Annotated in this window: 83 protein-coding genes and 5 pseudogenes (2 of these 88 cut by a window edge); 56 read left to right on the top strand and 32 right to left on the bottom strand. The window is 68.8% G+C overall.

What is annotated here, in order from left to right; translation table 11 throughout:
* The 3 genes in view from CLT71_RS34225 to CLT71_RS34215 are tightly spaced (each overlapping or abutting the next) and all read right to left on the bottom strand, a layout consistent with a single transcriptional unit that may run on beyond the window.
* Nucleotides 1-979, bottom strand: the 5' portion of a protein-coding gene (locus CLT71_RS34225) for an MmgE/PrpD family protein (RefSeq protein ID WP_158242368.1). The gene continues 389 nt to the left of window position 1, outside the view; 979 of the gene's 1,368 nt are visible here — the first part of the coding sequence; it begins with the start codon at nt 977-979; the stop codon falls past the left edge of the window.
* Nucleotides 976-1,344, bottom strand: coding sequence for a cupin domain-containing protein (locus CLT71_RS37655; RefSeq protein ID WP_199187811.1), 369 nt, complete (start codon nt 1,342-1,344; stop codon nt 976-978). The genes CLT71_RS34225 and CLT71_RS37655 overlap by 4 nt, the downstream gene beginning before the upstream one ends.
* Nucleotides 1,341-2,225, bottom strand: a complete 885-nt coding sequence (locus tag CLT71_RS34215; protein ID WP_101370738.1) for a phosphoenolpyruvate hydrolase family protein — start codon at nt 2,223-2,225, stop codon at nt 1,341-1,343. The genes CLT71_RS37655 and CLT71_RS34215 overlap by 4 nt, the downstream gene beginning before the upstream one ends.
* Nucleotides 2,226-2,667: 442 nt before the next feature.
* Here CLT71_RS34215 and CLT71_RS34210 point away from each other — a divergent pair, with 442 nt between their 5' ends.
* From CLT71_RS34210 to CLT71_RS37650, 6 genes are all read left to right on the top strand, one after another.
* Nucleotides 2,668-3,852 carry an ABC transporter substrate-binding protein gene (locus CLT71_RS34210; RefSeq protein ID WP_158242367.1) on the top strand — a complete coding sequence of 395 codons (1,185 nt, stop codon included), beginning with the start codon at nt 2,668-2,670 and terminating at the stop codon, nt 3,850-3,852.
* A gap of 3 nt (nt 3,853-3,855) precedes the next feature.
* Nucleotides 3,856-4,794 (top strand): carbohydrate ABC transporter permease, encoded by a 939-nt coding sequence (locus tag CLT71_RS34205; RefSeq protein ID WP_101370736.1) that lies wholly within the window; start codon nt 3,856-3,858, stop codon nt 4,792-4,794.
* A 100-nt stretch (nt 4,795-4,894) separates the two neighbouring features.
* Nucleotides 4,895-5,686, top strand: a complete 792-nt coding sequence (locus CLT71_RS34200; RefSeq protein WP_158242366.1) for a carbohydrate ABC transporter permease — start codon at nt 4,895-4,897, stop codon at nt 5,684-5,686.
* 5 nt (nt 5,687-5,691) lie between these two features.
* Entirely contained in the window at nt 5,692-6,564 is an 873-nt protein-coding gene (locus CLT71_RS34195; RefSeq protein WP_158242365.1) for an NAD(P)-dependent oxidoreductase, read from the top strand.
* The gene (locus CLT71_RS34190; RefSeq protein WP_101370733.1) at nt 6,555-7,007 is read left to right on the top strand and encodes a nucleoside deaminase; all 453 of its coding nucleotides are present in this window, start codon (nt 6,555-6,557) and stop codon (nt 7,005-7,007) included. Before CLT71_RS34195 ends, CLT71_RS34190 begins: the two co-directional genes overlap by 10 nt.
* Nucleotides 7,008-7,177: 170 nt before the next feature.
* Nucleotides 7,178-7,540: a hypothetical protein gene (locus tag CLT71_RS37650; RefSeq protein WP_101370732.1), complete on the top strand. Its 363-nt coding sequence runs from the start codon at nt 7,178-7,180 to the stop codon at nt 7,538-7,540.
* A 14-nt stretch (nt 7,541-7,554) separates the two neighbouring features.
* On the opposite strand, the pseudogene CLT71_RS38435 reads toward CLT71_RS37650, so the two are convergent.
* A pseudogene (locus CLT71_RS38435) lies at nt 7,555-7,899 on the bottom strand (Tc toxin subunit A-related protein); the annotation flags it as partial.
* Between the two features lie 204 nt (nt 7,900-8,103).
* Here CLT71_RS38435 and CLT71_RS34180 point away from each other — a divergent pair.
* From CLT71_RS34180 to CLT71_RS34125, 12 genes are all read left to right on the top strand, one after another.
* Nucleotides 8,104-10,908 (top strand): BTAD domain-containing putative transcriptional regulator, encoded by a 2,805-nt coding sequence (locus CLT71_RS34180; protein WP_101370731.1) that lies wholly within the window; start codon nt 8,104-8,106, stop codon nt 10,906-10,908.
* A gap of 159 nt (nt 10,909-11,067) precedes the next feature.
* Entirely contained in the window at nt 11,068-11,790 is a 723-nt protein-coding gene (locus CLT71_RS34175) for a hypothetical protein (RefSeq protein WP_143743731.1), read from the top strand.
* Between the two features lie 54 nt (nt 11,791-11,844).
* A complete protein-coding gene (locus tag CLT71_RS34170) occupies nt 11,845-12,735 on the top strand; it encodes a hypothetical protein (RefSeq protein WP_101370729.1) in 891 nt (296 codons plus the stop codon).
* A 247-nt stretch (nt 12,736-12,982) separates the two neighbouring features.
* Complete coding sequence (locus tag CLT71_RS34165) at nt 12,983-18,892, top strand: HEAT repeat domain-containing protein (RefSeq protein WP_101370728.1); 5,910 nt, start codon at nt 12,983-12,985, stop codon at nt 18,890-18,892.
* 205 nt (nt 18,893-19,097) lie between these two features.
* Nucleotides 19,098-20,735, top strand: a complete 1,638-nt coding sequence (gene abc-f / locus CLT71_RS34160; protein WP_101370727.1) for a ribosomal protection-like ABC-F family protein — start codon at nt 19,098-19,100, stop codon at nt 20,733-20,735.
* A 158-nt stretch (nt 20,736-20,893) separates the two neighbouring features.
* The gene (locus CLT71_RS34155) at nt 20,894-21,781 is read left to right on the top strand and encodes an SDR family NAD(P)-dependent oxidoreductase (RefSeq protein WP_101370726.1); all 888 of its coding nucleotides are present in this window, start codon (nt 20,894-20,896) and stop codon (nt 21,779-21,781) included.
* A gap of 25 nt (nt 21,782-21,806) precedes the next feature.
* Entirely contained in the window at nt 21,807-22,547 is a 741-nt protein-coding gene (locus CLT71_RS34150; protein ID WP_101370725.1) for an SDR family oxidoreductase, read from the top strand.
* 55 nt (nt 22,548-22,602) lie between these two features.
* A complete protein-coding gene (locus CLT71_RS34145; RefSeq protein WP_101370724.1) occupies nt 22,603-23,130 on the top strand; it encodes a DUF1097 domain-containing protein in 528 nt (175 codons plus the stop codon).
* A gap of 77 nt (nt 23,131-23,207) precedes the next feature.
* A complete protein-coding gene (locus CLT71_RS34140) occupies nt 23,208-24,347 on the top strand; it encodes a PQQ-dependent sugar dehydrogenase (RefSeq protein WP_199187810.1) in 1,140 nt (379 codons plus the stop codon).
* Nucleotides 24,348-24,472: 125 nt separating this feature from the next.
* The gene (locus tag CLT71_RS34135; RefSeq protein WP_486483605.1) at nt 24,473-25,177 is read left to right on the top strand and encodes a TetR/AcrR family transcriptional regulator; all 705 of its coding nucleotides are present in this window, start codon (nt 24,473-24,475) and stop codon (nt 25,175-25,177) included.
* Nucleotides 25,178-25,384: 207 nt separating this feature from the next.
* Nucleotides 25,385-26,233, top strand: a complete 849-nt coding sequence (locus CLT71_RS34130; RefSeq protein WP_101372026.1) for an alpha/beta fold hydrolase — start codon at nt 25,385-25,387, stop codon at nt 26,231-26,233.
* A 116-nt stretch (nt 26,234-26,349) separates the two neighbouring features.
* Nucleotides 26,350-26,889, top strand: a complete 540-nt coding sequence (locus CLT71_RS34125; RefSeq protein WP_101372025.1) for an ATP-binding protein — start codon at nt 26,350-26,352, stop codon at nt 26,887-26,889.
* Between the two features lie 123 nt (nt 26,890-27,012).
* Here CLT71_RS34125 and CLT71_RS34120 read toward each other — a convergent pair whose 3' ends face one another.
* On the bottom strand, nt 27,013-27,441 hold the full coding sequence (locus CLT71_RS34120) for a DUF1801 domain-containing protein (protein ID WP_101370721.1): 429 nt from the start codon (nt 27,439-27,441) through the stop codon (nt 27,013-27,015).
* Between the two features lie 88 nt (nt 27,442-27,529).
* On the bottom strand, nt 27,530-28,414 hold the full coding sequence (locus CLT71_RS34115) for a sigma-70 family RNA polymerase sigma factor (protein ID WP_101370720.1): 885 nt from the start codon (nt 28,412-28,414) through the stop codon (nt 27,530-27,532).
* An 81-nt stretch (nt 28,415-28,495) separates the two neighbouring features.
* Here CLT71_RS34115 and CLT71_RS34110 point away from each other — a divergent pair, with 81 nt between their 5' ends.
* Nucleotides 28,496-28,879, top strand: a complete 384-nt coding sequence (locus tag CLT71_RS34110) for a DoxX family protein (protein WP_101370719.1) — start codon at nt 28,496-28,498, stop codon at nt 28,877-28,879.
* Nucleotides 28,880-28,961: 82 nt separating this feature from the next.
* Here CLT71_RS34110 and CLT71_RS34105 read toward each other — a convergent pair whose 3' ends face one another.
* A complete protein-coding gene (locus CLT71_RS34105) occupies nt 28,962-29,528 on the bottom strand; it encodes a hypothetical protein (protein ID WP_101370718.1) in 567 nt (188 codons plus the stop codon).
* Nucleotides 29,529-29,735: 207 nt separating this feature from the next.
* Between CLT71_RS34105 and CLT71_RS34100 the strand changes: the two genes are divergently transcribed.
* The 5 genes from CLT71_RS34100 (at nt 29,736) to CLT71_RS34080 (ending at nt 38,057) form a co-directional block, all read left to right on the top strand.
* Nucleotides 29,736-30,194 (top strand): GNAT family N-acetyltransferase, encoded by a 459-nt coding sequence (locus CLT71_RS34100; RefSeq protein ID WP_199187809.1) that lies wholly within the window; start codon nt 29,736-29,738, stop codon nt 30,192-30,194.
* 157 nt (nt 30,195-30,351) lie between these two features.
* A complete protein-coding gene (locus CLT71_RS34095; RefSeq protein ID WP_486483604.1) occupies nt 30,352-31,308 on the top strand; it encodes an ABC transporter ATP-binding protein in 957 nt (318 codons plus the stop codon).
* The gene (locus CLT71_RS34090) at nt 31,305-32,027 is read left to right on the top strand and encodes an ABC transporter ATP-binding protein (protein ID WP_101370717.1); all 723 of its coding nucleotides are present in this window, start codon (nt 31,305-31,307) and stop codon (nt 32,025-32,027) included. The genes CLT71_RS34095 and CLT71_RS34090 overlap by 4 nt, the downstream gene beginning before the upstream one ends.
* A gap of 7 nt (nt 32,028-32,034) precedes the next feature.
* The gene (locus CLT71_RS34085; RefSeq protein WP_101370716.1) at nt 32,035-35,220 is read left to right on the top strand and encodes an FtsX-like permease family protein; all 3,186 of its coding nucleotides are present in this window, start codon (nt 32,035-32,037) and stop codon (nt 35,218-35,220) included.
* Nucleotides 35,217-38,057, top strand: coding sequence for an FtsX-like permease family protein (locus tag CLT71_RS34080; RefSeq protein ID WP_486483603.1), 2,841 nt, complete (start codon nt 35,217-35,219; stop codon nt 38,055-38,057). Before CLT71_RS34085 ends, CLT71_RS34080 begins: the two co-directional genes overlap by 4 nt.
* A 42-nt stretch (nt 38,058-38,099) precedes the next feature.
* Here CLT71_RS34080 and CLT71_RS34075 read toward each other — a convergent pair whose 3' ends face one another.
* Both CLT71_RS34075 and CLT71_RS34070 read right to left on the bottom strand, forming a co-directional pair.
* Nucleotides 38,100-38,960, bottom strand: coding sequence for a sigma-70 family RNA polymerase sigma factor (locus CLT71_RS34075; protein ID WP_101370715.1), 861 nt, complete (start codon nt 38,958-38,960; stop codon nt 38,100-38,102).
* A gap of 2 nt (nt 38,961-38,962) precedes the next feature.
* Complete coding sequence (locus CLT71_RS34070; protein WP_101370714.1) at nt 38,963-39,403, bottom strand: carboxymuconolactone decarboxylase family protein; 441 nt, start codon at nt 39,401-39,403, stop codon at nt 38,963-38,965.
* A gap of 57 nt (nt 39,404-39,460) precedes the next feature.
* On the opposite strand from CLT71_RS34070, the gene CLT71_RS37250 reads away from it, so the two are divergent.
* Nucleotides 39,461-40,147, top strand: a complete 687-nt coding sequence (locus tag CLT71_RS37250) for a PhzF family phenazine biosynthesis protein (RefSeq protein WP_486483602.1) — start codon at nt 39,461-39,463, stop codon at nt 40,145-40,147.
* 147 nt (nt 40,148-40,294) lie between these two features.
* On the top strand, nt 40,295-40,852 hold the full coding sequence (locus CLT71_RS34060; RefSeq protein WP_486483601.1) for an RDD family protein: 558 nt from the start codon (nt 40,295-40,297) through the stop codon (nt 40,850-40,852).
* A gap of 265 nt (nt 40,853-41,117) precedes the next feature.
* Here CLT71_RS34060 and CLT71_RS34055 read toward each other — a convergent pair whose 3' ends face one another.
* The 3 genes and pseudogenes from CLT71_RS34055 to CLT71_RS34040 all read right to left on the bottom strand — a co-directional run bounded on the left by CLT71_RS34055 (nt 41,118) and on the right by CLT71_RS34040 (nt 45,639).
* The gene (locus tag CLT71_RS34055; protein ID WP_101370713.1) at nt 41,118-42,074 is read right to left on the bottom strand and encodes an alpha/beta hydrolase; all 957 of its coding nucleotides are present in this window, start codon (nt 42,072-42,074) and stop codon (nt 41,118-41,120) included.
* A gap of 673 nt (nt 42,075-42,747) precedes the next feature.
* Nucleotides 42,748-43,421, bottom strand: a pseudogene (locus CLT71_RS34050) (IS6 family transposase).
* A 172-nt stretch (nt 43,422-43,593) separates the two neighbouring features.
* Nucleotides 43,594-45,639 (bottom strand): right-handed parallel beta-helix repeat-containing protein, encoded by a 2,046-nt coding sequence (locus CLT71_RS34040; RefSeq protein WP_101370712.1) that lies wholly within the window; start codon nt 45,637-45,639, stop codon nt 43,594-43,596.
* 158 nt (nt 45,640-45,797) lie between these two features.
* Here CLT71_RS34040 and CLT71_RS34035 point away from each other — a divergent pair.
* Both CLT71_RS34035 and CLT71_RS34030 read left to right on the top strand, forming a co-directional pair.
* A pseudogene (locus tag CLT71_RS34035) lies at nt 45,798-46,471 on the top strand (IS6 family transposase).
* Nucleotides 46,472-46,536: 65 nt separating this feature from the next.
* Nucleotides 46,537-46,794, top strand: a complete 258-nt coding sequence (locus tag CLT71_RS34030) for a precorrin-6A/cobalt-precorrin-6A reductase (RefSeq protein ID WP_101370711.1) — start codon at nt 46,537-46,539, stop codon at nt 46,792-46,794.
* A 179-nt stretch (nt 46,795-46,973) separates the two neighbouring features.
* Here the strand turns inward: CLT71_RS34030 and CLT71_RS34025 are convergent, their stop codons facing one another.
* A complete protein-coding gene (locus tag CLT71_RS34025) occupies nt 46,974-47,279 on the bottom strand; it encodes a hypothetical protein (protein ID WP_101370710.1) in 306 nt (101 codons plus the stop codon).
* Between the two features lie 349 nt (nt 47,280-47,628).
* Here CLT71_RS34025 and CLT71_RS34020 point away from each other — a divergent pair, with 349 nt between their 5' ends.
* Nucleotides 47,629-48,897 carry an IS701 family transposase gene (locus CLT71_RS34020; protein ID WP_101372019.1) on the top strand — a complete coding sequence of 423 codons (1,269 nt, stop codon included), beginning with the start codon at nt 47,629-47,631 and terminating at the stop codon, nt 48,895-48,897.
* A gap of 405 nt (nt 48,898-49,302) precedes the next feature.
* Nucleotides 49,303-49,467, top strand: coding sequence for a hypothetical protein (locus CLT71_RS37245; RefSeq protein WP_158242362.1), 165 nt, complete (start codon nt 49,303-49,305; stop codon nt 49,465-49,467).
* 480 nt (nt 49,468-49,947) lie between these two features.
* Here the strand turns inward: CLT71_RS37245 and CLT71_RS38430 are convergent, their stop codons facing one another.
* Both CLT71_RS38430 and CLT71_RS38425 read right to left on the bottom strand, forming a co-directional pair.
* Nucleotides 49,948-50,076, bottom strand: a complete 129-nt coding sequence (locus tag CLT71_RS38430; RefSeq protein ID WP_486483764.1) for a hypothetical protein — start codon at nt 50,074-50,076, stop codon at nt 49,948-49,950.
* A 24-nt stretch (nt 50,077-50,100) separates the two neighbouring features.
* Nucleotides 50,101-50,223, bottom strand: a pseudogene (locus CLT71_RS38425) (hypothetical protein); the annotation flags it as partial.
* Between the two features lie 192 nt (nt 50,224-50,415).
* On the opposite strand from CLT71_RS38425, the gene CLT71_RS34010 reads away from it, so the two are divergent.
* Nucleotides 50,416-51,993, top strand: coding sequence for an IS110 family transposase (locus CLT71_RS34010; RefSeq protein WP_486483600.1), 1,578 nt, complete (start codon nt 50,416-50,418; stop codon nt 51,991-51,993).
* On the opposite strand, the gene CLT71_RS34005 is transcribed toward CLT71_RS34010, so the two are convergent.
* The 5 genes from CLT71_RS34005 to CLT71_RS33990 all read right to left on the bottom strand — a co-directional run bounded on the left by CLT71_RS34005 (nt 51,990) and on the right by CLT71_RS33990 (nt 66,289).
* Nucleotides 51,990-52,184 (bottom strand): hypothetical protein, encoded by a 195-nt coding sequence (locus CLT71_RS34005; RefSeq protein ID WP_101370707.1) that lies wholly within the window; start codon nt 52,182-52,184, stop codon nt 51,990-51,992. The genes CLT71_RS34010 and CLT71_RS34005 overlap by 4 nt on opposite strands.
* A gap of 90 nt (nt 52,185-52,274) precedes the next feature.
* Nucleotides 52,275-52,748, bottom strand: coding sequence for a hypothetical protein (locus tag CLT71_RS36765; protein WP_143743729.1), 474 nt, complete (start codon nt 52,746-52,748; stop codon nt 52,275-52,277).
* A gap of 10 nt (nt 52,749-52,758) precedes the next feature.
* Nucleotides 52,759-59,574: a polymorphic toxin-type HINT domain-containing protein gene (locus CLT71_RS34000; protein WP_101370706.1), complete on the bottom strand. Its 6,816-nt coding sequence runs from the start codon at nt 59,572-59,574 to the stop codon at nt 52,759-52,761.
* 89 nt (nt 59,575-59,663) lie between these two features.
* Nucleotides 59,664-63,125 carry a LamG-like jellyroll fold domain-containing protein gene (locus CLT71_RS33995; protein WP_486483752.1) on the bottom strand — a complete coding sequence of 1,154 codons (3,462 nt, stop codon included), beginning with the start codon at nt 63,123-63,125 and terminating at the stop codon, nt 59,664-59,666.
* Nucleotides 63,126-63,217: 92 nt separating this feature from the next.
* A complete protein-coding gene (locus tag CLT71_RS33990; RefSeq protein ID WP_486483751.1) occupies nt 63,218-66,289 on the bottom strand; it encodes a DNRLRE domain-containing protein in 3,072 nt (1,023 codons plus the stop codon).
* A 447-nt stretch (nt 66,290-66,736) separates the two neighbouring features.
* On the opposite strand from CLT71_RS33990, the gene CLT71_RS33985 reads away from it, so the two are divergent.
* The 4 genes from CLT71_RS33985 (at nt 66,737) to CLT71_RS33970 (ending at nt 70,022) form a co-directional block, all read left to right on the top strand.
* Nucleotides 66,737-67,003 (top strand): integrase, encoded by a 267-nt coding sequence (locus CLT71_RS33985; RefSeq protein ID WP_486483599.1) that lies wholly within the window; start codon nt 66,737-66,739, stop codon nt 67,001-67,003.
* A 9-nt stretch (nt 67,004-67,012) separates the two neighbouring features.
* A complete protein-coding gene (locus tag CLT71_RS33980; protein ID WP_101370704.1) occupies nt 67,013-67,441 on the top strand; it encodes an NAD-glutamate dehydrogenase in 429 nt (142 codons plus the stop codon).
* Between the two features lie 78 nt (nt 67,442-67,519).
* Nucleotides 67,520-68,638 (top strand): IS630 family transposase, encoded by a 1,119-nt coding sequence (locus CLT71_RS33975; RefSeq protein ID WP_486483598.1) that lies wholly within the window; start codon nt 67,520-67,522, stop codon nt 68,636-68,638.
* Nucleotides 68,639-68,759: 121 nt separating this feature from the next.
* Nucleotides 68,760-70,022, top strand: a complete 1,263-nt coding sequence (locus CLT71_RS33970) for an IS256 family transposase (RefSeq protein ID WP_101370702.1) — start codon at nt 68,760-68,762, stop codon at nt 70,020-70,022.
* Nucleotides 70,023-70,069: 47 nt separating this feature from the next.
* On the opposite strand, the gene CLT71_RS33965 is transcribed toward CLT71_RS33970, so the two are convergent.
* On the bottom strand, nt 70,070-71,041 hold the full coding sequence (locus CLT71_RS33965) for an IS481 family transposase (protein ID WP_101370701.1): 972 nt from the start codon (nt 71,039-71,041) through the stop codon (nt 70,070-70,072).
* Nucleotides 71,042-71,175: 134 nt separating this feature from the next.
* Nucleotides 71,176-72,402, bottom strand: coding sequence for a class I SAM-dependent methyltransferase (fxlM, locus tag CLT71_RS33960; RefSeq protein WP_486483597.1), 1,227 nt, complete (start codon nt 72,400-72,402; stop codon nt 71,176-71,178).
* A gap of 482 nt (nt 72,403-72,884) precedes the next feature.
* Between fxlM and CLT71_RS33955 the strand changes: the two genes are divergently transcribed.
* The 9 genes from CLT71_RS33955 to CLT71_RS33915 all read left to right on the top strand — a co-directional run bounded on the left by CLT71_RS33955 (nt 72,885) and on the right by CLT71_RS33915 (nt 81,052).
* Complete coding sequence (locus CLT71_RS33955; RefSeq protein WP_101370699.1) at nt 72,885-73,634, top strand: P-loop NTPase family protein; 750 nt, start codon at nt 72,885-72,887, stop codon at nt 73,632-73,634.
* Nucleotides 73,635-73,645: 11 nt separating this feature from the next.
* The gene (locus CLT71_RS33950) at nt 73,646-74,791 is read left to right on the top strand and encodes a radical SAM/SPASM domain-containing protein (protein WP_101372016.1); all 1,146 of its coding nucleotides are present in this window, start codon (nt 73,646-73,648) and stop codon (nt 74,789-74,791) included.
* A gap of 72 nt (nt 74,792-74,863) precedes the next feature.
* On the top strand, nt 74,864-75,298 hold the full coding sequence (locus CLT71_RS33945) for an NUDIX domain-containing protein (protein ID WP_101370698.1): 435 nt from the start codon (nt 74,864-74,866) through the stop codon (nt 75,296-75,298).
* A 4-nt stretch (nt 75,299-75,302) separates the two neighbouring features.
* Complete coding sequence (locus CLT71_RS33940) at nt 75,303-76,199, top strand: PfkB family carbohydrate kinase (RefSeq protein ID WP_101370697.1); 897 nt, start codon at nt 75,303-75,305, stop codon at nt 76,197-76,199.
* A gap of 14 nt (nt 76,200-76,213) precedes the next feature.
* Nucleotides 76,214-76,861 (top strand): hypothetical protein, encoded by a 648-nt coding sequence (locus tag CLT71_RS33935; RefSeq protein WP_101370696.1) that lies wholly within the window; start codon nt 76,214-76,216, stop codon nt 76,859-76,861.
* A 271-nt stretch (nt 76,862-77,132) separates the two neighbouring features.
* Nucleotides 77,133-78,689 (top strand): helix-turn-helix domain-containing protein, encoded by a 1,557-nt coding sequence (locus CLT71_RS33930; RefSeq protein ID WP_101370695.1) that lies wholly within the window; start codon nt 77,133-77,135, stop codon nt 78,687-78,689.
* Between the two features lie 53 nt (nt 78,690-78,742).
* Nucleotides 78,743-79,819, top strand: coding sequence for an asparaginase (locus CLT71_RS33925; protein ID WP_486483750.1), 1,077 nt, complete (start codon nt 78,743-78,745; stop codon nt 79,817-79,819).
* Nucleotides 79,812-80,282, top strand: a complete 471-nt coding sequence (locus tag CLT71_RS33920; RefSeq protein ID WP_101370693.1) for a PCC domain-containing protein — start codon at nt 79,812-79,814, stop codon at nt 80,280-80,282. The genes CLT71_RS33925 and CLT71_RS33920 overlap by 8 nt, the downstream gene beginning before the upstream one ends.
* A 395-nt stretch (nt 80,283-80,677) precedes the next feature.
* A complete protein-coding gene (locus CLT71_RS33915; protein ID WP_199187808.1) occupies nt 80,678-81,052 on the top strand; it encodes a hypothetical protein in 375 nt (124 codons plus the stop codon).
* 877 nt (nt 81,053-81,929) lie between these two features.
* On the opposite strand, the gene CLT71_RS33905 is transcribed toward CLT71_RS33915, so the two are convergent.
* Nucleotides 81,930-82,313, bottom strand: coding sequence for a hypothetical protein (locus tag CLT71_RS33905; RefSeq protein WP_101370691.1), 384 nt, complete (start codon nt 82,311-82,313; stop codon nt 81,930-81,932).
* 460 nt (nt 82,314-82,773) lie between these two features.
* Between CLT71_RS33905 and CLT71_RS33900 the strand changes: the two genes are divergently transcribed.
* From CLT71_RS33900 to CLT71_RS33885, 4 genes are all read left to right on the top strand, one after another.
* The gene (locus CLT71_RS33900) at nt 82,774-83,073 is read left to right on the top strand and encodes a hypothetical protein (protein WP_143743727.1); all 300 of its coding nucleotides are present in this window, start codon (nt 82,774-82,776) and stop codon (nt 83,071-83,073) included.
* Nucleotides 83,070-83,426 carry a ribbon-helix-helix protein, CopG family gene (locus CLT71_RS33895; RefSeq protein WP_101370689.1) on the top strand — a complete coding sequence of 119 codons (357 nt, stop codon included), beginning with the start codon at nt 83,070-83,072 and terminating at the stop codon, nt 83,424-83,426. The genes CLT71_RS33900 and CLT71_RS33895 overlap by 4 nt, the downstream gene beginning before the upstream one ends.
* 675 nt (nt 83,427-84,101) lie before the next feature.
* Complete coding sequence (locus CLT71_RS38420) at nt 84,102-84,848, top strand: integrase core domain-containing protein (RefSeq protein WP_486483596.1); 747 nt, start codon at nt 84,102-84,104, stop codon at nt 84,846-84,848.
* 30 nt (nt 84,849-84,878) lie between these two features.
* Nucleotides 84,879-85,142 (top strand): hypothetical protein, encoded by a 264-nt coding sequence (locus CLT71_RS33885; protein ID WP_101370688.1) that lies wholly within the window; start codon nt 84,879-84,881, stop codon nt 85,140-85,142.
* Between the two features lie 37 nt (nt 85,143-85,179).
* On the opposite strand, the gene CLT71_RS36760 is transcribed toward CLT71_RS33885, so the two are convergent.
* Complete coding sequence (locus tag CLT71_RS36760) at nt 85,180-85,650, bottom strand: hypothetical protein (RefSeq protein WP_143743726.1); 471 nt, start codon at nt 85,648-85,650, stop codon at nt 85,180-85,182.
* Nucleotides 85,641-92,144 carry an RHS repeat-associated core domain-containing protein gene (locus CLT71_RS33880; RefSeq protein WP_101370687.1) on the bottom strand — a complete coding sequence of 2,168 codons (6,504 nt, stop codon included), beginning with the start codon at nt 92,142-92,144 and terminating at the stop codon, nt 85,641-85,643. Before CLT71_RS33880 ends, CLT71_RS36760 begins: the two co-directional genes overlap by 10 nt.
* Before the next feature lie 272 nt (nt 92,145-92,416).
* Between CLT71_RS33880 and CLT71_RS33875 the strand changes: the two genes are divergently transcribed.
* Nucleotides 92,417-96,814 carry an FG-GAP-like repeat-containing protein gene (locus CLT71_RS33875; protein WP_143743725.1) on the top strand — a complete coding sequence of 1,466 codons (4,398 nt, stop codon included), beginning with the start codon at nt 92,417-92,419 and terminating at the stop codon, nt 96,812-96,814.
* A 144-nt stretch (nt 96,815-96,958) separates the two neighbouring features.
* Here CLT71_RS33875 and CLT71_RS33870 read toward each other — a convergent pair whose 3' ends face one another.
* Complete coding sequence (locus CLT71_RS33870; protein WP_486483749.1) at nt 96,959-97,843, bottom strand: IS3 family transposase; 885 nt, start codon at nt 97,841-97,843, stop codon at nt 96,959-96,961.
* 2 nt (nt 97,844-97,845) lie between these two features.
* Nucleotides 97,846-98,145 carry a transposase gene (locus tag CLT71_RS33865; RefSeq protein WP_101370684.1) on the bottom strand — a complete coding sequence of 100 codons (300 nt, stop codon included), beginning with the start codon at nt 98,143-98,145 and terminating at the stop codon, nt 97,846-97,848.
* Here CLT71_RS33865 and CLT71_RS33860 point away from each other — a divergent pair.
* On the top strand, nt 98,144-98,824 hold the full coding sequence (locus tag CLT71_RS33860) for a hypothetical protein (protein WP_101370683.1): 681 nt from the start codon (nt 98,144-98,146) through the stop codon (nt 98,822-98,824). The two genes, CLT71_RS33865 and CLT71_RS33860, sit on opposite strands and share 2 nt — an antisense overlap.
* 247 nt (nt 98,825-99,071) lie before the next feature.
* Here the strand turns inward: CLT71_RS33860 and CLT71_RS33855 are convergent, their stop codons facing one another.
* Entirely contained in the window at nt 99,072-99,263 is a 192-nt protein-coding gene (locus tag CLT71_RS33855; RefSeq protein WP_199187806.1) for a ferredoxin reductase domain-containing protein, read from the bottom strand.
* 402 nt (nt 99,264-99,665) lie between these two features.
* Here CLT71_RS33855 and CLT71_RS36755 point away from each other — a divergent pair, with 402 nt between their 5' ends.
* The 4 genes from CLT71_RS36755 (at nt 99,666) to CLT71_RS33840 (ending at nt 109,758) form a co-directional block, all read left to right on the top strand.
* Nucleotides 99,666-99,947, top strand: coding sequence for a trypco2 family protein (locus CLT71_RS36755; protein ID WP_143743724.1), 282 nt, complete (start codon nt 99,666-99,668; stop codon nt 99,945-99,947).
* An 8-nt stretch (nt 99,948-99,955) separates the two neighbouring features.
* Nucleotides 99,956-103,369, top strand: coding sequence for a tetratricopeptide repeat protein (locus CLT71_RS33850; protein ID WP_143743723.1), 3,414 nt, complete (start codon nt 99,956-99,958; stop codon nt 103,367-103,369).
* 120 nt (nt 103,370-103,489) lie between these two features.
* On the top strand, nt 103,490-108,568 hold the full coding sequence (locus CLT71_RS33845; protein WP_101370681.1) for an NAD-glutamate dehydrogenase: 5,079 nt from the start codon (nt 103,490-103,492) through the stop codon (nt 108,566-108,568).
* A 338-nt stretch (nt 108,569-108,906) separates the two neighbouring features.
* Nucleotides 108,907-109,758: a transposase gene (locus CLT71_RS33840; protein ID WP_101370680.1), complete on the top strand. Its 852-nt coding sequence runs from the start codon at nt 108,907-108,909 to the stop codon at nt 109,756-109,758.
* On the opposite strand, the gene CLT71_RS38415 is transcribed toward CLT71_RS33840, so the two are convergent.
* From CLT71_RS38415 to CLT71_RS33825, 3 genes and pseudogenes are all read right to left on the bottom strand, one after another.
* The gene (locus CLT71_RS38415) at nt 109,747-109,926 is read right to left on the bottom strand and encodes an integrase core domain-containing protein (RefSeq protein ID WP_486483748.1); all 180 of its coding nucleotides are present in this window, start codon (nt 109,924-109,926) and stop codon (nt 109,747-109,749) included. The two genes, CLT71_RS33840 and CLT71_RS38415, sit on opposite strands and share 12 nt — an antisense overlap.
* Before the next feature lie 197 nt (nt 109,927-110,123).
* Nucleotides 110,124-110,675 (bottom strand): annotated as a pseudogene (locus CLT71_RS38410) (IS3 family transposase); the annotation flags it as partial.
* 38 nt (nt 110,676-110,713) lie between these two features.
* Complete coding sequence (locus CLT71_RS33825; RefSeq protein ID WP_101370678.1) at nt 110,714-111,526, bottom strand: IS5 family transposase; 813 nt, start codon at nt 111,524-111,526, stop codon at nt 110,714-110,716.
* A gap of 254 nt (nt 111,527-111,780) precedes the next feature.
* Here CLT71_RS33825 and CLT71_RS33820 point away from each other — a divergent pair, with 254 nt between their 5' ends.
* Nucleotides 111,781-113,121, top strand: a complete 1,341-nt coding sequence (locus CLT71_RS33820) for an ATP-binding protein (protein WP_143743722.1) — start codon at nt 111,781-111,783, stop codon at nt 113,119-113,121.
* Here CLT71_RS33820 and CLT71_RS33815 read toward each other — a convergent pair.
* Nucleotides 113,062-114,033, bottom strand: a complete 972-nt coding sequence (locus CLT71_RS33815; RefSeq protein ID WP_101370676.1) for an IS481 family transposase — start codon at nt 114,031-114,033, stop codon at nt 113,062-113,064. The genes CLT71_RS33820 and CLT71_RS33815 overlap by 60 nt on opposite strands.
* Nucleotides 114,034-114,213: 180 nt before the next feature.
* On the opposite strand from CLT71_RS33815, the gene CLT71_RS33810 reads away from it, so the two are divergent.
* On the top strand, nt 114,214-115,343 hold the 5' portion of the coding sequence (locus CLT71_RS33810) for a WD40 repeat domain-containing protein (RefSeq protein ID WP_101370675.1). The gene runs 1,063 nt beyond the window's last position; the window shows 1,130 of its 2,193 coding nt (coding positions 1-1,130); the start codon lies at nt 114,214-114,216; its stop codon lies off the right edge, out of view.

Here is a 115,343-nt window from a genome sequence, read left to right as displayed (position 1 = left end):
TCTCCAGCCCGGTTCGGGGCGTCCTGCGCCCCATCAGTTCGGGCACCAGCGGGTGGCAGCGGTAGTCCACCGCGACGACCCTCGTCGGGACGATCCCGGCGGCGTGCGCCTGGATGGCGGCGTCGATTCCGGGATGGGCGACGATGCCGCAGGGGTACGGCTTGAACGTGTTGGCGAGCAGCTCCCACCGCTCGCCGAGCCCGTCGAGCAGTTCGGCCGGGTCGGACCGGTCCGGGGCGAGCGCGCCCAGCAGGGGGCCGATGCCGACAGGGGTGCCGTAGCTGCTGGTCGCCGCCCGCCGAGCGGCGATCACGCCGTTGGCCGCCGCCCTGCCCGGGTGGAATGGCTTGACCTCGGTGCCGAACGCCTCCCGGTGCCCGAGCATCTGCACCGAGGCGAGCCGCAGCGTGTCGGCCAGCCGGTCCGGCGCAAGCCCGAGGAGCAGTCCCGCGGTGACGGCCGCGCCGAGCACTCCACAGGTGCCGGTGATGTGCCAACCCCGGTCGTAGTGCTCCGGGCTGACCGCGTTGCCCAGCCGGAGCTGGAACTCGGCGCCGACGGCGTACGCGGCAAGCAACTCGGGTCCGGTCCGGCGGGCGGAGTGGCTCACCGCCCACGCCGCGCCGAGGCCGGCGGCTCCCGGGTGGATGACGGTACGCAGATGGGTGTCGTCGTAGTCGTCGAGGTGGGCGGCGAACCCAGTCAACAGTGCGGCGTCCGCCTCGCCGGCCAGCGTCTCGATCCCCGGGGCGGCCGGTACACCGTCCGGCGCGGCGAGCGCAGCGGCGAGCCGGGACACCTCGGGCGTACCGGCGGCACCGAGCGCGACGGTCAGGACGTTGAAGAGTGTCCGGCCGGCCGCCCGCGTCACCTCGTCCGGCAGCGGCCGTGCGGCGAGCCCGACCAGCGCCTCGGCGAGCTGTTCGTAGCTCGGCGCGGCGACGCCTACCTCGTGGCCGGGTGCGGCGTCGTAGCTCACTTGCTCGGCTCCAGCCAGGTGATCGGGCCGAGCGAGAAGGCGAGCTGGGCGAGGCCGGTCTCGGAGGCGCCGTGCCAGTGTTCCTCGCCCGGCTCGATCCACACGGTGTCGCCGGCGGTGATCTCCAGTGGTTCGGCGTCCCGCCGGCCGACGTAACCGGAACCGGCCACGACGTGGATGACCTGGCCGTCGGCGTGCCGGTGCCAGTGGCCACGGGTGTGCGGCGCCATCCGGATCAGCGCGGTGGTCACCTTGCTCGGCGTACCGCTCTGGATGGCCGCGCTGTAGGCCGGACCGAAGAAGCGTTCCGGTTCGGGTACCGGCGTGGGGTCGGCGAGCAGGTCCGCCTCGCGGTGCAGTCTCATGCCACCACTCCGCTCTGCCGGGCCTGGCCGTCCAGGATCGCGTCGACCGGTGACCCGCGCCCTACCGGTACCTCGGTGAACTGCCGCATCGTCTCGATCAGTGCGCGCTCGGCCGGAATCCGTTCCATGCTCGACGCGCCGAGGAAACCGGCGGCGCCGGGCACCAGCCGGAGTACGTCGCGGGCATCTTCGGGGGTGGCGATCGGCCCGCCGTGGCAGACCACCAGCACGTCGTCGCGGACGCTTGTGGCGGCGTCGTGGATGGCGGCGGTCCGCTCGGCGGCCACCTCCAGCGACATGGCGTCGCGGGCGCCGATCAGCCCGGCGGCGGTCAGCCCGACGTGCGCGACGACGATGTCGGCGCCGGCCGCTGCCATCGCGCGGGCCTCGTCGGTCGTCCGCACGTAGGTCGCGGTCAGCAGTTCCATCCCGCGCGCGGTCCGGACCATCTCGACCTCCTTGTCGAACCCGTAACCGGTCGCCTCGAGGTCGGCCCGGGCCGAGCCGTCGAGCAGGCACACCGACGGGAAGTTCTGCACGCCGGCGAACCCGAGTTCGGCGAGTTGCCGCAGGAAGAGCGGGATGTTCTTGAAGGGGTCGGTCGCGCACACCCCGGCCAGCACGGGGGTGTGCGCGACGACCGGGAGCACCTCGGCGGACATCTCCACGACGATGTCGTTGGCGTTGCCGTACGGCATCATGCCGGCCATCGAACCCCGGCCCGCCATCCGGAACCGGCCGGCGTTGTAGATGACGATGAAGTCGACACCAGCCATCTCGGCGCACTTGGCCGAGAGCCCGGTGCCCGCGCCCGCGCCGATCAGGGCCCGTCCGGAACGGACCTTGTCGTGAAACTGCTGGACGCGCTCTGATCGGCGCATTGCTGGTACCTCCGGTGCGTGTGGACGGGCTGGATGGTCGCCGCCTGGGGTCCGCCGCTTCGGGTCCGCCGCCCGCAGTCGGTGCGGCGGGTCGGGCGGAGGAGGTCGGCGACGGGGTGGAGCCGGCTCGGCTGCCCTTCAGGGTCACATCGCCCCGAGAGCATGTCAATATGTGAGGAGAATGTTATGTACACCGATCGAAACCCTACCCAGCGAGGCATCTAGGCCAGTTCAAGACCAGAACATTCGCTTGACAGCTTGTGTGGGTAGGCGCACAATCCTCGGTCAACGCATCAACGTGATCGGCGAAGAGCCGGTCCTGCGAGACGGGCGGTGCCTGCTCATGCGAATTACTCACGCCGCACGGGGGCTTGTGGCGCTAACACTGTTTGCCGCGCTGTCCGGTTGTGCCGTCGACAGTGGCGGCGGGACCGGTGGGTCCGTGTCCGGTGACGGTCGGGTCGACTTTCCCAACTGGGTCTGGGGAACACCCGACAACGCACCCTTCTGGAAGGCGTTGAAGGCCGAGTTCGACGCGGAGAACCCCGACCTGCGCCTCACCGACGAGGTGGTACCCGGCGGCGAGTACCAGGACAAAATGTTCACCCTGCTCTCCGCCGGCAGCCCGCCCGACCTGGTCACGCCCTTCGACCCGCAGATGCGGGCCTGGGCCGACGCGGGGCTGCTGGAACCGCTCGACCCGTGGCTGGAGAAAGCCGGCTACAACCTGGACAGCTTCATCCCGCCGGGCCAGATGGCCAAGGGCAAGGACGGGAAGATCTACGGCGTCATCTACGTGTCCAACCCCCGGGTGCTCTTCGTCAACCGCGGCCTGTTGCAGAAGTACGGCCTGAAGCCGCCGACCACGCCCGAGGAGCTCTACGAGATGGCCAGGAAGCTGCGGGACAAGTCGGCCCAGCAGTTCGGCTTCGCCACGATGTCCGCGTCCGCGGCCGCCTTCCCGACGTACGGTGAGCTGACCCCGATCGTGAAGAGCTTCGGCGGCGACTTCGTCAAGGACGGCAAGGCGACCGCCACCTCACCGCAGACCGTCGAGGCGCTGCGCTACATCGAGAAGCTGCACGCCGAGGACCTCATCCCGGCCGGCCAGACCGAGGTGGAGTACCGGGAGGGCTTCGCCCAGGGCAAGGTGGCCACCATCGTCTGCGGTGCGTTCGTCATGTCGATCGTGAAGTCGAAGAACCCGACGAAGTTCGACGACTTCGACGCCGTACCGATGCCCTTCGGCTCACCGCGCACCACCGCCGCCAACGGGTTCCTGGCGATCCCCAAGAAGGCCACCGACAAGGAGGCCGCCGCGAAGGTGATCCTCAAGGTGCTGGAGCAGGAGTGGCAGCAGAAGCTCATCGAGATGTCCTGGCAGGTGCCGGCGCGACCGGACATGATTCCGGCCGGCTTCCTGGAGGCCAATCCGTGGTTCCGCACGATGATCGAGGCGGTGCCGCAGGCGGAGTCGCTCGCGCCGGCCGGCAACGAGTCGGACGCGCCGCAGATCCAGGACGCGGTCACCCGCAACTACCAGCAGATGCTGCTCTCCGGCCGGCCGGCCGTCGAGGCGGCCGGCACGCTGCAGGCCGATCTCACCAAGATCATAAGCGGATCCTGAACCATGGTGCAGACCACGACCAGGCCAACGGCACCGCCGCCGTCACCACCGGGTACGGCGGCGGGTGCCAAGCGGCGCCCCCGCACGGACCCGGTACGCCGCCGCCGCCGGACCGCCGCCGCCTTCCTGCTGCCGACCTTCCTGGCCATGGCGGTGCTGTTCCTCTGGCCGCTGTGGCAGGCCCTCGGAATGAGCCTATCCACCGAGGAGTCGAGCTTCACCGCAAGCAACTACCTCGACCTGATCACCGACGGCCGCTTCCACCACGCGGCGTTCGTGTCGCTGATCTACACGGTGGCGGTGGTCGGCGGCAGCCTGGCCGTCGGCATGGGCACCGCGCTGCTGCTCAACCGCAAGGTCCGTGGCGTGGCGGTGCTCCGTTCGATGTTCATCATGCCGTGGGCGATGCCGTTCGTGGCCACGGCACTGATCTGGCGCTGGATGCTCGACTCCCAGTACGGCGTCATCACGTACGGCATCGACGCGCTGGGCGGCGACGGCATGCCCAACCCGTTCAGCTCCAATCTGGCGCTCGCCACCGTCTCCGTCATCGAGATCTGGAAGACCGCACCACTCGCGGCCATCATGCTGCTCGCCGGCATGCAGGCCATCCCCAAGGAGCTGTACGAGTCGGCGGCGATCGACGGGGCGAGCGTGTGGCGGCGGTTCCTGCACGTGACGCTGCCCGGACTGCGGTTCACCACCCGGGCGGTCACCCTGCTGCTCACCCTCTGGACCTTCGGCCGAGCCTTCATGGTCATCTTCCTGACCACCGGCGGTGGACCGGGCGGCGCGACGGAGACGCTGGTGCTGCTGACCTACCTCAAGGGGTTCAACCAGTTCGACCTGCACAGCGCCACCGCGATCGGCATGGTCACGCTCGCGATCGCACTCGTGCTGACCGTGGTCTACCGAAGGGCGGCCAACGATGGTGACGACTAGCGTCCGAAGCGGCGGCGCAGGAGGTAGCGGCAGCGCAGGAGGTCACGGTGCCGCGAGGCGTCGCGGTGGCGCGAGACGGCTGGGCTCGACGGCGCTCACCGTGCTCACCTGGGTACTCGCGCTCGCGGCCGTGTTCCCGTTCGTCTGGATGTTGATCCAGGCCCTGCAACCGGAGGCGCTCCGGTTCTCGTCTCCACCGAAGATCGACCCCGCCTCGTTCAACCTCGACGGTTTCCGGGCCGCCAGCCGGGACGGGGAGATCCTGATCTGGTTGCGCAACTCGGCGATCGTCGCGATCACGAGCACCGTGGTCTCGCTCGTGCTCGGCGCCGGGGCCGCGTACGCGATCGCCCGGTTCCGCACCCGCGCGGTGACCGCCACCACGCTGCTCATCCTGGCCAGCCAGATGGTGCCGCCGGTCGTCCTGATGGTGCCGCTGTTCTCCCTCGTCACCGCGTTCGGGCTCTTCGACACGCTGCTCGCGGTGATCCTCGGCAACATCGTCTTCACCCTGCCGGTGGTCACCTGGATGCTGTCGGCCACCGTCCGCACCGTGCCGCCGGAGTTGGAGGAGGCCGCGATGGTCGACGGGTGCGGTCGGCTGAGCGTCCTGCGGCGGATCACCATCCCGGTGGCGTTGCCGGGGGTCGCGGCCGCCGCCGCCTTCTCCTTCACCTGGGCGTGGCAGGAGTTCCTGTTCGCCCGGATCATCGTCTCGCAGAACGACAACTGGGTCGGCGGCGTCGGGATCGCCTCGTTCTTCGGCGTCTACGAGACCCCCTGGCACGTGGTCATGGCCGCCACCGTGATCTTCACTATTCCGCCGGTGGTCTTCTTCCTCATCGCGCAGCGTCGCTTCGTCGACAGCGTGGGTGGGGCGGTGAAGGGATGAACAGCGTGGACGAACGCAGTGTCGGCGTGATCGGGCTCGGCGCGATGGGAGTGGGCATCGCCGCCAACCTGGTACGCGCCGGCTACCAGGTGCTCGGTTACGACGTCGCGCCCGACTCGGTCGCGGCGGCACAGCGGCAGGGTGTGACACCGGCGTCGGACGTCAGCACGGCGGCCGAGGCGGCGCGAACCGCGATCCTGGTGGTGGTGCGCACCGGAGACCAGGTCGAGGCGGTCGCCGAGGAGATCGCCAAGGTCGCCCGCCCGGGACTGCCGGTCGTGCTGGCCAGCACCATCTCGCCGGCCACCGCACGGGTGGTCGCCGATCGGCTCACCTCGGCCGGTCTGCGGCCGGTCAGCGCCGCGCTCAGCGGTGGGCCGTGGGGGGCGGAGGCGGGCACCCTGACCTTCATGGTGTCCGGCGCCCCGGACGCGGTACGCGACTGCGAGCCCCTGTTCACGGCCGCCGGCTCCCGCACGTTCGTGGTCTCCGACCGTCCGGACGTGGCGCAGGCGGCGAAGCTGGCGGTGCAGCTGATCTACGGCGTGAACATGATGGGCCTGTTCGAGGCGTTCCGGCTCGGCTCGGCGTACGGGATCGACCACGCGGCTCTGGAGGGCATCTTCCGGCACTCCGTCGCCGACAGCTGGGTGGCCCGGAACTGGCCACACGTCCGGGAATGGTGGGAGTCCAACGGCAACGGGCTCGACATCCTGCTCAAGGACATGCGCGCGGCGCTGCGCGAGGCCGACGACCTCGCGCTCGCGCTTCCCACCACCGCGCTGTCGTTCGATCTCATGCGAGCCGTCTGGCCGGCCTTCGGCGGATCGTTTCCGCCGGCCGACGAACCGGCGCCGGATCCGGTGGCGTGGACCTGAACCCGCAGGCCCGTCGGCTCGTCCGCCTAGCGGTAACGGCCGCGATCGAGAACGCCCGCCTCGGCCAGCGCCCGTACGCGGCGTTCGTCGTCTCCGGCGACACCGTGCTGGGCGAGGGGGTCAACACGGTACTGCGGGACAACGATCCCACCGCACACGCCGAGGTGGCCGCCGTCCGGGACGCGTGTACCCGTACCGGACGGCGGGACCTGGCGGGCGCCGTACTCGTCTCGTCCTGCCGGCCCTGCCCGATGTGTCAGGCGGTCGCCCGGCTGGTCGGCATCGACACGGTCCTACACCCGGGCCGGTGCCGGACACCCGCCCCCGAACTGCCCGACCTGCGACTCGTCGTGGTCCCCGACGACGACCTGGACCGGCCGTTCGCCGAGTTCGACCGCACCGGACTGCCGGCCCTGGACCGGCCGCCCAGCCGGAAAGCCTGAAGCCGCCACGCCGACTTCCGCTACGCCTCGGCTCCCCCTCGACTATCAGCCAGGCGTCGGTGATCGGTTCACCGCCGTCGAAGACCCGTACCGACCACTCGCCGTCGAAGGGCGGAACGGGAGCCCTGGTCAGCGCCGTCCCCTTGAGGTCGCCGAGGTAACTGCCGAGGTTGTCGGTGCTCTCCGCCGGGTTGCCGGTCGACGCGGCGACCCTGACGTCACCGGCGGCACGGGCCAGCAGGCGGGCGGCACGAACCGTGGGCGGGCCGTCGAGCGACCTGCTCCAGTACGGGAAGTGGCGCGGCGTGAGACGGATCCGCAACGGCCGGGCCCCGTCGACCGGGGGTGCGGCCTGGAACGACGACCAGGCGTCGGGGAAGTCGTACCGCAGCGAGAACAGGCGCGCCGATCCGACCGCCCGCGCGGCCGCGATGCGCTCCTTCAGGTCGGCGATCGCCTGGCCCCGCAGCACCTCGCCGCCCTCCCGAGCGGTGTACCGGATGTGCAGCACCACGTCGCTGATGGTGTCGTAGTCGAACGAGGTCGGTTCGCCGGCACCGGGGTTGGCCGGCAACTGGAGTTGCCAGGTGCTGACCACACCGGCGTGCTCGAACGGCAGGTACCGCTCGTCGTGCAGGTTCGCCTCGAACAGGCCCGGGTCGTTCTGCCCCGAACTGGTGACGACCGCCTGGGTGCTGCCGTAGCTCAGCGACAGCCGTGGCACGAAGCCGGAGCGCCCCTCGGACGCGGCCAGTGGAACGGAGAAGGTGCCGGTTCCGGTGGCGACGTCGGCGTTGAACTTCTCGCCGATCCCGCGAATCGCACCACCACCCTTGGGCAGCGTGATGGTCGGCCCGGCGAGGCTCGACGATTGGTCGTCCGGTGAATCCACGGGCACGGCGTCCCTCCCCGGTGCCGCTTCGGCGCGGCGCGCGTGGAAGGTACCCGACGATGGATCATCCGGGTTGTCGCGCAGCGGACAGTACGTCGAAGCTCGACCGACCGGTGACCACCTCCGCCCGTACGGGTCGTAAGGTCATGTCCGCTGCGCGACGAATGGATCAAGTTTTCCGGCCTGGAAAGCTAGCCTGAGCCGGTGCTGTCGACGGTTGCCACGAGCGTGCGGGTCAGGCTGCTCGGACCGCTGGAGGTGGTCGTCGCCGACCGGCCGCAGGCGGTGAACGGGTCCCGCCGCAGGGCCGTGCTGGCGACCCTGGCGCTGCGCGCGGGCCGGGTCGTCAGCGTCGACCGGCTCATCGACGTGGTCTGGGGCGACAACCGACCGGCCACCGCGGCGAACACTCTGCAGCGGCACGTCTCCTACCTGCGCGAGATGCTCGGCGAGCCCGGATCGATCGTGGCGCGCCAGCCCGGGTACGTGCTGAACACCGGGCCGGAGTCCACCGACGTACAGGCCGCCGAGCACCTCCTCGAACTCGCCCGGCGGTCTGCGGACCCGACCGAGCGGGTGGTCCACCTGACGGCGGCACTGGCGCTGTGGCGTGGGCAGCCGCTGGCCGACGTTTCCGGGTCCGCCTGGCTGGAGGAGCAGGCCGAACACCTGGCCCGGCTGCGGTTGACGGTCGACCGGGCGCTCGCCGAGGCCCTGCTTTCGGTCGGCGACCACGCACGGCTCATCCCGGACCTGGAGAGGCTCGTCCGGCAGTACCCCTTCGACGAGCAACTGCACGCGCAGCTCATGCTCGCCCTGTACCGCGACGGCCGGCAGGGCGAAGCGGTCGCCATGTTCCGGCGGCTGCGCGCCGCCCTCAACGACAACCTCGGTATCGACCCGAGCCCGGAGCTGCGGAATCTGGAGCGGGCCATCCTGCGCCAGGACGAGGCCATCGCCGCGCCGGCCAAGGAAAACGTCATCGCCGTCCCCACCCGGAAGGCGGGGGCGCGGCTGGCCGCCGGGCAACTGCCCCCCGCCGTACCGACATTCGCCGGGCGCCGGGCGGAACTCGCCGCCCTCGACGCGTTCGTCGACTCCGGCGGTGCCGTGGTGATCTCCGGTACCGCCGGCGTTGGCAAGACGGCGCTCGCCGTGCACTGGGCACACCGCGCCGCCGCGCGGTTTCCCGACGGCCAGCTCTACGTCAACCTGCGCGGCTTCGACCCGTCGACCACGCCGACCGATCCGCAGCGAGCGCTGCACGGCTTCCTGGAGGCGCTCGGGGTTCCGGCGGCACGGATGCCGCACGAACCGGCCGCCCTGGTCAACCTGTACCGGACGATGGTGGCCGGCAGGCGCCTGCTGGTGGTGCTGGACAACGCCCGCGACGCCGAACAGGTCCGGCCGCTGCTGCCCGGTTCACCCGACTGCCTCGCGATCGTCACCAGTCGCGACCAGCTCACCCCGCTGATCGTCGTCGAGAGCGCCCAACCGGTGATCCTCGACCTGCTCAGCGCTGCCGAAGCCCGTGAGATGCTGGTGCGCAGACTCGGGGCACCCCGGGTCGCCGCCGAGCCCGCCGCAGCCGACGAGATCGCCAGGCACTGTGCACGGCTGCCGCTCGCGCTGGCCATCGTCGCGGCCCGAGCGGCCATCAACCGGCATTTCCCGTTGGCCGCGATCGTCGGCGAACTGCGCGACCTGGACGCCTTCCACGGCGGCGACGAGACCACCGACGTCCGGGCTGTCTTCTCCTGGTCGTGCCGCCCGCTCAGTCCGGACGCGGTACGGCTGTTCCGGCTGCTGAGCCTGCATCCCGGGCCGGACGTCTCCACCCCCGTCGTGGCGAGCCTGCTGGGTGTCGCCCCGCCTGTGGTCGGTCCCCTGCTGGCCGAGCTGAGCCGGGCGAACCTGCTCACCGAGCATGCGTACGGCCGCTACGCGTTCCACGACCTGCTGCGCGCGTACGCCGCCAGCCTCGCCGACGAGGTCGAACCGCCGGCCGACCGCCGTACCGCCGTGCACCGGCTACTCGACCACCTCCTGCACAGCGCGCACACCGCCGACCTCGCGCTGCACCCGCACTTCAGCGAGATCAGCCTCACCCCACCGAGGCCCGGCGTGGCACCCGAGCGCCCCAGGAGCCGGTCGGACGCCGGGGCGTGGTTCACCGCCGAGGTCGCCGTCCTGCTCGCCGCGGTACCGCTCGCCGCACGGTCCGGGTTCGAGGGACACGCGTGGCGGCTCGCCTGGACCGTGGCCGGTTTCCTGCACCGGCAGGGGCACTGGCAGGACTGGCTCGGTACGCAGCGCATCGCACTCGCCGCCGCGTCAGGCATCGGGGACCGGGCGGGCCAGGGCCACGCGCACCGCAGCCTCGGTCTCGCCTGCTCCCGGCTCCGCCGGTACGACGAGGCCGACGATCACCTGCGACGCGCGCTCGACCTGTTCACCGCGGTCGGGGACGACGCCGGTCGGGCACACACCTGGCTCAACCTCGGCCAGTTGGCGGAGCGGCGGGGACGGTATCCCGAGGCACTCGACCGGTCCCGGCGGGCGCTGGCGCTGTTCCGGCTGACCGGGAACCGGGCCGGGCAGGGGTACACCCTCAACGCGGTCGGTTGGCAGGAGGCGCTGCTCGGCAACTGCGACCGTGCCCTGGAATCGTGTGACGAGGCGCTGAGGATGTTGCAGGAGGTGGACGACGTCCAGGGCCAGGCCGACACCTGGGACAGCCTCGGCTACGCCCACCACCAGCTTGGCGACGACCGTCGCGCGATCGCCTGCTACGAGCACGCACTCGAACTCTTCGGACAGGTGAACGACAGGTACGCCGAGGCGAGCACGTACGTCAATCTCGGTGGCAGCCACCGGGCCCTCGCCGACCTCGGCGCCGCCCGTGCCGCGTGGTGCCGTGCCCTGGCCATCCTCGACGAACTCGGTGACGCCGACGCCGAGGCCATCCGTGCCAAACTCGAACAGCTCGACTCCGCGCGACTCCCCTGACGCCGACGGCGCTCGCCCTGCTGGCGTCGACACCGCTCGGGTCCCCTGCCGTCGACACGCTCCGCTGCCGTCAGCCGCTTTCTGCGGCGTTTCAGGGCCGCTTCAGCCCGGGCCGGCACTCTTCCGGCACCAGTTCTTCCGCTAGGAATGGAGCGATCGATGAGACGTTTGGCGCGCCGCCTGGCTGTGATCGGGGTGGTCAGCGGGACGGTACTGGCCATGTCCACCGCAGCCGTGGCCGGGACCGGCAAGCCGCCGGAGAAGGGCACCGACTGCGTCGTCCAGTACCTCGACGAGCGGGGCGAGGTCGTCCGCACCGGATCCGAACCCGAGGGCCGGGAGTACGGCCAGTTCCACTGCGTCGCCGGGCAGTGGGTGTTCGCCTGGAGCCGGGACGTGCGTAACGACTCGATCGTGGCCGACGAGATCCGGATCGATCCGGCCGGCGCGGTCTCGGTCCGGCGGTTCACCGGTCCGGCGCTCGGCAACGAACTCACGCTGGGCGAGATCACCGCCATCGCCCAGGCTGTCACCGGCAGCAGGGAGGTGATGATCGATCGCGCGATCGTGGCGGTCGACGACGGCAAGGAGCGGACTCCCGAGGAGATCGAGGCGCTGCTGGCCGGCAAGGACACCACCGGCGTACGCGTGCTGGACACGATCGAGAAGCCGGATCCCGCCAGGTCGGCGAAGGACGTCATCGACGAGGCCGGCGGTACACCGGAGACGACTGTCGTCTACTTCAGCCTCTGGGGCGCGATCAAGTCGGTGTTCGCCTGGGTCGCCGACACGATCCAGGACATCGGTGAGTGGATCGATCGGCACTGCGTGTGGGCGCCCTCCTCCAGCGGCCTGGGCGTGGTGATCGTGTGCCGTTGGTAGCCGCCCTCCACCCGCCAGCAGCGCTGCTCGCCGAGACACCGATGTGAGGACCAGATGACAGCAACGTGGAAGATCACCAGACGGGCCGCGGTCGCCGCCACGGTACTGGTCGTCGGGCTGGCGACCTCGGTCGCGCCGACCCGGGCCGCCGACGGCGACGCCCGGATGACCGTCACCGACCAGCCCGGTGCGCCCGGGACGATGCTCCAGCGGTTCGAGGAGCTGACCGGCCGGCCCGTCGGCGACCTCGACAAGGTGCTGGCCGTCGACACCGGAGGCCGGAGTCTCGGCGTCGACCAGCTCGCGGCACTCGTCGCCGGCGAGGAGGTCGAGGACGTCAAGGTCATCGGCACGATGCCGGGTGGTCGGGACATTCTCGGCACGACCATGGCCGACCTCGCCGACGGTGCGTACGACGGCAGGGGTGACGACGGGACGGCGACCTCCGCCCTGCTCTTCGCCAACTCGGTGCCCGGCGGCCGGGAGTGGTGCCTGACGATGTGCATCGCCAGCGGCAAGTCCGTCTGGGAGTGCATCATGTCGCGCCTGAGTACCGATGGACAGATCCGCACCCTCGACATCTTCGGCGACACCACTGTCGGCGGCACGAAGGCGGCCCTGGAGCGGGCCAACGGCGTTGCCGTCGACGGCCCGTACGCCGTGGCGACGCTCGTCGGCGAGGGCGAGCCCTCGGCCAAGGACATCGAGACGCTCCTCGACGGCGGGGACGTCGGGTCGCTGCGCCGGGTGGCGACGCTGGAGGGGCCGGACCCCGAATGGGCGCTGGCCGACGTCGCCGAGAAGTCCGGCGTGACGTACCGGAAGACGAAGGCGCACATCTTCACCTTCAGCCTTCCCTTCCTCGGCAAGCTCCTCGCGGTCTGCATCTCCCAGGACGACGGCAAGACCTGGAAATGCTCGGTCCGTCAGTGGAGCGGGTTCTGAAGCACCTGGCCGGCGGTGTTCGTCGGTGACCCGTCTGCTGTCCGGCTGAGGCCGGACATGGTGGAGGCCCCGGCGTGTGTCGGGGCCTCCACCAACAGGCCGGACCCGCCGTACTGAGCCGGCGGGGCACCGCGCCCGACGCTCGGACCGGCAGGCAGACTCGTCCGCTCCGGCGATCGCTCGGCGCGATCGGGACTGCTACCTTCGGTAGCCGGATAAGCCCCTCCCTCCAGCCAGGGACCCGTTGATGAAGGTGTACGTCTCCGCGACCTTTCGCGACCTCGAGGAATGTCGTGCTGCCGTGCGGCTGGCACTGCGGCGGCTCCGGGTCGAGGACACCTCCATGGAGTCGTACGTCGCCGAGGACCGCCGCCCCCTCGAACGCTGCCTGGCCGACGTCGCCGACTGTGACGTCTACATCGGCATCTTCGCCTGGCGGTACGGCATCGTCCCGCCCGGGCAGGACCGGTCGATCACCGAACTCGAGTACCGCCAGGCGCTGGCCACCGGCAAGCCCTGCCTGATCTTCCTGCTCGACGAGGAGGCACCCTGGCCGCGCAGTTTCATCGACCGGGGGCCGGACGCGGAGAGGATCGAGCGACTGCGGGCGGAGTTGTCCGACCGACACATGTGCAGCACGTTCCACGATCCGGCGGATCTCGCCACGATGGTCACCGCCGCGCTGGCAAACGTGCAGTTGGACATCGGGCAACCCGCGCAAGGGCTCGGAACGTTCGGTCCGGACGTCGTCGGGCGGTACTTTCACCGACTGCGCCAGCACTACGGGCTGCTGGACCTGGACCCGCTGACGCCGCCCCAGGCCGACGACCACCTGCGGATCCAGTTGGCCTCGGTCTTCGTGGAGCAGTGGGTCAGGGAGGACCCGCCCCCGGTCGAACTGCCCCGGGAGTGGCTGCGCCGGATGCAGTCCGAGGGGCGGATCGGCACCGAGGACCTGCCCGAGGAGGTGGATCCCGGCGAGCTGGTACACCTGCACGACTCGTACCGGGCGAAGCCGTTGCAGCGGCTCTTCGACGTACTCGGCGCACCGGACCAGCGGACGATCGTGCTGCTCGGCGACCCCGGTTCGGGCAAGTCCAGTGCGGTCCGCCATCTGGCGCTCAGCCTGACCACGGATCCGCTCGACCCCCGGATGAGCGCGCTCGCCGACCATCTGCCGCTGCTGATCGAGCTGCGCTCATACCTCACCCTGACCGCCGAGGGCAGGTGCGACAGCTTCGTCGACTATCTGGATTACCGGGCCGGCATGGACGGACTGGGTGTCGCACGCCCGGTGCTGCTGCGGCACCTGCGCACCGGCGGCCGGGTGTTGATGATCCTGGACGGTCTGGACGAGGTCTTCGACCGGCACCAGCGCGAGCAGGTGGCCGGGCAGATCGCAGCGTTCGCCACCGAGCACCCCCGGGTACGGATGATCGTCACGTCGCGGATCGTCGGCTATTCCCGGCGTATCCTGACCGAGGCCGGCTTCACGCACTACACGTTGCAGGACCTGGACGAGAAGCAGATCGCCGAGTTCCTCTCCAGCTGGTACGGGCGGGCCACCGCGACCAGGCCGGCGGAGGTGTCGACCCGTCAGGACCGGCTGCTGGAGACGATGCGCCAGTCGTCCGCGCTCCGCGAACTGGCTGGCAACCCGCTGCTGCTGACCACCCTGGCGATCGTCGGCCGACACCAGCCGCTGCCCAGGGAACGGTGGAAGCTCTACGACCACGCCGCGACGGTGCTCGTCGAGCAGTGGGACGTGAACCGGCATCTGCGGGAGCGGTCCCAGATCGCCGGTTTCCTCGACACCGAGGACAAGAAGGAACTGCTGCGCCGGCTCGCCTGGCGGATGCAGTCTGCCGACCGGGGCCTGACGGTCAACTACATCGACCGGGCGGACCTGGGTGACGTCTTCGAGCGGTACCTGATCGAGCGTTACGACCACCAGCCCGACATTGCCCGAGTGATCGCGGCGGCGATGATCGACCAGTTCCGGGAGCGCAACTTCATCCTGAGCCGGTACGGCCCGCATGTCTACGGCTTCGTGCACCGTAGCTTCCTGGAGTTCTTCTGCGCCGAGGCGATCCTGACCAGGTTCCGGCACAACCAGGGGCTCTCCCTCGACCGGCTCAAGGAGCTGTTCCGCCGGCACGCCGCCGACCTGTCCTGGCGGGAGGTGCTGCGACTGGTGACCAGCGCGATGACGGGAACGCACGCCGCCGCCCTCGTGGAGGTACTCGTCGACGGTGTCCAGCCGTCCCGGCCGGCGGGCGTGCCGGAAAGTCCACCGTGGAACCTCGTCCTCGCGGTGCAGTGCCTGGCCGAGATCCGGCGCTTCGACGATTCGGTGGCGACCGCGGCGGAGAGCCTGCTGCGCAAGGTCATCCTCTTTCTCGAACAGGGCGTCGGGGTCACCGATCCGGGCGCCGAGCAGCTGTTCGAGGAGGAGATCCTGCCGGCCGCGCGGTTGATCGGCAGCAACTGGCCGAGGCGGGAGATCTATCTCGACTGGTACCGGCGGCGCGGCGTACGGCTGCTGTGGAGCCCGACGATCACCCACGCCACCCGGCTGGCCGTGATCCTCTCCACCCGCGCCGACGGGATCGAGGAGTTGATCGACCAGGTACTGGCGGAGATCGACGACAGTCGGTGCGCCCACGCAGTGGTGGCCGGACTCGTCGAACTGGCCGCCAACCCGGCCGGCGCCGCCGACACCGCCCGGCTGCGCCACCAGCTCGTCCGGCGTGCCCGCGACGACGGGAACGCGAGCGTCCGGCTGGCGGCTCTGCAGGCGCTGGCCGAGCGGCACGGCACCGATCCAGAGGTCCGGGCGCTGCTGCTGGACCGCAGCCGGGCGGACCCTTCGGCGACCGTCCGGGCAGCCGGGGTGCAGACCCTGCGGGACCGGTTCCGGGGCGACCCGGCGGCCCGCCGGGTCCTGCTCGACCGGCTACGGCACGACGACAACACCGGAGTGCGGAGGACAGCGGTGCAGGCGCTCAGCGAGACATCCGAGCCGGACGACGAACTCCGCCAGGTGCTGGTGGAATGCGTACTGAACGGCCGTGACATCGAGGTGCTGCGGATAGCCGTGCAGGCGTTGACGGAGCGGTTCGCGGCGGGGGCCGAGGTGATCGACCTGCTCACCCGGCGAGCCGGCCGGGACGAGGACGGCGCGATGCGTGCGGCCGCCGTACGCCTGCTCGGCGAGCAGCGCGCCGAGTCCGCCGAAGTCGAGCAGATCCTGGTCGGGCGGCTGCGCGAGGACTCGAATCCCGGTGTGCTGCGCAGCGCGGCACAGGTGCTGCTGGAACACTTCGACACCGCCGCGGAGAGTGTCTGCGCCGAACTGGTCGGGCGCTCCCGCGACGATGCGGTGAAGGGTGTCCGGCGAACCGCCGCCCAACTGCTGGTGGAGCACTTCGGCACCGACCCTACGGTCCGGGCGGTACTGGTGGCGATCTCCGGACGCGATCCGGACCCGGAGAACCGGGCGGCGGCCACGAAGGCCCTGGCCGGCTGGGCGTCGTCCCACCAACCCAGCGCACAGGCGCTGCTCACGCTGGTCACCGTGGACCGGGACAGCGGGGTACGGTTGGCCGCCCTGGAGGGTCTGGTCGAGGCCGGCGAGGCGGTGCCGGCCGAGTCGGTGTTGGTGGACGCCGCCCGGTCCGACGGCGACGCCAACGTACGCGCGGCGGCGGTCCGGGCGCTGGCCCTGCGCTGTGCGGACGACCCACGACTGCGCAGGATCCTGGTGGAACGGCTGCGCGAGGATCCACACGGGACGGTACGGACCGCTGCGGTGCAGGCTGTCGGCCCGCATCTCGCCGGCAACGCGGAGGTGCAGGACGGCGTGCTCTACGCCGCACAGCACGACCCGTCCCCGACGGTCTTCGGCAACGCCGTCACGACCCTGATCGACCACGGGAGCACCGCCCCGGCCGCGCGCCGGCTGCTGCTGCAACGGGCCCGGACCGACGCGAACGCCGGGATCCGGCTCTCGGCAGTGCGGCTGGTGGTGTCGCGGTTCCAGTTCAACGACGCCACCCGCGAGGTCCTGATGGACCATCTCCGGCGCGAACCCGACGTCGAGATCTTCAGTACCGCCCTGGCCGCCCTCGCCGCGCACTCCGCCGCCTCGGAGACCCAGCGGGAACTGCTGACCGCGCGGGCGACAAACGATCCCGACTCCGCCATCCGGGAGGCCGCCGTGGTGGCCCTGGCCGAGCGGTTCGGCACCGAACAGAGCGTCCGGGACGCGCTTATCGAGCGCGCCCAGGACGTGACCGAGGTACGGGTGCGCCGCGCCGCGCTGCGCGTACTGGGCGAGGGACTCGCCGGCTATCCGGAGGTACGCGCCCTGGTCGTCGACTGCCTCCGGGCCCGGGACTGGTCGCTGCGGGAACTCGCGGTACAGATCCTGGCGCAGCGGTACGGAACCGAGCCGGAAACCCGGGCACTGCTGAGCCAGTACGCCCTCAGCGACCCCGACCCGGACTTCCGCCGGCTGGCGGCGCAGGTGCTGAGCCAGCTGCCCGGCACCGACCCGGAGGATCTGCCGGACCTCTCCACCGACAGCGGCGCCGAGGCGATCGGATCCGCCCCGGCCGACCCCGGAGACGACGGGCGGGACGCCGGTCTGGTGCACGAGCTGGGTGACGTCTTCACCCTCAACGGCACGCCCACGCTGACCTTCGTCGAGCCACCCGCGTTCCGGCACTTCCTGGCCGCCCTGCGCCAGCCCGGCCTCGGCATCGTCCTGGAGGGACCGTCCGGGATCGGCAAGAGCACCTTCCTGCAACAGGCGGTACGGCGGGAGAAGCGGCACGGGCGGACCATCCAGGTACTCACCCCGAAGCGACCCGAACACCTGGACCGGATCCGGGAGCTGCCGACCAAGCCGCACCGGGGAATCGTGGCGATCGACGACTTCCAGCAGCTCTCCCCGACCGACCGGACTCTGATCGCCAACCTGCTCAAGTTGCTCGCCGACGAGGGCGCCGAGGACCGCCGGTTGGTGATCGCCGGCATCCCCGGCACCGGGGACAGCCTGGTCGAGGTGCGGTACGACCTCGCGACCCGGATCCAGGTCTTCAAGATCCCATCGGTCGACGACGAACTGGTCACCCAGATGATCAGGCAGGGCGAGGCGGCGCTCAACGTCAGCTTCGGTCAGGCCGAGCAGATCGTCACGCTCGCCACCGGCAGCCTGAACACCGCGCAGATGCTCTGCTGGCACCTGGCCCACCTCAACTCGATCGAGCGGACCCAGACGATGCCGTTCACGATCGACCGTGGTCTCGACGAGGCTCTCGCGTACGTCGAGACCACCCTGGCGCTGAAGTACAAGGCGATCGTGCACGCGTTCGCCTGTCTGGACGGGGAACGTCAACAGTCCTGCATCGAGCTGCTGCTGATGCTGCCCGAGGCGGGCGGCGTACTCGACCTGGACCAGGTGGCGACCGAGCATCCGCACCTGGCGACCGCGATCGACGTACACCTGCTCGCGGCGTTTCCGGACGGCTTCGGCGCGTCGCTGGGCCGGCTGGAGGACACCCTCTATCTGAACCCGCACTCCCGGCAACTGATCATCGAGGATCCTCAGTTCCTGCTCTACCTGCGCCGGCAGTCGCGGGACGGGCTGGCCCGGACCGCCGGCAAACGCCTCAGTACGCGGCGGAGGCAGATCTTCGTCAGCTACAGCCACCAGGACACCGAGTGGCTGCAACGGCTCCGGATCCACCTCCAACCGCTGGTGCGCGACGGGCACATCGAGCTCTGGACGGACACCCAGATCGAACCCGGCAGCCCGTGGCGAGAGGAGATCACGGCGGCCATCGACCGCGCCTGTGCCGCGATCCTGCTGGTCAGCGCGGACTTCCTCGCGTCGACCTTCATCACCGAGGTCGAACTGCCCGCCCTGCTCGAGGCCGCCCGCGCCGACGGTTGCCGGATCATGCCGCTCATCGTCGCGCCCAGCCAGTTCCAGAACCGGCCGGAGATATCGAAGTTCCAGGCGTTCAACGACCCCAAGCAGCCACTGAGCGGGGAGAAGCCGCACGATCGGGAGACGGTGCTGGCCGAACTCGCCGCCACGCTGCTACGGCTGATCCCGAGTGCCGCCGGTGCTACGGTGGATCGCGGATGATCCGCACGTGGATGATCAGACGAACATGGGAGACGAGACATGGTGGGTGACGACGACATCTCCGGGTGAGACCGGACATGTGATCGGCCGCCGGCCGCGCCTGTGAGCGCCGTTGCCGGGGTCGCTTCGTCGTTGCTTCGAGAACCGTGTCCCCCTGTCGGGCGGCTGAGTTCCGCCTGCCCTCACCTTACGAGGTTGTTTCCCGATGTCCGATTCCTTCATCGTCTGCTCGAACCTGAGCTTCTCCTGGCCGGATGACACTCCGGTCTTCCAGCACCTCTCCTTCACGATCGGTGGCGGCCGTACCGGGCTGGTCGCGCCGAACGGTTCCGGCAAGAGCACCCTGCTCAGGTTGATCGCCGGCGAGTACCGGCCCACCGCCGGGTCCGTCTCGGTGCGGGGGACGCTCGGCTACCTTCCGCAGAACCTGCCGCTGGTCGGCGACGTGACCGTGGCCGAGGTGCTGCAGATCGCTCCGCTACTCGGTGCGCTGCACGCCATCGAGTCCGGAGACGCCAGCGAGGAACACTTCGCCACGATCGGCAACGACTGGGACATCGAGGAGCGGACCCGGGCCCAGTTGGACCGGCTCGGCCTCGGCGACCTTGCCTTCGACCGGCGCCTGGACACCCTCAGCGGCGGCCAGGTCGTCTCCCTCGGCCTGGCGGCGCAGCTGTTGAGGCGGCCGGACGTGCTTCTGCTGGACGAGCCGACGAACAATCTCGACCTCGATGCCCGGCACAGGCTCTACGACGTGCTGGAGCAGTGGAACGGCTGCCTGCTGCTGGTCAGCCACGACCGGGCGCTGCTCGACCGGATGGACCGCATCGGCGAACTCGACCGTGGCGACCTGCGCTTCCACGGCGGGAACTTCACCGAGTACGAGGCGGCCGTGCGCGCCGCGCAGGAGGTGGCGGAGAAGAACGTCCGCAACGCCGAGCAGGAGCTCAGGCGGGAGAAGCGGGAGTTGCAGGAGGCCCGCGAGCGGGCGGCACGGCGGGCCAGCAACGCCTCCCGCAATCTCAAGAACGCCGGCCTGCCGAAGATCTTCGCCGGCACCATGAAGCGGGACGCCCAGGAGTCCGCGGGCAGGGCGAACGAGATGCACTCCTCCCGGGTCAACGACGCCAGGGCCCGGCTCGACGAGGCGGGGCGCGCGCTGCGCAACGAGCAGAAGATCTCACTGGTGCTGCCCGGCACCAACGTACCGGCCGGACGGACGCTCTTCACAGGTGAACGGATGCAGGTCCGTTACGGCGAGCGCTCGCTGTTCGCCGCCGACGGCGTCGACCTGGCGATCCGGGGGCCGGAGCGGATCGCCCTGCTCGGCCCCAACGGAGCCGGCAAGTCCACCCTGCTGCGCCTGATCAACGGCGACCTGGAGCCGGAGGGCGGCCGGATCAAGCGGGCCGAGGGCCGCATCGCGTACCTGTCCCAGCGCCTGGACCTGTTGGACCTCGACCGTACGGTGGCGGAGAACCTGGCCGCGTTCGCACCGCAGACCCCGGACGCGCAGCGGATGAACCTGCTCGCCCGGTTCCTGTTCCGCGGCCCCCGGGCCCACCTGCCGGTCGGGGTGCTCTCCGGCGGCGAACGGCTGCGCGCCACCCTGGCCTGCGTGCTGGGCGCCGAGCCGGCGCCGCAACTACTGCTGCTCGACGAGCCGACCAACAACCTCGACCTGGTCAGTGCCGGTCAGTTGGAGAGCGCGCTGGGCGCCTACGAGGGTGCGCTGCTGGTGGTCAGCCACGACGAGCGGTTTCTCGCGGAGATCAGGGTGAACCGCTGGCTGCGGCTCACCGAGGGGCGCCTGCTGGAGAGCGGCCCCCCGGACATCGACTGACCGACCTCCACAGTGGCCGGGTACGCACGGCCTGAACTCGGAATCCAGCCCTCGCAGCGGTAGCGCTGATACCACTGTCTCAATAGCACCTTGACCATATCGGTGCTACCCAATATAGTGGTATCACCGCTACCGATCGTGCGAAGGAGCGCTGTTCGATGTCTGTCGTCCTCATCACCGGAGCCGCCACCGGAATCGGCAACCTGACCGCCCGCGCCCTGGCCGGCGCCGGCCACACCGTCCACGCGAGCGTGCGGGACATCGACGGCGCCAATGCCGGGCACGCGGCCGAGCTGCGGGCACACGCCCAGGAGTCCGGCGCCGACCTGCACGTCCTCGAACTGGACGTCACGTCGCAGGATTCCGCCGATGCCGCCGTACACAGTGTCGTAGAACGCCACGGCAACCTCGATGTGGTGATCAACAATGCCGGGCACCTGTGCATCGGCTACGTCGAGGCCTTCACCGACCAGGACGTGGCCCATCTGATCGACATCAACGCCATCGGCGCGCACCGGGTCAACCGTGCGGTCCTGCCGCACTTCCGCGAGCGGCGGGCCGGGGTGTTGATGTACGTGGGCAGCACCATCCCGGTCACGACCCCACCGTTCCTCGGTCCGTACGTGGTGAGCAAGGCCGCCATGGACGCGCTCGCCGTGACGACCGCCTACGAGGCCAACGCGTTCGGCATCGAGACGGTCATCGTCATGCCGGGCGCCATCACCAAAGGCACCGAGCACTTCCCGAATGCGAGCCGGGCGAGCGACCAGGCCGTCACGGCCGCCTATGCCGGGCTCGACCAGCTCGTCGAACGCAACGAGCACGCCACCGCCGCGCTGCTCAGACACCCGCTGATGGGCGCGGCCGGCGTCGCCGACGAAATCGTCCGCGTCCTGAACCTGCCCTTCGGCGAGAAGCCGTTCCGGACCGTGATCGACGACGCCCACGCCGGCGTCGAACACGTCAACGAGGTCGCGTACCAGACCCGGGCGGACTTCGTCGCGCGGTTGGGTTGCCCCGAACTGCTCGCCCCAGCTCGCTCCTGACCTTTCCAACGCAGAGGAGAACAACGTGCTCTCCAACACCCAGAACCGGGTAGCCGTCGTCACCGGAGGATCCCGCGGGATCGGCCGCGCCGTCGCACTGAGGCTCGCCGCGGACGGCCAGGACGTGGTCGTCGGCTATGCCAGCGACAGGACCGAGGCGGAGGCCACGGTCGCGGCGATCAGGACCACCGGAGGTCGCGCGGTCGCCGTACGGGTGGACGTGGCCGACGAGAACGAAGTACCCGTACTGTTCGACACCGCGCAGCGGTCGTTCGGCGGCGTGGACGTTGTCGTGAACGCGGCGGGCGTCATGATCCTCCGACCGGTCGCCGAGTTGGACCTCGACGAGTTCGACCGGATGCACCGCACCAACCTCCGTGGCACCTTCGTCGTCGCCCGCGAGGCGGTCGGTCGGCTACGTCCGGGCGGCGCCATCGTCAACTTCTCCACCTCGATCACCCGGCTCAACCTGCCCAGCTATGCCGGGTACGCGGCGAGCAAGGCCGCTGTGGAGGCCCTCAGTCCGATCCTGGCCAAGGAGTTGCGCGGTCGGGACGTCACGGTCAACGCCGTCGCTCCCGGACCCACGGCGACCGCGCTCTTCCTCGAGGGCAAGAGCGACGACCTCGTCCAGAGGATCGCGAAGCAGAACCCGATGGAACGACTCGGCCGCCCGGACGACATCGCCGAGGTGGTGTCGCTGCTCGCCGGCGACGGCCGGTGGATCAACGGGCAGACCATCTTCGTCAACGGCGGCGCCGCCTGACGAACCACTGACCACCCAGTCAGCCGCCCTCGGCGGCACGAGGAGGAGAAGACAGATGGCTCAGCAGATCGGCTCCGCAACCGCACCGGCCACGCCCGCGACGCACGCCACGACAACATCCTCTGGCCAATTCGTACGCTTCACCCTCATCGCAGCCGTCATCGCCGCGGCCGCGGCGTTCCTCAGCGAGACGGTCGGGCTACCCGCCTGGGCGATGTTTGTCGGCTGGGTGGCCTGGTTCACCCGTCCGGCCTCGGCACTGCACGGCCTCCACGCCGTCATCAGCCTGTGGGCGGGGATGCTGCTGGCCGTGGCCGGTCACCTCATCGTCGCCCTCCTGTCCCCGTCGATCGGGGCGGCGGCGCTGCCCGTCGCCGTGTTCGTACTCGCCTGCGTCGCCGTCGGCATGCGCACCACGCCCGTACTCGACAACATGCTCGCCTGGTTCGTCGGCCTCGTCGCGTTCTTCGCTCTGCACCCCGAGAACATCCTGACCGGGCTGCTCACGTTGATCGCTGCCAGCACCGTCGGCGCGGGCGCCGGCTACGCCTGCCAGCGCCTGCAGCGCCGATTCGCCGCCTGACCGGAGGTCCGGCACAGCGACCACGACGGGCTCGCGCGGCGAGCCGGATGAGCAAAGATCACCAAGGAGGCACAGCCATGTCCCATCGACGGCTTCGACGCGCCGCGACGGGCCCGAGCCTGCTCGCCGCGCTCGCCCTGACGGCCTGCTCCCCCGATCCCCTGCCGATGACCAACCCCGGCAACGGGCAGCCGAGCCCCATCCGCGGTGGGGGCCCGGTCGCGACGCTCGGCGAACCCACCGAGATCGCCACCGGCCTCAACGCACCGTGGGGGTTGACCTTCCTCCCCGACGGATCCGCGCTGGTGTCACAGCGGATCAGCGGTGACATCGTCCGGATCCCGGCCGGCGGCGGCACGCACCAGAAAGTCGGCACGGTACCCCGTGTGGTGGCCAGTTCCGAGGGCGGACTGCTCGGCATCGTCGCATCACGGCACTTCGCCACCGATCGTACGGTCTATGCCTCGGTCTCCGGCGCGCAGGAAAACGCCATCGTCGCCCTGAGCATCGCCGACGACTTCCGATCGCTGCGACAGACCCAAGTGCTGCTCGACGGCATCCAAACCGCCGACCGCCACCACGGCGGACGCATCGTGATCGGCCCGGACGGCAACCTGTGGATCGGCACCGGCGACGCGTTCGAGCCGGAGAACGCTGCCGACGACACCACGCTCAACGGCAAGATCCTGCGAATCCGTCCGGACGGCTCCATCCCGCCGGACAACCCCTCGCCCGACTCTCCGATCTACTCCTCCGGACACCGCAACGTCCAGGGGATCGCCTTTGGGCCGGACGGCACGGCGTACGGTTCCGAGCTTGGCCACCGCACCTGGGACGAGGTGAACGTACTCCGGCCGGGGCAGGACTACGGCTGGCCGGAAACCGAGGGTGTGCAAGGCAGTACCGGAGTGCCGCCGATCTTCACCGTGCACCCCGACGACGCCTCGCCCTCGGGTGTCGCCTACGCCGCCGGATCACTCTGGATCGGCGCGCTCGGCGGCCAACGTCTGTGGCAGCTACCGGTCACCGGCAACGCCGCGACCGGGACCGCGGTCGAGCACTTCGAGGGCGACCACGGACGGATCCGTACCGTCGAGGTCGCCCCGGACGGGGCGCTCTGGCTGGTTACCTCCAACACCGACCGCGCCACCTGGGGCGGGATCGACGCGCGCCCGGGTGACGACCGCATCCTGCGCGTCGAGGTACGACCACACTGAGCGCAGGTGCCCAGCCCACCGCACCCGGTGGTGTCCGGTGCCGAAACAGTCTCCGCCCGGGCGGCACAGACACCACGATCCCCGGCGACGCTCCGTGGCTCGTCGACATGAGGAGGAGACGGCCGATGTACATTACGGCCATGCCGGCCAAGGCCCCACGCGAACGCATCATCGAGGCCACGGCGAGGCTTCTTTCCGAAGGCGGGCGCGACGCCGTCTCCACCCGTACCGTCTGCGCGGCCGCCCGGGTGCAGGCGCCTGCCATCTACCGGCTCTTCGGCGACATGCAGGGCCTGCTCGACGCCACCGGCAGCTTCGGCCTCACCAGCTACCTGGCCCAGAAGACCGCGATCGAGGAGAGCGACGATCCCGTCGAGGATCTGCGCGTCGGATGGGACCTACACGTCGAGTTCGGCCTCGCGCAGCCGGCGTTCTACACCCTCATCTTCGGCGACGTGCGTCCCGGCCACGAACCCCCGGCCGCGCGACAAGCCGCTGCCATCCTCGCCTACCGGATCAACCGCATCGCCCAGGCCGGCCGGCTACGCGTCAACGAGGAACGCGCCGCCCAACTAGTCCACTCCACGGGCAAAGGCGTGACGCTCACGCTCATCGCCACCCCACCGGATAAACGCGACCCGGCTCTTTCCACGATCGCCCGCGAGTCGATCCTGGCCGCCATCACCACCGACACCGCCCTCGCATCCCCCGCCACCGGCCTGCTCAACGCCGCAGTCTCGCTACAGGCGCACCTCGACGAGGCCACCGTCCTCAGCGAAGGGGAACGCGGGTTGCTCGGCGAATGGTTACGCCGCATCGGCAAGCACTGAGTCACGACCGACCAGCAGCCGCCGCAACTTCCTGTAACCGACCTCCTGCAACCGACTTTCCGCAGCCGGCTTCGTGCAGCCGGCTTCCTGTAGCCGCTGCGGGCGTCGTCCACGCCCGCGCAGTTGTCGTCTGGTGCCGACGCATCAGGACGCGTCCACCGCGAGCCGTTTCGACCGAGCGGCAACCCCCAGCGCAGAGGAGTGATCATGTCTACCGGATCGACCCCGATTCTGCTCCTGCACGGCTCCTGGCATGCTGCCTGGTGCTGGACCGAGGTCATCGCCCACCTCGTGTCGTACGACCGCCCGGCCCTGGCGGTCGACATGGCCGGGCACGGGTTGCGCGCACGTCGGCCCGACTGCCTGACCATGCGTCCGTTCGATCCGGACGGGTTGGCCACCGAGGTCTCGCCGGTGACGGAGGTGGACCTCGATCAGGCCGCTGAGCTGCTGATCTGCCAGATCGAACGGCTCGGCCGTGGCGGCCCGGTCACGGTGCTGGCGCACAGCATGGGCGGAGTCGTCCTCACCCGGGCGGCACAGCAGGTTCCCGAGCTGGTGGCGCGCGCGGTGTACCTGGCCGCGGTCATGCCCGGCTCCGGCAGGGCGGCCGACCAGTATTTCGCGCTGCCGGAGAACGCGGACGCGCTGGTGCTGTCCGCCCTACGCGGCGATCCGGCCGTGACCGGGGCGCTGCGGCTCGACCTCGCCTCGAACGACCCCGGCTATCGTCAGCAGCTTCGCGACGCGTTCTACGGCGACGTCGCGCCGGTGGTCGCCGACGCCGCCCTGGGCCTGTTGACCCCGGACGCTCCGGTCAGCATGATGCGCGGCACCACCCGGCTGACCCGCGACGGCTGGGGCTCCGTCCTCCGCACCTACGTCGTCTGTACGCAGGACATGGCGATCCGCCCGGCCCTTCAGCGGCTGTTCGTGGCGGAAGCCGACGCCGCCTTCCCCGAGAACCCCACCTCCGTCGTGACGCTGGACTCCGCACACGCGCCGTTCCTGTCCATGCCCGGGGAGATCGCAAAGATCCTCGGAGAGCTGTACTGAGCCAGAGGGTCACGGCGTTCTGCGCCGATTTCGGCTACCTACGTGGTCCAGGATCGGTGTCTGCCACGGACGGACGTCGGCGATGATGGGTCGGTCGGTACCGTCGGAAGCGGGTGATGATGAGGCAACCGACACTGTTCCTGACAGTAGGACTCCCCTGCACCGGGAAGACCACTACCGCTCGCCGTATCGAGATCGAGCACGAGGCACTTCGTCTGACGAAGGACGAATGGGTGAAGGCTCTCTACGGGCCCGAGAACCCGCCGTCGGCTGGGGCCGTGATCGAAGGACGGCTCATCCAGATCGGGCTGCGCGCCCTTGAACTGGGCAACAACGTCGTCATCGACTACGGCCTCTGGAGTCGAGACGAGCGTTCCGCCCTGCGTCGGGCGGCAGCAGACCGTGGTGCGAGGGTGGAGTTGCGCTACTTCGAACTCAGCCCGGCCGAGCAGCGGAGACGACTCGATCAACGCCAAGCCGAAGCACCACAGACGACCTGGCCCATGTCCGCCGAGGAACTCGCAGAGTGGGCTGCCAACATCGAGATCCCGACGCCGGGCGAAATCGACGGCAGTGAGCCCATAGACGATCCACCGGCTGGATTTGCGACCTGGGACGAGTGGCGCGGATATCGCTGGCCGCCGTCGGTCTCCTGACGCCGGCTCCTCGTAGCGCTGCGACGACCGCTTCTCCGCCAGCTCAGAACGGCGGCCGTCCTCGTACCGCTGCCACAGGTCACTGGGGACGGCGTCGGGGGCCTCTCCGGCACGGGCGACCGGTCACATCTTCTCGCCAGGAAGGTTGCTGGCCTGCTGGATCCACGACCGGAGCTGGTCCGTCCGCAGCTCCTCACCCTCACCGATGTCGAGGTAGCGGACCTCCGGATGCTTGGACGGCTTGGGTGGCATGGGATCCAGTGATGTGCCCTTGAGGAACTGGATCTGTACGTAGCTGGTATAGCAGCGGAAGGACAGGAACCAGCCGTCGCCCTCGTGGCCGTAGAACGGCTGGTTCCACTTCACCGCCTTGTGGACGCCGGGCACCGTACGCACGATCAGGTCGTCGAGGCGTCGTCCGACATCCCGCTTCCAGCCCGGCATCGCTGCGATGTAGTCCTGCACCGGGCCGTCGCCCTCGCCCTTCGGGATCCTGGGGTTGCCGCCCGAGAGCAGCGTCGGTGCGGAGTCACGCTTCCTGTGATCGGCCATACTTCACTTCCTCGATGTAGTGCGTCACACTCGGTCAGATCGGCGCGGGCAGCCGGAAACCAGGCATCGGGCGCTGAGCGCCCCTTCTCTAGTCGTCCGTCCCGGCTGGTCGGTAGGGCGGCGTCTGCATGGAGGCCAGCCGGCGGGGATCGACCAGAGCCACGACCTCGACGATCCGCCCGTCGCGCACGCTGCACGCCATCACGCTGAGTGGCGCTCCGGTGCGGCTCCAGGCCATCACACCCGGTTCCCCGTTGACCAGGACGCGGCGCGCCACCACCGACGCCCGGGCCCCGCGTTCGGCAGCGGCGATGACCTCGGTGGCACCGAGTTTCACCACCACTCCGGTCGAGGTGTACGAACGCCACGTGATCTGCGGGTCGAGTACTCGTAGCAGTGCCTCGAAGTCACCGTTCCGGGCGGCGGCCAGGAACGCGTCGACCACCTGGCGCTGGCGTTGGCGGCTGTCGCTGGGACGGTCGGCGCCGCGCACCTTGCGGCGGGCGCGGCTCGCCATCATCTTGGCTGCCCCGGGGGAGGCACCGAGAATCTCGGCAATGTCCTTGAACGGTACGGCGAAGATGTCGTGGAGCACGAACGCCAGCCGTTCGTCAGGGTTCAGAGCCTCGAGCACCACGAGCAGGGCGAGTGCCACCGCGTCGTTGGCCACTGCCGCGTCGGCGGGCGACTCGACGTCCTCGCTGACCGTGAACTCGGGAAGGTCCGCCTCTTGCGCGATGGGCGGTCGGTGCCTGCGTGCGCGCAGCAGGTCGAGGCAGACCCGGGCCACCACTGTCGTCAACCAGCCAGGCAGATTGTCGATCGACGCCGGATCGTGACGAGCCAGACGCAGCCACACCTCCTGGACCGCGTCCTCGGCATCCGCCCGCGATCCGAGCATCCGATGGGCCAGGGCCACCAAGCGTGCCCGCTCGTCGTCGAACGTAGCCGCCAGGTGCGTGTCCGGCGTCATAGTTGTTACCTCTCGTGGCTGGATCCCGTCACATCTACGACGCGCCTCGCGGCAGCGAGGTAACGGATGTGAGGAGCTCTCGTGCACACCGCCCTATGGATAGTGACCGCCATTCTCGCGACCGGGTTCTTCGTCGGTGGACTGAGTCAGGTGATGATGACGAGGGAAAAGTACCGTTCGTTGGGTGCCAACCAGCACTGGGTGGACGACTTCGGACGCGGGCACATCAAGGCGATCGGCACCATCAAGATCATCGGCTCCCTGGGTTTGATCCTGCCCGCAGTGCTCGACGTGGCGGTCGTGCTCGTGCCGTTGGCCGCGACCGGCCTGATGCTGGTGATGGCCGGGGCCGGAACGACCAGGTTCCGCCGCAGCGAGTGGGGTTACCTGGTCGGTGACCTGATCTTCATCGGCCTGCTCGGCTTCGTCGCCTGGGGCAGGTTCGCGCTCGAACCGCTGAGCTGACGGGCGTCGGCGATCTGGCCACCACGATGCGGCAGGTTCGACGCTGGGGATGCGGCACGCTGTGGCCCTCGGCCTCCGCCGGTCAGTCCTCCGGGCCGGTGGGGCCGAACGCCTCCTCGATCATCTCCGCGTACTCGGTGTCGGTTGCGCCGCGCCACTCACCCGTCGCCGGGTCCTGGACCAACCACGGCTGGTACAGCGTGCCCTCGACCCACCTGGAGAACCAGTCGACGATCGTCATGTGCTGCGGGAACGCGCAGGACACGCCGTCCGGGGCCGGGTTCGGGTCACAGCCCCAGATCTGGCCGTCGGCGAGGTTGAGCTCACTGCTGATGCCGCAACCCCAGTCGCACAGAATCAGGACACCGCCCTTGAGCCCGGTCAGCGCGTCCAGACCGCCGCTCCGGTGCCCGCCCCTGAGGCCGAGGAGACCGTAACCGGGGCCGAAGCCGCCGTTGCCGACCTCCAGGTAGAGCCGGCGCAGCAGCGATGGCAGTGGCCGGCCGGCCAGTTCCTCGGCCTCCGCGACCGCGGCAGGTGGCGCGGGTCGGAGCGGCGGCAACCGGCTGGCTGGCACCTCGTCGATGTACCCGCCGGCGGCGACCCGGCGGACCACCGCATCGAACACCCGGTCCTCGCCTGTCGACATGGCCCGCAGCGTAGCCGCCCGGTGTGCGATTCATCAGGCTGCCCGTCGGCTGCGGCTTCCGCATCGCGAAGGGATCGGCAGGTGCGGAAGTCCAGCCGTAGGCCCGCTGGTCACCGCGGGTATTGTCCGGTTGCCGGCAGATTTCGCGGCACGTCTCCGCCGCAAATGAAGATGCTCCGGCCCGGGCTGATCGGCAGGATGCGGGGCATGACCATCTTGCTGTTCGGCCAGGGCGACCCCGAGTTGGAGAAGTTCCTCTCCGACGAACTGGACGCCATCAACCACGCCGCCATCGCCTCGAACGACGAAACCCAGCTTTCCATCCGGGCCACAGGCGAGGACGGGACTCTGCTCGGCGGTGTCACCGGATGGACCTGGGGCGGTTGCGGCGGGATCACCTCGCTGTGGCTCAGGTCCGAGCAACGCGGTCGGGGCCTGGGCGGGCGGCTGCTGACCGCCGCCGAGAGTGAGATCCGGCGGCGTGGCTGCGACCGGGTCGTCGTGGCGACCATGTCCTTCCAGGCACCGGGTTTCTATCGACGGTACGGCTACCAGGAGGTCGGCTGCACGCCAGGCATGCCGGACGGGACCGCGAAACACCACTTCTTCAAGCCTCTGGCTGCCATCCCCGCCGAAGCAGCGGACGAGATTACCGGTCACCGATGATCCGGTAACGAGCCGGCGGGACCACCTGACCGCTCCCAGCCCTGCATCCAGGGGTGCGGGAAAGCCCCGCCCCAGGGCATGGTCAACGGAGTCACCGGTTGCGAGACTGCTTCAATGTCTCGTCAGCACCGGCAGTCGGCCCGGGACGGAGAAGGAATTGTCCAGCACACCGCTGTCCGTGTCGTCCCGTACGCCACTGTCCAGGTCGGAGCCGTCCGCCCGGGCACCCGAGTTCGGTCGGGACGCGCTCATCGTCTGTGAAAACCTGGTGCGGATCTACCAGACCGGCTCGATCGAGGTACAGGCACTCCAGGGGCTGGACCTGGCCGTGGAGAGCGGTGAGTTCGTCGCCGTCGTCGGCGCCTCCGGCTCGGGCAAGTCGACGCTGCTCTCCATCCTGGCTGGCATCGACGCCCCCACCGCCGGGCGGGTCCGGGTCGACCGGTGGGACCTGCTGGCGATGTCCCGCGCGGATCGCGTGAACTACCGGCGGCGCACCGTCGGGTTCGTACGGCAGCAGACGGCGAACAACCTGATTCCGTACCTCACCGCACAGGAGATGGTCGGCCTGCCGATGACGGCGGCCCGTACCCCGAAGAAGCAGCGCCGGGAGCGCACGGCCGAGTTGCTGGAGAGCCTCGGTGTCGCCGACTGCACCGATCGGCGTCCCGCACAACTCTCCGGAGGACAGCAGATGCGGGTCGCGATCGCGGTGGCGCTGGCCAACCAGCCGCGGGTCCTGCTCGCCGACGAGCCGACCGGCGAACTGGACGCCGCCACCTCCGCAGAGGTCTTCGGCGTGCTGCGGGACGTCAACCGACGGTACGGCGTCACAGTTGTCGTGGTGACCCACGACCCGGAGGTCAGCGGCCAGGTCGAACGGACCGTGGCGATCCGGGACGGGCGTACCAGCAGTGAGGTGCTGCGTCGTACCACCACCGACGCGGAGGGCGACACGCACACGATCGCCGAGGAGTACGCCGTGATGGACCGGGCCGGGCGGGTCCAGGTGCCCCGCGACTTCCGTCAGGCGCTGGCGCTGACCCGACGGGTCCGGCTGGCCCTGGAGCCCGACCACATCACGATCCGCCCCGACGCGGGAAGCGGCGAATGAGCAGCGAGCCGCTGCTGCGCGTGCGCGGCGTGCAGCGGCGCTTCGACACCGGGCCGGTCACCGTGCACGCCCTGCGCGGCGTGTCGTTCGACGTGGCCGCCGGGAGCATGGTGGCGCTCGTCGGCCGGTCCGGCTCGGGCAAGACAACCCTGCTCAACGTCATCGGCGGCCTGGATCGGCCGGACGGCGGCACCGTGCACGTCGACGGCACCGACGTCACCGCGCTCGACGAGAACGGCCTGTCCCGGCTGCGGCGCGAAACGGTGTCGTACGTCTTCCAGAGCTTCGGGCTCATCCCGGTGCTGTCGGCCGCGGAGAACGTCGCCGCCCCGCTGCGGCTGGCCCGTACCGAACCGGCCGAACGCGAGCGGCGGGTCGAACTGCTGCTGGATCTGGTGGGCCTGGCCGACCACGCCCGGCAGCGACCGGCCGAGCTGTCCGGCGGTCAACAGCAGCGGGTGGCGATCGCCCGCGCGCTGGCCACCTCGCCCAGACTGCTGCTCGCCGACGAGCCCACCGGGCAACTGGACGCCGAGACCGGCCTGTCGGTGATGGCCCTGTTGCGTGGGGTGGTGGAGTCCGAAGGCGTCACCGTCCTGGTGTCGACGCACGACGCGGTGATGATGGCGTTGGCCGACCGGGTGATCCGCATCCACGATGGACAGATCGACGAAGAGGCGGCCGACCAGTCGCAGGTGCCCGTGCCGGACGCCAGGTGACACGACGATGCTGAGGCTGGTCAGCCGCCGCGCCCGCGCGCAGTGGCCGTTGCTGGCAGCACTCCTCGGGGTCGTCACGATCGGCGCGACCCTGCTGGGCACCTGCACACTGCTGGGTACCCGCACCGCCGAGCGGGCGCTGGAGGTGGCCATGTCCCGCGCCGCTCCGGATGCCGTCGACGTGACCGCCTACGGCCGTACCATCGAGGGCCCGGACGCGGCATCCGTCCCCGCCGACACCCGCGCCCTGCTGACCTCCGCGCTCGCACCGTTCCCGGTGACGACCACCGCGCGGGCGTCGACCGTGCTGCGGGCGCTGCCGCCGGGGCTCGCCCCGGGCACCACCGTCCCGGCCCAGGCGTACCTGTCGGGGCTGGACGACCTGCCCACCCGAGCGCAGCTGATCACGGGGCACTGGCCGCAGGACCGTGGCGACGCCGTGCTGCTGGAGTCCACCGCCCAGCTACTCGGCCTCACCCCCGGTCACCGGGTACGCCTCGGCGCGGAGCTGGCCCACGCGCCCGTGCCGGCCCTTGACGTGACGATCGTCGGCGTCGTACGCCCGCTGCCGGGGCGCGGCTGGGACCGCGATCCGCTGGCCGCAGCCGGCGCTGCCACCGACTACCGGGACGGCCGGTTCGGACAACCCGTCAACGCGTACGGACCGTTCCTGGTCGACCTCGCCGACCTGGTCACCACCGGTGCCACTCTCGACCGGCTGGAGGTCACCGCCCATCCGGACCTGTCCCACCCCAACCGCCACACCCTGGAGACCGTGGCCGAGGCGGTCCGCGGCGCCGATCGCCGGCTGGCGGGCACCCTCGGTGACCGCGTCCAGCTCGGACGCGTCTCCTCCGACCTGCCGCTGACCCTGCGGGCCGCCGACCACCAACGGCACGTCACCGCCGCGGTCGTGCTCGCCGTCGCCGTCCTCGGCGGCGTACTGGCCGCGACGGCGCTCACCCTCGCCGGCCGGCTGACCGCGGACATGCGCGCCAACGAGACGGCACTACGGTCCGCCCTGGGCACCAGCCGCGGTCAACTGGCCAGCACGGCGACACTCGAGGCCGGGGTCGTCGCCGCCCTGGCCACCGCGGTCGCGATACCTGCCTCGTCGGCCGTGCACGCCGGTCTGACCCATCTGCCGCCCCTGGACAGTGCCGGCCTGACCGTCCGGCCGGCCGTCACCGGCGCCCAGGTGCTCGCAGTCGTCGGCGGCGCGATGCTGCTCGCCGTCGTACTCGTCGTCCTGGCGATCCGGCCCGACCCGACGGCCGGCGACCGGCGCAACCGGCGCGAACTGCTGGCCCGATCCGGCGCCGACCTGCTGCTCGCCGCATTCGCCGCCGCCGGGTGGTGGCAGTTGTACGCGCAGCCCACCACCGCCGCCGGCCCGCGCGTCGACGCGGTCCGGGTACTCGCGCCGGCGCTGCTCCTCACCGCCTCCGCCACCCTGCTGCTCCGGGTGGTACTGCCCGCCCTGCGCGGCGCCGACCGGCTGGCGTACCGGGCTCGCGGGCTGGTGCTTCCGCTGGCGGCCGCCGAGGCCGCCCGCCGGCCCCAGGCGGTCGCCGCCGGGCTGCTCGTCGGGCTGGCCTGCGCGACCGCGACCTTCGGTGTCGCGTTCGACGCCACGTGGCACCGGTCGCAGCACGATCAGGCCGACCTTTCCGTCGGAACCGACCTGGCCCTCACCCTCACCACGGCGCCGGTCGCCGGGCAGGGCGCGTTGGTGAGTGCGGCCACCGCGGGGACGGTGAGCCCGGCCGCCGACCGCGGCACCGCCGTCGGGCAGTGGCTCGGCACCGCCGGCGAGGTGCCACGCCTGGTCGCCGTCGACACCGCCCGCGCGGACGCGCTGCTGCGCAGGCGGCTCGACAACGATCGCAAATGGACGGACGTGGCAGCCCCGCTCGCCCCACCTGCCCGCGTCACCGGCCTCAGCATCCCGGCTGGTGCCCCGCTCGTGCTGAGCGGCACCGCGACCAGCGACATCACGCTCACCGTCACACCCCGGCTGCTGCTGGAGGACGCCAGCGGCCTGCGCACGCCCTGCACCGGTACCCCCGTGCCGCTCGACGGCCGGGAACACCGGCTGCCCGCGTGCGCGACGGCTGAGGGACTGCGCCTCGTCGCGGTATCCCTGCCGGTCGAGGCCGACCCGATCGAGTTGGCCAGCGGGTCCGGCCCGGTCGGCGACCGCGTCGCCGTAGCCGTCACCCTGACCGTGCCACCCGCCGGCCCGGTTGCCGGATCGGACTGGACCGCCACATCTGCGCCACCGGTCCCGGGAAAGCTGACCGACCCGACCGTCGTGCTGTCCGGCACGCCGACCGGGACCGAACTGCGGATGGCTGCCGACGTCGACCTCGGCGGCGCCCCGGACGCCGCCCGGAACCTCGTCGCCACCGCGTTCCCGGATCCCGGCCCGGTGCCCGTCGCCGTCTCGGCCCGCTTCGCCAGCGAGGTCGGTGCCGACATCGGCAGACAGCTCAGCATCACGGTCGGCACCACGCCGGTCCCGATCGTCGTCACCGAGGTCGTGACGACCGTACCGTCCGCCCCCGGCGCCGTCGCCCTCCTGGCCGACCTGGACACGCTGTCCCGCGCGCTTGCCGTCACCGGCGATCTGACGTTCCCGGTCGACGCCTGGTGGGTCGGCCACCCGGCCGGGGCCGGTGCCGCCGAGCGAGCCACCGCCCTGCACCTGGGCAGCGTCACGACGCGCGAGGCAGAGTCCGCCCGCCTCACCGGCAGCCCGCTGCGCGCCGGGCTGCCGGCCGCACTCCGGCTGATCGTTCCGGCCGCGGCGCTGCTGCTGCTGGCCGGCCTCGTCCTGCACGTGACCTGCGACCTACAGGTCCGCGCCGTCGAGGTGGCGCGGCTACGCGGCCTGGGGATGTCCCGGCGGAGCATCCGGACCGTGCTGCTCGGCCAACACGCCGGCGTCCTGCTGCCACTGCTCGCGGCGGGCGCGGCCGTCGGCGCGCTCGCCACCCGCATCGTCGTACCTCCGCTCATCCGCTCCGACACCGGCGCCGTGCCCGTGCCGACCGTCCAGCCGCACTGGCCGTGGCCGGCCGAGGCCGCACTGCTCGCCGCGCTGTTGGTCGGGTGCACGCTCGCGGTCGCCGTCGTGGTCACCATCCAGGTCCGCCGGACCGACGCCGCGCACCCGGGGGTGGCACCGTGATCCGACGGCCGATTCGTCGACGGCTGCCACGTTCATGGTCGACCCGTCGACGGCTGACCCCTCGATGGCTGGCACGGCCATCGCTTATCCGTCGGTGGCTGGCGCCGCACTGGCCCAGCGTCCGCGGCCGGGCCCGTGCCGACGCCGGACCGCTGCTGCTCATCGCCACCGTCATCGCGACCGTCGCGCTGCTCGCCGGGGCGGTGCCGGCGCTGCTGCGCGCCGCCGCCGACGACGCCGTGCGGGACACGGTCCGCCGCGCCGGCGACGATTCGGACATCCTCGTACACGCCAACTGGGAACGCGACGACGCCCCGATCGGCGGACGGGTCCGGACACCCCACCTCGCCGAGGACCTCGACAGCTTCCGCGGCCGGGCCGCAGGCACGCTCGGTGCCGACCTGGACGCCGTACTGCGCCCGCCCGTCGCGGTCGTCAACGGCCCGATCCTCAACATCACCGACGGTAGTGTGCTGCGTACCTTTCGGTTCACGTATCTGGCGGGTGACACCGGCAGCCCGGACGTGACCTGGATCGCCGGCAGCGCCCCCGGCCCCGCCGTCGCCGACCTGGACCGGGCCGCCGAGGTTCCCGACAACGCGCCGCCCTGGCCGGTGCAGGTCGGCCTCTCCGAGGCGGCCGCCGCCGCGCTCGACCTCGGGCCCGGCGATCGGATCCCACTCAAGGACGGCCAGCAGCGCGTCAAGGACGTACGGATCAGCGGGATCTACCGGCCTGCGGACAGCGCCGACCCCGCCTGGCGACTCGCCCCGGCACTACTGCGCCCCGTGCCCGGCGCCGACGGCGTGGGCACCACCCGGTTCGCCGGACTGCTGTCACGCGAGTCGTTGCCGGATGCCCGGCTCGCCGTCGACGAGGACCAACTGCCGCGCACCGTCCACTTCGCACCCGAACCCGACGCGCTCACCTGGACCGCCGCCGCGACGCTTGGCGCCACCGTGGTCAAGCTCAAGGCCACCTCCGGCTCGTCGAACGACTTCGAGCAGTCCCTGAGGTGGGAATCGCAGCTCGACACGGTCCTGCGGGACGCCCGGACGCAGATCAGCGCCGCTTCGGCACAGGCCGCCGTGCTACTCGTCGGGGTTCTGACCGCCACGGTACTGGTCCTGCTGCTCGCCGCCGACCTGCTGGTCCGCCGCCGTACCCAGGCGCTGGGCGGCGCCCGGCGTCGCGGGGCGGCGCTACCGGACCTCGGTGCGGAACTGCTGATCGAGTCCGCCGTGGTGACCCTGTCGGCCACCGCCGTCGGGCTTGCGCTCGCCCGCGCGGTCACCACGGGCATCTCCTGGGCCTGGGCCGTTCCGGTGGTGGTGGCCGGTGCCGTCGCCGGACCGGCGTTCGGCACCCTCGCCGCCGCCCGAGCCAGCCACGAGCGACGCAAGCCCGCCAACCGGGCGGCACGGCGCTGGATCCGGGGCACCGGCCAGCTACGCCGTACCGCCCTGGAGGCGGCTGTCCTGGTCGCGGCGGTCGCCGCCTTCGTCGCACTGCACCAGCGTGGGCTCATGCCCGCCACCCTCGACGGCGACACCGAAGAGCTGACCGGCGATCTGGCCCTGCCCATGAGCGCCCCGGCTCTGGGCGTACTCGTCGGCGCGCTCGTCCTGCTGCGCCTGCTCCCCCTTGCGACGCGGCTGGCGCTCCGGCAGGCCCTGCGTTCGCGCCGTCCGCTGGCCGTCTTCGGCGCCGCCCGGGCCGCCGAGACGGCCGGACGCGCGCTGCCGCTGCTGGTACTGGTCAGTGCCACGGCGCTGGCGTCGTTCGCGCTCATCCTCGGCAGCACAGTCGCCCGAGGGCTGACCGACGGCGCGTGGAGCACAGTCGGTGCCGACGCCCGCCTCGACGTCGGCGCCGACGCCGTGGCCTCCACGCCCGCCCTCGCCGAGCGCATCGCCGCCGCTCCCGGGGTGGCGCAGGTCGTCGTCGCCCAGGTGACCGACTCGGCGCGCGTCTTCACCGACTCGACGGTCCTCGCGCCACGCCTGGTCATCGTGGACGCCGCCGCGTTCGGGCGCCTGCTGGCCGCCACCCCGCTGCCCGACGCGCCCGCGCTGGCCCGGCTCACTGCATCCGGTCCTGGCCACGGGGAGATCCCAGCGCTGGTCCGATCGAACGGCGGCGACCTGCGGACCGGTACGCGACTACAGCTGCCCCAGGACGGCGCCCCGGCGATTCGTCTCGCTGCCGTCGGTAGCGCTCCCGCCGTCGGCGGCGCCAGCGACATCGTCATCGTGGATGCCGCTGCCCTCGCCGAGGCCGGGCTGACCGCCGTTCCGAACACCATCTGGGTGACCGGCCCCGGAGCGGCGCGGGCCGTGTCGAGCAGCGACGTCGCCGCCGATGTCCTGCTGCGCCCGGACGTTTTGCAAGCGCAGCGATCGGCCCCGCTCACCGCCGGGCTACTACGACTGGCGTGGACGGCCGCCGTGGTGCTGGTGGCTCTGGGGCTGCTCGGCCTCATGCTCGCCGCCGCCGCGGGCGCGTCGGAGCGGTGGCAGACCCTGACCCGACTCCGGACCCTCGGGCTGCGGCCACGCGACGCCCGCTGGGTCGCCGCCGGAGAGCTGCTGCCGCCGGTCGTGGTGGCCGCGGTGTCAGGCCCGTTACTCGGGGCGCTGCTCGCCCGCCTGACGCTCGGCCCGCTCGACCTGCGGCTGCTCACCGGCCAGACCGCCGACCCGGTGGCGGTCCTGCCCTGGTGGATACTCGGCCTGGTGAGCGTGGTGCTGCTGGCGGCGGCCGCCACGGTCGTACCGGTCGAGTCGGCGCTGCGGCGACGCGACCGGCTGAGTGAGGTACTCCGCGCGGGCGAGTAGCCGGCCGCTGGTGCTGTCGACCTTCCCCGGGGCCCGCCCGGCTCACCCGACAAGCCGGAGCTTGTCCGGGTTGGACAGCAGGTACACGTCGCTGACACGGTCCCGCCCGGCCACCGCCACGAGCAGTGCCAAGCCCTTCTTGCGGAGGATCGCGGCCGGTTGGAAGTTCACCTCGACGAACTCGATCTCCAGCCGGTCCAGCCGCGGCCCGAAGGCGCCGCAGAGGAAGCGCGATGCGCGATCGGCGCCGAGAATCGGCCGCCGCGCCGCCTTGGCCTTGCCCCCGCCGTCCGACCAGATCGTGACATCCTCCGCCAACACCCGCCCCAGTTCGGCCAGCTCCCCGTCACGAACGGCCTTGAGCAGTGCGACCAGGAGTCGCTGGTGCTCCGCCGGTGTGACCGGTCGACGCTTTCCGTCGAGCCGCAGCCGGGCGAGCGCCCTTCGATGAAGCTGGCGGCAGTCCTCGGGCGAACGGCCGAGGGTCTCGGCAATCTCGTGAAAGCCGAGGCCGAACGCGGTGCGGAGGACGAAGACCCCGCGTTGCGCGGCGGTCAGCCGCTCGAGCAGGTGCAGGGTGGCGAGGGAGACCGACTCCCGCTGCTCCACCGCGTCCATCGGGCCCAGCGGCGAACTCGGCCCGGCCGACGTCGGGATGGGCTCGGGGAGCCATGGCCCGACGTACACCTCTCGGTGCGACTTCCGCCTGCGCAACGCGTCCACAGCCAGATGCGAGACGATCCGCATCAGGAATCTGCGCGGGTCATCCACGGTGTCCGGATCAACCGCGCTCCACCTGATGAAGGCCTCCTGGAGGACATCCTCCGCATCGTGCGCACTGCCCAGGATGCGGTACGCCAGTGCGTACAGGAGACTTCGGTGCGCGTCGAGCTGATCGGTCATCGTCAGTCGGTCGGCAGGTGTTTCCGGGTCGGGATCGCGATGCGGTTCCAGGTGTTGATCGTCGCTATCGCGAGGACGAGGTCGGCGAGTTCGCCTTCCGCGAAGACCTTCGCGGCACCGTCCCAGACGTCATCCGGGACGCCCTGAGCCGTGAGCTGGGTGGCCGCGTCTGTCAATGCCAACGCCGCCCGCTCCCGCTCGGTGAAGAACGGCGAGTCCCGCCATGCGGCGACGGCGAACGCCCGCCGAGGCGTCTCGCCCGAGGCGAGCATCTCCCGGCTGTGCATGTCGACACAGAACGCACACTGGTTCAGTATCGACGCCCGCAGCTTCACCAGGCCCAGAATCGTGGAATCCACCCGGCCGCGGACGTACCGCTCGACAGCGGCCACCGCCCGGTAGCCCTCCGGCGCCGCCACGCTGATGTCAAGTCGCTCGGACACTCACGCCTCCTACTGGTTCGTCGGTCGAGGACAACGACGGATGGGCGTACCCGTGGCGTGACAACTGTGACCGCGTACACACCGTCGCGCGGATCCCTCGGCTGGTGGCACCTCGCACGTCTCGGTTGTCAGCCGGCCTACCCGACCGGACGAGGGCCATCTGGTCCGATTCTTCACCTCGACCGGCGAGAACTGCCCGGGTGCGGACACGGCACCGTCGCCGTGATCGCGGTGCTCACCGCGGAAAGCGGGCAACACACCTGGCACGGAGTGCTGCGGGCCGGGAGCCGGACCTTCGCCGCATCGGGCGTACGGGACCCGCGAGATCGTACCGTCGAGGCATGGTTCGAGCAGGGCCACGTCGAGTGCCACCGCGCCGATCCACAGATGGTCCGGCCGTTCCTCGCCGCGTTGGGGCTCGACGTCGCCGACCTCCACCCAGCGGACGAGCCGACCGTGGCATCCCCCGGGAAACCACGACTCCTGATCCCGGTCGCGAATCGCCGGATACTTGGCGGCCTCGAACCGGACTTCGCACGGCTGGCCGCCGAAAGCCGCCGGTACGGACAGCTCGGTTGCTACGTCTACAGCCCGCCAACGACTCAACCGCGAACGGCGGCCCGGGTGTCCGCCCCGATCATCGGCGTCGACGAGGACGCGGCCAACGCCAACAGCACCGGATGCCAGGCCGCACACAGGCTGATCTCCGGCGCCACCGCAACCCTACCGACCAGCCGTTGGTAAGCCACCCTCGCACCCGAGCCGACTCCTCCAGGTCCTTGCCACCGTTACTCGGCAGCTCCGTGCACGGTTACTCGGGCGGCAAGGCTCTGACAGAGGCGGCATAGCCTGGTCTCGCACCATGCCGACGACCCGACAGGAGAGTGTTCTGTGACAGTCCGCGCACTGGGCGGAGCGTCGACCCGACTCGAGATCGCCCAGCAGCACGCGGAGCACGTGCTCGGGGAACGTAAGGCCAGGCGGATCGCCATGTTCGACAACGGCGCCCTGTACGTCAGAGCGGGTTCGGGAGCGACGGCTCTGGCCTGGCTCATCGACTTCATCGTGTACCTGTTCGGTTTCGGGGTGGGGTTCGTCGCGCTGGCCCTGGTACACGAGCCGATGGGCATCTCCGACGACGCCGTCGCCGGGGTGGCACTCTCATCGCTCCTCGTGGTGCCGCTGGTGTACGGCCTCTTCTACGGCAACGGCCGAGCACTCGGCGCGCTCCTGGCCGGCACGCAACTCGTGCGGGCCAGGGACGGCGGTCGAGTCGGCGCCAAGGCATGCTGGGCCATGCTGGTCAGAACGCTGTTCATGCCGGTGCTGCTCATCGCGGCGCTGGCTAACTCGTTCACCACTGGGTCAGCGGCGATTCCCGGTTCGGCCAAGCGGCTCAGCATCGACCCCGACGCCACCCGACAGCTCCACGCCGCCGGCATCCGTTGACCTGCCGCTGCGCCCCTTCGTGGTCAGGGCATGCTGATTGATCTGTCCGGGGCGCCATAACTGCCTCGTACTCGGTGAAGTCCTGTCCGTGACCGGTGCGAGACTGCCGCGCAATCGATCTGGAAGGCTTCGTGGGGGACCTCGGACAGTGGACCGTTCGACGACACCGTCACGTGGTCAGGGCCGGGCGGGATCGGTGGCCCGCACCAGGGGACGCCGAGACCCGTTGCGGCGGTGGTGATCGGGCTGGACCCGGGACAGAGTGTCAGAGGACGAATCGAACCTCCGGAAAGGCCGGGTGCGGGCCGCTGAGCATGCGCTGCCGCCGGTGGCGTAGGTGCAGTTCGAAGAAGGCGAGCGGGTAGGCCTGCTGGATGCGTACCGCCCGGGCCGGGTCGAGGGTGCCGATCCAGTCGGCGAGGTCGTCGTCGCTCATCCCGACGATCGACGCCAGCTGCGGGATCAGCCATTGCGAGTCGCAGTACGCCCCGTGGGTCGTTCCGTCGACGTGCACCTGGCGCCGCCACCCGTGCAGCAGCGGCCAGAACTCGGCAACGCCGGACTCTTCGCCGCCGGGGGTGAAGACCGCGGTCATCAGCATGAACGGCCGGTCGAGATCGGCGACGGGTGGTTGCGACAGCATCGGACCGTCGAGGCTGAGCCCGGCCCGCACGCGCGGGTCGGTGTTCATGACGAGGGCGGTGGCGGTCGCGCCCTTCGAGAAGCCGAACATGCCTATCCGGCGTGGGTCGAGAGCGGCGCCCAGGCCGGCCGGCAGCAGGCGGCATCGGGCGTCGGGGTTACGCCCGGCGGCGAGCTCCTCGACGCAGTCGAGGACGAATCGAATGTCGTTGTTGTGGTCCCATGGTGTGACCGACACGTCGTCGTCAGGGACGGTGAGGCTGCCGTCGGGAGACTCGCCGAACGAGTCGTACGGGTGGTCAACCGTGACGACCACGTAGCCGTGGCTAGCGAGTTCCTGCACGACGATGGTGGTCTCGGAACGGTGGCCGCCCGCGCCGTGGGAGAAGACGACGACGGGTCGCCGGCCGACTGCCTGGAGCACCGGAGCACCCTCGTGGCCGGCGGTGAGAGGCGCCGCCACGACATCGGCGTCGAATCCGTTGGCCGCGAGCAGCGCGGCCAACGGCGCGGCGGGCAGCCACGGTGCCACCGGATGTCGCCAGGCGTCCCGGCCGGCGGGATACCAGACGCTGGCGATGAGCTCGCGGTGGCCTCCTGGGCCGGCGACCGGGTCCGGCCGCGTCGAGTTCGGCTACCTGCGCACCCAACTCGACCTGACCGCAGGTCGGCGCCGATCTGGACCAGTTCGGCCCGGAGGGTGTCGCCCGCCGGATCCGGAATGGCGATGCTCATAGTGGCCTTCTTGTTGGCCGGGTCCATTCTGTGGTCGGCCGTCAGACCAGAATGCTGTAGGACGACGGTCATGACCCCCGGTTCGTCTTTGCCGCCGCGTCCGCCAGCTTCTCCACCGGGCTGAGCTGTGTCGGCGCGGATGTTTCCCCGCGCGGCGCCGAACTGTCGGTGGGTCCCGCACCGACACCGCAACCCGTGACCGAAAGACTCATCGCGGCAACGAGGACGACAACCGGAGCCGCTGTCCGCAGAGTACGCACTGACCTGTTTCCTTCCCATCGGCTTTCTTCCATCGACGAACCACGCGGATGCTACCCGCCCCGGTCGGCCCGGCATCATGCACACTGCCACCAGACAGCCCTTGATCCTTGATCTTCTTCCTAGACAAGAGGAATAATCGATCAAGGACTGTCCCTATGATCGGCCGATGTCGATGCCGCCACCCACAGGTTAAAGATCAAGGGCGCTGTTGCCTTGGCGGATCGGTGGACATGCCGAGTCCGCCAGCCGGGCACTGGTCAGATCGCTTGGGCCAGTTCGGTGAACGCGACCGTCACCCCGCAGACCGGGCAGGACGTCGGTGGCGATTTCGTAGTGTCCGCGTCGTAGGTTCTGCACGAAGGCATGGCCGGTAATGATCGTCTGGGCGGTGCGGTTGGAACGTAGCCCGCGCATGGGTCTGAGCCGGTGCTTGAGCTGGCTGTGATTGGCCTCGATCGGGTTGTTGGCGTGTCGTTCGACGTGGTGCCACGCCGATGGGACCAAGTCCTCCAACACCCTGGTGTAGACCGGGGCGGCGTCGGTGACGACTTCGCTGGGCGTGGCCTTCAGCGTAATCAGCGCCCGGTGGAGGAACCGCCGGGTTGCGGCGGCGTCCCGACGCGCCGAGACGAGCGCGTCGATGACCTGCCCGTGCTGGTCGACGGCCCGGTACACGTACCGCCAGACACCGTTGACCTTGACGTAGGTCTCGTCTACGAATCAGCGGTCACCCGGCGAGTGACGAACGAACCGGGCGGCGTCGGCCAGTAGCGGGGTGAACCGCTGCACCCACCGGTAGACCGTGACGTGATCCACCTCGACACCCCCGCTCGACCAGCAACTCCTCCACATCCCGGTGGGAGAGATCGAACCGGACCGCCAGCACAATCACCTCAGGCGGGAACCGGAACGCCGCGAACGCCGACGGCAGTGGGGACCAGGACCGGACACGAGACGACGACCTCACCGGCCAAGCAGACCACGCCAGGCAAGCCGAGGTCGATCATGCTTTGCTCAACGCAACAGACCCCGTGACTTCCTTCCCCTGGCCGAAGGACTCCGGACTCACGGTCGCCCACTGGTCGCATGGGTGAACTCCGAACTCATGAGGAATGCCGCGGAGATCGGTCAACTCCGGCTGGTGCGCGCCGCGTCGAGCTGACCGATCGTGCCGACCGGACGGCGACCCACGGCACCCAGACCAGTTCCAGCAGGATGCGCGGCCACACCGGCCCGACCGGGGTGCCTGGCAGCATCACCAGTCCCCGGTCGACGGCGCCGAGCAAAGCGAACACGCCGAGCGCCAGGGTGAGCCAGCCCAGCCCGCGCCGGCCGGTGCGGCGCAGGGACCAGCCCACCCCCAGCCAGCCGACGCCCAGCAGCGCCAGGCCCAGGGAGGTCAGCCAGGTGCCCTCGTACGCAGTGCCGAAGACGCCCACCACCAGACCGGCGAGCGCTACCGCACTGGACGCGGTCCAGAGTGGATCGCGTCGACCCAGCCGGGCCCACAGGACCAGGATTAGCACGCCCAGCAGCACCGCCTCGCCGGTGGCCGCCCGCACCTCGATCCGGTCCAGCCCACGCGCCCCGAACCAGTCACAGCCCGCCGGGATCCGGCGCTCCGACAGCGAGTAGTCGGCACAGACGTACAGCTTGAGGGTCTTGCCGGGCTCGGCGACCGCGCGGTTGACGCCGAGTCCGGCGGGCATCTCGTCGGCGCCGCAAGCCGGCAGCACCCGCGGCTCGGCGCCGGCCGCCGGGCGTTGCCAGCAGGACCCCCGGCCCTGGCCGTCCCACCAGAAGTCCATCCCGTTCGGTGCCCGCGTGCCATCGCGGCGGACGCCGAGCCGGTTGCCGAGGTACCGGTTGTGGTGCGAGGTGTCGAACTGGGCCGCGAATCCGGTGTCGCCCCGGACGAAGCCGGGCACCCACGAGGTGACGAAGCCGGCGTACGCGTGGCCGTACACCCAGTTGTCCCGCCAGATGTTGTAGTTGCCACCCGGGTTGATCACTCCGGTGCCGGGTGGCAGGCCGACCGCCGGGCACACCACGCCGTCCTCGTAACCCCGCTCGGCGTACGGCTTGGCGCAGGTGCCGTCCCGGACGTACCGGTAGTAGTCCTCGTTGTTGTCGCCGATGACGTTGCGCTCGAACTTCGCGTGGTTCTGCGGCATGCCGGGGTGGTCGGGAAACGCCGAGTCGGTAGCCACCCCGGCGGCGTTGTTCGTGAACTCGTTGTCGTGCGCCCACACCGAGTCCCCGGCGGTCCCCGAATAGCCGAGCAGGTTGTGGTGCGATTTGCAGCCCGTGATTTCGATGGCGTACCGGTCGACCTGGTGACCACGATCCGCGTTGATGTTCGAGGCCGCTCCCGGGTAGACACCGGAGTCGCCGTTGCCGTACGCCTCGCAGCCGGTGTAAAGGCCGTGGTCGTCGGCGAAGGTGAGGAACCCGTACTCGTCGTTCCACCGGCCGATCGCCCGGTCGATGACGAAACCGTCGGTCTCCAGGATGTAGACGGCGTTGAAGGTGGTCCGCTGGGCCGTCAGGTTGCGCAGGTAGAAGCCGTTGGCGCGGTCGGCCCGGATGGCGTTGAGCTTCTGGTACTGCGCGTCCACCACCACGTCCAGCGGACCGGCGCCGGTCCCCTCGATCTGCAGGTCCCGCTTGCCGATGACCGCCACCAGGTTCTGCACGTGCGGGCAGGCCACCTGTTGTTCGTAGGACATAACCTGGTAGAGCCGGTTGCCGGACCAGGGTGCGTCCAGTTCAGCGCAGGCGCCGGTGGGCGGGGCGAGGCTCGGCTCCTCCCGGTAGACCCCCGGCAGCATCAGGATCCGGGTGCCGGGCAGCCGGGCCGCGTCCACCGCGTCCTGAAGGTGCCGGTAGCCGGAGCGCTGGCATTCGTCGTACAGCGCCTGGTTGCTGGTGCGCAGCTCGGCCGGGAAGCCGGCGACCCGGGCGGTGAAGTCCGCCGCGTCGGTCTTGCAGACCAGCAGCCGCGGGCCGTCGGTGCGGTACGCCGGCACGCTTCCGGTGCCGTCCGGATAGACCGGCTGCCGTTCGTCGTGCGCGGCGGCCGGGGCCGCCGACGCCAGACCAAGGAGCAGGAAAATGCCAGCCACAGCGACCCTGACCAATGCCTTCATGGCCGGAGATTAGAGGAACTTTCGCGTTTCGACCATCCCCCGCCCGGGGTGGTATCACCGGGTCTGTTGCGTTGAGCAAAGCATGATCGACCTCGGCTTGCCTGGCGTGGTCTGCTTGGCCGGTGAGGTCGTCGTCTCGTGTCCGGTCCTGGTCCCCACTGCCGTCGGCGTTCGCGGCGTTCCGGTTCCCGCCTGAGGTGATTGTGCTGGCGGTCCGGTTCGATCTCTCCCACCGGGATGTGGAGGAGTTGCTGGTCGAGCGGGGGTGTCGAGGTGGATCACGTCACGGTCTACCGGTGGGTGCAGCGGTTCACCCCGCTACTGGCCGACGCCGCCCGGTTCGTTCGTCACTCGCCGGGTGACCGCTGATTCGTAGACGAGACCTACGTCAAGGTCAACGGTGTCTGGCGGTACGTGTACCGGGCCGTCGACCAGCACGGGCAGGTCATCGACGCGCTCGTCTCGGCGCGTCGGGACGCCGCCGCAACCCGGCGGTTCCTCCACCGGGCGCTGATTACGCTGAAGGCCACGCCCAGCGAAGTCGTCACCGACGCCGCCCCGGTCTACACCAGGGTGTTGGAGGACTTGGTCCCATCGGCGTGGCACCACGTCGAACGACACGCCAACAACCCGATCGAGGCCAATCACAGCCAGCTCAAGCACCGGCTCAGACCCATGCGCGGGCTACGTTCCAACCGCACCGCCCAGACGATCATTACCGGCCATGCCTTCGTGCAGAACCTACGACGCGGACACTACGAAATCGCCACCGACGTCCTGCCCGGTCTGCGGGGTGACGGTCGCGTTCACCGAACTGGCCCAAGCGATCTGACCAGTGCCCGGCTGGCGGACTCGGCATGTCCACCGATCCGCCAACGCAACAGCGCCGAACGGGTCATGCTGGCCAGCACGTCGATCCGGTGTGTGCCCAGCAAGGACAGCGGTGGGACGTACACGATGGCGAACCTGGTGGCTGCCCGGGAGCTGGGCCTGCCGGTGGTGCTGGTGGACCGGCCGACCCGATCGCCCTGCCTGCGGCGGTCGGCGACGTGCCGGCGGCGCTGGCCTGGCTGGCGACGCGCTGCCGCACCGGTAACCGGCGCGCCGGGCGATCCGTCGGCCGCCCGGCGCCGGTCACCGGTAGCTCACCGATAGACGTACGGGTAGGGCGAACAGCGCGCCCGTCACCGCGACCGTCACCAGCGCCTTCCGAAATACCCCCATGAGTTCCCACTATCGCAACGCGGCCCGGTTTCGGGCTGTCCCCCGCATCGTCGGACAGATCGGCTTCGGTCCGGCTACAACGGCAGACCACCGCACCTGCCGTCAGCAGGTCACGGGTAGTACTGGACGTACAGGTAGGTGGTCCACCAGCCGTTGTCCCGGCACTCGTAGAACTTGTACGCCCCGAACGCCACCCCGATCTGCCCGGTCCGGTTGCAGATCTCCCAGCCCTCCTCGAACGGGAAGGTCGTCCATTGGTCGATCGGCCCCACCCAGTCGGCGGCCGTCGCGACGGCCTCCTGCCCGGCCACGCCGGTCCGCTCGGCGGCCACGGCCGGTCCGCCGGACCCGAGCCCACCGGCGAACAGCGCGCCGGTCGCCGCGACGGCCAGCGCCGCTCTCCAGAGCATCCTCATCTGTCCTCCTGAATCCGCGCCGCCCCTCCTCGGGCGGTCCATCGCATCCTCGGACCGGTCGACTTCAATTCGGCTTCAGCTGCGGCCAGCCAGGCCACGCCACCGCGCGGTGACAGCGCCGCCAGCCGAGGACCGGCCACCGGCGACAGAGCCGGCGAAAACAGAGCCGGATATGGGTCTGTCTCGCTAATACGGCAGCCGCCGTTTGAGATCTTGCTGGTGAACCGGGGTGGACGCGAGGCGGCCACCGCGTGATCGTCTGTGCGTTGTGGACACATCATCAGATCTGGCGGTGGCCGCGTGCCACAGCGTAGCGGTTGGTCGGTGGGAGCGGGTGCTGGCCGGGGTGCTGGGGTGCTTCGCGGGCCGGTTCGGGCGGGTGGAGCCGCGTCGTGCGGCGGGAGAGTTCGTGACGGGCCTGCTGGCCGATCTCGAGGTGAAGACGTGTTGGCAGTTGGCCGAGCGGGCCGGGCACGTCCGGCCGGATGCGATGCAGCGGCTGTTGTACCGGGCGGTGTGGGACGCCGATGCTGTCCGTGACGACCTGCGGCAGCTGATCGCCGGCCGGTTCGGCGGTCCGGACGCGGTCTTGGCCGTCGACGAGACCGGTGACTTGAAGAAGGGCATTCACACGGTCGGGGTGCAGCGCCAGTACACGGGCACGGCGGGGCGGATCGAGAACAGCCAGGTCGGGGTGTTCCTGGGCTACGCCGGCGCCGATGGGCACACGTTGATCGACCGGCGGGTGTACCTGCCTGCGTCGTGGACTGACGACCGGGACCGCTGCGCAGCTGCCGGTGTGCCCGACGACATCGAGTTCGCGACCAAGCCGGAGTTGGCCGCTGACATGATCACCGCGGCCCTGCATGCGGGGGTGTCGGCCGGGTGGGTGGCCGCGGACGAGGCCTACGGCAACAGCACCGCATTCCGCGCTGGCCTGCGCGAACATCAGATCGGCTACGTCCTTGCGGTGTCCTGCAGCCACCTGGTTCCCCTCGACGACGGCAAGACCCGCATCCGCGCCGACCGGATCGCGGCTGACCTGCCGGCTTCGGCGTGGCAGCGCCGCTCAGCCGGCGCCGGATCCAAGGGGCCACGCTTCTACGACTGGGCCTGGCTCGACGACGTGTGCACCGACGCCGACCCCGACGACGGCGGCGGCCGGCACAGCCTCCTGATCCGCCGCAACACCACCACCGGGGAGCTGGCCTTCTACCGCTGCTGGACCCCGCAACCGGCCACCCTCGCCCAACTCGTGCGGGTCGCCGGGATCCGCTGGAGCATCGAGGAGAGCTTCCAAGCCGCCAAGAGCCAGGTCGGTCTGGACCAGCACCAGGTCCGCCGCTGGGACTCCTGGCACCGGTTCACCACCTTGGCCCTGGCCGCCCTCGCCGTCCTGACGATCTGCGCCGCCGACGCGACCGACGACGACCCGACCGACACCGGACTGATCAAGCTGACCGTCAACGAGATCCGCCGCCTGATCAACGCCTGCATCATCCGCCCGATCACCGACCTCGCCCACCGTTTGCACTGGTCAGGCTGGCGCCGCCGACATCAAGCCCGAGCCCGACGATCGCACTACACACGCCGCCTCAACCTCGAACTTCAGCCATGATCCCGAACGGCGGCTGCCGTACTAGAATCTGGATTTCGGCTCTAGGTGACCTTGGCCGGGGCGACTACCATGCGTAACAGCCATCCTGACCTGCCGATATTCGGCGGCCCTTTTCTGGATTCGCGGGCGAAGATCCGGACGAATGGCTTTACGTTCGATAGCGGGGGCAAAGACCGCTCCCTGCGGATTAAAAGTCCTCAGCTCTGCCGATTGAGGGTGCGATCCGTCAGGCCGCACCGGAGGGGGCCATCGGCGATCCCGGCGGCTCATCCTACGGGGCACGCACGCTGCCAGGTTGGGTGCGCGAGGCCTTGGTGCTCTGCCACGGGGCTTGATCAGTGAGCCCGGTAGAGGTTGACCGTCTCCGGGCTTGCCACCGTCGCCGCCGCTTCTACCCTCACCGCCGTGACCACTACCACCGAACTCGGTGCCGCCCTCGTCACCTGGCACGCTTGGTGGTGGCCGGCCCGCGCCCAGTTCAGCGCCGTGTCTGTAGTACGGTCTGCGGTCGGCGGGCCCGGGCCCAACCGCAAACGCCGGGCCCGCCCCTTCTTCCTGGGCTGGGCGTGACCGGCGAAGCCAGGCGAGCCAGCGGCGGGCAGTGCCGGTGATGATACCGCCGTTATGGTCACGACGTGCCGCCGGCAGCACCTCGGCGAACACCTCGTCCACCTCGGGCCGCAATCCCAGGTCGGAGTCGCCTGCGCGTCGAGTTCGTGCTTCAGGGCGGGCCACCAGCCACGCCCTCGACACGGTCTGAATCGACCCCACTGCGGGCTCCCATCCGACGGGTGGCGCTGCGTCGGAAAGCTTCCTGACGCCACTCAAGTCCACCGCTCCTGACAGCCGGCCTCCGGCGTCCGGGATGCCAGGACCAAGGAGAAGGTGGTTGGCAAATGTCGAACACCCTCGAAACGGACGTTCGACATGAGCCTGTCGTCGGCGCCTGGATCTGGGATCTGGATCTGGCTCAAATTTCGTGATGAGGGTGGACCCCGATCAGGGAGTGTGTCGATTTCCGTGTTTGGGCCTGTGGTGTGATCGATGCTGTTAGATGGTGATCCGGTCGCCGTAGGCGAGGATCAGGGCGTTGAGGGCCTTGGCCCAACCGTAGACCCGGCCGGTGATGCTCCCGCCGCCCTTACGTTTCTGCTGGACGACGAGGTAGAGGACCTTCATCGCGGCCTGCTCGGTCGGGAAGTGCCCGCGTCTGCGGGCGGCTTGGCGGAACCGTGTGTTCAGGCTCTCGATGATGTTGGTACCCGGTATGAAATCAGGTGGAGGCCCGCGTGGTGTTCCGCTGGTCCGGCACTCTCGGTCGGGCATACGGTGTGACCGTCCGGAACAGGGGCCTTCGGGGAACACGTATGGGCAGGCCGTTCTTGCTCGATGGGCTGCGAGCCCGTGTTAGTAGTTGGCCGCCCCTGCGACTGGTCCGGCTGCGCTGCGAGCGCGTATCCGTAGGTGTCGTTCCGTCCCAGCGGTTCCCCACCGATCGAGCAGCGGAGGGAGCAGATGATGGTCCGCTATATCGGCATGGACGTGCACCGCGAGTTCGCGCAGCTGGCGGTCGTCGAGGACGGCCTCGTGCGTGACGAGGGCCGCATCGGCGTGACGTCGGAAGCGCTGCGGCAGTGGGCCGCCGGCCTACGGGCTGATGACCAGGTCGCGTTGGAGGCGACGGGTAACAGCGACGCGATCGCGACCCTGTTGACCCCTGTTGTCGGCAGGGTGGTGGTGTCGAACCCGTCGAAGACCCGGGCGATCGCCGAGGCGAAGGTCAAGACCGACAAGGTCGACGCCCGGATTCTGGCGCAGCTGCTGGCGGCGGACTTCCTGCCACCGGTGTGGCTACCCGACGAGCGGATCCGTAGCCTTGTGGATGCCGAAAACCTCATCCCTCCTGGTCACGGCTTTTTGATCAGCCGGCCTTGGAGTGGTCGGTCCCGGCGGATTCGAGCGGCTAAATCGCGACAGTGGCCGACGTCGAGCGCTGCGCGACGATGGGGTGTGCTGCTCCGACTGGCGTACCTCGGCGTGACCAACACTCTGGCCCTGCTGCGGCTGCTGCCGATGAGCGACCGAGACAAGGACGCCGAGATCCTCGCGTTACGGCACCAGATCATGGTCCTCGAACGGCAACTGCACGGCGACCGGGTCCGGTTCACCCCAGCGGACCGGGCGTGGCTGGCGGCTCTGCTGCACCCGCTACCGCGAACCGTACTGAACCAGCTGCGGCTGCTGGTCCGCCCGGAGACCGTGCTGCGCTGGCACCGCGATTTGATCGCCCACCGGCATGCAAGGAGTTCCCGGCCCCACCAGGCCGGACGGCCCCGAACAATCCGGTCGATCCGCCGGCTGGTCCTGCGCCTGGCCTCGGAAAACAACAACTGGGGATACCGCCGTATCCACGGCGAACTACTCGTCCTGGGCGTCAAGGTCGCCGCCTCCACCGTCTGGGAGATCCTGAAAGAGGCGGGCGTCGATCCGGCACCTCAGCGCACCAGCAGCACCTGGGCGACGTTCCTACGCTCCCAGGCCCACGCCATCATCGCCGCCGACTTCCTCGAGACGACCACACTGACCGGCACCCGCCTCTACGTCCTGGCCGTCATCGAGCACGCCACCCGCCGCATCCGGATCCTCGGTGCCACCGCGCACCCCACCGCAGGCTGGGTCACCCAGACCGCACGCAACCTGGTGATGGACCTCGAAGACGCCGGCTGCCAGGTGAAATACATGATCCGAGACAGGGATGGCAAGTACCCAGTCCTGTTCGACACCGTCCTCGCCGACGCCGGTATCGACATGGTCCTCAGCGGAGTCCGGGTACCCAGGATGAACGCGATCATGGAACGCTGGGTCCGGACCTGCCGGCGTGAACTCCTCGACCGGACGCTGATTCTCCACCAACGGCACCTGCTGCACGCACTCCGCGAATACGAGGTCTTCTACAACGAGCATCGCCCTCATCAGGGCATCGCCAACGTCCGGCCACTCGCGCCACTGCCCGAACTGATCAGCGACCCGGACCGTCTCATCCACCTGAACATCCACCGACGTGACCGCCTCGGCGGCATCCTCCACGAGTACTAACATGCCGCCTGAGCTGCTCGGATGACATTTTCGGCAGGTCCAGTGTCACCGGCGATCACATAGAACGCGTGGATGTCGCCGACGGTCAGGGTGTAGACGGTGGCGGTATCGGTCCAGCGCTTGTTTGCGGTGATCTGAACCCAGGTGCCGGCTGCAATCTGGACGAGCTGTCCAACCTGCAACGCAGCCATCCGGACAGCCCACGATGATTCACATCGAACGGCGCAGATCGAGGCAACCCGCCGACGGGCGCCTGATCGGTCACAGAATCAATCTCAAGATCATTGCATCCGATCAACCAGTACGTGCCCACAACTTACACACCTGTCGAATATAGGTAGCCGTTTATATTCTTGCGCTAGCGTTCGGAGGGCCTTCTCGACCTCAGCACGAGCCACTGGCCCACCGTTGGCATGATCGATGCCGGAACGCGTCGCCGAAAGCTCTTCCGGACTACGCCAATTACCCTCGTCATAAAGCCTAGCCTGATCGGCGGCTATCTTGTGGAAAGTTTCACGGGCGATCTTCCATGCATCCTCTAACCTATACCATGCGGCCTGAAGGGCAAAAACCTGCTCAGCCAGCTCATCAACCTCACCATACCGTAGAGGATTTGGCCAATGGACAGTTTGCAAATGCTTCAATTCAATAATCTCAACAATCAACCCAACCATCGAGGCGGCCGATCCATTCCCCAATATTTCTGCCAGCAGCCCCATCCCAATTGACGGCATCTGAGGCAAATTTTGATTCACCACACATTCCTCACTTCGCAAACCACAGCCGGGTCTTACCCAGCGTCTCCGCAAGATCAGCCGAATCGGACACACTTAACCCTCCAGCTCTTGCAACGTTAACGCAGTGTGTCACGCAGCTATTGCTAACCCAGTCATATTCGGCTTGTCGGCCCTCGTTTCTGACCTTCCTTTGATATTCACGCGCGCCGGCGGGATTCGGGATCCGGATCGTCACTGAATCAATCGGCTTCATCGAGGAGTTCGGGCCGATCGGTTCTATAAAGGTACCGCCAGAGTATTGGGTCTGATGGGTATTGAGTGGCATACCCGGGCAGTCACAGATAGCAACGGAGAAATGGGGTAAGCCGCCATCACCTTCGTATTTGTACACGGTCATCGTGCCGCAGTTGTGGACGAGCAATGGGACGTCGCCCGCCAGCACGTAATACGTGTGGACGTCGGAGACGGTGAGGTTGTAGACGGTCGCTGTCTCGGTCCAGCGCTTGATCGCGTTGACCTGAACCCAGGTTCCGGCTGCGGTTTGGACGAGCTGGCCAACCTGCAGTTCGGACGCTGGCAGCCATGCCCTCAACTCGGGCAGCCAGAACGGATGCCCGGCGGTCGCTACCACCGCGCCAGTGGCCCCGCCAGCCGCACCGTCGAGATCAACGGAGATTTCGACCAGGTTCTTCACACCCTGACCGACAATCGTGGCCACAACTGTCTTGACCGCCGTCTCCCCAGTCTCCGGGTCGGTTGCGATGACTTGATCGCCAACCTTGACCTCATCGATCGGCTTTGAGGTCCCATCGGCCATACGCACTCGACTGCCGCCGGTGAAGCTGTTGCTCTCGCACGAGCCGCCACTCTTGCCGCCTTTTCCGCGCCCCCCGCTCTTTCCGCCTATTCCTCGACCGGAGCCTGTGCCGAATTCTTCCGCGTTTGCGATACCATGCAGCTTGATAATCTGCCATTCATAATCGCCGCAGTCCATTGCGCCACAAGCAATCATCAGGACGCTCGTGGCATCCCATGAACATTCGAAGTTGCAATGGTCGCCACCATACATCCGGTAGAACGTGCCCTTAGCCTGCCGGTATGCCTCTTCGAGACCCGGAGGCGCCCCCGGCGGAATCCGCAGTCCGTCGAACGGCACGGGCACCTTTGTTTCAGCCCTGTCCTGGCGCCAGGTGGCCTCGCGAAGCCGCCGCTTCTGCTCGTTGATCCGCTGCCGGCGCTTCCGATCCCGCTCCGCGGCGATCTTCGCACCGTTCCGGTAGTGCTTCTTGTACGGGCTGTTCGAGTAGGACGCCGCCTCCAGCGAACCGATCCGACCGGCGTACACGTCGTCGGGCAGCAACCCTGTCGGGTCGGAACGGGTGACCGGGTCGTTGTTGGCATAGCTGTAGCCGTTCCACTGCTGCGGATCCATCAGGTCCTGCACGGGATCCACGCTGATAAACCGGCCGATCGCCGGGTCGTACTCCCGGGCACCGAGGTGCGTAAGACCCGTGGTGGAGTCCTGGGTGCCGCCGACGAAGCCCTTCTCCGTCGGCCAGCTTCCGGCCGGCGGCTGTACTCCACGTGGCCCGCCGAACGGCGTCGACCTGCGGTGGATGATGTTCCCGTCGTCGTCGACGACCGCCTGCCCCGTGCCGTGCTGGTCCGCAGCCAGGTATGACAGCCCGTCGACCTTGCGTACGATCGCACCGCCGCCCGGCACCGGGTAGTACCGGGTGCCGTCGACCGCCCTGGTCGCGTGGTCGAGCCGCAACTCCATCCCCGGTAGGTAGAGCGTTGTGGCGTCCGGTTCCTTGCGCAGGATCCGAGCACCGTCTACGTCGTAGATGAAGCTGGTGGTCCTGCCGACCTCGGTGACTGACTCGACCCGCCCCTCCGGGTTCCAGACGAGGTCCTGTTCTTCGCCGACGGCGGTACGCCGGGTCGTGTTACCCGCGTCGTCGTACTCGTAGTTGTACAGCCGATCTCCGGCCGAGGTCCGCTCGGTTACCCGGGTCAGCGTGTGCGGCTGCGGCTGGCCCGGTTCCGGGTACTCATAGTCGCGCTCGACCAGAGACGAGCCGCCCGCCGCATGTTGGGTCTCGGTTGTCCGGTTACCGACCACGTCATAGGTGTAGGAGTGGTGGTACGGCGCGACCCCACCGACCCCACTGGTCGCCGGTCCCCCGGCGCACGGATCGGTCGCGGTGCTCGCCGTGGCCCACGCCCGGACGAGTTGGCGCAGGTAGTCGTAGTTGAAGCACTGGATGTCGCGGATCCCGCTGGGCGTGTCCGCGATCGACGTGACGTTGCCCGCCGGGTCGTAGCCGTAGCGGGCATCGATGTCGACGACCGGGGCGGTGCTACGGTCCAACCGGTGCCGGCTGAGCCGCTTCGAGCCCTGCTCGTACTCGTACGTCGACCACACCAGACCGGACCCGAGCGCGATCTGCGACTGGAGTACCTCGCCGGTCGAGGCGTAGTCGACGGCGGTCAGGTACGGCACGACACCCTCGGTGCCGATGAGCCGCCGTATGCTGTCGTACTCGTTCACGACGACCTCGAACGGTAGGCCGCCGCCGTCGGTCATGCCGACCGACTGGACAGTGCCGTCCCAGTTGTATTCCGTGCCGAAGCCGTAGAGCCCGGCCAGTTCCGCGCCGGCTGCCGCAGGCACCTCATACCAGGTCTGGTGCGGCCGGTAGAACTCGTCATAGTCCGTGTAGTAGGTGGTGTACTCGGCATCGTCGGCGAACCGGGTGGTGCTGGAAAGTTGCCCGAGCGTCGGGTCGTCGTATCGCCACCGGCTGAGCAGCTCACCGGTCTCGGCCGCACCGTGGTAGGTGCCGGTCTTGCGGCCGATCTCGTCAAAGGTGTGGCTGATCGTCTTGCCGGCGCCGTTGGTGCTGCTGACCAGCCGGTCGAGGTCGTCGTAACGATACGTCGACGTGCCCGCGTCCGGGTCGACCGTCTCGATCTTCCGGCCCCGCTGGTCGTAGGAGTGCCGCCAGATGTTGCCCGCCGGATCCTTCATCGTCGCGAGGTGGCCGGCCGACGTGTAGGTGTACTCGGTCTTGTCGGCGTCCCCGGACGGACCGCTGCCCTTGTACTGCCGAATCTCCACGACCTTGCCGAGGGCGTTGGTGAACGTGGTGCGCGGCGTTCCGCCCTCCGGCGGGTCGACGGAAACCCAGTCACCTCCATAGGTCGTCGTCGTGCGCCATTTCTCCACCCCGGCGACAGCGAAGATCTCGTGCCTTACCCGGTCCGCGCCGTCGTAGACGAAGAGCGTCTGTCCGTCCACGTCGCCGTTGTTGACTGGAAGTATCTCTGCGCGTGGCGCACCGACCGCCGGGTATGGGTCGTAGGTCTTGTCGACCTGCCCGGTAGGGGTGTAGAAGGTGTCGGCGACCAGGCGGAGCGTGCCCGGTCCCTCGGTCTGGGACTGCCTGGCCCGCAGGAATCCGTCGTACAACTGGTAGCTGACCCGGTAGGTGGCGTCGACGCGCCGCTCCTCCGACTTGACCGCGACCGCTTTGTCGGTTTCGATCAGGTAGGTGTACTTGAAGTTGGGCGCCAGTCCCGGCACGGTACTGGTGTTCGGCAGCCACACTTTCGCCAGCCGGCCGAGTGGGTCGTACTCCGAAAGCGTCTTGTAGCCGTTTGGATCCTGCACGCCGATCTGGGTGCCCCAGGCCGGGTGGTATTCGGTGACGGTCTCATGCTCCAGCGGATTGACCTGGACAACCTTCGTCGTCAGGCCGTGCGTCTCGGTATAGGTGGTGCGGGTGACCTCGCCGAGCGCGTTGGTCGCGGTCAGCGGCCGACCGTAGCTGTCGAACGTTCCTTCGGCGACCCGCACGTAGGTCGGGGTGGTGCCGTCGTGGCTGGCCAGCCGTTCGGACCGGGTGGGATTGCCCGTCGTCGGCGGGACCCCATAGGCCTTGCCGTCGAACCAGGTCCGGACGTCGTTGAGGAGCTGCGTCCGGCGGTCCGGTGTGGCCGAGCACAGCACCGACACCGTTTCGGTCCGGGCGATGAGGGAATAGAGGTGGGCCGTTGGGTTGTCCGCGTAGGTTGACCGAGTGCAGTCCTCGTCACCGTCCTTGCTGACGTCGCCCTCGTTCTCGCTCCGAACGATCCGGCCGTAGGTCGTTTCGAAGACCGAGGAACTCCTCGTCTCCCGCCATTGGCCGGACCCGAGTGCGGTCAGGCTACGGGTGGCGGTGGTGTTGACGAAGTACGCCCGCTTGGTCATCCCGCTGTGCGACTCGGTCGCGGTGTTGTGCCGCCACGGCGTGCTGAGCGTCTTCGTCATCTCGGTCGCGCCGTCGAACGACTTGCTCTCGTACTCGAAGCCGGAGTACTCGTCGTGGTCGACGTGGCTGGTTCCGGTCGAGTCGGTGACGGTGATCGAGCGGGTGCCGCCGGTCGGGTTCTTGTCGCCGTGCATGCCGCGCAGGTAGTAGTACTCGTTCCTGGTGGTCATGGTCTGGCCGCTGCCGCTGGTCACCTCGACCCGGCCGTAACCGCGCCACTCGCTCCAGGTCAGGTCCTTGGCCTTGGTGATTCCGTCCGGCTCGCTGTGCCGCCAGGCCGCGTCGCCGTGGTACCTGTACCGGGTCACCATGTCCGGGGCACCACCGGTCCGGTCGGTGCCGATCACCTCGGCGACGACGTACTTGTGGAACCAGTCCGTGATGTCGTTCTCGGTACCGGTCGGATCCCACTTCACCGGATAGCAGCGTCGGGTGCTGTTCCCCGGAGTCGGCAGGTTGCCCTCGGTGCAGTCCTCGTCCGCGTAGGTGATGTCGAGCTGGCCACCCGTGTCGGTGTAGACGGTCGCCAGCCGGAACCGAACCAGCGGCGCGACCTGGTCCCCGGTCTTGTCGATGCGGTTCGGTTTCTGCAGACCGGCGAATTCGATGTACGGCATGTCGATGCTGCCGTTGACCAAACCGGTGTGGGTCAGCTTGTAGAGCCAGAGGGTCCGGCTGCCGTCACCATTGTCGGTGAACAGATGCTCGAGCTTCCACCGATCCACCGGGGTCCACCCGCTGGCGCCCCGAATCTCAGTGGTGACGGCGGTGAGCCGCTTCCGGGTCCAGAACGTCGGACTGACCTGGTCCAGCTTGCACTTGGTGTCCTTGGCACAGTTGCGGTCCCACGGCACGTCGTGCCAACGGGCGGCCGTGGCGTCGGTCAGATCCTCCGGGTCGCAGTTGGCGGGAGCCGAGAGGCACCGCTCCGCGGTGTCGAACCGGACCCGGGCCGGGGCGTTGGTGCTGTAGACCGCGCCGTCCCGCTGGCCGTAGTCGATTCGCTTGAGCCAGCCGCCCCGGTGGTACTCGTCGCCGTTGACGTCGGTACGCCCACCACGCGCGTAGTAGTTACTCTCCCGACCGTAGAAGTACGAGACGACCTGACCGTTGCGGTCCTTGACATAGTCGAGGTTCCACCGCCACGCCTGGTCGCAGTACGACTCCGCGAAGGTGGACTTCTTGCACGGCTCGTCGACCCCGTTCACAGTGTCGTCCCCGTAGACCGGCACGGTCCAGGTGGAGAGGGTCTCCTCCTTGTTCGCGGACCAGCCGGGCAGTCGGTTCAGGCCGAAGTAGTACTCGATGCCGTCGACGGTAGTAATCCGCCAGTACTCGCCGTCGTTGTCACCGTTCGTCGCGCCGGCCAGCTTCTCGATCTTGGATCCGTCGTCACTGGCCGGCCGCCAGGTGTTGCCGTCCCTCACCAGCTCGGTGGAGGACCCGTTGAGCAGCATCGTGGCGTTGTCGAACGCCCAGCACTGGTCGGCGGACTGGTCGTGGCCGTCGTCCTTGCACGACTTGTACCGCCGCTCGATGTGACCCGGCTCGTAGCTGAAACCCTCACCGATCCAGGAACCCTGGTTGTTGGTGGTCGCGGTCCGCCCGTCCACCGCCTGCGACGAGTACGCCAGACCGACGTTGGGCCCGCCCTCACCGGGAACCGGCGGCATCCGCAGCGGGTATGACCAGGTGAACCCACCGCTCGACGCCGAGACCGACCACTTGGCCGACGGGGAGAGCTGGGTGGCCGCGTACGAGCCCTGCGAGGAAGAGTCGGCGGCGACCATCGCGTAGAGACCACTGCCGCCGGCCGGGGTGGTCGCCTCGGCGGCCAGGGTGCGGTCCTCGCCGTTGTTGCGGGTCGGCACCGGCTCTGCCGCGCACTCCGCCCGGTCCGGCGTGCTCAGCGCACACTCGGGGAGCCGCGCCAGACGCAGCCGCGCCCCGAAGTCACCGCCGTAGAGGTTGGCGATCCCTTCGTACCCCACGGTCAGCCCGACCTTTGCGGCGGACCGTTGCCCATCCGTGCGACCCAGCCGGAACACCGGGCCGTCGACCCGGGCTCGCTGGGACGTCGCGCGGTCCAGCACCTCGACCCGGACCCGGCCCGGAGTCGAGACATCGCCAGCGGCGGCGCGCTCCCCGGCAGCCGGCGGGGCGACCGAGACGGTGAGCCCACCGGCTTTCACACCGGCGGCCGATGCGGCCCTGCCGGCAGGTGCGGTGGTCACGGGAATCTCCGCCGAGCCCGGCGCCGGCCAGGAGACCGGTACGGAGTCCTGGACCGCCGCCTCGAACGCCTCGTTCGGCTTCCGGTCCTTGACAGCCAGCGCCGGACGCTCCGGGACCTTCCGGGTCGGGTCGACGACCTCCGGCCTCTCCTGGCCGGCCGGTGCGGCCGAGGCCGGTGAGCTGGCCAACTCGGCCAGGGCGACGCACATCACCCCGGCCATCACCCAACAGAGCGGCCTGACCACCCGGCGCTGGAACGCGCCGGACGCGACCAAGACTCGGGAGAACATCGATTCCTCCAGGACGGGTAGTCAGGGGCATGGTCGGCCATTGGGACGGCCGGCGGGCCCGGATAGGGACCCGCCGGTCGTCCCGGTCGTCAGTAGGTCGGTTGTTCCCGGAGCGGGTTGGTTATCCGCTGGACCAGGGTCCGGTCGGCGACACCGCTGTAGATTCGGACGTCGTCGATGGCGCCGGACAGGTGCTCGCCGTGCGCGTTGTCGACAAAGGCCCGGCCGAGCTGCAAGCCTCCGGCCGCATGGAACGGCGAGACCAGATCAATCGACTCGACCACCTCACCGTTGAGGTAGAAGAGCATCTCCCGGGTGTAGCCGTTGTAGACCACCGCGACGTGGTCGCCTCGGCCGTTCGTCTTCGGCGCCTGCTCCGAGTCCCGAACGATCGGTTCAGCGTCCGCCACGTCATTGTCGCGTACCGCCAGTTGCCATCGGCCTTCGGCGGTGCACCGCACGCTGACGGCGGTGTTATGCGCCCCCTTGAGGGACAGCACGGTCATCGGGGTGCCGAAACAACTGCTCTCCAGCCGGACGCGGGCGGCGATCGTGAAGCTGCCTGCCGTGTCGGCGTTGGCCGTCGTGCTGGCGTACGAGGCGGGCTCGCCGCTCAGCGACAGGTGGCCGCCGCCGAGCAGCGCCGTCGCCGGATGGCGGAAGATGGACGCCTCGGCGCCGAGGGTCTGGCCGGTACCGCCGTCGTACTCCGGGCTGGTCGTTCCGGCCACGGTGTTGAGCTGCCAGTACGCCGTCCGGCGCGGAGCCGTCTTCTTCAGCCCGTCAACCTCACCGGCTTGGACCAGCCGGTCGAAAACGGAGACGTCCGCCAGGTCGCCGCCCCAGTGATCGGTGTAGCCGTGCTTGGTCAGCCGGCGGCCCAACTGGACGGCACCCCGGGACTTGCTCTGGGAGCGCCGCTGCGCGGTCACCGGCGCCGCGTCGCCGACCTGGAGCGACATCACCCGCTGTACGCCGTCGTAGCTCGCGGCCAGGAACGTCCACCCAGTGGTTGCCCCGGGAACGGAGACCTTCCACTCGCCCAACGAGACGACGTCGTTGACCGGCATCCGGAAGACCCATGCGCCGCCCTCGACGCCGAGGCTGAAGCCCGGTTCGCCGGAGCCGTCCTGGCTGACCGCCACCTGCCGCCGGTTGACGTCGGTCACCTTCACCCAGGCGGTCACCGCGAAACTGTTCGCGGTGTCGGTCAGCACGTTCTCCTCGGTGGCGAGGTAGCCGTTCGCGGTGCCGTTGAGCCGGGCCGCCGTGTCGGCGGGCCCGCCGGGACCCGGCACGCCGAACGTCACCCCGGTGCCGACCGAGGCGTTGAAGCCGCCGTACGCGTCACCCGCGTCGCGCGCCCCCGCCACCTCGGTCAGCGCCCACTGCGCCGTCGGCGGACGTTTGCCGACTCGGAAGGTGCAGGTGGCGATGCTGCTGGACCGACCACCCCGGTCGAAGGCCTTGACGGTGACGAACCGCGGTCCTTCCCGGTCCGGCAGCCACTGCACCGTCACCGGTCCGCCTGCCACGGACGGCACCACCCTGTTGTCAGGAAGGGGGTTGGTGTTGAACCCGTACTCGTACGCGACCACGTCCGTGGCGGCCGAGTCGAAGGTGAAGCTGCTGTGAACGCCGATCGAGCCGCGCCACTCGTCGTCGGACAGGCACAGGTGCGCGTCGGGCGTTCCGTTGTCGGCCGCGTCGAGCGGCAGGAACTGCGGTGAGTCGACGTCCGGCGCGCTGGGGCTGGTCTTGTCGAAGATGAACTCGCAGCGGCTGCGACCCGTCGAACTCCACCCACCCCAGGTGGTGTTGTCGCTCGCTCGGACGTCCCAGGAGATCACCACGTCCTGCGGAATGTCGGCCGGAACCACGTATTCGAACCTGGAGCCACTGGACTTCAGACCAGTGACGTAGGAACGGGTCTGCGCGGTGCCGCCCGGCGGGGTCCAGGTCACCCGGAACTCGCCCTTGACCTGCTCCGCATGCGCGGAGGAGTGGTCCGGATCGCGCAGCACCGCAGTAAGCTTCGGCGGGGTGTCGACGTACGGGCGGCTGGCCCCAGAGAGGCAGTCGCCGCCCGGGGACTGCTTCAGATCAGCCAGGTTCGGCATCGACGGGGCCCGGTTGTACCGGACCGAGAGCACCGCGTTGTCGCAGAACCGCTTGCTGTGTTGCGAGTTGGTCTCGTTGGTGGCCTTCAAGCCGAGGGTGATCGATGCTGTGCCGCGCGCGGCGGCGAGATCTACCGCCTCCTTGACGTTCCAGCCGGCGTTCTGGTTGGTGGACGTACACGTCGACTGGGTGCCGGTCGGTGACCTGGTGTCCAGCAGGTTGGCGCCGGAGTCCCAGTTCGCTCCGCCCGGCTGGTTGCCCCAGTTCGTCGAGGAGCTGATCCCTCTCGGCATCAGATAGATCGACGCCGCACGGGCGGTGGAGTTCCAGGCGTGCTGCATGGTCACCCGGAACTCCGCACTGAGGATCGTTTTGCCAGAGTACGGGGTGGCCAGGGTGTAGAGCAGTCGCTTCACTTTGGAGTTGTTGCAGGAGTTCGGGCAGAGCCCGATCCGCTCGTGCCGCTTGCCGTCGAACTTCCAGTACTCCTCGCTCGGGTAACCGCTGTCCACCATCGCCCACGAGCTGTTGGTGGTCGCCTGCCAGACCGGGTCGAGGTAGACGGGCCAGTTCGTGGCCGGGTCGGCCAGCATTGCCGCGTCCGGAGTCAGCGTGAGCACGCCGTCAGCGAGGGTCAGGTCGACCGGCGCCACAGTGGCACCCTCCGGCGGGCCCCAGGTCGACTCGTAGTCGGACGGGTCGCCGGTCCGGGCCGCTCCGACGGTCTCCGGCTCGCCGCTGTCCCACATGATCGGGGCGTTCGCCTCGAAGACCGGGTTTCCGGTCGCCGGGTCGAGCGCCGCGATTCCGCCCTCCTCCGTCTCCTGCACGGTGAAGCCCACTGCCGAGACCCCGAGTTCCAGATTCTGCAACTCGGGCAGGTTCGCCGCTTCCGGGGTCTTCAGGACGATGACGTGCGCGAAGCCCTCGATCGTCGCGTTGACCACCAGGTCGACGTCCGGGAAAACTCCCGGGTAGACGGCCTGGTCACCGTTGAGCGTCGGAGCCGGCAGCGGATACGGCCACTGCAGGGCCATCGACCTGTTCTCCCGGGTCACCACCGCCAACGGCGCGGCACCCCCGCCGGAGAACCGCACGTCGATCAGCGCGGCGGTCGGCGCGATGCTGCCGTCGGGCTGCCGTACCAGCGTCGCGTCGGCCGGGACCCAGGTGTCACCCTGGATGACCCGGACCGGCTGGGCATGGTCGTTGGCCACCAGGCTCCCATCCGGCTGGGCAAAGACGTCGCGGTACTCGCTGCGGTAGGCGAGCACCTCCACCGGCTGGTTGAGGGCCGCCGCCGCCACGATCGCCTCGGCCTCACTGTCCCGGACCAACTCCTCCTCGACCGCCACCGGCGCAGCCTGCGGCGCCGCGTCCGGCTCCGGCGCGAGCACCGCCGGAGAGAGCAGACCGGCCAGGCCTGCCAGCAGGCCGAGGAGAACAAGGCGACTCCGCCGTCGCGTCCGACCAGCCACCCTGCCGTCCTCCCCCGCCACGCTGTGCATGTCCATGCGTTCCATCACCCGATCGCCGCGCCGAGAGCGACCTCGTCGGCGGGTAGACCACCCTCGCCGGGCCGCCACACCTTGACCGGTGTCGTACTGCCGGCGGCCAGATCCGACCAGGCCAGCGCGTACACCGCGCCGTCGCCGTACGGGCTGCCCAGGTAGAGATGCTGCCGGGTCGCGCCGAGGCCCAGGCCGAGGAGTTCCCGCGCGAGCGGACTACCCGGCAGGCTGCCGTTGTCCCGCGCAAGCAGCACCGAGCTGGTGACCGGGTTGGCGGCGGCGCCGAAGACCTGCACGACGCCCGCGTCCACGGAGCCGGCCAGATCCTGACCCGGCGCCGCGACCGCGACCATCAGCGTCTGTGGGGTGGCCACGTCGCCGGGTGCGGTGTTCACTACCAGCACCCGCTCGCCGAAGTAGTCGCCCTCCTCGGCAACCCCGGGCAGCCCTTCAAAGCCCTGGCCGACAGCGTTGACCCCGGAGGCCCCGGTCGCGGTGACGTGGAACCGGTGCGCCTTGCCGACATCGGTCTTCGCGCCCACCCGGTCCCCCGGGCCGCCGACCACCAGGAACGAGTCAGGCTGTCCGGCCGGCGCGCCGGTGGGCCGGTAGCCGACCATCGACACCGACTTGCCGAAGTTCGAGTTGGGGGAGCCCGGCCCGCCAGTCTTGTCCGCGATCCACTTCGGACGACCGGAGACCAGTTCGTGCGAGTAGACCGTGATCGCTCCGGCGAACTGCGCGCCGTTCGGCGTCGTCTCGCCCGGCCGGCCCGCCGCTATGTGGTACGCCGATCCGGTGACCGAGTAGCCGAACCGGTCATCGGTCTCGTTGCTGTCGGTGGAGCCGGTCACCGCCTGGTCGAGTACCACGTTGACCGCGCCGCGCAGATAGTGGACCAGCCCGGCGTCGACCGCCGTGCCGAGATCCTCCCCCGGTGCGCCGATCAGCAGGTACGGCTCACCCGAGGCGGTCCGGCCGCCGGCGACTGAGTAGCCGAACCAGTCCTCCGCCTCCAGGGCGTCCGGGGTGCTGCCGACGTCCTGGTGAAAGGTCAGCGACGCGGGCCCCATGGTCAGCCCGGCCGGCGAGCCCAGCAGCACGTACACCACACCCACGTCGGCGAGGTTGTTCAGGTCCTCGTACGGCACCCCGACAGCCAGGTCGGTGCAGCCGTCGTTATTGGCGTCGTAGCTGGAGATCGAGGTGCCGAAGCCGTCCCCGGCCTCCGCCCCGCCGGAGACCCCCGAGTTGCTCTCGTGCAGGGTCTGCACGGTACTGCTGCCGCCGTAACTGACGTGGATCTGCCCGGCCTTTGCGAAGCCGTTCACTGTGGCCTCCGGGTCGGCGATGGCGATGTCGACCACCCCGTCACCGTTGAAATCGCTCTCAGCGCCACCGGCGCAGCCGCCGGCCGGCGGCGCGGTGACGTAAACCGTCATTTCGCAGAACGACGACCAGACGTCGCTGCCGGCCACGCCGTCCGCCGCCTTCACCCGCCACCGGTACGTACCACCCTCGACGAACGCACCGGCCGGCACGGTCACCGCCGCCGTCGCCCCGGAGGCGACCCCGGTGAAGGTGGTTGTGCCGATCGGGGTGCTGGCGTTCATCGCCCACCACTCGAAGGTGACCGACATCGTCGTACCGTCACCGTCGGAGACGGTGGCCCGCAATTGCGGGGTAAGTGTGTTGACAAGCGGCCGGCCCGCCCCGGTCACGCAGGCTGACGCCGGCACCGTCGTCCGAGCCGTGACCGTCGGCCACGAGTTGTACGTCACCGACGCCTTCGGGTCCTCCGCAGCGACGTCACCTTCCCGAGACCGGAACTGTTTGAAGCCGGCCGGCACCGTCTCGTCGGTGGCCCGGATGCCCATCCCGGCCCGGGTGCTGCCGGCGGTAGCGGCCCGCTGGAAGAAGCTCTTCCCGTCGACCGTCGCCCAGGCGTCGGCACAGTTGGTCGACCCGTGTGTTGCCAGGGAGATCGCTTCCTGCTGGTGCCAGGTGGGCTGACTGGTGAACCGGGTGCTGTAGGTGGACGGGTCGGTCGACCAGATCTCCCACGAGGTGGGTGTGCAGGTGTGTGACCAGAAATTCCACAACGAGACCGTGGCAGCGGTGATCTGCTTGCCGGCCAGCACCGTCGTGTCCCAGGTAATAAACGAGCGGGCCAGTGTCGGTGGGGTGGTGGCCAACAGGCCGATCTGGAGGTCCGGCTCCTGGTTCTGGTCGGTGTTCACCGTCTCGCGCACGTAGGTGTCAAAGGTCGTGCCGAGTGGGTTCACCGTCGGGTCGATGGTGACCGGGAACGCCGTCGACCGGCTGTGCAGCCAGGCCGGGTCCGGAGTCAGGGTCAGTTCGACCCGGCCACCCCGGTCGATGACGTCGGTCCGGACCGACCGACGCGACGCAGGAGCACCCGTACGGTCCGTCTTCGCGTCCCACATCAACGGGGCCGGAATCCGTGCGGTGGCGGTACCCGTCCGGTCGGTCAGCGTGATGGCACCGTCCGGCTCGCGGCGGGATGCCGCGACTCCGGAACCGATCAGCGGAAACCGGACCTGCGTGATCCGCTCGATCGCGGCCCGCGTCTTGACCAGCAGGAACTGCTCGAAGCCGAGCCGGGTCGCCTCGACGACGAGGTCGACACCGGGCAGCGCGTCCACGTAGGTGGCACGGTTGCCGTCCAGCGTCGGAGTCGGCAGCGCGCCCGACCAGAGCATCGCGACACGGTTGTCATCCGCACCAATCGCGGCCAGCTCGTGCTCACCGGCACCCCGCGCCCCGGCGATCCGAAGGCCGTTCGGATGGCCCGCCGGCTGCACCGTGCCGTCGGCACTCGGTCTCAGCCTGAGGTCGACCGGTATCCAATCGGCACCCCGCCGGAACCGCTGCACTCCGGTAGCGATTTCGGCCCGGAAACTGCCGTCGGGCAGCGCCCACACCTGCGTGGTCTCTGAGGTCAGGCTCTCGACCTGCACCGGGGCACCGGACTCACGGGCTGCACGCAGGGAGCGGGCCTCGTCGGACTGTTCGCGGACTCCCCCGGCGACACCATCCGGGCTGGCCGCCTCGTAGCGGATCGGCTCTCCCGTTACGCCGATCAGGGCAGCCGCCGTGGCCAGAGCCAGGCAGGACCGTACAACCGCAGCCAGCGAGCCCGCCACGTCCACTCCCCCGCGTCAATCCGTGATGTGCACGGAACTCTATGGATTCGTCACGGAGCACACAAGCGAAATTACAAACCGTGAGGACGGATCAGCCAAAGTGGACAAGACAACCGCCATGATCACTTCTGGGTAGCCGGCAAGGGGCATCCAGCGCTGCGGCAAGGTGGATCAGGAGGGTCTGTACCAGGTGGTACTGAGCTGGTCCATGACCGCGCCCGCCAGCCGGGTCTGCATCGTAGTCACAGGAGAGAGTTACGGGCACACCGCCACCGCAGGCTCGGCGGTCGCCACCCTCAGCACCGACCGATCCACTCGCCCTACGCGACGAGTACCACGACCTCCAGACCGCCGGGGATCAGAGTGATCCAGGTCGACGAGCCCGCGCTACGCGAAATGCCCAACCGGTACCCACGACCAACCTCGACGAACCAGGTTCATCTGCTGCGCGCCCTGCGCGAGTACGAAGGCCACCACAACGAACATCCTCCTCACCGGGGCATCGCGAACGGCCGACCGCTACGTCCGCTGCCCAAGCCGATCACCGAACCCGCCACGCTGACACACCTGCACGTCCACCGACACGACCGACTCGGCGGGCTCCTCCACGAATACGATCGTGCCGCCTGACCAGCGCGGATGAGATTTTCGGCACCCGCAACGCTGACCACAGCCGAACGCGATACGCAGCTCGCCGACCTAGCCAGCGACCTTTCTGAACTCGTGTTGCGTGACAGCTACCACCAAGCCCACGCCCTGGCCAGCGCCCACGCGCAGGCGCTGTCGCAATTGCGAACCCACCGGAGCGCGATCGCCGAGCTGGAACGCTCAGGTGTGTTCAACCGCGATGACCAGGCGTTGCCGGATGACGACGAGATCGAGAGACGATTCCACGCGGGCCTCGGCTTGGCGGCGGCGGAGCTGGCGATCCTCCGCTCGTCCGTGCTGACGGAGCTTCAACGTCACCTAATCGGGTTGAGCGTCACAGGCGAGGAGTGGACGCAGGAGTACCTGACGAACTATTTCCCAGCCAGGTTCCTGCAGCGCCATTGCGAGCTAGTGCCGTGACCACGAACGTTCACGGTGTTGCATGACACGCCGTGGGGCCTGTCGGCCGGGCGGCGTCGTAGCGGTCAGGCTGTAGCGGTGGCAGATCCTGTACGCGTGCGGCGGCTGAGTGATCAGGAAGGTCAGCAGCTGCTCAGAATCACCCGCCGGGGAACCGGTTCCCCGATCCGACTGCGACGGGCGATGGTCGTGCTCGCCTCGGCCGGTGGGAACACGGTGCCGGCGATCGCCCGCCTCGTCCAGGCCGATGAGGACACGATCCGGCAGGTCATCCACCGGTTCAACGAGATGGGGATGGCCTGCCTGGACCCTCAGTGGGCGGGTGGCCGTCCCCGCCAGATCAGTAGCGACGAGGAACAGTTCATCGTCGAGACGGCCAATACCCGCCCCGAGAAGCTGGGACGCCCGTTCACCCGCTGGAGCGTACGCAAGCTCGCCGAGCACCTGAGCTCGGATACCGCCCGCCGGATCCGTATCGGTCGAGAACGGCTGCGGCAGATTCTGCACCAGCACAAGATCACCTTTCAACGGACGAAGACGTGGAAGGAGTCCACCGACCCTGACCGGGACGCCAAGCTCGCCCGGATCGAGTACGTGAGCAGCCGCTTCCCGCAGCGAGTGTTCGCGTTCGACGAGTTCGGGCCTCTGGTGATCCGGCCGCAGGCCGGTGCTGGTTGGGCTCCGGCAGGGCATCCCCACCGGCTGCCCGCGAACTATCACAAGCTGCACGGGGTCCGGCAGTTCCACGGCTGCTACTCCGTTGGTGACGACCAGCTCTGGGGCGTCGTCCGGCGGCGCAAGAGCGCGGCGAACACCCTCGCCGCGCTCAAGTCGATCCGCGCCGCCCGCCCGGACGGTGCACCGATCTACGTGATCCTGGACAACTTGTCGGCTCACAAGGGCTCGAAGATCCGCAGGTGGGCGGCCCGCAACAAGGTCGAGCTCTGCTTCACTCCGACCTACGCCTCCTGGGCCAACCCAATCGAGGCCCAGTTCGGGCCACTACGCACCTTCGTCATCGCCGGCTCGAACCACCCCAACCACCCCGCGCTGACCCGGAAACTGCAGGCATACCTGCGCTGGCGCAACGCCAACGCCCGCCACCCCGACGTCCTGGCCGCCCAACGCCGCGAACGCGCCCGCATCCGCAGCGAACGACAACGACGCTGGGGCCAACCCGCCACCCGAGCAGCCTGACCCCAACACCGCGAACGTTCGTGGTCACGGCACTAGCTGTAGGGACTGCGTAGATTTCCGTGTTTGACCTGGGTGTGGTCCGTTGGACAGGACGTTGATCCTGTCCGGGAAGGACCATGTCATGGCAGACAAGAAGAACGCTGTTCAGCTTCCGCGGCCGTCGGCGGCGGAGGTGGAGTTCGCTCAGCAACTGGTCGAGCGGGCCAAGGCCGACGGAGTCTCGTTGGTCGGGCCGGGTGGGCTCCTCGCGGGAATCACCCGGACGGTTCTTGAGTCAGCGCTCGGTGCGGAGCTGGACGCGCACCTCGACGAGGCCGGTGTCGATGAGGCGACCGGCCGGCGGGTCAACATCCGTAACGGGCACGGAGGCAAGACGGTGCAGACCGAGGTCGGGCCGGTGCGGATCCAGGTCCCGAGGGACCGGGCGGGTTCGTTCACGCCGCGGATCGTCCCGAAGCACGCCCGCAGGTTGGACGGGTTCAACGAGGCGATCCTGTCGCTGTACGCGAAGGGCTTGACGACCGGGGAGATCTCCGCGCACCTGGCGGACGTGTATGACGCCGACGTGTCCCGGGAGTTGATCAGCCGGGTCACCGACAGCGTCGTGGACGAGATGGAAGCGTGGCGGCAGCGGCCTCTGGACCGGATCTATCCGGTGGTGTTCATCGACGCCCTGGTGATGAAGATTCGGCAGGGGCAGGTCGCGAACCGGCCCGTCTACGTCGTCGTCGGCATCAGTCTCGACGGGGAACGTGACGTGCTCGGTATGTGGGCCGGCACCGGCGGTGAGGGCGCCAAGCAGTGGGCCGGCTACCTTACCGAGCTGCGTAACCGTGGTGTGGAGGACGTGTTCATGGTCTGCTCCGACGGCTTGAAGGGCATGACCGATGCGATCGAGCAGGTGTGGCCGCAGGCGGTGCACCAGCAGTGCGTCGTGCACCTCGTCAGAGCGAGTCTGCGCTACACGAATCGCAAGGACTGGCAGAAGATCACCCCCGCCCTGCGGGAGATCTACACCGCCCCCACCGTCGCGGCTGCGGAGGCCCGCTTCGAGGCCTTCGCCGCCGAGTTCGGCGACCAGTACCCCGCCGTGATCCGGCTCTGGCGGACCTCCTGGCCGCAGTTCGTGCCGTTCCTCGACTACGACCACGAGGTCCGCAAGGTCCTCTACACCACCAACATCATCGAGAGCCTCAACGCCCGGTTCCGGCAAGCCGCCCGCCGGCGCGGACACTTCCCGACCGAGCAGGCCGCGATGAAAGTCCTCTACCTCGTCGTCCAGCAGAAACGCCGGGGTGGCGGGAGCATCACCGGCCGGGTCTACGGTTGGGCCAAGGCCCTGAACGCCCTGATCCTCGCCTACGGCGACCGGATCACCATCTAACAACCTCGATCACACCACAGGCCCAAACACGGAAATCGACACACTCCCTAGCTGTAGGGACCAGCACCGTTGTTGACGCGGCTGATGGGTGGTTGGCCGCCGAGTGAGGTGTGCCCGCGATGGTAGTTGTAGGTGTGGAGGAAGGCGGGTAGAGCCTCGGCGCGGTGTTGGTTGCTGGTGTAGGGCTGTTGGTAGGCCCATTCGTCGAGCAGGGTGCGGTTGAAGCGTTCGGCTTTGCCGTTGGTCTGTGGCCGGTAGCGGCGGGTGAAGCGGGCTTGGGCGCCGAGGTCGGTCAGGGCTTGGTGCCATGCTCGGCCGCGTCGGTAGGCCAGGGCGTTGTCGGTCATGACTCGTTCGATGCCGGTGATGCCGAGGGCGGCGAAGTGTCTGGCGGCGCGGCGGAGGAAGTCGGCGCAGGTGGTGGTCTTCTCGTCGGGGTGGATTTCGGCGTAGGCGAGGCGGGTGTGGTCGTCGACGGCGCAGTGGACGTAGTCGAAGCCGACTCGGGTGCCGTAGCGGGTGCGGCGGTGTTCGAGGCTGTCGCGGCCGTGGGCTCGCCAGCCGCCGCCGTCGCGGAGGCGGCCGAGTTTCTTGACGTCGACGTGGATGAGTTCGCCGGGGTGGTCGCGTTCGTAGCGGCGTACGGGTTGGCCGGTGGGCCGGTCCAGCCAGGCCAGGCGGTGCAGCCCGTGGCGGGTCAGGACGGCGTGCACGGTCGAGGCGGCAAGGCCGAGCAGTGGGGCGAGTCGGCGGGGGCCGAGTTTGCGGGTGGTCCGCAGGTGGCAGACCAGATGTTCGACCTCGGGCGGGGTTTTGCGAGGCAGCCGGTGGGCGGTGCTGGGCCGGTCGTGCAGACCCGGGTCGCCTTCGGCTCGCCAGCGGGCCAGCCACTTGTAGCCGGTGGCGCGTGAGCAGCCCAGCTCCTTGACCACGTGCGCGACCGGACGGCCCTGGTCGATGACACGCGTGATGAGCAGGCGGCGGGCGTACACGGTCAGCCGGGCGTTACGGTGGGCCATAGAGACCTCCGGTAGGTATGGGCGTCAGCACCTCACACCTCGCCGGAGGTCTCTCCATCAATCAAGCCGACACGCCGTCAACAACGCTCATGGTCACTACAACTAGCCGCCCGGCGGGGCGGCTAGCGAGTGGTTCAGCCCGCTGTGGGCCAGGAGATCGTAACCCGACCGTGGGTCTTGGGCAGGACCGCAGCACCCTGCGGCAGGGCGGAGTCGTCGCTGCCGTTCGGCCAGTAGCCGATCGTCGGAGCGGGGCGGCCGTGGCGGTCCCAGGCCTGGATCTGCTCGACCATCGCGGTCGCGGGCAGCTCGCCGTGCCGGCCGTAGGCGCGTGCCCCGAACTCCACTCCCGGGCCATCCAACGCGGGTCGGATCGCGAGGTAGGCGAACGAGGCGTCCCGCACGACGCCGTAGGGGAACCACTGCCCGCGCTCGGTGGCCAGCTCGGTGCCGTCCTCGGCCTCGATCTGACAGAACCCGGGCAGGAAGCCTGCGTTCCATAGGTGCAGGTCGGCGAACGACGTCCTGTGCGGGATCGTGACGCCTGACCACACCTCGGCGCGGCCGGTCGCTAGGACCTCGTCGAGCCGGTCGATGCCCTGGGGGACGGTCTCGTCGAACCGGAGCCGGACGTGGTGGCCGTTCGCGTCTGCCAGTTCGAAGACCTGCTCCGTGTGCTGCCCGGCGCCCTGCATCGGCACGAACCCGTACACCTCGGTGCTCTCGCTCACCAGGTGGTCGCCGTCGCGGCGGAAGGCGACCGAACGGGTGACCCCGCCCATCCGCAACGGCACGACCAGCGTCCCGTTGAGCGCCAGTTGGTCCAGCCAGGCCGGGGAGATGTCCCACGCGCCGACCGTGACGATGATCGCCGCGAACCTGCCGTACCCGGGCAGGCTCTGCTGCGCGTCGGCCCGGACGACCGTGACCCGGTCGCCGTACCCGGTGGCCTCCAGCGCCGCCCGGGCCCGGCCGGTCACCTCCTCGTCGATGTCAACGCTGACCACACGCCCCTCGGGGCCGACAACCTGGGCCAGCAACGCCGCGTTGTAACCCCCCGAACCGATTTCCAACACGCGCAACCCGGGCCGCAGCGCAGCCTGCTCAAGCATCCTCGCCTGGACGAACGGCGCGCTGATCGAGGAAATGGTGGCACCATGCGGGTCGGTCTTGGTCACCAGCGACTCGTCGGCGTCGTACACGGCCTCCAGCGTGAACCCGGCCGGGACGAACGCGTGCCGGGGCACCGTCCGGAACGCGGCCTCCACCACAGGGGTGGTGATCAGGCAATCCGTTAGCAGCTTCTCCGTCATCGCGGAGCGGAACTTCCCCGCATCATCGGAGTCCCCGAACGTCTCCATGCACATACCCCCTACGGTTCGTTGATCCCTCTGACCGACATCGAGCTTTTGGCGCTCCCGTCCTGGTGATACGAGCCGGTCTACGGACGGAGCCTGGTGCCGGCAGTGCCGCAGCGAGCCGTGACGGCCGCGCTGCGGCTCTTCCTCCGCGGAGCTGCGGCCGGTCAGCGGGCAGCTGATTCGGCTCGCGCCTACCCGCTGCTCACATGCCCGTGGCCACGCTCAATCCGGCACAGTCCACCCAACGCCAACCACCGGGATGTCGAACACCCTCGACAGCGGATTTCGACACAGACGCCCCCGACCGGACCGGCACTCTCGACATCGCTGGCCCTGCCCCTCGGCGTAGCGGTCACGTGGCCATGTCGGAATTTCGTGTCGGCGGTATCCGACACGGGGCAGGTTCGAGTTGCCTTGAGGCTTCAACGCAGCCGATGTCCGGCGGGAGGCCACGATGTCGAACGTCCTGTTTCGAGGTTGAGATGGCCCGATGGATCGGTGGGTCGCCGCCCATCATTGAGGCTTGCCGCTCGTACGAGCGCGGGTTCGTGGCTCTGGTCGGTCCGCCGGCTGTGGGCAAGAGCAGCATCTCAGCGGCGTTGGTCGCGGACCTGAGTGGCCGGCTCTTTCGGTTGCGCGAGTTTGCCTTCTCGTGCCAGACCGAAGGCAGATTCGACCGCAGCGTCTTCGACACCGCTGATCATCTGGGATGGTTTTCCGACGACATGGTGGACATGGTCTTGAGGGCGGCGTTTCTCGACGGCGTCTTCGGCGACGCCGGATTGGTGGTGCTGGAGAACTTCCCTGGAAGTGCGAGCCAGCTCCGCATGATCGCGACGATCGCCGCGTCGTGTAGGTCCCGGTTGGTTGTGGTCGAGCTGGTGGCCGGCGACCTGACGGTGGCCGAACGTGCCCGCCGCCGCCGGGTTTGCGCCACCTGCGAGGCGGACCCCCGGGCTGATCCGCACCGCCCCGCCGTCGCAAGCAAGGAGTCGCCGGGGTGCTGCGCGCGCTGCGGCGGCGTCCTCGCTCTGCGGCGCAGCGACGAGCCGGGCCTTTTCGCGGCCCGGTTGCGCCGGTACCGGCAGCGCATTCCGGGCATTCGCCGGGCCGCGCGGATCGCCGGTACGCCGTATCGGACGGTCAGCGCCCAGGCGGGCTCTGACGCGTGCGTCGAGGCGGTGAAGGCACAGGTCCGCTCGTTCGGTTTCGTCGAGTCCTCGTCTGTGTGAAGGAGTCCGTCATGGCCCCTGTTCGCGTCGGGATCCCCACCCTGCGCCGTCCCGACAACGTCGGAACGGACCCGTACGGTCACGCCCGGCTGCCCGCCAGCGCGCACGACGCCGCACCGGAGCGGATCGACCGGATCGAGTACGGCCGGTTCCGGAACCTGTACCTCTACGTCACCAACCGCTGCCAGCTGCGGTGCGCGCACTGCTACATGGGCGAGCGGCTCGACTCGGCCGAGAAGATGCCGTACGAGCAGGTCCTCGACACGCTGCGGTTGTGGCGGCGGATGGGCAGTTCGAAGCTGACGGTCCTGGGCGGCGAGCCGACGCTGCACCCGGACTACATCCGGATCATCCGCGCCGCTGGCGAGGTCGGGTTCGAGCACGTCATCACCACGAGCAACGGGCTGGAGCCGGCCCGGCGCAAGTTCGCCCAGATGCGGCCGGAGGACTTCTCGTACGTACAGATCAGCCTGGACGGGGGGGCGGCGGACAGCCACGACCGGATCCGGGGGCAGGGCACCTTCGACGAGGCGCTGCGTAACGTGGCCACGCTTGCGGAGCGGGGTTTCGACGTGCGGATCATCTGCACGGTGAACCGGGTCAACGCCGGGGACAGTCTGCGGCTGCTGCAGGTTGCCGACGACCTCGGCGTGTCCCTGGTCAAGTACCACGTGTTCAGCACGATCGGCATCGGCAACGGTTCCACGGAGATGGCGATGCCGCCACACGAGTGGATCGCCTTCTACGAGGAGCTGGAACGCGTCGCCCCCGGCTACAAGACGCGATCCTGGTATCAGCCCACCTACGCGCGGCGCGAGCGCATCGCTCACTACGCCGCCCAGGGCTACCAGGGGTGCATCGGCCGCACCCTGGACCGGATCTCGGTGTTCCCCGACGGCCGCGCCTACGTCTGCTCGTACCTGTTCGACACTGACCTGCACTACGCGAACATGGTCGACGGCCGGATCGAGATCAACAAGGGTCGAAACGAGTTCGACCTGTTCACCCGCGTGTTGATCCAACCGAGCTGCGGCGGCTGTCACGTGGCCGGCGGCTGTGGCGGCGGATGCCCGGCCGAGGAACTCGTGATGGGTGCCGCCTCCTGCACGGTGCCGGACATCGTGCCGGTGTGCCGCCTCTGGAAAGCCGACGCCTGACCACACCATGCCCTAGACCAGCACACGTCGAACCCACCGAAGTCCGACGTACCCGAATGTGAGGAGTAGCCCATGGGTAAGCAGCGCGCCCAGCTCGACCTGCACCTGATCCTGCGCCGCGGCGACGAGATCCTGCTCGGCCAGCGACAGAACACCGGCTGGGGAGACGGCCGCTGGCACCTGCCATCCGGTCACGGCGAGGACGCCGAGTCCGCGATCGCCGGCCTCGTCCGCGAGGCCCGGGAGGAGATCGGCGTCGACATCGACCCCGCCGACGTGCGGTTCGCGCACCTGCTGCACCACCGCACCGAGTCCGCCCGGGCCGCGCTGTTCTTCGAGGTCACCCGCTGGGCGGGCGAGCCGGTCAACAACGAGCCGGACAAGTGCGCCGGCTGGCAGTGGTTCCCGCTGTCCGGCCTGCCCGACCCGATGATCGACTACGCGGCCGAGGCTCTCGCCCACTACGCCAAGGGCGAGGCCTACTCCGAGCGCGGCTGGCAGGAGTAGCACAGTGGCGGACCGTCTCCTCGACCTCGTCTGTGTCAGCTACCTTGCCGCCGCGCAGGTTCTCCACGTCCACGCCTACCCGCGCGCCAACAGCGGCACCGTCGTTGACGCGATCGCCGCCTCCGTGGCGGGAGACGGTCCGCTCACCGCCGTAACCGCCGCCCGAGCCGGCCTGACCGTCGGACTGATCACCAACCGGGTCGGCGACGATCCCGCCGGTCATCACCTGCTGGCCAATCTGAACACCGCCGGTGTCCGGCACACGCTCCACCCCGACCCGGACGTGCCCAGCCCGCACCTGACCGTGATCGCTGACGAGGCCGACACCCGCACCTGGTTCGCCGCCCTGCACCACGCCTACGCCGACCTGCACCAGGCCGACCTGACCCCGCTCACCCAGGCCAAGATCTGTTACGTCGACTGCTACCAGGTCCTCACCCACTGCGCGGCCCGTGCGATCACCGCCGCCGACGGCGCCGGGTTGGTCCTCAATTGCGGCGGCGACCCTCTCGCCGACGCCGTTGCTGACGCCGCGCGGGGTGAGCGGGTGCTGGCCGTGCAGACCAGCGTCGACGAATCCGACGCCGACGACGCGGAAGGTCTCGCGACGCATTTGTTCGACCGGGTCGGACCGGACGCGGCCGTCGTCACCGTCGGCCGGCTCGGCGCCGTCGCCCGCACCCGCCACCACCTACATCACGTGCCAGCGCCGCCAGGGCCGGTCACTCACACGCACGGCGCCGGAGCGGCCTTCTCCGCCGGCTACATCCACGCGCTCCTGCACGGCGGTGACACCGACCGCGCCCTGCGGGCCGGCTGCGAAGCCGGCACCGCCCACTGCGGCGGCTCCGCCGCCACCGTGCCCCAGCACCTGCCCATCCAGCGACCCGCCCCCGTCTGAAAGGGACCCCAGCGATGGACGACCTGCTCGCCGAGATCAGCAAACTGGACTGGAACGACCTGCCCGCCGTCACCGCCGCCAGCGACACGCTGCTCACCCGCCTCGACACCGAGCGGGACCTGCTCCGCGGGTTTGTCGACGGCGCACTCGCCGACCCGAACCTGCTGCGGCTGTGCGAGCACTACGACATCCTCGACAAGATCGTCATTCATGACGACCCGACCGGCTGGCGGCTACGACTGCACGTCTTCCTGCCCGGCTACTTCGACCGGCCCCACAACCACCGGTGGAGCTACGTCAGCCGCATCCTGCACGGCAGCTACACCCACACCCTCTACGGCACCGAGGACCTCCTCGGTGACACGATCGACCCCGCCGCGCTGGTACCGCGTATGGTCCGCACCGAACAGCCCGGCGACACCTACACCCTGCACCACACGATGATCCACTCGGTGGTGGCGCAGCCCTACACGACCTCGCTGATCGTGCGCGGTCCCGCGGTCAAGGACCGGTTCGTCGTCACCGACCGGCACACCGGCCAAGCCTGGTGGCAGTACGGCGCGGCCAGCGAGGACCCCACCGAGGCCGCCCGCAAGCGCATGAGCGGCGACCAAGCGGCGGCATGCGTCCACCACCTGGCCGAACTGGGACTGCTCGGCTGACGCGGATGCACGGCGGCGGCGATCGCCGCCGCGAACAACAGCCACGCTCGTCTCGATTCGCTTCCCCGGCTTCACGTGACCTGGGCTCCGTGCGGTCGGGTGAACGGGTGGAGCGCGCCGTACGACGCACCGTGCCGTCAACCGCACCCGTCGTGCGGCACGCTCCACCCACCGCCCCAGAAGAAACACTGCGGTCCGTTAGGGCAAGCTCGCCGCGTGTCACATCGCCAACGGCTCGACCGGTAACCTGACGCGGAGCGGAGGCACGTTCATGATCGAGCGACAGCACCTCCAACAGGCGAGAAATGATCTCGGTCGCCGCCTCGCCGAGTTGCGCAAGGCGCGGGGACTCATCCAGAAGGATGTCGCCGTGCGGATACCCACGGCCCGCAGCACCTACGGCATGGTCGAGTGCGGCCAGCAGGTTGTCGACCGGATCTTCTGGCAGCGCTGCGACTCGCTATTGAACGCCCAGGGCCAACTCGTCGCCGCCTACGACTCCTATCAGAACCTCTACGCGCACTACCAAGCGCAGCAGGCAGAGGCGGCACGCCGTGCCCGGTGGGCGGCCGTCGCCGACCTGGACACCGAACCGGCCGAGCCAGGACACACCCTGGCGGTCACCGACCACGAAGCGGCAGCGGAGCCAAGGACTGCCATCGCCTCCCTCCTCGACGTGACGATGGTCGACTCAGCGGCGAGGCGAACCGGGGTAGACCGTTGGACCGTCTCGGCACCTGGCGGGCAGCACTTCCCCGGCGCCTTGATCGACGTCGAGATGTATCCGGCGGTCGACGACGGCCGCATCCTCGCCACCATCGCCCACGCCGCTGCCGACCTGCGGTGGCGCCGCCCAGTCCAACGTCGGCTCGTCCTCGGGCACGTCGACACACCCGACCGTGAGAGCGTCTTCGCGCTGGACTCGCGGCAGGCCTACCGGCGACTAGTCGGAACCAACCACGACAGCCGGCTACTCATCCCCCGCGCCTACCAACTCGACGCGATCACCGCCGCCGTGCTGTGGGCGGTGGCGAACCTCGACCTGTCGCTGCTGCTCGACGACGCGAGATTGGACGCCGCCCAGGCCGCCGCATCCGATTACCAGCACCTGACCCGATCCGCGGTCAGCCGCGACCTCGCCGACGACCTCGACCCCGTGTCACGGCTATGGCTCGGCTCCACCTTCTGCGCTGACCACATCCGCCGCCACACCACCATCCTGTCCGACGTGCCCCTCTACTGGACGAGGGAGCAACGCGGCGAGGAAGCGAGCACCTGGTTGCTGTTCCGCCACAAGCTGCACTACCTATGCCAGACCGCCGAACACTTCCGCAACGCCGCCCAGCCGATGACCCGAATGTTCTGCGTTCCCCCACCAGCAGTGACGACCTCATCCACCTCCGAACGGATCCTGCTGCTCCTCGCCGTGGCGCTGATGGAATCCCTAAACATCCAGACCGCGATCACGGACGAGCCGGAGTACGGCACGCTATCGGGACTGGTCCTGGACCAGCGGCACGCGATCATGGCCAGCTGGATCCGCGCCGACGGCGTCTGGCACGTCGACGTCACCGACCAACCCACCGTCCTCGCCGAGTACCGCGACGCCCTCGGCCACGTCCGCGCCCACTCCGTCATCGCCGCCGACACCCCAGCCGACCGGCTACGCAACCTCGCCGACCACCTCAACCTCGACTGGCACTGGCTGCAACGCCGATGCGCCGACCTCGGCCAGTACGGCTTCGGCGGCCTCGCCGAACCCCGCAGCCGCCACCTCTGCCTCGACGGCGTCAACCAGGCGTGCCGCTTCGTCGGCACCCTCCCGTAATAGGCTCCCCGCACCACACCACCCACGAGCCGGAAAGGTCCCCCGTGTCCGCGATCCCGACAACGTCCGAACCACGGGTGGTGGTGTTCGGCCTCGGCGGCACCATCGCCATGACCAGCACCAACGGCGGCGCGGTAAGGCCCACCCTCTCCGCCGGAGAACTCGTCGACGCCGTACCCGGGCTCGCCGAGACCGGAATCGAAATCGACGTGGTGGACTTCCGTCAACGCCCCGGCGCATCCCTGACCGTCGCCGACATCACCGAACTCGCTACCGCAGCGGCACGCGAACTCTACGCGGGCGCGGCCGGAGTGGTCGTCACCCAGGGCACAGACACAATCGAGGAGACCGCCTACCTCCTCGACCTGCTCCACCAGCGCCCCGAACCGATCGTCGTCACCGGCGCGATGCGCAACCCGACCCTCCCCGGTGCCGACGGGCCCGCCAACCTCCTCGCCGCCACCCACACCGCCACCGCCCCAGCCGCCCGTGAACAGGGCTGCCTTGTCGTCCTCGCCGACGAGATCCACTCCGCCCGCTGGGTCAGCAAAACCCACTCCACCAGCGGCACCACCTTCCACTCCCTCGACAGCGGCCCGCTCGGCTACGTCGTGGAAGGCACGGTGCGGATGCTCACCAGGGTGCCGTACCGGCTCACCGTCCCCACTCCCCGCCCCGGCGACCACGCCCGCGTCGGCCTACACACGGTCACCCTCGACGACGACCCCACCCTCCTCGACACCATCGGCCCGCACCTGGACGGGCTCGTCGTCGCCGGCTTCGGCGTCGGACACGTCCCCGAACCCCTCATGGACACCCTCACCACCCTCACCGGACGGATCCCGGTCGTCCTCGCCTCCCGCACCCCCGCCGGCCCCACCCTCACCCGCACCTACGGCTTCCCCGGCTCCGAACAGGACCTCATCGCACGCGGCCTGATCCCCGCCGGCTGGCTACACCCCTACAAGGCCCGCATCCTGCTGCGCGTCCTCCTCGCCGCCGGAACGAAACCGCAGGACATCAGCACAGCGATCACCACCGCGGGTGGACTCACCGACCCCGCCGCCTGGCCCTGGCCCACAGCCATCAACAGCAACCATCAACCGGAGACGAGCGCGACGGATGCGTAGTCACGACCTCACCCCTGGCCGCATGATCGGCGTCGTCTTCGACCACGGCGACGACTTCCACACCGCCCTCACCGACGCCTGCCGCACCCACGGCATCAAACAGGGCTACATCCCCATGTTCATCGCCGGCCTGTCCACGGCGAAGATCGTCGGCACCTGCCAACGACTCGACAACCCCGACGCCCCCGTCTGGTCACACGTCGACCTCACCAACATCGAAGCCCTCGGCGGCGGCACCATCGCCTGGGACGAGACAACCCAGACGATCAAACCCCACATTCACATCACCGTCGGCCTGAAAGAACACAGCGCCACCGCCCACACCAGCCACCTGCTGGACGCCACCGTCCAGTTCCTCACCGAAATGCTCATCATCGAGATCACCTCGCCGACGATGCACCGGCAACCGAACCCCGACCTCTACGACGTACCCCAACTACGCTTCGGTCAGCGCCCGAAATGAGCTCGGCCTCCAGAGGGCGTGCGAGGACAGTGTAGTTCTCCCCGCCGGGGTGACTTCGAAGACCGCGATCCTGTCGGATCCGACGGTACGATTCGACGGAGGTCGGTACCTCGAAAGGAACCCGCCAGAGCGACTCGCCTGGCTGCCAGGCCGGTCGCTCATCGGACCGTCGGGCCAGGACCTCGACGGCCGGGGCGATTCGGTGCCCGGGCCCACGACGAACTTGATCGACCACAAGACCACGATCGGCCGGCCCCGCAGCACGTGCACGCGCTGGCGGCCGACTGACGTCGGCATCAGCATTTACGGAAGGTGACGAGAGTTGCCACCCGGGCGCGCCCGCACGGCGGCATGAGCGGATGGCTTCGTATCGCGGAGGTTCGTAGACTCGTCGCGTGATAGCGCGGATGTGGCGGGGCTGGGTCAACACCGACCGGGCCAGTGAGTATGTCGACTACATCGCCCGTACGGGCCTGGCTGAATACCGGCAGACGCCGGGAAATCTCGGCGCCGAGATGTGGACTCGGGATGTGGGTGGCGGCCGGTCCGAGGTGACGACGCTCAGCTGGTGGGAATCGTTTGACGACATTCGCGGGTTCGCCGGCGACGACGTCGAGCGGGCCGTGTTCTACCCGGAGGACGACGAGTACCTGATCGACCGCGAGATTACGGTGACCCATCACGAGGTGGTACGACGGCTCGGGTTGTCCGCCCGAGTGGCCGGGCCAGGAACTACCCCAGCAGATCTACCCCGACGTGATCGTCGATGACCTCGCCACCGCTGAGGCGGCAGTGCTTGATCTCGGCGCGACCAAACACACCCACACCAGCCTGGGGAATCCTTCCGTGTCCTCCTCGACCCCGCAGGTCACCCCTTCTGCCTCTGCGTGAGCTGACCGGGACCGACTCGGCGCACTCGCTCATCGGCAGATCCGGACATCGATCGCTATGGGAACCACTCACGCAGCGCGACGGCTTGGGCCGCTGGTCACCGAGGTAGGGCAGCATGCGGGCGTTACCGATTTTGATCGTGGGACGGTGGTCGATTCTTCCGCACTGGCGGCGTCGTGGGCGTCAGCCGGTGTGAGATTTGGGGTCGCCGCCGTCGTGAACGGGTCATCACGTGCAGTGGTGGCGCGGGCCGTGTGTCCGGTCATGTACAGGATGTTCCTGCGGCAGGACCACTGTGTTACCAAACCTCGCAACCGTCGAGCCGGAATGAAGGCGGCGAGCCGGGCCAGCATCGGCGGTCGTACCGCAGCCGACAGTCGGATCGGATTCAACAGACCGAAGTTCGGTGAGCACCCGGCAACAAAACACGCCCTGGCCCGTCGGTCAGCAGCTCATGGATTCCCGCGACCGGGCGTACACCGTGGCCGGTTGCTACGCCCGCGCGCACCGACACCAGCTGAAGTTCGGCCACCCCATGCTGAGAGACAGAGCAGGGCGTTCCCTCGCCGTCCAGGTTAAGCGCGTAGCAGTCGTAATCCGCGGCCGTTCCGCTGGTGTACCGCCGGGTTGTTGTGAGACGGTCGTCGTAGCCTCATCGAAGTACCCCACCCAGCCCCCGGCCCGTCGGCGTGGCCCGCCGTGCGGAGTCACGTCAGAGGGCCGCGCGTGCGCCACCACCAAGTCGGCGGCCCAAGGCTACGCGTTCGACGACCAACCGCGCAGCCGGGCGGCAACCAGCAACAGGCTCCATGTCCCAACGGACAGTGGTTGCACGAACGACGGCGTCACCGCACCGTCGAACGCGATCTGCCGGACGCCGTCGGCGGTGGCAAGGAGCCTGCGGCCGTACCAGCGTCGCTCGCCACGCGCGCTCCACACCGTCAGTGGACCATCGTCGGGGGCCTGCCCGACCTCGACCGCGCCCTGCGTCCGGGCAGGGTCGGCATTCGGGTACCGGCGTACTGCGGGGCGAACCAGGAACTGGAGCAGCGCGAGCGGCGCTCGACGTCGGCGTCGTCGCGCTTGCGCCTCGTCCGACGCCTCCACCACAGGCTGGGGGACCCCCTCCGTGGGCATCATCCATCGCTCGGGTTCAGAGGACCGCTGCGGGACCACCTAGATGATCATGTGCTCCCAGTTTGCTCCCACCGTAAGGAGCAGTAACAAAATGGCTCGTTACCGATGATCTGGTAACGAGCCATTTGACGTGCGCATATAGCTGGTGGGCGATACTGGGTTTGAACCAGTGACCTCTTCCGTGTCAAGGAACGATCCACAACCCTCTGACCAGCAACGACGTGACCGACCGCAGATTGGGCAGAGACGATACCCGCAGGCCGGGCCAGTTGAGCGCGGTTCAGCGTCGTTGGGAGCGCGCCACCGCTCCCAATCTGCTCCCCGTAACGCTGATCGGACCCGAGTAGCGACGATGGCAATCCTCGCCAGCGCCAGCGCGATCAACCAGTCCCACGTCAGCGCCGACGTCCGGATACTCGAACGATAGAGGCTCAGCCCGCGCACCCAGGCCCAGCGTATTACGATGTGTTACGGTAATAGCGTGCCGGAGCGGGAGTACGTGTGGACCGACGAGGGCCTGGCCACCGCCCGCCGCAACGGCCTCGGCGTGGACGAGACAACCCAGGCGCTCTACGCCCCACCGGGCCTACGCTACGAACGCGCCCTCGGGGACCTACTGCTCATCGTCATGGGCATGGCCGACAGCGGCCGAGTCATCGCCGCGCTGTGCGACCGCATCGGCGCCACCCAGACATACAAGATCATAGGAGCCCGTGCCCTCCAGGGCACAGACCTCGACGAGTGGAGGAGGCGAGTCCTGTGACCGAGCCGAACTTCGACCAGATGACCAAAGACGAGGTCATCGCATGGTTCCAGAACACCGAGAGTCTGGCACCGGTCATCAGGTCCATGGCCGAAGCGCCCGCGTCCGCAGCCGCACCCGAGACACCCATGATGCTGGTCAGCATCCGGCTCCCCGTCGCACTTGTGGGACAGCTCGACCACCTCGCCGACCAAGCCAACGCCCGCCGATCCGACATCATCCGCGATGCCCTGACCAGATACATCACCGCCCGCACAACACCCGTCAGCCAAGACGAAGCCGAACACGCCCTCGACGTGCTTCGCCGCATCGTGACCATCCGCACCACCGAAAGCCAGGCCGACGCGGCGTAGGGGACCTCGGGGAACGTCAATCACTCTATGAAAGCGGGTGTGACTCAAACCCGGCATGCACATCTGCCGCGTTTTGCTCACCGACCGACGGAGCGACTGTCAGCACCCGTCCGACGAGTCCGGCAGGAGTTCGAAGGCCGACCCCGGGCGGGACGGCTGCCAACGGGCAGCCAGGGCCTGGCGGACGCCCACAGCCAACCTGTTCCTGCCGAGAAGTACGTTCTTACTGGTCAGCAGGCATCTCGATCTTCGGAGCAGATCTTGGTCAGCTCCTCCCGTGTCCCCTCATGTATCGTCGTTGGTAACTACGCGATGATGCCGCTTCATGCTGTTGCGACTGGCGTACCTGGGTATCACCAACGCGTTCGCGTTGCTGCGGCTGCTGCCGGGTAGCGACCGGGTCAAGGACGCGGAGATCCTCGCCCTGCGCCACCAGCTCGCGGTACTGCAACGCCAGCTCGACGGGCAGCGAGTCCGATTCGATCCGGCCGACCGCGCCTGGCTGGCCGCGCTGTTGCACCGCCCTCCGAGACCCACCCTGCACAGCCTGCGGTTATTGGTGCGGCCCGACACGATCCTGCGCTGGCACCGTGACCTGCAGCTCGCCGCCACGCGGCCACGTCGCGGCCTCGCCGACGGGGCCGGCCAGGCACCATCCGCTCGATCCGCGCACTGGTGCCGCGCCTGGTGGAGGAGAACCCGTCGTGGGGCTATCGGACGATGCACGGGGAACCGCTCACCCTCGGGGTCACGGTCGCCGCCTCCACGGTCTGGGAGATCCTGCGCACCGCCGGAATCGACCCCACCCCGGACCGGGTCACCACCACCTGGGCGCAGTACCTGCGCTCGCAAGCCGACCCGCTGGTGACGGCGGACTTCATCGAGACCATCACGCTGACCGCCAGCAGGTTGAACATCCTCGCCCTAATCGAGCACGCCAACCGCCGCGTCCGTGTCCTCGGCGCGACCGCACACCCGACCACCGCGTGGGTGACCCAGACCGCCCGCAACCTCGTCATGGACCCCGAGAACGCGGGATGCCAGGTGAAGTACTTCATCCGGGATCGGGACGGCAAGTACCCGGCCCTGTTTGACGCCGTCCTGGCCGACGCCGGGATCACGGTCGTGCCCAGCGGCGTCCGCGTTCCCCGGATGAATGCCGTGATGGAACGCTGGGTGCGGACATGCCGACACGAGCTGCTCGACCGGACGCTGATCTTCAACCAGCGACATCTGCTGCACGCGCCACGCGAGTTCGAAACCTTCCACAACGGACACAGGCCGCACCAAGGCATCGCGAACGCCCGGCCACTCGCGCCGCTGCCCGAGCCGATCACCGATCCGGACCGAATTGCCCATCCGAACATCCGCCGACGTGACCGCCTCGGCGGCATCCTCCACGAGTACGAGCATGCCGCCTGACCTACGCGGACGACATTTTCGGCAGCTACAGTGTCAGACGAGACGCTGCGCACGCCACGGATCATCCTCATGGCCGGCGCCTTCGGCCCCACGGCCACCAACACCGCCCCCTACCTGTACGAGTCCAGCATCGACATCCGACTCGTCCGCCACCAGCTCTATCGCGCCAACACAGGAGAGACGATCCTGTCAGTGACGCAGCTGCTCCCAGTCCCCGACGCTGAGGAGTATATGGTCCGGCCATGCTCGAGCAACGGCACCCGGGTCGCCACACAGACCGCCAAGGCCCGCTAGGCCTCCGCCGTGCAGCGGCTCAACCACTCCCGAGACCTCAACCTGGTTTACTGCAGCCGGTCGTCAATCTCAGTACCATCGACTGACCATTCTTTACGGCCTTTGTGTCGTCGGCGTCGAGCCCCAAGGAGTCAAACGAGGCTACATCTTCTCTCAGCTGCGCAACGGTCAGCCGGCAAGACATACCTCGATACGGGATGCGGTATCCCTCGGCAAGATACCGGAACAGCGTTCCGGCCGTCGGGGAGGCTGGCGGCGATGAGCCGAAGTCGAAACCCGGGGCCTTCACTGCGACGGCGACGTCGCTACCACTCGGCCCGACATAGATAAGGACGGTATCCTCTGCTCGGATATACCTGTCCGTCAGCCGAAAACCTTGCACCTCGACCTCGTCGGCGTACGAGCCAGCAGTTGTTTTCTCTGAACTGGACCCACAGGCGGCGACAGTCATGCCTACTGCGACTGTTAGCAGAAAGACCAGAATTTTCCGCACCGGTCTCAGCCGCATGTCCAGTAACCCGAACCACATATCACCTTGTCCGCTTCAGTGAAGTTGGCACGAAACATCTTCAAATGGTCCTTACCGTGCTGAGACATCTGGTCCCGGCCTAGGGCAACGCCCCTCATCGCATCGACAGTACCTCGATAGCCGAAGTCAAGGAGTTCCTGACGGCTGTACTGCGATCCGGAACCCGATACTTCAGGCAACTCTCGCTCGAGAGCCTTCATTCGGTAGGCCATTGCCTTCAGCGCAAGCTCCGGAGCATCTCGGATGTCGCCCCATGACGTCCCCGCGAACTCCTCAGGAAATTCGTCGCGAACCGAGTCGAAAGTCTTCTTGTCCATATTGGAAATGCCGATCGATGCCTCGTCACCTTGGCCACCCAGCTTGGGAACCCACCCGGGCACGTTGATATTTTTCTGTATCCCGTGCTGTATGGCGCACGCTCGGCTACCCGTGACACCGAGACAGAAACGACTCTCGATCATCAACGTCGCCAAAAGCCCGCGCGGATCAAGATCGAGTTTCACGCCGAGGTCGACCAGATACTCCGCATAGTAAGCCGCCAGGTTGGGATGCATATTAAGTACACCCCGAGTACATGGAAGTTCTCGCGCTGCGAAGCACGACGGGTAGGGTCTTCCGCTGGTTTTGGTCGGTCTGACCTTACCGCTGCCTCTGCCGTTGCCCTTCTGCCAGTCGTTCGTCTTTGGCCCCCAGATTTTTTCCTGGTGGTCCTTCGCCTCACCTGGCGACATTCGGTCCGCCGCGACCTCGTCGGAGATCAGACCGGTGGGGTCGGAGCGGGTGACCGGGGAGTTGTTTGAGTAGCTGTAGCCGTTCCACTGCTGCGGGTCGGTCATGTCCTGGATCGGGTCGACGGAGATGAAGCGTCCGATGGTGGGGTCATAGGCGCGGGCGCCGATGATGGTGAGTCCGGTGGGGCTCATCGGCTTGTTGAGGAAGCCGCGGTTGTCGGGGTAGGTGGCTGCGGCGCCGCGAGGGGCGCCGTAGGGGGTGTACTGGCGCCAGGTGGGTGTTTGTGCGGTGTTATCGAGGTAGATGCTGGGGGTGCCTTGGTGGTCGGCGAGGGCAAAGGTGTAGCCGGTGCCGGTGCCGGAGCGGATGCAGGTGCCGCCGCCGGGCAGCGCGTGGTAGCGGTCGCCGTCGATGGCGCCGGTGGTGGTGTTGAGGGTGAGTTGTTGTCCCGGAAGGTAGAGGATGGTCTTCGCGGGTTCCTTCTGGAGGAGGAGGTTGCCGTCGGCGTCGTGGATGAAGGTGTTGGTGCCGCTGGTGCCGCTGGTGATCGAGGCGAGTTTCCCGGCGTCGTCCCAGGCGAGGGTCTGGTTGCCTTCGGCGGCGTTGCGGCTGGTCATGTTGCCTGCGGTGTCGTAGGCGTAGGCGGTAGTGGCGGTGGCTGCGCCGGTGGTGCTGGTGGCGGTGAGGGTGTGGGGTTTGTTCTGGCCATTTCCGTCGTAGGTGTAGGTGGTGGTGGTGTCGTTGCCGCTGGTGAGGTTGCGTTCGGTCTGCTTGGTGCGGTTACCGATGGCGTCGATCTCCCAGCTGGTCCAGTAGGCGCTGCCTGAGCCGATGGTGTTGCCGACCATGCTGCGGTTGCCGAGGGTGGGGGTGGCCGTGCAGTTGTCGGTGGCGGTCCAGGCTTCGGTGAGCCGGTTGAGGCTGTCGTAGCCGTAGCATTGTGTTTCAGCGGGGCTGGGTACGCCGTTGCGTTTGCTGGTCTTTCGGTTGATTTTGCCGTACAGATCGTAGCGGTATTCCTGCTCGTCGAGGGTTGTGGCGGTGGTGCTACTGGTGGCCTTGCTGACGAGCTGGTTGGTGAGTCGGCCGGTGTGTGTGTCGTAGGTGTTGGTGACCAGGGCGAAACTGCTCACGGAGCCGATCTTCTGCTGGGTGACCCGGCCCCACGCATCGTAGATGACCTCTTGCGTGTAGGGGGCGAGTCCGACGAGGCCGATAGGTAGGTCGAGTTCGCCGTAGCCGTGGAAGACCGTTTCCGCTGGCAGGCTGCCCTTGGCCGGATACGTGTCGGTGGAGGGCATGCCGAGGACGTTGTTGTAGGTGTGTCCGTAGACGTAGGAGCCGGCGAGGGCGCCTTCGGCGTCGGGGATGGTGATGGTGGACCCGAGGCTCTTGCCGAAGACGTTGAAGGCCTTCTGCTGGGTCGTGTAGGCGTGCCCGCCGCGGTAGGCGATGGTGGTGGTGAGCTGGCCGATCGGGTTGGTGACTCCGGCGACGTTGTTGCTGTTGTCGTAGACCCACGCTGCGCGCCGGTTCGTCGGAGCCTGGTTGGTCACGGTCGCGGTGTACTCGCCGGTCTTGCGGTCGAGCGCGTCGTGGGTGAACGAGAGGGTTCTGTCCCGCCCGTCGGTGGTTTGCTGCAGGTTGCCGTTGGCGTCGTAGCTCATCGTGCTGGTGCCGGCGTCGGGGTCGGATTTGCTGACGACCTGGCCGAGGAGATTGTAGGTCGACGTCCACACGTTGTCCGCGGCGTCGGTCACCGAGGACTGGTTGCCGCGCACGTCGTAGCCGTAGCTGCTGGTGGTTGTGGTGCCGCCGGTGACTGTGTACGTGCCGGTGAACGTGTCCTGCGGTGCTGTCATTGTCGGCCGCGCCGAATACTCGATCAACTGTGTCTTGCGGTTGAGGGGGTCGGTGACGGTGGTGGCCACCGCTCCACCGTCCGGTGGTACGACGGTGGTGCGGTCACCGTGATAGACGGTCGTTGTCGACGAGATGGTCACGCCGTTTTTCGCCGCCTCGACGAGCACCGCCCGGCCCAGGCCGTCGTAGGTGGTGGAGGTCTGGTTCGGTACTTGCTTGTCGAGGTCCGCCGCCGACACTGGGCTGGTCACCACGGGGAGGCTGGTGTCGTCCCACCAGCCGTTGTAGGAGGCCCGGGTCCAGCCTCGGGTGTCGTAGAACGTGTCGGTGATCATCCGGCCGCCGTTTGGCGTCATCGCCTGTGTCTGCCGTTCCCGCAGCATGGAGTCGTACAGGGTCACCGAGGTTCGGTAGCCGTTCGCGCGGTTCAAGCTCCGGCTCGTCACCCCTGTGACGCTGGTCTTCGAGATTGTGTAGGTGAAGGTGTGGTTCGCCGGGCTGCTCGTCGGTCGCGAGTGTAGCCAGACCGATGTGGCGCGGCCCACTGCGTCGTACTGCTGGCGGTTCACGATGCTGTTCGCGTCGGTGCTGGTCAGCGTGCTGCCCCGGCGCGGGTTCACCGTGGTTGACGAGGTCTGCTGCAGGGCGTTGGTGCTCGATGTGCCGGTGGTCAGGCCTACCGTGTTCATGGTGTAGCCGACGGTGGACTTGTTGCCCTTGGCGTCGTAGCTGTCCACCGGCCGGCCGTAGCTGTCGTAGGTGCCACGTCCGAGGGTCTGCCACACGTATCCGTCGACATTGTGGTCCGTGGCCGTCCGGGTCATCGTCACGTTCCCCTTCGTGGGGGCGGACGCTTGGGGGAACGTAACGGCGAACTGAGTGTCGTCGTAAAACGTGCGTTCGACCTTTACCACCTGCGTGGGTCGGCTTACCGACGTCGGGGCGGTCAGCGTGTTGACGCTGCCCGGCTCCGACGGCGGGCTGCCGGCAGTGAAGCCGCCGCACGCCACGGCGACGGTCTCCACCTGGGAGGTCAGACCAACCAGGTTCTTATCCGTGTTCGCCGGGGCGTAGGTGTAGCTGGTGCACTGGTCGAAGGCGGGGTTGGTCGGCACGGTGTGGTTATAGGTGTGCTTGAGCGAGCCGAGGGTGGCGCTGGCGGTGTTCGCGTCGTAGCTGTGCTCCGTCGCCGTGTTCCGCCATGTCGGTGTTGCGCCGCTGGTCACCGCTTGACGGGTGTAGGTCTTGATCGGCTGCACCCACTGTGCCGTCAGCGCCGGCAGTCCGGTGCGGTTGCGGGTGGCGGTGGCGCCGGACGCCCAGTACGAGGTGATCGTCGAGGAGTCGATGCGCCCGTTTTCGCCCAGGTATTTGGTGGTCTCCAGCACACGGCCGGCGAACTCGTCGACGTCTTCGTGCACGCCACCGGCCGAGTCAGTAAGGTTCGCCACCGTTGTCGAATTGTTCTTCGACATACCTCGGTAGTAGGTGACCTGCGACATCGTGCGGCGGTCGTTGACACCGTCACCGGTGAACGTCCGTACCTTGCCGTAGCCGCGGAACTGGCCGTAGGTGCGGTACTTGGCCTTGACGACCTCGCTCTCGTCATAGCGCCACGCCGCGCCGTCGAGGTACTGGTAGCTGGTGGTCAGCGCCGGAGCGCCGCCGGTCGGGTCGGTGGAGGTCACCCGGGTAACCGCCCACTTGTTGAACCAGTCCCGAAGCGGGTTCACATATCCGTCAGGTGTCCAGTACACGGGGTAGCACGACTTCATGTTCGATGCTGGTGACTGGGTGACGGGGGCGGTGCACGACGCCGGCAGTTCGTAGCTCGGAGCGATCACCGAACCGGTCTCGGTTGTGATCGCCGAGATCCGCTGCCGGTAGAACGACGGCAGCCCACCTGCGGTGTCGACCCGGTTGGCCAGCTTGATCCCGCTGAAGCTCACCGACGGCATGGTGATCGCCGCCGTCCCGCCCGCGCTGAGGTCGTGGCCGGTGCGGGTGACCGACGACAGCCACAGTGTCGGGGATGTGCTGTCGCCCGTCGGCGGCATCGTGTGGGTCAGCGCGTACGAGTCGACCGTCTCGTGTTGGCTGGTCCCGGTGTTCCACTGCTGGGTTTCGATCGACGTCAGACGCACGGTGGAGAAGAACGACGGGCTCCAGTTGTCGCAGTCCGTCCCTGATGCGCAGATCAGGTCGAAGGGCACGTCTGGCCAGTTCGCCTTGTTCGCCGCGTTCAGCGGCTGACAGGTCCCGGACAGGCAGCGGTCCTCGGTGTGGAACAGCACCCGGTTCGGCACCGTCCCGTACGCGCTGCCATCGCGGAACCCGTAGTCGATGCGGCTCAACCAGGAGTCCCGGATGTAGGACACGTCGGTTGCGCCCTTGTTCCTGCCGTAGAAATTTGTGTCCTGGCCGTAGTAGTACGCCATCGCGTTACCGTGAACGTCGACCACGTGGTCGAGGCTCCACCGGTACGCCATCTTGCACACCGATGACGAGAACCCCGCCGAGTCGTAACAGGGATCCCCCTCATGCGGCGAGTACACCGGTGTGTGATCCACCGACTTCGTTTCCGGCTTTCCCGACGTCCAGCCAGGTAGGCGGTTCCGGCCGAACTCGTAGACAGTTCCGTCGCGCAGCGTCACGCGCCAGTAATCGGTGTGCTCGGTACCGGAACCGTTGTTCGAATTCGTGACCCGCGTGATCACCTCACCGTTGTCCTGCTCCGGCTTCCAAATCTCCTTACCAGCGTCCCACACCAGCGACGTCGACGACCCGTTCAGCGACATCGTCAGCACGGGGCCGTCCCAGCACCGGTCGTACGTCTTCACCGGCGACGGCTTGCCTCCGGGCTCGTCCTGGCACGACGCGAAAGTCTGCTCGATGAACGAGCGGGGCGTCGACCAGCCATCTCCCACCCAGGACGCCTGCGCGTTGGTCGACGCCGTCTGGCCGTCCACGCTCGCCGAGTCGTACGACAGTGCCAGCGTCGGTGCGAGGTCCGACGCCGCCGGCGGCACGTCCATTGGGTACGAGTAGGTGAACGAGCCCGTGCTTCCTCCGCCGGTCCAGGACCCCGACGGCTTCAGGTCCGTGGCCGCGTACGTGCCGCCGGCGCCGCCCTCGTCGCCCGGGTCGGCGACCGCAGCCAACACGACTGTGGCGTCATCGGCGGACCGGTTCTGCAGACCGCGCGCCGGCAGTGATATCTCCGCCGACACCGACTGCGCCGACACCTCGTTCGAGGACGCCAGCGGCGAGCCCATACGACACGAGGTCACGTGCGGCGTCGTCATCGCACACGCCGGAAGTCGTACCAGACGCAGCCGCGAGCCGAAGTTCCCGCCGAACGCCTCCGCAAACCCGGCGTAGTCCACTCCGACTCGCACTACGCCGGACCCCTGCGCTGTTTCTGGTCGTAGCGACAGCAGCACCCCATCGACACCGGCGGCCTCGGCGGCGGCGCGGTCGGCCACGCGCACCTCGACCTGGCCGGGCCCCTCGTACGAGCCATTGCGCGGCACCGGCTGCGCCCACACGGGAGTATCGGCGGCCCGCACCTTCACCGGCGTGGCCGCCCGGCCAACCACGCCAGCGAGGTCCAGCTGGGACGTCGCCGCCTTTGGCCACGCAGTTCGGGTGGGCCGGTAGGAGTCCCTCGCCGCGTTCGGCGGGGTCACGAACTTCGTCGGCAACGGCTTGACGCCCTTCACCGACGGACCCGGTGACGGAGTAGGCGCCGTCTGCTCCGGCGGCTTGGCCTGTGCCGGTGTCGCGGTCAGCATTCCCGCCAGCAGCGCACCAGCGGTAACAAAGGCGATGGCGGTCCGTCCGTATGCGGACAGGCGTGACCGGCCGAACCTGCTCATGCAACCTCACCTCAGCGAAGATCGACACAAGCCACGTCGAGTGTTCGGGCGGACACCCCCCGTGGCGCTGACAATCTCTCACGTCCCCGACCTCGCCCGGTAACGATGAGATAACGATGATCACGAATGCGTGCGGCAATTCAGTCGCAGAGCGCACGAACAGGACGACTCGCTGTGACGGAGGCGTTCCCCTCCCCCGGAGCGGCCTGCTTCACTGTGGCCGCCACCGGACGCGGCACGAGCGGACCGGTGGCATCGCATGGGGAGGTACCGTGTTGTCCACATTCGTCGCCTGGACGAGGTTGCGTTCGCTTCGCATCGGAGCCGTCGGCGTCACTGCCTGCGCCGTTCTGATCGCCAGCCTGCCGTTGTCCGCCGGCTCGGCCGCCGCCTCACCGACGCCTCCCGTCCCGCGGGTCGCCGGACTCCTCGACGCGGACGCGGCGATCGCCGAGGCGAGGCGGAGCGGTAGGCCGGTCGAGGCAACGGCCTCCGGCAGCCCGACGTCCACCCTTACCGCCCGCCCGGACGGGCTGCTGGAGCTGACGCAGTCGGCGGTACCGACCCGCAAGCGGGTCGGCGGCGTCTGGAAGGCATTGGACCCTACGTTAGTCAGGCAGGCCAACGGCAACATCACGGCGGCGGTCACCACCAACACTGTCCGCCTGTCCCCGGGCGGCACCGGCCCCTTGGCGGAGTTGACCAGCGGGGACCGGGCGGTGGCGTTCACCGCGTCGATGCCGCTACCGGCCCCGGCATTGGACGGTCCGACCGCCGTCTACGCCGACGTGCTGCCCGGGGTGGATCTGACGGTACGGGTTACCGCCGAGGGGGCCTTCTCCCACACGTTCGTCATCAAGACCCGGCAGGCCGCTACATACCCACAGTTGACCGCACTGAATCTATCCATCACCACCAGGGGCGTCACCCTCACCGCCGACGCGGTCGGAAACATCGCCGGCCGCGACCGCACCGGCGCCACGGTCCTCACCGCTCCCGCACCGCTCATGTGGGACTCCACCGCCCCCGCCGCCGGAGCCACCAGCCGGGCGCAGTCCAACTCCAACACCCCCGTCCCTGGCCGCACCGCCCCGGTCGGAGTCGAAGTCGCCCCAGACAAGGTCACGCTCAGCCCCGACCGCGAGCTACTGACCGGCGCGGAAACCGTCTATCCGGTCTACATCGACCCCACCTTCACCTGGACACCCCTCGGCCCGAAGATGTCCGGCTGGGCCACCATCTCCTACCAGCACCAGTCCACGAACTATTGGAAGGACACCCCCGACCTGATCGGCCGTATGCAGGTCGGCAACTCCGGCAGCCAACGCTCCAACACCCTGATCAACTTCCCCGTCCCCTACGGCAGCCTCGCCAACGCCGAGATCAGCTCCGCCACCTTTAAAATCACCAACACCCGGTCTTGGGGCTGCGAGGAAAAGACCGTTTACATCTACGGTCCTAGCACCACGCTGACGTCCTCGAACGCCACCTGGAACCACTGGGAGGGCGTCAGCAAGGGCTCCGCCATCGCTTCCAAGAGCTTTGCCTACGGCTACTCCGGCTGCGACGCCGCCGCCGTTTCCTTCGACATCACCAGCAAGATCCGCACCGACGTCACCGACAGGCGAGCCACCCGCACCCTGTGGATGGTCGCCGCCAACGAGGCCAGCGACACGCAGAGCTGGAAAGAGTTCCTCCAGACCAGTCCCACCCTGACGATCCTCTACAACCACGAACCGAACAGGCCCACGAACCTGACCACCTCCCCCAAGACCACCTGCGCCGGCGGCTCCTTCGTCGGTGACAGCAGCGTCTCGCTGTACGCGCCCGTGTCCGACCGCAACGGCGGCACCCTGGGTGTGTCGTTCAAGCTGTGGAAGACCAGCGACGCCACCGAGACGGCGATCGCCTCGTCCAACCCCAGCCTGCTGACCTACCCGTCCGGCAGCACCGCCGTACTCGTCGTCCCGGTCGCCACCCTGCGCACCGCCGCCGCGGGCGCCGCCACGAGCTTGTCGTGGAAGGTGCAGGTCACCGACTTCCGCAGCCCCAGCGACTGGTCGGGCACCTGCAAGTTCACCTTCGACCCGACCAGGCCCGGCGCCCCGACAATCCCGCAGCCGGTCGACGGGGAAACGGCAGTCGGGCAGCCGTGGACATTCCCCGTCACTCCACCGGCCGGGACCACGGTCCCGAGCGGGTACGTCTACCAGCTCAACGCCGGCCCGCCGGTCGACGTGACCGCCGATGCCGCCGGCAACGCCACCATCAGCGCCGCCCCCACCCGCTTCGTCAACACACTGTCCGTCACCAGCGTCTCCGCCGGCGGCAACTTCGGCGACACCGCCAGCGTCACCTTCAACTCGATCCCGAGCGTTGACGCGGCCGACGGCGACCTCACCGGCGACGACTCCCCCGACCTCCTCACCGTCGGCGGCCGGTACGGACTCCCGTCCGGACTCTGGCTCGCACCCGGAGGCCCCGGACCGGGCAACATCGTCGCGGCCAACATCGGCGCCCGTGGTAACGGGGTCTCCGGCACCACCAACCCGGAGGACCCCGCCAGCAACAACCCCGCAGACTTCAACGGCGCCAAGGCCGTCACCGGCCGCTTCTTCGGCGAAGGGTTCCAAGACGTCCTCGTCTACTACGCCAGCGGCCCGCACGCCGGCGGAGCCAGCATCCTGCGCGGCAACGGCGACGGCTCCGTCATCGAATCCCTGCGCAGCGGCGTCCAGCGGCTCCTCGATGCCGACCAGCTCCGCGATGATAACGGCAACTCCCCCCAACAGTTGGTCAACGCCGGCGACGCCCGCGCCAGCGGCTCACCGCTGCCCGACCTAATCGGAATCGCCGGCAGCGCCGAACACGGCTACCACCTCACCTACCACCCCAACCTGGGCGCGCCCTGGGCCTACTACTTCGCCTACCAGACCACCGCCCTGACCCCCACCGGTGGCACGAACTGGAACGACTGGACGATCGCGACCACCCAGACCACCACCGGCACCGCCATGTTCCTTTGGGAACGCACCACCGGCGCCCTTCATCTGTGGACCGCGCTCGCCTACGACGAGGGCACCGGCCAGCTCACCCACACCGCGCACACCCTGCGGGCCAGCGGCTGGAACACCGGCGCCACCATCGACCTCCGCGCCGCCGACACCAACGCCGACGACGTCCCCGACCTGTGGACCACAGCAAGCGGAGGTCAGAGCACCGAATGGCACGTTGCCGACCTCGTCGGCGGCAACGGCACCATCACCGCCCAGCCCGCCCGGGCGTTGATCACCGCCGACCACGCCTGGCAACTCAACGACGCTGACACCGGCACGGTCACCACCGCCAAGGACACCGCCGGCACCCTGCACGCCACCGGCACCACCGGCGCCGCCTGGAGCACCGGCGACCAGTTCGACCCCGACGTCGCCTTCAACGGCACCACCGGAATCCTCACCACCAGCGGACCGGCCGTACCCACCAACACCGCCTTCACCGTCTCCGCCTGGGTCAAACTCAACAGCCACGGCGGCACAGTCCTGTCCCAGGACGGCACCAACACCGCCGGATTCAAGATCTGGGCCGAAGCCAGCAACAAGTCATGGCGCTTCGCCATGGCACGAAGCAACGTGGCAAGCCCAGTCTGGGACACCGCCAGCGCCGGACCCGGATCCGCCCGCCTCGGCGTATGGACCCAACTGACAGCCGTATACAGCCCCGCCGCCGGCAACCTGCACAGCATGTTCCTCTTCATCGACGGCCGCAACGTCGCCTCCGCCGCCCACACCACCCTGTGGAACGCCACCAACAGCTTCCGCATCGGCGCCACCAAAACCGGGGCAAGCGCATACGGCGGCTACCTCAACGGCGAGGTCTCCCTCACCCAGACCTGGGACGTGGCCACCATGGGCCCCGAGCCAACAGCCCACGACCTCAACGGAGACGGCCGCGCCGACATCGTCGCCGCCGACTCCTCCGGAGGACTCTGGCTGCACCCCAACACCGGAAACGGCGGCACATCCACCTTCGGCACACCCGTCAAAGTCGGCAGCGGATGGGGCGGCTACCGATGGAACATCCGCGACTGGACGATGGACGGCCGCGCAGACGTCCTCGGCATCGACGCCGACGGCATCCTCTGGATGTACCCCAACGACATGGGCGCGCCGAGCCTCGCCCAACGCCGCCAGGTCGGCGTCGGCTGGACCAGCTACAACCACGCCACCGGCAACGCCGACGGCGACCGAATCCCCGACCACTTCGGCATCAACACCTCGACGAGCGAACTCTTCTACTACCCCGACGGATGCTGCAAAGTCCGTATCGGCACCTCCGGCTGGACCCCCTACCGCATCTACCCCGCAGACCTCACCTCCGACGGCCGCGACGACATCGTGGCAATTGACGGCCACGGCAACCTGTGGCTCTACCCCAACACCGGTCAAGCCGGCGTCGCGATGCTCGGCACCCGCGAACTCATCGGCGCGGGTTGGACCCCCTACCGGGCGACGGTCGCCGACATCAACTCCGACGGAATCCCAGACATGGTCGCCATCGACACGAGCAACATAGTCTGGCTCTACCCCGGCACCGGCACCGGCCGCTTCAGCAACGACCGCATCCAACTCGCCAGCAACTGGACAACCACCACCGCCAAAACCATCGGCTGACACCAGCCACAGGGACAAGAACGGGTGGTGCGGGCGAGGGTCGCCGGCACCACCCGTTCCGGCTGACTGCCCGTGCGATACCGGGCCCGCCCGGCCGGAGAGGAATCAGCGAGTGTCAATCCTCTGGAATCGTGGAGGGCGTCGTTATGCGGCCTGGGCCTCCAGGGTGCGGGTCTCTGATCGTTCGTAGTCGATGGGGGATCGCCAGTCGCAGACGGAGTGCCGGCGACGTCGGTTGTAGAAGTCGGTGATCCAGGTCGCGATCTTCAGTCGGGCTTCGGTGCGGGTGCGGAAGTGGCGGCGGTGGACGTACTCGACCTTGATGGTGGAGAAGGTGGCCTCGGCGACGGCGTTGTCGAAGCACGACCCGACCCGCCCCATCGACTGGCGTACCTTCCACCGGGCGCAGGTCCGGGCGAAGTCGGCCGAGCAGTACTCGCTGCCCCTGTCGCTGTGGAAGATCACCCCGTCGACGTTGCCGCCGCGGGTGACGGCGGCCATGTTCAGCGCGGCGACGACCAGCCCGGCGTCGTGCCGGTCGCCCATCGCGTAGCCGAGAATCCGACGTGAGTACAAGTCGATGACCGTCGCGAGGTAGAGCTTGCCCTCGTCGGTGCGGATCTCGGTCATGTCGCCGCACCAGGCGACGTCCGGCGCAGGTACGGTGAACTTGCGTTTGACCAGGTCCGGCGCGGCCGGACGTGTGCCCTGGCGAGTCAGGCTCGGCCGGCGACGCCTGACCCGGGCGGCCATGCCGGAATCGGCCATGAGCTGCGCGATCGTGTTATCCGAGACCTGCCAGCCCTGCTCACGCAGCTCGATACCGATGCGGGGACTGCCGTAGGTGCCGCCCGAGTCGTCGAACACCTTCTGGACCGCGGCCGCTAGCCGGACACGCCGGTCGTCGCGGCGGGTCGGCGGCCGGTCGCGCCATTTGTAGAACCACGATTCGGACACTCCGAGGGCCCGGCAGGCCACCGCGTGCGGCACGGAATGCTCGGTCCTCTGGGAAGCGATGAAGGCGGCCACGCTCACCGGCCCGTCGCTTCCTTGACCCACAGGACCACGGATCGCTTGAGGACATCACGCTCCATCGCCAACTCGGCGTTCTCCCGCCGCGGCCGGGCAAGCTCCGCCCGCTCGTCCTCGGCCAGCTGCCCCGCAGCGGCCTCACCGCGAGTCTCACGGTCCCTCTTCACCCAGTTGGCCAGGGTCCCGCTGTTGATCCCCAAGTCACGGGCGACCTGAGCGATCGACTTACCCGTCTCACGCACGATACGCACCGCGCCCGCCCGGAACTCCGGATCGAACTGCCGTCTCGTCTCAGCCATGAACCTCTATCCCTCAAGCTCTGGCCTCCACGCTACGAGGGGAAGGGCACGCCACTCCGACTGGGGCATAGCCGCCGAACCCTGGGTCATCAGCGAGGCTGGCGATCGCCGCTACACCACCGCTCAGTCCGGTGCCCGGGCCGCCACACCCGGCACCCTTGGCCTGCGCCAGGCAATGCCGGTCAGGATCGGCGCCCATCTCATCACCGGCCACACCGCGCAGAGCCCAAACCAGCAGTCGCTGCTGCTGACCGTCGGCATCGGGTTCTACCTGGCCGAACTCGACGAACGACACCAACCCGCAGAGGCGCGGTCCCGCGTCGTGCCCCTCCCCGCAGCATTCACCCTGCAGGGCTTGTTCAAGCTCACCGACGCGCTCGTCCGATGCGCGCAGACCGCCAACACGCTGTGGACGCAACTCGACGACCAGTCGCCCCCACCCGAAACCGCGCTCCTCCACCTGTCGCTGACAACCCCCGAAGGACTCGCCACAGTCGTCGACCTCAGCACTTACCCACGACGAGGCACCGCCGCCCGTAGCCAGTACTCCAAGGTCTACCAGTACCGCTGCGGGGCCGACGACATCGCAGCGGCTGCGTTACGAGACTGGCTGAGCGAGGCCGGGTACCGGCACCACGAGCAGGCGATCCTGGACATGTGGGACCCCGCGCCCCAATAGTGCGCTGGCCCTTCATAGTGCGGACCGGTCGAGGTCGTCCGCCACCGTGGCATCGCCGCGTGCATCGCCTGTAACCCGTTCGCGGTCCAGCATGCGAAGGCGGCGACACCCACGGATCCCCGTACGTGTTCATCCCGTCCGGCGGAGGGTTTCAACCGGGTCGGCGAGGCGCTGACCCGCTGGGCGGTGACCGCGACCGATCTACCACCCTGGGACCCGCCCGATCCGGCTCGGGACCGCCCCGAGGTCAGCCGGCGAGGCTGAACCGCTCGGCGTGCACCTGCCGGCGCGGCACCCGCAACGCCTGAAGACTGAGCAGCACCGCCGAGGTCATCGCCGGCGGACCGCACACGAAGACCTCCCGGTCGGTGATGTCCGGCACCAGGGCAACGAGGTTGGCCGGCTCGAACGGCGCGTTCGGCGGCGACCCGACCGGCACTCCCGTTCACTGCCGCGCGGCTGCGGCAGCCGGAGCGTTCGGCACGACTTCAACCCACGCCTATCAACGAACCGTACGGTCTCGTCCCGCCACGGGGTCACGTCGCGAAGGCTCCCACCGCGTGGGTCAGGGCGCCGATCGCCTCGTCGAGCGTAGTGTCGGCGGCCAGCCGGCTGGCGACTGCGGCCTTCGATCGATGCGGGCTGTCGGCCGCTCGCGCGCTCCGCCGGGGCCTGGGCTCCTCTGTTGCAAAAAGTTTGCTGATGAGATGACTGAGCTGCATCGATGGTTCGGGCGGGCCGACTCGCTAATCACGTAGGATGATCTCTTGAGCACGGAAGGTACTATGTTGGTGGTGTATCAGTCTTAGGACGAGAGGCAGGATCGTTGGCTGGGATTGGGTTGGCGGAGGCGATCGGCGCCCTCCGGGAGGAACTGGCCGAGGCGATCAGGGCCGGGAGCGACCAGGACCTGAGGTTCGAGGTCGGCGAGGTGAACGTCGAGTTCGAAATCGTCATTGCACGGACCGTCGAGGGACGCGCTGGCCTCAGGTTTTGGGTTGTCGAGACCGGTGCCGGTCACACCCGCGCCAACACCCAGACTCATCGCATCAGCGTTCCCCTAACGCCGGTCACTGCCGACGGCCGGCCGGTTCTGACAGGAGAACACTCGCTTCCGGACTAGGAGCTGACGTGTTCGACGCCAGGCGCGCGGTCGAGGTTCTCGCTGTGCCAATCAGCCGGGGTGTGCGGCCTGGGTACGGTTCCGGTTATTGCCTAGGCAGCGGGCTGGTCGTCACCTGTGCACACATCCTCCCCAAGGAACCGGGTACCCATCACCTGGCAGTACGGGACGCGGAAGGAACGATGGTCGATGCCACGGTCGCCTGGTGCGACCGTGACGTCGACGCGGCGATCCTCCGCCTCGCGGCGAGCGACGGGCTCCCGACCGAGGTGGTGCCGGTGGGTGAGATCTCCACCGACACCACGGGCGGCAGGGTCGAATTCGTCATGTACGGCTGGCCTCGGGCGGGCGAGGTGACTGGCGGTAGCCGGCCGCGCCGAGAGGCGGTACAGGTCGACGGCGAGATCAAGCCCGCGGAGTACGCCGCGTCGAAAACCGGGCTCGTCCGCCTGCGCCCGAACGAGCGCTACCCAGCACTTGGCCGGGACAGTTACTGGGCGGGGATGTCGGGTGCCGGAGTCTTGTCCCGGGGCGCCCTCGTGGCGGTGCAAACGCTCCAACCCAACGACGCGCTTCCCAGCTATCTCGCGGCTCGGCCCCTACTGCCCAGGACGCTGACCCGAACCGACAACTACGGCCGACGGGGCATAGACGTACTGCACGCCGCCGGAATACCCGTCCAGGGTCCCGGACCAGCGCCCGACGAGGTGCGCCTGGCGACGCGTCGCCTGTTCGGGGCGGCCACGACCTCTGGGAACGTCGTCCGGCCGGCGGAGCCGCTGCCCTCGTGGTGGCTTGACCCGCGTAACCACGCCGTGCGGTTCGTCGCACCACCGCAGTTTGACGAGATGTTGGGCTGGTGCCTGGACCGGGTTGCCGAATCGCCCCCGATACGCCTGCTACATGCGCCGGGCGGCGCCGGGAAGACCCGGTTTGCCCTCGAACTCGCTGCCGAACTGCGGGACAGGGGTTGGGTGGCCGGTGTCATCTCGACCCACCGGACGATGAAAGGTCTCGTCGGGGCCATCGCAGAGCCCGTCGAACAGGGCATGTACGTCTTCGCCGCCGTTGACTACGCGGAGACTGACATCGATGAACTTCGCGATTTGTTCGGTGTGCTGGTCACCCTGCGACCCGAGCGAGTACGCATTCTGCTGCTTGCCCGGTCGCCCGGTCGCTGGTGGGAGAACCTTGCCGTCGGCGCCAGTGCGTACAACCTGCTGAACCCCGAACCGTACGTGCTGGCAAGCGTAGGCGCGGACACCGAGCGCGACCTTTTCACAGCAGCGTACATCCAGTTCCGGGCCGGCATCCTCGGGGCGCCCGAACCCTGTGAGGTTCCAACCGGTGACGACGTCGCCGGTGCGCGGATCCTCGACCTGCACGCCGCAGCACTCGCCCGGGTCCTCGACGAGAAAGCGGGGTCGGCCGCACCAGGGCGTCCTCTCGAAGCCGTCCTGCACCACGAGCGCGAGTACTGGCGCCGCGCCCTGGTTCAAGAGGGACTACGAATGTCCCCCGGCGATCGACTGGCCGACCGCATCCTGGCCATACCCACGCTTTATCCGGCCCGGTCCTTCGACGAGGCGGAGTCGGTTGTCGAGGCTGTCATCACCACGGTGAACCTACCGTGCCCGGCGGAGCACATCGTCCGGCTGATCGTCGATCTCTATCCGGCCGAACACGAGGGCACCTACTGGCGCTCCCTGGTACCGGACCGACTAGGCGAGACGCTGGTGGCCCGACTTCTCGGATCCGCACCGACCGACGCCCGGGCCTCGGCCGAGATGGTCCGACTGCTCGCTCCCGCCGACGCCGACGTCGCGGTGCATGCCCTGACGGTGCTCGCCCGTGTCGCCGGCTTCGCGGATCAGGCCCCCGCAGCCGACGTGGTCGTTCCCAGGGCAACGACCGTCATTGAGCAACTGCTAGCCGCGCACGAGGAGGTTTTCCTTCCCGCCGCCGTTGTCGTCGCCGGGGCGATCGGCACGCTCTCTCCGTTGGCGGAATTGGCTGAGCGGGCAGCGCGTCAGGCCGGCGTCGAGGCCCTGGAGACGGCGGCGGCGCGGCTGCCCCCGTTCCACGCTGGCCTGCTGAAACTCGGCGTGACGATTGAGCGGGAACGGGTACGGCGGCTCCAAGAGGTGAAAGACGCGGACGGAGTCGCGCCCAACGAACGGCGGGCAGAGTTCGCCGATGTTCTCAACAACCTCGCCTTGCGACTCGCCACAGCCGGCGAATATCCGGAGGCCCGGGAGTGGGCGCAACTCGCGCTCGACCTCACCTACGGCAGCACCACTGACCCGGCCGGCCTCGCCCGCCGGGCGGCGATGCTGGACACGATGGCCCGGGTGCTTTCCGCCTCCGGGCATCCCGACGAAGCGGTGGGCTACGCCGAGCAGGCGCTGGACTTGTACCGCACGCTGAACTCCAGCGACCCGGCGACGTGGCTGCCGTACCTCGCCACCACCCTGCACAACCTCGGAGTGCAGCTGGCCTCGGTGGGGCAGGGCCGCGAGGCGCTCACAATGATGGAGGAGGCGACGTCGCTGTACTGTCAGCTGTCGCTGCACTCCGCAGCCTGGCGTCCGGATCTCGTGTCGGCGTTGAACGCGTTCGCGGAGCTGCTTGCCGGCGCGGGACTGCCGGAGGAGGCCCTCGTTCTATGCCAAGAGGCCGAGCGGCTCAGCCGCACCAACGCAAGGCTCAGGCCGGCGGTCTGGCTGTCCGAGCACGCAGTGGCACTGCACTGGCTCGGCGTACGGCTCTCTGGCGCGGGGCGTCATGAGAAGGCGTTGGCGGCAATCAGCGAGTCCGTCAGCATCTACGAGCGGCTAGTGGAGGTCAACCCGACGGTGTGGACGAGAGAACTGGCCAATGCCCTGAGCGGTCTCGCGGTGCGATACGCCCGTCTGGGGCAGGCGGAGGTTGCCTTGCCGTACGCCCTTCGCGCAGTCGAGTACTGGCGTCAGCTCCCCGCCGAGCGGTCGGGACTTCGATTACAGCCGTTCATCCGGGCCCTGGGCAATCTCGCGAACGCGTTGCATTCCTGCGACAGGAGCGCCGAGGCGCTGGCCACCGTGGATGAGGCCGTCGCCGGTTGTCGCGATCGGCCCGACCACGGCTACCAATCGCTGCGGATTGATCTGGCGATGCTGCAAGCCAACCGCAGCGTCTATCTCGGTGCGCTTGAGCGCCGTCAGGAAGCGATGAGCGCCGCCGCCGAGGCGATGCGCATCTACCGGTCGGTCGGAAACGGCCTAGCCGCGTGGTCGGACGACTTCGCGATCATCCTGCAGGCTTTAGGCGACAGATACGACGATCTCGGGTGCACTGAAGAGTCGGCTGCGCTGCTTGCCCTCGCCGAAAAAGTACGGTCGGCGACCGCCGACGGAGGTGGGCATCCCCACGCCCCACACTGAGCGACGCACGGCTGGCCGTTCGCCCCGGCGGGAGACCTGTTCATCTACCGGCTGGCGACCTGCAAGGCCATAGGCTATTGGCTAGAGGACCGCAGGACGGAGCTAAGGAGGTCGCACAAAATGGACCGCCATCCGACTGCCCCGGCTCCGCCGCCCACTCCGCCCCTCGCCGCGAACGACACCCATGCCGACCTGCGGAGGGTCGCCAAGGGCGGGGAGCGCGGTTCCGACGGAATAGTCGACGACGGTCGCGATTCACGGCTCGACTCGGGCGCAAGCCTGAACGTGCTCTACGATCTGGGTCTGCCTCCGGAGGCCCTCGCCGACGACGTCGAGGACACCGACCTGGACGAGCCGGTGCCAGATGGCGAGCGGTTGGTAGCGCAGGCGGTCGCGCTGGTTGGCGACGACCGCGACGCGGGAGCCCTGATTGACCGGTTCTGGCGGTTCGCGCCGGACGAGGAGTTGATTGGGTTTACTCCGGCGAAAATGGTCGCTGTGGTGCAGGCTCATCGGGATCTGGCTGAGCAACGTGCGCCAGGTGAACCCAAACTGCGAATCCACGAGCCAGACGACGTGCAGCAGCACACCGTAATCGAGATCGTCACGGACGATATGCCCTTTTTGGTAGACTCGGTCACCGCGCTGCTCACCGGACACCACCTCGACGTCCACCTGCTGGTGCATCCGCTGGTCGTGGTACGTCGGGAGCCACTCGGCCGGCTGACCGAGGTCGCCGCCGACGTCGAACCGGACGACGCGATCGACGGCGACATCGTGGAAAGTTGGATGCGGATCGAGATCGACCCGATACGCGGTGCCGCCGACCGGGACCGATTGCGCGCCGAGTTGCAGCGGGTGCTGACCGATGTCCGGGAGGCGGTGGAGGACTGGCCGAGGATGCGTCAGCGGGCCCTCGCCCTCGCCGACGAACTGGCCGCCGCCCGTACGGCGGAGAACCGCCCACCGGTGCCGGAGAAGGACATCACCGACTCGGTCGAACTGCTCCGCTGGCTGGCCCACGAACACTTCACGTTCCTCGGCTACCGCGAGTACCGCCTCGTCGACACCGAGAACGGGAGCGCGTTGCAGGCGGTGCTCGGCACCGGGCTCGGCATCCTGCGGCAGGACTCCACCATCCCGCGCACGCTCTCCTCGATGACCCCCGAGGCGGCCGCCAAGGTGCGGGAGAAGCGGCTGCTGATCATCACCAAGGCGAACTCCCGGGCGACCGTGCACCGCTCGGCGTACCTGGACTACATCGGGTTCAAGATCTTCAACGAGGCCGGTGAGGTGGTCGGCGAGCGGCGTTTCCTCGGCCTGCTCGCCACCGCGGCGTACCGGACCAGCGTCTGGGAACTGCCGGTGGTCCGCCGCAAGGTCGCCGAGGTGCTGGACCGCTCCGGGCTCAGCCCGCGCAGCCACTCCGGCAAGGACCTGCTGCAGATCCTGGAGACCTACCCGCGCGACGAGCTGTTCCAGATCAAGACCGACGACCTCTACCGGACGGTCATCGGGGTGCTCCGGATGGCCGGTCGCCGGCAGTTGCGGGTCTTTCTGCGCCGCGACGGCTACGGGCGGTTCATCTCCTGCCTGATCTACCTGCCCCGGGACCGGTTCACCACGCAGAACCGGTTGTGGATGCAGGAGATCCTGCTCCGTGAGTTGAACGGGGTCGGCGTCGACTACACCACCCGGGTGACCGAGTCCATGCTCGCCCGGGTTCATTTCATCGTGCGGACCGACCCGGCGAACCCGCCCGGCGACCTCGACGCCGACCTGCTCGCCGAGGAACTGGCGGACGCGACCCGGCTCTGGGACGACGACTACCGGCTGGTGCTGGAACGCGCGGCTGGTGGCGAGCTGGGCAAAAGGCTTTTCGTCCGGTATGTCGACGCCTTCCCGGAAAGCTACAAGGACGGGCACACCCCGTACGAGGCGATGAAGGACCTCGCCAAGCTGGAACTGCTCGAGGAGCCGGGCCAGCTCGAGATGCACATGTTCCGCAAGCAGCAGCCGGGCCGGCCGGGCGGGGCGACGCCGGTCATCGGGGTCAAGGACGTCCGGTTCAAGGTGTATCGGTACGGCGAGCGGATGGCGCTCTCCGCCGTCCTGCCCGTCCTGCACTCGCTCGGGGTGCGGGTGGTCGACGAGCACCTGTACGAGGTGGAGCGGATCGACGGCCGGATCTACCTCTACGACTTCGGCCTGGAGTTGCCGGAGGGTGCCCGCGAGCTGGCCGAGGTACGCCCGCACGTGGAGAACGCCTTCTCCGCCACCTGGCGGGGTGAGGCCGAGGTCGACGGCTTCAACGAGCTGGTGCTGCGCGGCGGGCTGACCTGGCGGCAGGTGGTGGTGCTGCGGGCGTACGCGAAGTACCTGCGGCAGACCGGCACGGTCTTCTCGCAGGACTACATGGAGTCCACCTTCATCGCGTACCCGCAACTCGCCATGTTGCTGGTCCAGCTATTCGAGGAGCGCTCGAACCCGGGCTGGCATTCGGTGCTCGGCGACGGCGGCCAGCGAGAGAAGCGGCTGGTCGAGTCGATTGGCGGGTTGCTGGACGGGATGAGCCCGGATCAAAATCGCATCATTCAGTCTTACCGGGCTCTGATCCTGGCTACCAGGCGTACGAGCTTCTACCAGCGACGTACCGACGGGCGGCCGAAGCCGTACGTGGCGTTCAAGCTCGAGCCGCAGGCGATCCCCGATCTGCCGGAACCTCGGCCAATGAGAGAGATCTTCGTCTACTCGCCGCGCTTCGAGGGCGTACACCTGCGGTTCGGGCCGGTGGCCCGGGGCGGCATCCGCTGGTCCGACCTGCGGGAGGACTTCCGCACCGAGGTGCTCGGCCTGGTCAAGGCGCAGATGGTGAAGAACGCGGTGATCGTGCCGGTCGGTGCCAAGGGCGGCTTCGTCTTGAAGCAGAAGCCGGGCGACCAGGACGAGGCGCTCGCCTGCTATCAGGAGTTCATCTCGGCCCTGCTGGACGTCACCGACAACCTGGTGGGCGGGCAGATCGTGCCGCCGGCCGACGTGGTCCGGCACGACGCCGACGACCCGTACCTGGTGGTGGCGGCGGACAAGGGCACGGCGAGCTTCTCCGACATCGCCAACGAGATCTCGGTGCGCAACGGCTTCTGGCTGGCCGACGCGTTCGCCTCCGGTGGCTCGGCCGGCTACGACCACAAGAAGATGGGGATCACCGCCCGGGGTGCCTGGGAGTCGGTGAAGCGGCACTTCCGGGACATGGGGATCGACACCCAGACCCAGGACTTCACGGTGGTCGGCGTCGGCGACATGTCCGGTGACGTCTTCGGCAACGGGATGCTGCTCTCCGAGCACATCAGGCTGGTGGCCGCCTTCGACCACCGGCACATCTTCCTAGACCCGGACCCCGACCCGGCGCGGGCGTTCCTCGAGCGGCGACGTCTGTTCGGCCTGCCGCAATCCTCCTGGAACGACTACGACAACACTCTCCTCTCGGCGGGCGGAGGCATCTACTCACGTACCGAGAAGGACATTCCCGTCTCCCCGGAGGTCCGGCGGTCGCTCGGTCTCCCCGACACCGTCGATGCCATGTCCTTCCAGGAACTGGCCAGGGCGATCGTCACCGCGAAAGTTGATCTACTCTGGGTCGGTGGCGCCGGCATCCACGTCCAGGCGGCCGGCGAGTTCGACCACGCAGTGGGAGACAAGCCCGACGAGGCAGTCCAGGTCTACGGCAAAACCGTGCGAGCGCGGGTTGTTGGCGAGGGGACCAGCCTCGGCTTCACCCAGCTCGGCCGGATCGAGTACGCCCTAGCCGGCGGTCGGATCTACACCGACTTCTTCGACAACGCCGCTAGCGCCGACATCGCGGATCGCGAGGTCAACATCAAGATCGTGCTGGGGCAGGCGGTCGCCAACGGCACGCTGACCACAGCCGCACGCGATACGCAGCTCGCCGACCTAGCCAGCGACCTTTCTGAACTCGTGTTGCGTGACAGCTACCACCAAGCCCACGCCCTGGCCAGCGCCCACGCGCAGGCGCTGTCGCAATTGCGAACCCACCGGAGCGCGATCGCCGAGCTGGAACGCTCAGGTGTGTTCAACCGCGATGACCAGGCGTTGCCGGATGACGACGAGATCGAGAGACGATTCCACGCGGGCCTCGGCTTGGCGGCGGCGGAGCTGGCGATCCTCCGCTCGTCCGTGCTGACGGAGCTTCAACGTCACCTAATCGGGTTGAGCGTCACAGGCGAGGAGTGGACGCAGGAGTACCTGACGAACTATTTCCCAGCCAGGTTCCTGCAGCAGCATTGCGAGCTAGTTGGCAAGCACCCGCTGCGTAGGGAGATCGTGGCCTGCCGTCTGGCACTCCAAGTTGTGGACCGTGCCGGAATCTCGTTCGTCCACCGTCTGCGGACGGAAACCAAGGCCACGGTGGAGGATGTCGTTCGCGCGTTCGCGATAGTTCAGGACGTCTATCAACTGCCCCAAATCTGGCGCCGAACTGAGTTGGCTGAGCAGGCCGTCGATGTCGACCTACAGCGGGTGGTTCAGGTTCGTGTTAGCCGTCTTCTGCATCGCGTCGCGCGGTGGCTCTTGGTCAACCGTCGGCCGCCGCTCAATGTTCAAGGAGAGACGGCGCGACTTCGCCCTGCCGTGGCCTGTTTACTTGCTGACCTAGAGGGACTCTCATCCGAGGCCAGAAACGAACGGAGGCGGGCCGAGATCTCGCGGCTGACCGACTTGGCACTCCCGCTCGACGTGGCCGAGACCGTCGCGTCCCTCGACGAGGGATACAGTGCCGTCGACATCATCGGGCTGGCGGACCAGCTGGACGCAGACAATCGGGAGGTCGCACGGGTTTACTACGCCCTCGCCGACCGGATTGAGCTGGATAATCTCCTCGCCCGAGTGGCAGCCCTGCCACAGACTGACCCGTGGCACAGCCGCGCACGCAGCGCGCTGCGGTACGGCCTTCACGACGTGCTCATCGCCCTGACCGACGAGCTAGTCTCGTCACCTTGGAATCGGCGCCAGGAGTTTGGTGAGCGGCTCAAGCACTGGGAGATGGCCAACGCCTCCGCTCTGGCCCGGGTGCGTAATTCCGCCCACGACCAAGAGGAGCCAACCGAGGGCCTTGCGCATCTGTCGATGCTGCTGCGGCAGATCCGCGCGCTCGTCCGGTCTACCGCCTCGGGTGGCTCCTGACCCGGATCGCTCGCCGCAAGGGCGCACCTGACGCGATTCAGGTCGCCGACCGTTGGCACCTGCTCAAGAACCTCAGCGACACCGTCGAGAAGGTCGTCCGTGGCCACCGCCGCTGCCTACGGACGCACACCGATCCGATACCCGCCCTGGCCGCACCGGCCACGGCCGAGCCGGCCAGGACGGGGCGTCGGACGGCGAACACCCGCCAACGCCACGCGGCCGTACACGCCCTACGAGCCGAAGGCCTGTCGATCAACGCGACCGCCCGCCGACTTGACCTGAACGTCCTCCTGCGCACCGATGCGACCGCGCATCGGCCGCTACCGGCCGACAGTGAGTTGCTGCAGTCGCTGCGGGTTCTGACCCGGGCGCAGCAGGATGCTGCATGGGACCAGATCACGCTCACGAACCGGATCCGGACACTGCTGCGGATGTTCTTTCCCGCCGCCCTGGCGGCGTTCGAGCGCGGCGGACGGCACCGGCTCGACTCGCCGGCTGCCCGGGTGATCCTTGCCTCGGCGCCGACGCCTGCGGCCGCAGCTGCGCTGACGCCCGCCGAGCTCGCGGCGTTGCTGCGCACTGCTGGCCGTCAACGCGGTATCGCGGCCGAGGCGGACAAGCTGCACGGCTTCCTCTGCGGCGAGCATATGCGTCAGCCAGCCGCCGTCGAGCAGGCCATGGGCCTGCACCTTCAAGGACTGGTGCGGCAACTCGACGCGGTCTGCCAGACGCTGCAGCAGCTGGAGCAGCGCATCGACGAGGTGTTCACCGCCCACCCCGACGCGAAGATCGTCACCAGCATCCCCGGTCTCGGCGTGCAGCTCGGCGCCCGGCTGCTCGCCGAGATCGGCGACGACCGCAGCCGCTTCGCCGACGCACGGGCGCTACGTGCTTTCGCCGGCGCCGCACCAGTGACCCGCTCCTCAGGCAAGAGCAGCTTCGTGCACGCCCGCCGCGCCAAGAACGACCGGATCGCCGCCACCGGATACGTGTGGGCGCTGGCCGCCATCAGGCATGACTCCCACTGGAACGCCCGCTACCGATCCCGCCGCGCCGCCGGCGACAGGCACGTCGCCGCCCTGCGGCGCCTGTTCCACCTCATGCTCGGCAAGCTGCACCACTGCCTACACCACAACACCCTCTACGACCCTGGCAAGGCATTCGCCGAACCCGCGACCTCAACTGCTTGACAGCCACCGTTGGTGAGATGTCTCGATCCACTCGAAGATCGCCGTGCGGGCGGCGGCCCGGGTCGGCCACGCCCGCCGGTCGAGCAACTCGGTCTTGATCGTGGCGAAGAAAGACTCTGCGACGGCATTGTCCCAGCGCTGACCCCGCCCACCGACGGACAACCGCACCCCGCTGCGGTCAGCGAGGCGGGCGTACTGGGCGCTGGTGTACTGGGCGGATTCAACCGGTCGTCGCAACACCTTGTCGGAGAGGTGGAGCGATGGGTGTTGGGCCGGGGCAGCGGCGGGTTCGGGAGTATCGGGGACAGATTCCTTCGCCGGGGCGGCCGACGGTGGCGTGGCGTGAGGACCGGCCCGGTCGGACGTCGTGACGCGATGGCGTTGGACAGGGCTTGGGCGGGCAGGTCGGTGCGGAGGTGGTCGGCGGTGGCCCAGCCGACGACCCGGCGGGTGGCCAGATCGATGACCGTGGCCAGATACAACCAGCCCTCCCACGTGTTGATGTACGTGATGTCACCGCACCAGCGGGCATCGACCTCGACGGGGTCCGTGGTGAAGTTCCGCCGGACCAGGTCGGGACGTGGTTCCGCTGTCGGGTCGGGCACCGTGGTGGTGCGCCACCGTTTCGGTGTGCGACCGCATAACCCGGCGGTACGCATCAGCCGGGCGATGCGTTTACGGGCGTGCCGCCGGCCCTGGGCGGCCAGTTCGGCGTGCACCCTCGGGGCACCGTAGGTGCCGGCCGACGCCTCGTGGATCCGGCCGATCCGCTCGGTCAGGTCGACGTCGACCCGCTTCCGCGTGGACGGGCGGGCAGTGCGGTGCTGGTAGTAGGCGGACCGGGAGACCTTCAACAGCTGGCAGGCACGCTTCACGTTCCCGTGCTGCGCCTTCTCCGCCTCGATGAACGGGTACACGTTCACCGGGTCTCCTTAGAGCCTGGTAAATAAGGGGTTCAGGGGTGTTGGTGGCGGGCGAGTCGGCGGGCCATCACGATGACCATGGCCCATTGGACCATCGCGGCGTGGTGCTCGGTTAGCCGTTCGTAGTCACGGACGGTGCGGCGGCACCGGTTGATCCAGGAGAAGGTCCGTTCGACCGCCCATCTGCGGTGTAGGACGACGAAGGTGGTCTGTCCGGCGAGTTTGGCCACGATCTGCACGGTCATGGCGAGGTGGGTCGCGGCCCAGGTGACGACCTTGCCGGTGTAGCCGCTGTCGGCCCAGACCAGGCTGATGCCGGGTAAGCACGCGCGTAGTGCCCACAGCAGTGGTCGGGCGGCGTCGCGGTCCTGGACGCCTGCGCCGGTGACCAGGACGGCCAGGAGCAGACCGCAGGTGTCCACGGCGATGTGCCGCTTGCGGCCGTTGATCCTCTTCCCCGCGTCGTAGCCGCGGCTCGGTCGCCCGACGGTCTCCGCACCGCGTACCGACTGGGAGTCGATCAACGCGGCCGTCGGTTGCCGGTCCCGGTGCTCGATCTGGGTGCGGACCTGTTCGCGCAGGCTATTGTGCATCCGATTCAACGTCCCGTCCGCGGTCCAGGTCTTGAAGTAGTGGTAGACCAACTTGTGGTGCGGGAAGTCCGCCGGTAACGCGGCCCACTGGCAGCCGGTCCGATCGAGGTAACGGATGGCGTCCACGACATCGCGGCGTGGGTAGGCGATCGGGCGGCCGCGTCCGGTCCCGGCCGGAACGTGCGGGGCGATGACGGCCCATTCCGCGTCGGTGGTGTCCGACGGGTAGTGCCGTGGCCGGGCGGTGGGCAGGTGCGCATCGAGGGTGGCCGGGGTGGCGTACGAGGCGACACCGGCGACAAGGTATACAGACAGGGTTGGGCCTTCGGTCGTGCTGGTTTAGTCACCTTCGCTCGTACCGAAGGCCCATCCCTATGTCACGACGCCACGCCGCACTCCATGATCGTCACCCTCGCCAGCCTCCGAAGCCCTTATTTACCAGGCTCTTACTGTCCGACATCGGGCACTTGCTGGCCCGTATGAGGCCGTTGCTGTGCGATGGGTGCGTGGAGTACCGGCGCGAGATGGGTGGCCTGCTCGGCACCATGATCGTCGGCATCGCGATCAATATCTTGACGGCGGAGACCGACACGTGGTGGGGGCCGTTGCAGCCGGTCGCCCGGTACCCGTACCTCTGGCTGCCGCTTTGCATCGTCGGCTGGTTTGTTTGGCGTTATGTCGCCCACCGACGGTCCGCGGTCGTCTGGCGCGGTCCGGAGAGCCCGTATCCCGGCCTGTCCGCCTTCGATGAAGACCGGGCCACTGTCTTTTTCGGACGGGAGCGGGAGACGAGCGAGATCCTCGATCGGCTGGAGCGGGCCGCCATCGCTCCCCAGCAACGGGTGGTTGCGATCGTCGGCCCGTCCGGGGTCGGGAAGTCTTCGCTGCTGCGTGCGGGCGTGCTCCCCCGGCTGCCGAAGCGGTGGCGGGTAGTCGGCCCGATCCGGCCGGCGACTGACCCGTTCCTGGCCACGGCCATGGCGCTGGTGGGGCCGGACGAGTCGGCCCGCGCCGCCCGGCTGCTACGCGACGAAGCCCACGCGCATGAACTTCTCGCGCGGCTTGCCGGGCCGGCCGTGCTCGTCGTTGACCAGCTCGAGGACCTGTACACCATGACCGGCGCCGCCGACAGGGACGATTGGTGGTGCATGATCGGTCAAGCGTTGGCGCTGCTGCCCGAGCTGCGGCTGCTCGTGGCCGTGCGCCCCGAGTTCCGGCGTCGCCTGACCGACCAGCCCGGTGCCCCCGTCATACGGCCGATAGCGGTGGGGCCGCTGGACACGGCCGGTATCCGGCAGGTGATCGTGCGGCCGGCCCGGGCCGCCGGGATCACGTTCGAGGACGACCTCGTGGATCGGATAGTCGCTGACGCGACGGTTGGCGATGCGTTGCCGCTACTTGGCCACCTCCTGCAGCGTCTTTCGGCCGACCGGCGCATCACCATCGCCGAATATGAGGGTGCCGGCGAGGTCGGCGGAGCCATAGCCACCCATGCCGGGCAGGTGTACGAGTCGCTCGCTGCGGTGTTCCGGCCCGACTCGATCGACCGGGCGCTGTTGCGGGGCATCAGCCTGGAGGAAGATCAAGCGGTCCGGCGGCCGATCCTGCGCTCCTCGCTCGACGAGGCCGAGGTGCGGATCCTGGAGGAGTTCCGAGCGGCCCGACTGGTGATTGACGTGAGCGACGGCGACTGCCTCGAGCTCACCCATGACGCCCTCTTCCGGCATTGGGACCATCTCGCCATCCTGATCGCCGACAACAAGGACCGCCTACGGCGGATCACCCGCCTAGATGTAGGGACCAGCACCGTTGTTGACGCGGCTGATGGGTGGTTGGCCGCCGAGTGAGGTGTGCCCGCGATGGTAGTTGTAGGTGTGGAGGAAGGCGGGTAGAGCCTCGGCGCGGTGTTGGTTGCTGGTGTAGGGCTGTTGGTAGGCCCATTCGTCGAGCAGGGTGCGGTTGAAGCGTTCGGCTTTGCCGTTGGTCTGTGGCCGGTAGCGGCGGGTGAAGCGGGCTTGGGCGCCGAGGTCGGTCAGGGCTTGGTGCCATGCTCGGCCGCGTCGGTAGGCCAGGGCGTTGTCGGTCATGACTCGTTCGATGCCGGTGATGCCGAGGGCGGCGAAGTGTCTGGCGGCGCGGCGGAGGAAGTCGGCGCAGGTGGTGGTCTTCTCGTCGGGGTGGATTTCGGCGTAGGCGAGGCGGGTGTGGTCGTCGACGGCGCAGTGGACGTAGTCGAAGCCGACTCGGGTGCCGTAGCGGGTGCGGCGGTGTTCGAGGCTGTCGCGGCCGTGGGCTCGCCAGCCGCCGCCGTCGCGGAGGCGGCCGAGTTTCTTGACGTCGACGTGGATGAGTTCGCCGGGGTGGTCGCGTTCGTAGCGGCGTACGGGTTGGCCGGTGGGCCGGTCCAGCCAGGCCAGGCGGTGCAGCCCGTGGCGGGTCAGGACGGCGTGCACGGTCGAGGCGGCAAGGCCGAGCAGTGGGGCGAGTCGGCGGGGGCCGAGTTTGCGGGTGGTCCGCAGGTGGCAGACCAGATGTTCGACCTCGGGCGGGGTTTTGCGAGGCAGCCGGTGGGCGGTGCTGGGCCGGTCGTGCAGACCCGGGTCGCCTTCGGCTCGCCAGCGGGCCAGCCACTTGTAGCCGGTGGCGCGTGAGCAGCCCAGCTCCTTGACCACGTGCGCGACCGGACGGCCCTGGTCGATGACACGCGTGATGAGCAGGCGGCGGGCGTACACGGTCAGCCGGGCGTTACGGTGGGCCATAGAGACCTCCGGTAGGTATGGGCGTCAGCACCTCACACCTCGCCGGAGGTCTCTCCATCAATCAAGCCGACACGCCGTCAACAACGCTCATGGTCACTACACCTAGAGCACCGTGCCATCGCGTGGCAGGCTCAGCCGCACGACGATGACCTACTCCGCGGTCGGGCCCTGGCCGACGCCGTGGCACTGGCCGAGGAGGCCGCGTTGTCCGACGCCGCCCACCGTCTGCTGGAGACGTCCCGAGAGGCCGACCGGAAGGATCGCATCAGCCGCTCCGAGCGGGTTGCGGAGTCGGCCCAGCACCTGCGCGACCAGGACCGAGAGCTGGCCGTGGCCCTGGTGCATGCGGCGATTAGCGACTTGGCACCGTCGATAGCGGCGAACGCCACGCTCTGGGGCCTGACGACGACGCCGGACACGTCCCACCTGGCCATCGGCCACACCACTGGGATTACCTCGGTCGTCTGGCTTGAAGACGACCGTCGGTTGCGCACCGCGGACCGGGCCGGGCGGGTCTGTACTTGGGATCCAGACGGACAGTTGACTGCCGTTAGCTTCGCCGTCGAGGCAGGACTCACCGGCAAGACCCTTCTCAGTCCGGATGCCCGCTACGCGCTGACCGAACGGGACCGAGGCGCCGGGCTGTGGCGGGTGGACGACAGCTGCTTCCTCGCAAGCTGCAAGGGCAGTCTCGGCGCCTCGTTCGATACCATTTCCTGGGGCGCCAACGGTCTCTTCGCCGGCCAGTTCGACTGGGGAACCGTTGACGTCTACCGCCTGGCCGACGAGGTACCGGAGCTGATCGCCAGCGTGGCGGTCGACCACGCGCGGACGACCGCTTGGTCGCCACACGGCGACCGGCTCGCCGTGGCGACCAACGACCAGCTACGGGTGTTCGCGATCGGCGGGCAGCAAGAGCTGATCCTCCAGATCGACGCATCGTGGTCGGCGCCCACGCTGTCCTGGTCTGCCGACGGCGTCCATCTAGCCGTCAGCGTGGCACCCGCATTCAACATGCGCAAGCTCAACGTGTTCCGACAAGATTTACGCACGCTGCGCATCTACGACACCAACCGAGGCACGGTCGTATCAAGGTCACCGGCCGGGTTGCAAAAGGCCTTTGCGTTCGCACCTGCCGGCAACGTGATCGCCTTCGCCGTCGACCGGACCCGGCGTCACGACCGGGTCGCACTGTTCGACCTTGACACGGGCAAAACCCTTGAACGGCGGGCCCGCCAGCACCAGGTCACCGAGATCGCCTGGTCCGCGGATGGCGCGAGGATCGTTCTGGGCAGTTCGTTCGACAACGT

Source organism: Plantactinospora sp. CNZ320, from assembly GCF_002846275.1.
Note: the sequence above shows the minus strand (reverse complement) of the source record. Positions and strands in the feature narration are given on the sequence as shown.

Excerpts from the sequence above, each read along its gene's own strand:
- CLT71_RS37655 (WP_199187811.1), bottom strand. The coding sequence starts at position 1,344 with ATGAGACTGCACCGCGAGGCGGACCTGCTCGCCGACCCCACGCCGGTA.
- CLT71_RS34215 (WP_101370738.1), bottom strand. The coding sequence starts at position 2,225 with ATGCGCCGATCAGAGCGCGTCCAGCAGTTTCACGACAAGGTCCGTTCC.
- CLT71_RS34205 (WP_101370736.1), top strand. The coding sequence starts at position 3,856 with ATGGTGCAGACCACGACCAGGCCAACGGCACCGCCGCCGTCACCACCG.
- CLT71_RS34175 (WP_143743731.1), top strand. The coding sequence starts at position 11,068 with ATGAGACGTTTGGCGCGCCGCCTGGCTGTGATCGGGGTGGTCAGCGGG.
- CLT71_RS34170 (WP_101370729.1), top strand. The coding sequence starts at position 11,845 with ATGACAGCAACGTGGAAGATCACCAGACGGGCCGCGGTCGCCGCCACG.
- CLT71_RS34165 (WP_101370728.1), top strand. The coding sequence starts at position 12,983 with ATGAAGGTGTACGTCTCCGCGACCTTTCGCGACCTCGAGGAATGTCGT.
- abc-f (WP_101370727.1), top strand. The coding sequence starts at position 19,098 with ATGTCCGATTCCTTCATCGTCTGCTCGAACCTGAGCTTCTCCTGGCCG.
- CLT71_RS34155 (WP_101370726.1), top strand. The coding sequence starts at position 20,894 with ATGTCTGTCGTCCTCATCACCGGAGCCGCCACCGGAATCGGCAACCTG.
- CLT71_RS34145 (WP_101370724.1), top strand. The coding sequence starts at position 22,603 with ATGGCTCAGCAGATCGGCTCCGCAACCGCACCGGCCACGCCCGCGACG.
- CLT71_RS34140 (WP_199187810.1), top strand. The coding sequence starts at position 23,208 with ATGTCCCATCGACGGCTTCGACGCGCCGCGACGGGCCCGAGCCTGCTC.
- CLT71_RS34135 (WP_486483605.1), top strand. The coding sequence starts at position 24,473 with ATGTACATTACGGCCATGCCGGCCAAGGCCCCACGCGAACGCATCATC.
- CLT71_RS34130 (WP_101372026.1), top strand. The coding sequence starts at position 25,385 with ATGTCTACCGGATCGACCCCGATTCTGCTCCTGCACGGCTCCTGGCAT.
- CLT71_RS34125 (WP_101372025.1), top strand. The coding sequence starts at position 26,350 with ATGATGAGGCAACCGACACTGTTCCTGACAGTAGGACTCCCCTGCACC.
- CLT71_RS34120 (WP_101370721.1), bottom strand. The coding sequence starts at position 27,441 with ATGGCCGATCACAGGAAGCGTGACTCCGCACCGACGCTGCTCTCGGGC.
- CLT71_RS34115 (WP_101370720.1), bottom strand. The coding sequence starts at position 28,414 with ATGACGCCGGACACGCACCTGGCGGCTACGTTCGACGACGAGCGGGCA.
- CLT71_RS34105 (WP_101370718.1), bottom strand. The coding sequence starts at position 29,528 with ATGTCGACAGGCGAGGACCGGGTGTTCGATGCGGTGGTCCGCCGGGTC.
- CLT71_RS34100 (WP_199187809.1), top strand. The coding sequence starts at position 29,736 with ATGACCATCTTGCTGTTCGGCCAGGGCGACCCCGAGTTGGAGAAGTTC.
- CLT71_RS34090 (WP_101370717.1), top strand. The coding sequence starts at position 31,305 with ATGAGCAGCGAGCCGCTGCTGCGCGTGCGCGGCGTGCAGCGGCGCTTC.
- CLT71_RS34085 (WP_101370716.1), top strand. The coding sequence starts at position 32,035 with ATGCTGAGGCTGGTCAGCCGCCGCGCCCGCGCGCAGTGGCCGTTGCTG.
- CLT71_RS34075 (WP_101370715.1), bottom strand. The coding sequence starts at position 38,960 with ATGACCGATCAGCTCGACGCGCACCGAAGTCTCCTGTACGCACTGGCG.
- CLT71_RS34040 (WP_101370712.1), bottom strand. The coding sequence starts at position 45,639 with ATGAAGGCATTGGTCAGGGTCGCTGTGGCTGGCATTTTCCTGCTCCTT.
- CLT71_RS34030 (WP_101370711.1), top strand. The coding sequence starts at position 46,537 with ATGCTGGCCAGCACGTCGATCCGGTGTGTGCCCAGCAAGGACAGCGGT.
- CLT71_RS34025 (WP_101370710.1), bottom strand. The coding sequence starts at position 47,279 with ATGAGGATGCTCTGGAGAGCGGCGCTGGCCGTCGCGGCGACCGGCGCG.
- CLT71_RS38430 (WP_486483764.1), bottom strand. The coding sequence starts at position 50,076 with ATGAAGGTCCTCTACCTCGTCGTCCAGCAGAAACGTAAGGGCGGCGGG.
- CLT71_RS34010 (WP_486483600.1), top strand. The coding sequence starts at position 50,416 with ATGGTCCGCTATATCGGCATGGACGTGCACCGCGAGTTCGCGCAGCTG.
- CLT71_RS34005 (WP_101370707.1), bottom strand. The coding sequence starts at position 52,184 with ATGGCTGCGTTGCAGGTTGGACAGCTCGTCCAGATTGCAGCCGGCACC.
- CLT71_RS34000 (WP_101370706.1), bottom strand. The coding sequence starts at position 59,574 with ATGTTCTCCCGAGTCTTGGTCGCGTCCGGCGCGTTCCAGCGCCGGGTG.
- CLT71_RS33980 (WP_101370704.1), top strand. The coding sequence starts at position 67,013 with ATGAGATTTTCGGCACCCGCAACGCTGACCACAGCCGAACGCGATACG.
- CLT71_RS33970 (WP_101370702.1), top strand. The coding sequence starts at position 68,760 with ATGGCAGACAAGAAGAACGCTGTTCAGCTTCCGCGGCCGTCGGCGGCG.
- CLT71_RS33965 (WP_101370701.1), bottom strand. The coding sequence starts at position 71,041 with ATGGCCCACCGTAACGCCCGGCTGACCGTGTACGCCCGCCGCCTGCTC.
- fxlM (WP_486483597.1), bottom strand. The coding sequence starts at position 72,402 with ATGGAGACGTTCGGGGACTCCGATGATGCGGGGAAGTTCCGCTCCGCG.
- CLT71_RS33955 (WP_101370699.1), top strand. The coding sequence starts at position 72,885 with ATGGCCCGATGGATCGGTGGGTCGCCGCCCATCATTGAGGCTTGCCGC.
- CLT71_RS33950 (WP_101372016.1), top strand. The coding sequence starts at position 73,646 with ATGGCCCCTGTTCGCGTCGGGATCCCCACCCTGCGCCGTCCCGACAAC.
- CLT71_RS33945 (WP_101370698.1), top strand. The coding sequence starts at position 74,864 with ATGGGTAAGCAGCGCGCCCAGCTCGACCTGCACCTGATCCTGCGCCGC.
- CLT71_RS33935 (WP_101370696.1), top strand. The coding sequence starts at position 76,214 with ATGGACGACCTGCTCGCCGAGATCAGCAAACTGGACTGGAACGACCTG.
- CLT71_RS33930 (WP_101370695.1), top strand. The coding sequence starts at position 77,133 with ATGATCGAGCGACAGCACCTCCAACAGGCGAGAAATGATCTCGGTCGC.
- CLT71_RS33920 (WP_101370693.1), top strand. The coding sequence starts at position 79,812 with ATGCGTAGTCACGACCTCACCCCTGGCCGCATGATCGGCGTCGTCTTC.
- CLT71_RS33905 (WP_101370691.1), bottom strand. The coding sequence starts at position 82,313 with ATGATGCCCACGGAGGGGGTCCCCCAGCCTGTGGTGGAGGCGTCGGAC.
- CLT71_RS33900 (WP_143743727.1), top strand. The coding sequence starts at position 82,774 with ATGTGTTACGGTAATAGCGTGCCGGAGCGGGAGTACGTGTGGACCGAC.
- CLT71_RS36760 (WP_143743726.1), bottom strand. The coding sequence starts at position 85,650 with ATGCGGCTGAGACCGGTGCGGAAAATTCTGGTCTTTCTGCTAACAGTC.
- CLT71_RS33880 (WP_101370687.1), bottom strand. The coding sequence starts at position 92,144 with ATGAGCAGGTTCGGCCGGTCACGCCTGTCCGCATACGGACGGACCGCC.
- CLT71_RS33860 (WP_101370683.1), top strand. The coding sequence starts at position 98,144 with ATGAACCTCTATCCCTCAAGCTCTGGCCTCCACGCTACGAGGGGAAGG.
- CLT71_RS33865 (WP_101370684.1), bottom strand. The coding sequence starts at position 98,145 with ATGGCTGAGACGAGACGGCAGTTCGATCCGGAGTTCCGGGCGGGCGCG.
- CLT71_RS33845 (WP_101370681.1), top strand. The coding sequence starts at position 103,490 with ATGGACCGCCATCCGACTGCCCCGGCTCCGCCGCCCACTCCGCCCCTC.
- CLT71_RS33815 (WP_101370676.1), bottom strand. The coding sequence starts at position 114,033 with ATGGCCCACCGTAACGCCCGGCTGACCGTGTACGCCCGCCGCCTGCTC.